Genomic DNA, 90,277 nt, shown 5'->3' with positions numbered 1-90,277 from the left:
CCAGCAATTCAAGTAGTATTGGATAGGTTCTATCCTATCTCTACATATAAGTTTCCCTATATGCTGACTATTTTAGCTACTAACTCATGACTAAAGTCACGAGTGTGCGTAGCTATTTTTTAATCAAGCCTTTATTTTTCATAACATCTAAAATTCTTGTTGTATTAGATTTATCCTTACATGATTTTTCGCACAAATCTATTTGAGAAATCCCATCTTGTTCCCATAGAAATCTTAATAAAGCATAATGATCAGTTGTTATGTCATATCCATTTTGCTTAAACATTTTTTTTAAATCTTCTTTTACTTTCAATGAAGTACTTATTAATTTACTTGTAACTTCATATAATTTCTCAAAATCTCTCATATTACCTCCATCTAAATAATACCTTGCGCCTCCCATCTATCAATTATTCCTTTATATTGCTCAATATTTTTAAATGCCATTGGCTTTAAAATAATATTCATAGCAATAAAGTCGTAGATTTGAGAAAACACAGGTGGATTTTTCTTTTCCTCTATACAATAAACAAATTTTTTAGATACTTTTTGTATCTTTGACTCTACTCTTTCAACTATAGGATTTTGATTAAATCCAATCTTTACAGATAAATGACCACAAACATAACCTCCTGAATCTAAAACCATTGATTTCATAAAAGAAATAGCTTTTGAACCACGAGCATTTTCATATGTTGTAACCGCTATACATGGTTTATGATACAATAGTCGCTCTAACATCATATGAGCTCTATCTGTAAACACCTTAAAAAGACCAGTTACACTACTTCCATAAGTTGGACTACCAAATATAACGCCATCACTCTTAGTAATTATATCATGAATATACTCTACTTTATCATTTTGATTAATACACTTACCTATTTTATAACAATTTAAACAACCAATGCAATATGATGGATTGACTTCACTTAGATTAAAAAAATTGATTTTGACATTTGGTTTAATTCTTTTTATATCTTTGCATAAATGATTCAAAACCTTTGATGTTGCACCGTTTTTTCTAGGGCTTCCGTTTATAACTGTAATTATCATAATTTATACCTCCATTTTAGTTGTTATATCAACAATAAGTATATCAACCGTTTTTTTAACTGTCAATATAATCCTTAATTTTATTTTTTTACCATACCTATATAGCTTAATCACTCATGCCTCTAAAGCTTAATTGATGCTATTTATATTTAAATACATGTACTTTCTAGATGACTGAAAATGAACTATTTAAAAAAATTGACAAACCAAACTAATGATAATATACTTTATGTATTACAAATGTAAGTATAAGGAGGTATCTTATGAAAAAACTACCACAGATTTCAGAAGCAGAATATCAAGTAATGAAAATTATCTGGAAATATGCTCCTATTAGTACGAATGAAGTGATTGAAAAGCTAGTAAAAACAAGTAAATGGAGTCCTAAGACTATTCAGACAATGTTGTTGCGTTTGGTTAAAAAGGGAGCTTTGACATATGAAAAAAATAGCAGAGTTTTTGTTTATACTCCAATTGTTAAAGAAGAAGAGTATGTAGCTACAGAAAGTAGTTCTTTTTTAAATCGTTTTTATAATGGCACTCTTAACTCTATGGTACTAAATTTTTTAGAGAATGATAAATTATCAGAAGATGATATAGAGGAATTAAGACATATTTTAGATAAAAGGAAAACTAAGGAGGATAAGTAAATATGTACGCTCCATTTTTTATGCGATTTTTACTTAGCACACTAACCTTATCTTTTTTAATTATTATAATCCTACTTGCTAAAAAAATATTTAGAAAACATATTTCTGCAATGTATCAATATAATATTGGGTTTATATTACTTATAATGTTAATAATCCCATTTATTCCGCTTAAATACATTAATCATTTAAATATATTTAGCTATATATCTAGTTTTACTCATATTGAAAATAGTACAGCAAATACTTCTATTGTAAAAAATTCTTCAGACAATATAATTAATAATTCAAATGCATTAAAAGATTTTTCAGTATCTTTGAATCAATTTAATTTTGATAATTTAAATATTTTATTGCTAACATTATGGATAATTGGAATTACAATCATGATAATTATTACAGTTCATTGTAATTTTAAAATAAGAAATATAAAAAAATCAGTACAGATTTTAGAAGATGAAGAGATTCTTTCACTTTTTAAGCACTGTAAAAAAATTATAGGTTTAGATAAGGATTTTATATTATGTAAATCGTCTATTATAAATACGCCTATTACATTTGGATACTTTAGACCACATATTATATTACCAAGTGAATCTATATCTAAATTATCTTTAAAAGACATACGATATATTTTACTTCATGAATTACAACACTCTAAAAACAAAGATATTTTAGTAAACTATATAATATGTTTTTTCCAAATATTATATTGGTTTAATCCTCTTGTCTGGTATGCACTTAAAGAAATGAGATTAGACCGTGAGATTGCATGTGATATTTCAGTTTTAAAGAGACTTGATGAAAATAGCTACATAGAATATGGACATACCATAATAAATTTTATAGATAATCTCTCAAAACCATCTAATCTCACACTTACTTCAGATATTGGTGGTTCAAAAAATCAAATAAAAAGACGTATATTAAAGATAAGAGATTTCCAAATTGAGTCAAAAACTTTAAAACTTAAAAGCATTTTAATTTTTACAATAGTAGCTTTAATTGTATTTGGAAATAGCTCTACACTATCCATTATGGCAGATGTCAATGAAAAATATAATCTTATAAGTAATCAAACTTTATATGAAGATTTAAGTCAGTATTTTAAGGGTTTTGATGGAAGTTTTGTAATGTATGATTTAAAGTCTAATCAGTATCATATTTACAATGAAGAAAAAAGTAAAATGAGAATTTCACCAGACTCTACTTATAAAATTTATAGTGCTTTGTTGGGATTAGAAAATGGTGTAATAACAAGAGATAATTCATACATTCATTGGAATGGGAAGTATCACGCTAATGATTCTTGGAATAAAGACCATGACTTATTTTCTGCTATGGAAAACTCTGTTAACTGGTATTTTCAAGATTTAGACAAAAAAAATGGTATAAAAGACATACAAACTTATCTAGAAAAAATTAACTATGGAAATCGTGATATTTCATCTGGGATATCAAACTATTGGCTAGAATCTTCTTTGAAAATCTCACCTATTGAACAGGTAAATTTACTTAAAGATTTTTATACAAATAAATTTGAATTTAGAGATGATAATATAAAAACTGTAAAAGATTCATTATTGATATCTAAAGAAGCTGGAGTATCACTTTATGGGAAAACTGGTACTGCTAATATAAATGGAAAAGATGTAAATGGTTGGTTTATAGGTTATGTAGAAAAAGATGGAAATGCTTATTTATTTGCAACAAACATTCAAAGTAAAGATTATTCTAATGGTAGCACAGCAGCCAAAATAACATTATCTATTTTAAATGATAAAAAAATATATAAGACAAATTAATGCAAATATACTTTTTAATACATTTTCTTTAAGATTTAAAAACTTCACATAATATTCAAATTAACTCTCTATAAAATTCATATACAAGGGTTATTATATAAACATAGAAGATAGTAAAACTAGCTTAAAAACATAATATAATACCCTATATAAATAGTGGCAACTCTCCCTCACATCCTCAATTGTTGCCACTATTTTATTTTTTGAACTAATAAAAGACTTCATCATATAGTGAAGTCTTTTATTAATTTGACTTTTATCTAAAAATAAGATGTCAAAAATATAAATCCCAAATACATCATATTAATCTTCAAATACTGATTTTATAATAGGTATAACATAATGGCTTCCTCCACGATGCTTCACATCTTCAACCATAGCTAATGCTAGATACTGTTTGTCACTATCTTCATCAACTGTAAACGCATTAAACCATCCAAGCTCTGTTCCAGTAGTATCATCTTTTGATGCTTTAATTTCTGCTGTACCAGTTTTTCCAGCAATAGTAATTCCTTCAGTTTTAGCACCATGACCTGTTCCATTAGGATTTTCAATAACTTGAATTAAGTCATCACGTATAATTTTCACAGACTCTTTAGAAAACACATCTTTTTTCCAGAATTCAGCCTGTGGATTTTCTTTAAATTCAAGATAAGGCTTTATCATACTTCCATCATTGACAAAAGTTGAATATATTGATGCCATATGTACTGGATTTACAAGTACTTTACCTTGACCATACCCACTATCTGCTAATTGTATTTCTGTATCAAATTTATTGTCAGTACCAAATTTTGAAGAAGCTAATCCAAATTCAAATGGTATACTTTCTTCAAATCCTAGTTTTAACAGTTCTTTTGATAATACATTTTCACCTATTTTTAATGCTGCTTTGGCAAAATAAATATTATCAGAATAAATCAATGCATTTTTCATATTTACAGTATTTCCATAATCCTTTAATGTAGTTACCTTATAACTTCCCCAACTAGAATCTTTTTGCCAACTAAGACCACTATGACCAAAATTTTCATTAGGATTAATCTTTCCTGTTGTTATTCCAATACCAGCAGTAACTGGTTTAAAAGAAGACCCTGGACATAGTCTGGCTTTAAATCTATTATACATTGGTTTATTTTCATTTTCATTGAGTTCTTTCCATCTATCCTCTGACATACCTAGTATAAATTCATTTGGATTGTATGATGGACTACTTATAAGAGATAAAATCTCTCCTGTTTTAGGATTCATAACCACTGCACAACCCTTATCATTTTTCAACTGGTCATATAATTTACTCTGTAGCTTTGAATCAATAGTCAGTTTGACATCTTCCCCATCTTGCTTTGGAACAATTGCTAAAGTTTCTTTTTTATCTCCATATCTATCAGCTATAATAATCTCACACCCATCAATACCACGTATTCTGTCTTCTAATAGACTTTCTAAACCAATTTTACCGATTATGCTATTAGCATTGTAGTTCTTTCCCTTTTTTTCTTTTAATATTTCTGCATTCACATTTTGAACATACCCAGTTAAATGGCTAGCTTTTTCACCTAGTGGATATGCTCTTACCTCTGTATTAGATATTTTAACTCCTGAAATGCTAAGTAGTGATTCTTGTAATAATTTATCTTTTCCTTTTACAGAGCCATCTGGATTTTCTTCTATTTTTTCAATAGTTTTTATAGGGACCATTGAGTTTTCTTTTACCCAAGATGCATCTAATTTTTTTTGGATTTGCTCAACTGGTATATCTAGTAAATCAGATAGTTTTTTTAGGTCTTCTACATTATTACTCATCTTTCCAGGCACTAATCCTATAACAGATGCAAGACCTTTCCCAGCAAGTACCTCACCATTTCTATCTAAAATATTTCCTCTTTTAGCTTTAAGTGTTGATACTAGAACCTTATTATCATTTTCAAGTTCTGGAAATATAACGTTTGACTGCCATCTTATTTTATAGTTTTTTTGTTTGTCTTTAGTCAATAATACTTCATTTGAAAATGAGATTTTTCCTGCTAAAGTGTCTATTTTAGAATCATAATTTATTTTTGTACCTTCCTTTTCATCTTTTTTAATATCCTTAATATCAATACTTATATTATGTGCACTAATTCCTCCGTATATTTTTTTATTTCTAGAGATAAAATCTTCTTTTTTGTTTTCTAGTTTACTTTTTTCGTCTAATAGATTGTACATTTTTTCATATTGTCTTTCATTTGCGAAAGACATATACTGTTTTAATAGTTCATCTGGTTTGATTTTATTAAATCCATTCAATGCAAATTTAGTTGTAATACCAATAATAACTACAACTAAACAGATTAAAGCACCAAAGATTAATAATTTTTTTGTTTTTATCTTTTTTTTCATACAAACCCCCTTATTCTTCAATATATTACATATGTAAGCTTTAAAATGAAAATACTCCCATAAATACATCAACTATCTATTTTTTATTATTTTATTGTTTTTAAATATCCTAATAAAAAAAATATATATTAAAATAACATAATTGATAGTAATTTATATATTACATACGTAAGTTTTAAAAGTCAATATTATTATTACTATTTTAATAAACTTTCATCTTAATTTAAAAATAAATTAGAGTTATTTTATTTACTAACCATTTTATTTGCTGGCTGTTTTATACTATATAAATTTAAATTGACAAAGCGACACAAATGTCTTATAATTAAAAACGACATACATGTCGCAAAGGAGGAAAATCTATGGCAACAAAAGGAATGCAAACTAAACAATTTATTATTGATACTTCAATAAAGTTATTTTCTGAAAAAGGCTACAGTAATGTAACTATGAAAGATGTTTGTGAGGCATGTAATTTAAGTCGTGGTGGTCTATACAGACATTTTAATTCAACAAAAGAAATTTTTATTGATATGTTAAATTCTCATAAAGATAATGCTAAAAATTTATTAGATGAAAGTATCAAGGAAGATATATCAGCTAGGCAGATGTTAGAGTATTTTCTTAATCAACAAAAGTCAGAAATACAAAGTGAATACTCTGGATTAGATTTTGCAATCCATGAATTTGCTTTTGTAGAAAAAGACCAGCGTGATTATATGAACAAAAGATATAATTCAGCCATTACAATGCTTTCGAAGTTAATTGATTATGGGCAATCTAAAGGTGAATTTAAAAAATGTAATTCTATGACACTTGCAACACACATAATGTTCTTGTTTGATAGTATGAAGACATCAGCACCTGTTTTAGTACTTACAGATGACAATATTGATAAGCAAATAAATCTTATAAAGGATATGGTGATTTTATATGAATAAACAACAATTCCATAAAATTGACTTACAAAACTGGGAACGATATACACATTTTTATTATTTTTCAAAGATGACAAATGTAGGATTTGATTTAACTATAGAAATAGATATTACTCATTTACTTGATGAAACAAAAAAGAGAAATATCAAATTTTATCCAGCATATCTATATATAGTAACAACTTGTTTAAATCGATATAAAGAACTAAAGATTGCATATGATGAAAATGAACTTGGATATTGGGACACTTTAACTCCATTTTATGCAATTTTTCATGATGATAATAAAACTTTTTCATCAATATGGACAGAATACAATAAAGATTTTTCAATATTCTATAAAAGTTATTTAAATGATATTGAACAATATGGAAAAAATTATGGTTTTTTAGCAAAACCTAATCCTCCAAAAAATTGCTATACTGTTTCATGTCTTCCATGGATTAGTTTTAAAAGCTTTACTGTACATAATCATGGTCTTGAAAATTATTTTTTCCCTACAATTGAATCAGGCAAATATTATCAAAAAGATGAAAAAATACTTCTCCCTCTTTCTATAACAGTACATCATGCAGCTACTGATGGATACCATGTAAGTTGTTTTATTGATGATATACAAAAAATGTGCTTTAATACTGATACATGGTTATTCTAAAAAATAATCTGTATTATAGACATATATTATAATATTTATAATCTAAAATAAACAATCACATTACATGAATAAGATAATGTGATTGTTTACTTATACTCATATTTTTACTTATTTTAATTATAATTATTTATTTTTTCTTCAATTTTATTTAGTTCTCAATTTTATTTAAATACTTTACTCTCTTAGTACATCCCACAGTTAACAAAACTAAAACTACTATTATTGATGTTAAAATATAAATATAGTTCATATTAGAAAACCATCCTTTACCATCTTCCATGTAAGTCGAAATACTTATAAACCATCGTATTGGACTTATGATACTCATATTTTGCAACATAGCAGGCATTTTATCAATTGGAATAAATGAACCACCAATAAGTGATAGTATAAGAGATATACCAGTAGCAAATAAATTTGCATACATCTCCTTATTAAACAATGAAGATACAAATGTTCCAAAAGAAGTTGCCAAAGCCGATATCCATACACCCATTAAAAGTAAATTTATATAACTGATACTAATATCAATATTAAGCAATTTAATGATAGTTATTGAAACTAAATATTGAAAATATGTGATTGCAAAGTTATATAGTATATTCCCTAACACATATCCTCTTATATTTTGTGGTGAATATAATATTCTTGTAAATGTACCTGAATTTTTATCTTTAATAATCATTGATGCTGTAACAGTAGAGGTTATCATTAAAAATAATACAATAAAAGCAATTATTCTTTGCAAAACGCCTAAGGTGTTTTCTTGTAGTTTATTTATATTTATAGGTGTTGAATCTTCTTTATATGATTCTATTAAATACTCTAATATATTATTTGTATTTTTATCTTTTATCGAATACAGTTTGAAATTACCCTTATTGAAATATATAACAGCAGAATATTTTCCAGTTATAATATCAGTTTTGACTGTTTTAAAGTCTGCAATTTCAACATCAATTCCTTGAGTGCTTTTTAATGCCTTAACCATATCTGTATAAATCTTCTTTTCAGATTTATTTAAAACTTGTTCATTTTTATACTCACTCAAAATACCAATATTAAAAGATGGTTTACTTATGTAATTTGCTAGTACTCCAAGTATTACTATAATTATTGGAAATAAGAGTATAACTAAAAAACCCGATTTTTTATTTATATTTCTTTTAAAATTATTATTAAAAATACCTATTAAGTTCACTATATAAATGCCTCCCTTTTAAATAATTTGACTGTAAGTACTGTCATTAAAATACTTATCATTACAAATATAGATGATATATTAAAAAGGGGTTGTAAGCTATCATCATAAATACAAGTAACTATACTCCTATTGACCCAAGTTAATGGTGATATATTAATTGCTAATGAAACAACTGGATTTAATGAACTAACTGGAAAAAATACGCCTCCTAAGAAACCAAAAATCACTATTGGTATATTAATGATATTACGTAGTATATCTAAGTTTTTGCATGCAAGACCTAAAAACAAACCTATAGCTGATACTACAGTTGACTCACACACTAAAAGAAAAATAATAGCTAAAAAATTTCCACCAAAACTTATCTGAAAAACGCCTTTTATTATAACTAAAGTTATTAAATTACACAGTGAAAGTATAATTGTGCAAGAGAAAAGTTTTGAAAGTACTAACTCTTTTATGGAAATCGGAGAGATCATATAACGATAGGATGTATTAGAAATTTTCTCATCTTGTGCAGCATATGAAACACTAATGATTCCCATAAGAACACAAAATGGTATTGTGACAATAGTATAATAGTTATATGATGTAAATTCTGTTCCATAAGACTTTGATGTTAAATATCCTAATAACATTATGATTATTAATGGAAAAACAATATTATAAAATAAAATAAAAAAATCTTTACTTCTTCGCTTGATTCCTAATCTAAACAATGGCAAAAAATATCTCATATATTATTCCTCCAAATCTCTCAAATTTGTACCTGTAAGATATAAAAAAATATCCTCCAGTGTCTTGCAACCAAGTTTTAAATACTTATCTTTATATAAGTTCTTATCTAAATCTTCTAAAATTACTCCTTTATCAATTAAAACAATCCTATTACATAAAGCTTCTATTTCCTCCATATAGTGACTAGTATAAATAACTGTTGTACCATTCTTATTAATCGTTTTAATTGCTTCCATAATCTTATTTCTCGATTGAGGGTCAATTCCAACTGTTGGCTCATCCATAATGAGAATTTTAGGGCTATGTGCGATTGCACAAGCTATATTTAACCTACGTTTCATTCCTCCAGAAAATTTTGATGGTAGTTCTTTATGTCTACCCCAAAGTTCAACAAACTCCAAAGCCTCTTTAGTTCGAGATTTAAGTTCATTTCCTCTAAAACCATACAATGAACAAAAGAATTTAACATTATCATATGCACTTAGGTCTTCATATATCGCCAGCTCTTGTGGTACAACACCAAGAGCACTTTTAAAGATATTTTGCTGAGTTCTGATACTTTTACCCCTATAATATATATCTCCACTATCTGGAGATACAATTGTAGTAAACATATTAATAGATGTGCTTTTTCCTGCTCCATTTGGTCCAATAAAACCTAAAATATCTCCTTCTAGTATTTTAAAACTCTCTCCTGATACAACTTCCTTATTGTTATATCTTTTAGATAACTTTTCAATCTCTAATAGTACATTTTCCATTTATAAAACCTCCTAATATTTTAACCAATATTATATATCCAATGTTGTATATATTATTTTTTTAAAACACGAGTCTTTGACTCGTGCTATTATAAATAAACTTATTTTTTATTTTGTAATTTTAGTATTATTTTATCTATATTCTCGATAGCTTTGTCTGGATTATTAATTATTTCATCTCTAAGTTTTTGAACCTCTAATAGTTCACTTGTTGCCTCATTTTCAAATAAAAAATCGTCTTCTATATTTGAAAAATCTATAGATTTAATTACGTTCTGTGTTTCATAACCAACAGATATATACTTATCAATATTATTGAGTATTTCCTCATGCCATAGTATTTGATAATTCAAATTATCTATTGTCATATCAAAGGCAATTCTTTCTGTTGGAAGACTTTTTTTATCAATATTTTTAATTTCTTTCCAGTTTTCCCAATACTTTTTCTGCTCTATCAGATGCTTTATATGCTTTTCAAGATTGATTTGTATAGTATCTCTTGGTAATACATCTAAAATATTATACAATAGGAATTTATTTGAACCTACTGGAACTATAGGCATCTGTAATTCTTTTTGTAGCTCTTCTTTTAACTCCACTTTACCACTTTGTGTAATCTCATAAATCTTACGAATTCTAGCACCAGTTTTTTCTTCTCTCAAAACTCTGACTGCCCCATCTTTTTCTAGCTTTGTCAATGCATAGTAAATCGAACCTGATTGTATTTTTGTCCATCTATCTGCACCAGAAACCTGTAAAAATTTTTGAATCTCATATCCATGTGTTGGCTTAATATTTAAATAATATAAAATTAAAGTACGTATCAGAAAAATTCACCACCTTATACTCTATCTTGGATATTATATTATCACCAACGTTGTATATAGTCAATAGTTGTTATTTAAATAAATATATCATGACTTACTATTTTTATTGTTTAGCACAAGGAATCCCATGAGACATACATATCCAATTGTATTTTAAATTTTCTATCTCACTTACAGATTTCATCATTTTTTCAGAATCCCAGTTCCACAGATTAGGATATGGGATTATATTTCCTTTCTTATTCTTAACTAAATCTCCTGCAAACAATACATCTTCAAAAAGCATACATACATGTCCTGGTGTATGTCCAGGAGTATAAATAATTTTTATATTCCCGACTTGCATATTATTTCTATAAGGCTCTACATCTTTAATAATTCTTTTTGAAATTGTCTTTCCAATAAATTTTTTAAATCCAGGTCTATCCTTCTTCCCTATAATAAAAGGTATATCTTCCATATGAGCCCACACTTTTGCTCCTGTATGTTCTTTCAATAACTTAATATTAGATATATGGTCAACATCATGATGAGTCAGTAAAATATGCTTAATATCAGTTAGTTGAATCCCAAGTGTTTTTAATTCTTTAATTATACTATTCCCCATAAAAGGAAGTCCTGTATCTATCAATGTAATCTCTTCATCAAACACAATAAAACAATTTGCACCACGAGTACTATCTAACAACAATACATTTTCTTTTATTTTCATAAATAAATCCCCCTTATTTTATATTTTACCTATATAATTAATTAGTAAAGTTATAATAAATTATAGTGCTTTACATTAACTTTATTTTTAAAAAGTATACTATCGTTATACAAGTATACCATCAGTATATATTCTTATCAATATAATCAGTAGAAAGGAGTATTTTATATGTCGGAATTATCAAGAAGAGATAAAGAAAAAATCCAAAGAGAAAATGAAATTATTGTTAAAGCAGAAAAATTATTTTGTCTTAATGGATTTGATAACACTTCTATGAATGAACTAGCAAAAGAAGTAGAATATACAAAACGTACTATATATAAGTATTTTTCATGCAAAGAAGATTTATTTTTTGCTGTTGTACTAAGAGGGTATAAAAGACTTTGGGATAGTGTTAAAATAGAAAGTTTAAAAGGTAAAACTGGATTTGAAAAATTAAAATTTTCATATTCTGCATTTCATAAATTTTATTGTAAGGAGCCTTCTTTACTAGCTTTAATGGGAATGATTGGACTTTTACAATCTAAAAATTCAGACTTAGAGATACCTTTTAAAGAAAAGTTTTTTTCTTTCAATAAGTTTATGTTTGAAGAAATACAAGAACTATTTGAAATGGGAAAAGTTGATGGAAGTATTAGGTCAGATATTGAGATACCTACTCTTATGTATTCATCAATATTTACACTTACAGGATTTTTTAATTTATTATCTATAACAGGAAAATCGTATATCAACAATTTTAATATAGAAGAGAAAAAATTTATTGAAACCACACTTGGTCTTTTAATAGATTCACTTAAAGCGTAGTTTTAATTTATAAGTTTTTGACAGGGATTTTATTTTACACTATAAATTTTTTTAAATGAAAGGACTGAAAATAAATGGCAAAAATACTTCTTTTAGAAGATGATGATACAATTGCATTTGGAATAAAAACTTCCCTAGAAAAGAAAAAACATGTAGTTTGTTGTTATAGTACAATTACTGAAGCTAAGAAAAAATTTGACAAAGATATCGATTTAATTCTACTTGATTTAAATTTACCTGATGGGATTGGATATGAATTTTGTAAATATGTTAAAAATATAAGAGATACTCCAGTGATATTTTTGACAGTGCGTGATGATGAAAAAGATATTGTACAAGGTCTGGATATGGGTGCAGACGACTATGTGGTTAAGCCATTCTTGCTTTCAGTACTTCAATCTAGAATTAATGCTGTACTTAGGCGTACTCATTCTAACACTACTAGCACTCTTACATGTGAAAATATAAAATTGAATAAAGATGAAGTTAAAGTATATTTGGATAATATTGAAATCCCTTTGACAGCAGGAGAATACAAACTACTCCTAAGCTTAATGGAAAATAAAAATAAAGCACTTACTCGTGCAAAACTATTAGAAATGCTCTGGGATATAGATGGCAACTTTGTAAATGATAATACTCTTACTGTTACAATAAAGCGACTTAGAGAAAAACTAAAAAATCCATCCTGCATAAAAACCTTGAGAGGTATAGGATATAGAATGGAGGACAGCTAGTGAAAACTCCAAGAAATATCAATAATACTGTTGTTTTTATAGTATTCTGCTTAGCTATCACTATTTTGTTAAGTATAATTCTAACAACTATAACTTCTTCTGAAGAATATAATATGATATCTAAAACCATTGGTACATCATATCAACTTAACCCTAAATCTACAGAACATATTTTAGAATCACTAAAAAATTCAAGTTCTCATGACTTTAATGTAGGAAATGAGATTTTATTAAAACATGGTTATACTAAAAATACATTTTGGTATAAAAACTTTTTTTATTTCATTATAGTATCCTTTGTTATAGTGTCAACAATGGCTATAGTAGTGTTCATAATTCAGTATAGAAAAAAAAGACATAATATGATTAGAATCAATACTCTTACTCACTATTTGGAAGAAGTCAATTTAGGGAAAGAATCCATACTTTTACGATGTGAAGATGAGTTTTCACATCTTGAAGACGAGATATATAAAACTGTGGGAGAACTTCGTTGCTCAAAAGAATTTGCTTTAAAAGAAAGACAAACTCTTTCAGATAATCTTGCAGATATTGCACATCAACTTAAAACTCCAATTACTTCTATGTCGCTTATGGCACAATTACTTGCAGAAAGTTGTCCAGATGAAGAAATAGATTACCTTAATAGACTTACAAACCAAATATTAAGATTAGAAAGATTGGTGTCATCTTTACTTACTTTGTCAAAATTAGATGCAAGTACTTTAATATTTGAAAATAAACTTATAGATGTCCATTCTCTTCTTACTAATGCTGTTGAACCTATAGAAGGAATTTTAAAAGAAAAAAATCAGACATTTATTATTAAAGACTCTTCGTTCGTAGAATTTGAGATTGATATTAACTGGACTTTGGAAGCTCTTTTAAATATTCTTAAAAACTGTAGTGAACATGTAGAAGATGGTGGACAGATTGTTGCTTATTATAGTAAAAACCCTCTATACATTGAAATTATTATAGAGGATAATGGGAAAGGTTTTGCTCAAGAAGACCTACCATATATTTTTAATCGATTTTATCGTGGTAAAAATGCTAGTAAAGACAGCATTGGTATAGGTCTTGCTCTATCAAAGTCTATTATAGAAGGTCAAAATGGTACTATACATGCAGAAAATTGTCATCATGGTGGTGCACGATTCATAATTAAGTTTTATACATAAAAGACTGGATTATAGGAGAACACCTATAATCCAGTTACATTATATCCTATTTATCTATCATTTACACATTATCTATCACTTACACACAATATTCTTTAAAGTTGCTTTTAAAAAATATTCAATAAATCTTGTTTATATTGTCTCATTTTTTATAGATTCTACTATGTTTTCACTCTTTAATTGTTTACATCCCATAGTATACGACGCTATTACTACAATAAGTATCAATATGGTAAAGCTCGTCACTATGGATATTGGTGCAAATAATAAGTACTCCATAAAACTTATTTCATTTATATGGATGAAAGCATACAGTATAGCTATTTGCACAGGAATACTGAGTAATAATGGTGTAAGACCAAAAAATAATCCTTCTAGGATAAGCATCTTTTTCATACCCTTTGGAGACAATCCTGCAGAACGTAACATAGCAAATTCTTGTCGTCTACTTCTAAGATTCCCTGAAACAGTCGCCCATACATTTGATAAACCAATTGCAGCTAATAATGCTGTAATAAATCCTACTATCAAATTCATAGTTATTTGTCCACTCTCACTTAATTCTTCATTTTCTACAACATCATTAATACTATAATCACCTGACCCATAATATTTATTGCAAATAGATTCAAACTCTTTTCTTACTTTAGAAATATTATCATGATTATCTATTTTAAATAACCCTGTTATTCTATTTGATTTTAATCTACGGTTTTCATGATAGTTTTTGGACACATCCTGTACTATAGACATTGGTACTATTTGAATTAAGGTGTATCTACCAAGATTTTCTGCTATTTGTGGAAGTGTATCTGTAATAGTTCCTACTTTCATATTAAAAGTATAATTTCCCTCATCTTCATCATATACCTTTTCATTTAATGTAATGTTATCTCCTACAGAAAGATTTAAATAATCTATATATACTTTATCCCTACGTGTACTACGCTCAACATCTTCCTCACGATTATATACAATCGAAATCGGATTTTTTGTATCATAATATGGTTTTGGGTCTATAGAAAGTTGTTTACAATATTTTGCAAAACTCTCATCATCAAGTCCAATCATAGTTGAAGTAATACGAAACTTACCATCACGTTCTATAGGAGCATATTTTTTAGCTGAGACTATCTTTTTAAATCCTCCACTCTTTGCAAGCTCTTTTGAAGCGTCTTTTTCAGTTAACCAAGTGATTGCAGACATTTTTAGATAATATAATGAACTCTCTACACCTTGTGTACTGTTTAATTGTTCTAAAAACTGTTTTTCTGCAGGTTCACTATTTTCCAGATGCAATGATATATCCCTTTGATTAGCATAAATATCACTACCATAAACACGCTCTGCACCTCTTTGACATGCAATTATATTTAGAAAGCTCGTCAACAATAAAAAAGAAAGTGTTAAAGATATTGTTGCGGTACGATAAGATTTTTTACGGGAACGAAGCGCATTTACTGCAAGCTCTCCTTCTATACCAAATAAGTTTGTTAGTGAATATTTATGTGACTTTTTGATTTTAATACTATCACCTTGTCTAATTGCTTCTATAGGTGATATTTTTGATACTTTACGTGCTGGGATAAGTGCAGAAATCCATACTGTTATTATTGTAAGTAAAACAGCTGGCAAGAAAGCAATAACACCATAAGTAAAGATTACCTGTTGATTATTATTAACAGTATCGACTGAATTAATATAACTTACAAGACCCTTACACAATGCCCATCCTAAAAATAAGCCTATAGGCAAAGGAATAATTGTCAATAAAAACCCTTCAAAAACCACAGACTTTTTAATCTGCTTTGGTGATGCTCCAATACTAGCTAGTATACCCAATTGAGTAAGTCTAGCATTTGCTGATAGTGCAAAAGCATTATAAATCACCAGTACAAATACGGCTACTGTAAAGATTGCTATTGTTAGATACATAATAGGTGTTGAAAATTTTTCTATACTGTTCATAGATGCTTTCTGCTCTGGAGAAAAAACTAACATTTTTAAAAGATAATTACTATTATACTTAAGATTGTATTTTCCATATTCATTCATTTTCCATCCTAATGATTTAGCAAGCTTTGGAAGCTCTTTATATGTATCTCTAATATTTTTAAATCGTAAATATACAGTAATATTATCACTAGGCTTTATACTTGCTCTATCAAGATAACCAAGAGCTGTATATGCAGGTACAACTGATGAAGTAGTAACATCTATTTTCCCTACTATTGTCAACGTAGTCTCTGAAATCTTCTTAAAACTTTCACCTTTAGATTTTGGAGCTACGGGTTCAAGAAGATTTCCATTTAAAACCCTATCTCCTATTGGTATAGTAATCTTATCACCAATTTTTACATTTGGATTACTCTCAAAATATTGTTTTGATAGTGCAATTTCATTAGCATTATTTGGTCGATGACCCTCTAGTATAGTGTCTTTCTCTGGCATAGAATTCCAATATTCTGAGGTAGCATTTCTATAAATTATGTAATCCCTTTTATCATCGTCAATTTTACCTACATACCACTGTCCTTTAATCATCACATCATCAACTGAAGAGAAATTTTCAATTAATGATAAGTCACTTCCATGAGTTTCATCAAATAACTCTCCATGCCAATTACCTTCTTTCTCAATTGAAAGCCTTATAAAATCACTCCACATTGTATATAATAGTCCACACAAAGAAGACATCATAGTTGTAGTAAGTAATATAGCTAACATTATAGCCATACTACTGCGCTTATTACGACGTACAAAATCTAAGGTGTATTCTTGAAGAATATTCATTTCTTCACCACCTTTTCAGAAACTATCATACCATCTTCCATAGTTATAATACGATTTGCTTCTAATGCTATTTTTTCATCATGAGTAATAAGAAGTATTGTTTGATTAAATCGTTTATTTGATAAGTTTAGTAAATCTACAATTTCTTCAGAATTTTTTCTATCAAGATTACCTGTTGGTTCATCTGCTAATAAAATAGCTGGTCTATATATTAAACTTCTAGCTATAGCTACTCTTTGCTGTTGTCCACCTGAAAGTTGACCTGGAAGATGTTTAAGCCTATCAGTTAATCCAAGTGTAGATACAATTTCAGAAAACCTATCTTCATCCACTTTCCTTTTATCAAGTAACATTGGTAATAATATATTTTTTCTAACATCAAGAGTAGGTATAAGATTATAAAATTGATATATAAGCCCTACTTTTCTACGTCGAAAAATTGCCAATGCTTCCTCTTTTAAGCTTGCTATTTCAGTGTCTTCAATATAAATTTTTCCAGATGTAGGTCTATCTACTCCTCCAAGCATATGAAGTAATGTAGATTTTCCAGAACCAGAGGCTCCTACTATAGATACAAAATCACCTTTTTGAACTGATAAATTCAAATTATTAAGAGCTATCACCATGGTTTGATTTGAGCCATATGTCTTTGTTAAATTTTCACATTTTAGTATTTCCATATACAATCATCTCCTTTATAGTTAAAGTTTAGCAATCCAAAATGACATTATAGTGACACACCAAACTAAATGTTGACACTCTTTTAAAATACTCTTTTCAATTAAATATGATACTTTACATAAACACCTTATAATTTTTAACCAATATAAGATTATTTTTTATTAAATTTTGTTCATATCTTTTTACATCTACTTAAGATAATATAAATAAAATAAAAACTATGCAATATATTTATCAATTCATTGCATAGTTCCTTAAATTTACCTATATTTTAGTATAAAGTTATGTCTATTATATAGCACTATAATATTTCTTAATTATATCAATTGCAATCTCTTTTACTTTTGGTCCTCCAATTTCTTTATTAGAATCATCTGATTTAATAGCAAAGTAATATGTATCATCTTCATTTTCTACCATACCAACAAACCATGCATCAACACATTGCTTCTTTTCATCAAATCCTGTTCCAGTTTTACCATATACATTCATTTTCTTATCATTTATATCTATTTTCATAATGTCCTTCAAGAGATTAATATTCTCTTTTTTAAAGCTTGTATCACCCTCAAAAATTTTAGCTAATACTTGTGTTTGCTCTTTAGGAGATATTTTTAATGAAGATTCTAACCAGAACCCATTTAAATCTTTACTTCCATTTTTTAAATTTCCTTCCCACTCACTAATGTCACAATTTCCATATTTTAGATTATCTAGTGTGTTTTGAACAAATTTAGCATCAACTTGATTCATCAGTTTTCTATGATACCAAACACAAGATGCTTTAAATGCTTCTTCTAGATTAAGATTTCTATTCCAATCTTCAATCTCATAAATTGTGCCATTATACCCCATAACTGATTCTTTTGAGTTTACTATTCCCTTTTCTAGACCAATTAATGTTGAAATTATTTTGAAAGTAGAACAAGGTGAAGCCCTTGTTTCAATTAATTCTTTATTGTATATGTTATATTCTTTATTTTTACTACTGTAAAAAATAGCTCCTCCACTAATATCTTTAAAACAATCACTATAATCAACTACATTAACTTTATCTTTTTTCTCCTGTGTACTATCTTTAGCCTCCAATTCATTTGATTTAAAATTTGTATTGTTACTCTTAATATTTTGTTCTTTATTATTTTGATTACTTCCCATTAGATATTTTGCTATAAGCACAATGACTAATAGAATAATTATTAAAATAAAACTTGTTTTTCTTTTCATACCTTACTACTTCCTAATATGTATATCTATAATCCTCCTCTAATATTATAAAAACCACTATTATAACTATCAGTAACATTATTCTCTCCTTTCAATCAGTAAAATTATATCTGAATACACACCTAAAACTTACTATTGTAGTATTTAAAATATTACAATAGTAAGTTTTAAAAGTCAAGTTATTTAAATCTTTTAAACTCGCTCATTTTTACTAAATTTTAAATAAGTTCTATGATAGGATTTTTGTTTTTTATATGTAACATCACTAATTAATACTGTTTACAATGTAAACAAATTTAAAAATAATATCTGTAATATAGCAGAATATATCAGGAAAATAGGTTTTAATCTTATTATAATATAACTACATAATATAATTACGCTACTCAAATATATAAAGAAAGGACTTAGTATTTATGTCATATATCATAATAAAAGGACTTACACATAATAATTTAAAAAACATATCACTTAAACTTCCCAAAAACAAAATCATTGTCTTTACTGGAGTTTCTGGCTCTGGAAAATCAAGTATTGTATTTGACACAATTGCAGCAGAATCACAAAGACAAATGAATGAAACATATTCAGCATTTATTAGAGGTCGACTTCCAAAATACAAAAAACCTCATGTAGAACTGATTGATAATTTAACTGCTTCTGTAATCGTGGACCAGTCTCCTCTTGGTGGCAATGCACGTTCTACAGTAGGAACTATAAGCGATTTGTATTCTTCACTAACAATATGAGCAAACACACCAAAGAAAAGTCGGAAAGACTTATAACTGATGAGGAATGTCCTCAATGTCATGGAAAAAGATTAAATAAAGATGCACTTAACTGCACTATTTTAGGGTATTCTATAGCAGATATGGGTAATATGGAATTTACTGAACTTTATAATTTACTCTCTCAAATAAATGATAAAAAAGTTGAAACAGTTGTCAACGCTCTTACTGATGGCTTAAAAAGAATGATTGATATTGGACTTCCTTATTTACATCTAAATAGGGAATCAACTTCTCTATCTGGAGGAGAAGCCCAGAGATTAAAACTTGTACGCTATATGGGAAGTAGTCTCACAGGTCTAACTTATATTTTTGATGAACCCAGCACTGGAATGCACCCAAGAGATGTATATTGTATGAATCAATTATTAAAAAAACTTAGAGACAGAGGAAATACAGTTTTGGTAGTAGAGCATGATAAAGATGTCATATCTATAGCCGATGAGATTATAGATATTGGCCCAAATGCTGGTAAACATGGGGGAAATATTATATTTCAAGGTACCTATAATGAATTACTTCTAGCAAATACACTTACTTCAAAAGCTATGAATTTATCATTATCTCTAAAATCTAATACTCGTAAAGCAAAAAGCTTTCTTCCCATTAGAGGAGCTTGTTTGCATAATCTAAAAAATGTTGATATAGATATACCAGTTGGAATCATGACAGTTGTTACTGGAGTTGCTGGTTCTGGTAAAAGTACTTTGATTTCTCGTATTTTTGCAAAAAAATATGAAAAAGATGTTATTAAAATTGACCAAAACCCTATCACAACTACAAATCGCTCTATGCCAGCTACATTTCTTGGTTTTTTTGATGAAATAAGAAAACTTTTTGCTAAGGAAAATACTGTTGGCGAAAGTTTATTCAGCTTTAATTCTAAAGGGGCTTGTCCTATTTGTAATGGAAAAGGAGTACTTGTTACAGAACTGGTATTTATGGACCCTGTTGTTAACACATGTGAAGCTTGTAAAGGTACTCGATATAATGAAGAAGTCCTGTCTAAATTGTACAAGGGTAAAAATATAGTTGAAGTTCTTTCTATGACAGTGGATGAATCTCTTGAATTCTTTACAGAAAAGAAACTTTGCAAAATACTACAAACTATGAAAGATGTAGGATTATCTTATATGACTTTAGGGCAGCCACTTAGTACACTGTCTGGTGGAGAATGTCAAAGAATTAAACTAGCAAAAAATCTTAATAAAAAAGGTAATACTATAACATCAGACTTTCTTAGAAAATCAATAAAAAAATAAGAATAATGGTGTAAATAAAACTACAGAATAAATGCTTTTTCATTTTAAAAAATATATATTAAAGTATGAAATAAGAATATGCATAATTATATATTTTATTTATGGCTTGTACAGTTCTAATTACCTCAAATAGTACTGCTGATATTTTGTTAATTCTATAGAAGATACTTTAATCTATAGAATTAACAAAATGATTAACAAAATGATTAACAAAATAATTGGTAAAATAAAAAAATTTCAACAAATACAATTATATACACAAACGTTAAACTTGTATAATTGAATAATTTATAGAGTAATCTTAGGTAAGCTTATATAAACTATATATATCTCAATTAAGTTCTATCAACTGCGTTAAATTTCCAGTGTATGTAAGCTTAAGTCTATGCATAGCCCGTGTACAAGCAATATATAATAAACTACGGTCGTAATCATTGTAATATGTTTTATTATTTACTGAAGGAATAACAACTTCATCAAACTCCAACCCTTTTGACATTTTAATAGAAGTAATTGATACGCCTTTTACAAAACTAGAACTTTCAGGAGATATTAAATTAACATCATATTCTTGCTTAATAACATCATAGATTGCTTTAGCCTCACTGTTGGTTTTTAGTATAATACCAAGGGTAGCATTGTTGCTTTCCTCAAACTGCTCAATCTCCATTTTTATCTTATCTATCTCATCTTGTTCATTGATGCATTTAATTAAAACTGGCTCCTCACCATGTCTTTCAATAACTTCCAGTGAAATTATATTTTGAATTTTCTTGGCAAAATTAATAATCTCAAAAGTAGAACGATAACTCTTATTTAACATTACTAGCTCTCCACCATCATAAATCTGCACCATATCATCTAACGTATGTAGATGATTAGGGTTGATTAGTTGTCCAAAATCTCCAAGGATAGTCTTTTTACATTTGAAAAGCAAGTTTATTACAGCATATTGAATAGGAGTATAATCTTGCATTTCATCAATAACAATGTGTCTTATCACTTTGTCTTCTTGTAATCCTTCATAGGCAGCATGAAGATATATAAATGGATACACATCTGCCCACTCCAGAGTCTTCTTTGATGGCATTACAAACATATCTTGAATATTCATCTGTTTGAAGAAGTCCTTATACAGTGCCAGAGTATTTTTTATTGTTAGCATTCCATTTAGACTTTTCAGTATATTTTTTACTTTTGGTAAGTCTTCTTCCATAATATTATCTGATTCAAATCTATAATGAATATCTTCTGCTACCATCTCCAGTCTTTGCTTAACTGGATATTTGTTATATGCATCAAATCTTCTTCGTATCCAGTCACTTGTAGCTGTAAAACTTCCAAAAGTATAATCTTTAGGAATAAAGACCATATTTGGCATTTGCTTTATGTATTTGTCCATAAGCTTTAAAAAATCAAGTGTAGACTTGAAACGTACTCTTTCATCCCATTGTACATCATTTATTTCCAGAGAATCTTTTTCTCCTTCAAAATCAATAATTCGTTCTAATTGAACTTCGGCTATATCTTCAAAACTTAATTCACATAGGGGTTCTTCTCCTAGCTCAGGAAGTACATTAGAAATATAGTCACCAAAGACTTTATTAGGTGATAGAATAATTACATTATTTGCTGATATCTTATCTTTAAATCGATAAAGAAGAAAAGCAATTCGATGTAATGCTATAGATGTTTTTCCAGAACCAGCTACTCCTTGAATAATGAGAGTGTCAGCCTTGTCATTTCTAATAATTTGATTTTGCTCTTTTTGTATTGTTGAAATGATGGATTTCATCTTTTCATCTGAAGTATTACTAAGTTCCTGTTGAAGAATATCATCTTGTATATTCATAGAACTTTCAAGTACATATTCCAGTGTTCCATTTTTAATTTTAAACTGTCGTTTACGTGTTATTTCTCCATCTATCCATCCTAGTGGTGCATTATACCCTGCTGGCCCTATCTTACAATCATAAAACATACTGGCCATTGGAGAACGCCAATCGAGTATTAGAAGTTCATTTTCATAATCAAATGCAAATCGACCAATATAATACTTTGAATCTTCATCTTCATCTTTTAGTTTAAAATCTATCCTAGCAAAATATGGCGAATCTTTCATTTTAGCAATCTTATCTCGAACTTTTACCATAAAAGCCCCATAACTATCTATTTGCTTTAGTGCCAGTTCATTCTGAAACATTTCATGTGGGTCTATCTCTCCACGATTCTTTACCATATATAATTTAGCATCCATGTAATCTTTATCAAGTTTATCAACTGAATTTTCTGCTTTCTCCAAAGCATTATCCAACTTGTTATTTATATCTATAAGATATGAAATCTCATCTGGAAAAGATGTTTTTAACTCTATCTTTTGTTCAGATATATTATGTTTAGAAACAGATGTGATAGAATTACAACTTTCTAATTGCTGATTTTTAGACATTTGAACCCTCCTTGTCAACTGAGTATTATCTTAAATCATTATACTGAATTGAACTTTAAATTTTTTAATCATTCTTGCTCTTTGGTTCAAATTTAGTTAGCTCATTAGTACTATTCATTGTCTTTATCATTTTCAGAAGACAGAACAAATTTTTGAGTAGGATACCCAAATTCAGTCAGTAATTCAGCTTCTGCAAAACCTAACTTCTTTATCATATTCCGATGTCCTGTATCAGCTTTATCTCCTTCTCTAAAAGTTGTGATTGAGATAGATGTATCTATCAAAAAATTCTCAATAACCTTTTTCAGAAACACCTGTGCAATATCTGAATTACGATATTGAGGGTGTATTCCAAAAAAGTCAATACTTCCAGTTTCTTTATTAAATATCATATTTGCAATAGCAATGTTATTAAATTTTAATATCAAGGCTCTTTCTTCCAAAATATATTGTTTTAATTGAGAGATATACTCTTCCTCCTGTAAATTTGGAAAGCCATCTATAACCAATCTGACTAAATTCATCCATAATGGTATATCAGATATCTTAGCAAGTGTAATATCTTTTTCTAATTCCAATATATTTTTTGAAAATAAATTATCTTTTTTCAAAACAAATCTTAGCTGCAAAGGATAAAATTCTTGTTCTTTTCGATATTTATTTGGAGATTTTTTATACATATCTTTAAATACAGAAGTAAATGCTTGTTGACTTTCATAGCCAGCTATCAATGCAATTTCAATAATCGATTTTTTAGAAAATACTAATAGTTTTGCTGCCTCTGTGAGTTTTCTTCGTTTTATATAATCATGCATTGTCAAACCAACAGAAGTTGTGAAAGTTCTATGTAGATGATATTTTGAATAATGAACAGCATTAGCAACTATATCTAAATCCAGCTTTTCTGATAAATGTTCCTCTATATAATCAATAGCAGTTATAACATTATTTACTTTATAAAACATTGCAGCTCTCCTCCTTTTATCCATGAGACATTATATCAGTTACTTCTTAGTCATATTTAATAAATCTTGCTCTTTTTTATAATGTAAAAATTATTGTTTATACGTCTATCTCATCCTATAACCTATTTTCAAATTTTCTTACATATTCCTAACTTAATAATATCCACTTCTTCATATAATATAATCATAAAAAAGTAAAGTAGAGTATTTCATTTGAGATTCTTAATATTCTCTTGAAATACTCTTCTTTATATAGATACTTCTTTATTTTTAAATATACACTTAATTTATTTAGCTTAAAATAAAATTTCAACTTTTAAATTTACTATCTTTTCTTCTATTCTTTAATTAAAGACTCCAATCCTTTAATTTGCAATAGATTTTCGTTTAATAAAGCTAAAAATTTGTCTATTGTTTCCTGTTTATTAGATTCTTTAACTAAGTAGTAAATAAATCTATCTGGTGGTGCATCCTTTATATAATGTACTTCAATATTAGATATTTCCTTAAGATGATATGCTACTGACACTGGCACAATTGCCCATACATTTTCTTGTCTCATAAAATATTCTAAAAGAGACATCTGGTCTAAAAATACTTTAGGTTGAAGAGTTGAGCGAAACCAAAAATTATGCCACAAATCATATTCAGGATTCCATGGAAGTCTTATTTCATCCGCAACATCTAAAACAGATGGGTGCAATTCCCCATTGTATTTTGAGCCATAACTTGTTACCAGTAACATGGCTTCTTTAAATATTGGTATTGTTTCTATGTTATTAAAAAACATATCATCTGAAATAAGGGCTATATCAACTTCACCCTTGGAAACATAATCGTATGCTTCATAAGAATGATAGTTGTAAAAGTTTACAACTTAGTGCGGAAAGCCCACTCCTTTAGGCGTGGGATGGATAGCATAAATAATGTATAAAAAGCATTAACACATACACATAAAATGTTAATATAAGTATATGGAGAATAAATATAGAAGAACTCAAACAACTGTTAGTTTAATTAATTATCATTTTGTATTCTGTCCTAGATACAGAAGAAAAATATTTAATATAGAAGGCTTAGAGGATAGATTTAAAACATTGGTTAAAAATAAGTGTAAAGAGATTGATATTGAAATTATTGCAATCGAATGTGATAAAGACCATACACACATGTTTTTAAATAGCCTTCCAACTTTAAGTCCTTCTGATATAATGCAAAATATAAAAGGTTATACAAGTAAAATATTAAGAGAAGAATTTATTGAATTATCAAAAATGCCTAGTTTATGGACTAGAAGCTATTTTGTATCTACAGAAGAAAATGTATGTAGTGAAACTATTAAAAAATATGTAGAAAATCAGAAAACAAGATATTAGAAAGTGAGGTGAACACTATGTCAAATTATATATTAACATTGCAATTAAAAACAGAAAAGTTTCAAGAAGATATTATATGTAATATTTTTGATAAGTATAGAAAAGTATATAATTCATGTTTATCAGAGCTATTTAAAAGATATAACCACATGATAGAATCTAAGGAGTATCAAGCAAATTGCAAATATAAGGGCAAAGATAGAAATAGAATATTTAGTGATATTAATAAAAAATATAATTTAACAGAGTATTCACTTCATAATTTTGTTAAACCTATTTGTAAATATTATAAACTACATTCTGCCATATCTCAGAAGATAGCTACAAGATGTTTTAATGCTTTTAGTAAGTACATATATCATCAAGCTAAACGGGTTAATTATATTAGATATAATGAATTAACGTCAATAGAAGGGAAACAAAATTCAACTGGTATTAGCTACAAAGATGGTATTATTAAATTTAATAAAATGACTATTCCAGTAATAATAAAGAACAATGACAACTATGCTCAAAGGGCAATTCAAGATAAAATAAAATATTGTAGAATACTTAAAAAAGAAATTAAAGGTAGGACTAAATGGTATGTACAATTAGCTTTACAAGGAGTTCCACCTAAAAAAACAACCAATCAAGGAAAAATAAAAGGGCAAATTGGTTTAAGTAATGTAGGTATAGATATTGGAACTCAAACTATAGCTATATCTAGTAAATGCGATGTTAAGTTATTGGAGTTAGCCCCTAATGTTAATAATATATATAGGCAATTAAAATTAATTCAACGAAAAATGGATAGAAGTAAACGTGCAACTAATCCTAATAAATTCAATGATAATGGTACTATAAAACAAGGAAATAGAGATAAGTGGATATTTAGTAATCACTATATTAAATTAAAAACACTAAGAAAAGAGTTATATAGAAAGCAGGCTGAAATAAGAAAGCAAGACCATTATGTGTTAATTAACAAATTACTAAATTTAGGTGATAAGTTTTATGTTGAAACGATGAGTTATAAAAGACTTCAAACTAGAGCAAAGGATACTACTATTAATGAAAAGACTGGTAGAATCAATAAGAAGAAACGTTTTGGAAAATCATTAGCAAATAAAGCACCATCAATGTTTTTGAATATGTTAGATAACAAGTTAAAATGGAGTGGAGAAAAATTATATAAGATAGATACTGCTAAATGTAGGGCTAGTCAATATAATCACTTTTCAGATGAGTACAATAAGAAGGAATTAAAAGATAGATGGAATAATGGTATGGATATTCAAAGAGATTGCTATTCTGCATTTTTAATAATGAATGTTAATGAAGATTTAAAATCAATCAACAGAGAATTGTGTATTAACACATATGATAACTTTAAAATACTACATGACAAAGAAATAAATAGATTAAAAAAGATAAAATCAAATGGTTATAAATTAATATCTAGTATGGGGATATAAAAACTATACAGGTTGAGAAATGAGCCTAATGTTAACGTTAATGGTATCAACAGATACTTTGTTAATAAAAGTTTTAGGGAATATGATTAGTGATAATATGTTGTAGGTCATGATTCATTATAACTGAGAGTATTGTAGAAATTCATGTAGTACCTAAGAACCCTACACCTTTAGGTGTAGGAGTTTCAGTAAATCTAATTCATACACCACAAGAAGTTTCAAGTATTGCGATATCATACCTAAATATTATTTTTGGTGGATTTATCGCAACATATTTTTATAATTTATTATCAGCAGCCTTGAGAGCTGTTGGAAATACTAAAGTTGCTCTAATTATCTTAATGTTTTCAATGATAATAAATACTATCTTAGATATAATTTTTGTTGCAGTATGTGATTTTGGAATTCAAGGAGCAGCTTTTGCAACTGTACTTTCACAGACTCTTGTATCCATTCTTTGCTTTACTTATATAAGAAAAAACATTTCATTTCTTTTGTTTGGAAGGGAAGATATGAAGTTTGAATGGAAATTACTAAAATTAACTATATCCTATAGTCTAATTTCAGCTCTTCATCAATCCAGTTTATATATTGGAAAATTACTAGTACAGGGAGCTGTAAATCTAATGGGGACAGACATGATTACAGCATATACTGCTACTACAAGAATTGAAGGCTTTGCTAATTCTTTTGGTGATAGTGGTGCTGAGGCTATTTCTATATTTGTCGCACAAAATACTGGAAATGAAAATAGAAAAAGAGCAAAACAAGGATTTTATACAGGATTGATTATCCTAGTGTGTCTAGGAATTGGATTATCTTTGATAATGTATTTCTTTGCAAAGACTACTATTGAATTTATGATGAATAATGCTAATAATAAAATTATGATAAATGGCATAGAGTACATGAAAACTATCGCTATTTTGTATGTTTTGTGTTTTATAGGGAGTTCATTTGTTGGATGGTATAGAGGAAGTGGAAAAGTAAATATTCCTGTGATTGGAACTATCTTACATATATCAATTCGCGTTATTCTTTCTTATTTGTTTATTCAACAATTTGGTTTAAAGACGATTGCATTTGCTACTGGCATAGGGTGGGTTTCTGTTGTAACATTTCAGTATATTATTTTTTATAGGTCAAAAAAATAGAAAGGTGGACTCTATCAAAAGTTCACCTTTTATGTAAATAACTTTTTATTTTTTTTAAGACATATTAATGGATGTAGAATATAAATGATTAATGATGATGTTCGCAATAACCTAGCTCGAGGACCTTTCAAAAATGTTAAAGCTGTAAATAAGAAATACATACATGGCAATAACATAATATACATACTGTCATGACGTTGTACCCCTAGTTTATGTAAAAGAATTCCTTCACAAAACATAAGTAAGAATGATATAAGAAATCCAATCAAGCTATTTTTAGGTGACATGTAATTATATTTATTAGCTACTATCCCTCCAAGTATGAAAAATACAGGGGCAAAAAACACACCATTTCGTGTATAATCTGATACTTCAAAAACATACTCATATAAATTCTTTAATAATGGTAATTTTTCTGAAAAGCCATAATAACTATCACCAAATATAGCAATTACGTAAAGAATAATAGTAATTACAAATGAGTACTTTAAACCTAATTTTTTTACAAGAAAATATGCAATACTTGCTCCAATAATTGATGCAGGAAGATACCATAAATGATATAAAGTCCCATCAAATACAATATCCTTAATAATATTAGGTAACAAATTATTCATGGAAAAATATCCATTGTAAATATTTAAAGGAATATAAATTACAATAGCTATTCCATAGATAAATAATGCATTTTTTAGAAAAGATTTCAATTTATCATAATTATAGTTTGGTAAAATCAAATGTTAGATAATCACAAATAGCTTGGTAACTAATTTTTATAGAAAATAATACTATATTTAATTATCCATCATTTATAATAATCCCCCTAACAAGTCCTTATTATCGCATAACAGGTAGTAACTTTCAATAAAAACGTCTGTCAGTCACTCATTAAATAACAATTTAATCGGTCATATCATAAACAATCCATATAAAAAACAAGTTAACGACCATTCATAGTAAAATGGTCGTTAACTTGTTTTTTATTACAGTTAAACCTATGCATCCACAGACATTCCTAAAATTTTCATGCTGTTTTATTATTTATATAACAGGTAACATCATTTTAGTGAGATATTCACTTGCAGGACGATTTAAATCATTCAAATATTGATAATAGATATCTCCATGAAGTTCATATCCACTGTCCTTCGCCCACGAAAATAATTCTTCAAGTGTAGGGTCTTGCAGTTCATATGGTCCTAAATCAATTGCAGTTATTATTTTCTGTGCTGGAACAATCCTTTGCAAAATCTCATTTTTTCTGTTCATATTATTAGATACAGAATGATTAGTTACAGGAAAACCTACTTCAACATCTAATTTTTCCAAGTCCATGTTATGAAAACATACAATTGGTGCTCCTGCAGACAATATTCCCTTTTCTTCTAGATAGTTGGAAATTTTTCGAAAACTTTGCTGTGAAAACTCTGAAAATTCTACCATAAAGTCAATAGTTTTTCGTATTGCTAAAATGCAATACTCAGGCTGTTCAGCCATCGTTATATTAGATATTCTAGCCATTTCATATCCTCCATTATTTTATTTTTATTTCTTAGCCTCTGTTTTGTAGTTTTTGTTTTTAGTTGCATTTTTTATATTAATAGTATAACAAAACCAATATTATGATGCTTGTCACACAGTGCTCTTATTTTAAGTAGATATATACAAAATAATGGATAATTCAAATAAAAAATAGTTCTGCTTGTTAAATAGCTAGTATTTATCATTTAAAGTCATAAAGAAAAGTAAAATTGACTTTGTAGTTCTTCTAATATATTAATAACATTAAGATTAAACATATTTGTTAAATTGCTTCTTTTATAGGTACCTTCTGCATAAAATTAAGAGATAGTTTGACAACTATCTCTTAAAATAATTCCATTATTTAAATTTAATTAATTCTTATTTTTATTATCAAGTTACTAATATACTAAAACATTCTAACAGTTTTCATCTAATTCACCTAGAATCTTATGAATATGAATCATTAAATATAATTCCTCCTGCCTAGGCAATTCTCTAGAATATTCCTTGTATATATAAGCTCCTATTTTTTTTACACATTCATATTCTTCTTTACAATTTTTGCGTACTTGATTATATATAAAATCTATCTTTTCTTTTGATGGTTCATTAGACAGAAATCTTTGAGAAAAGGCCTTTAGATGCATTACAAATCTCATATAATAAAAGGATTCTTTATTATATACAATAGAAAAGTGATAATGAACTATTTGTAAAATGGCATTTACAATTTTAGCACTTCTCTTATTTCTATCACTATAAGGATTGTCTTGTTGTGCATTTATAAAATGGCCCGCTATATTACCAATTTCCTCTTCTGGTAGTTCTAAACCAAGAACCTCCTTAAAAACAGTAATCGCATATTTTCCTATATCATATTCTTTTGGATTAAATTCTTTAATTTCAAACAAATAGTAATTCTCAATCATTATACCTTCTTTAAATCGTCTCACTGCAAAGGCGATGTGGTCAGTTAAAGCCAAGTATATATGGTTCATAAGTTTTAAGTTGTACTTTTCTATTCCATATGAGATTATCATTTGAGCTATACCAAAGTATTCTGCATCTATTTCTGATGCAAGTTGTATAATACTCTTTTTTATATTTTCATCATGAAGAACGAAAGTTTTTTCTATATCTTCTTTATTTAACTCAGACCCAATCTTATAATTATGACCAATTCCTTTTCCCATCAATATTATTTCTTCGTCATTATCATCCTTTGCAAGTAGCAACGAATTATTTAATACCTTTGTAATGTACATACTAAAAACCTCAATATATTATATTTATTTTATTATTCCATTACTCTCTATGACTTCTTTATACCAATAAAAACTATCTTTCTTTATTCTTTTTAAATCTAAAGTTTCGTGGTCTGTTCTGTTTATATAAACAAGCCCATAACGTTTATTGAAACCTTGTGAAGAACTTAAAAGGTCTGTAAATGACCATAGACAATATCCCATCATCTCTACACCATCTTCAATAGCTAATTTGCATGCATTTATGTGACTGTTTAAATAATCTATACGATAGTCATCATGAATTTTACCATCTTCAAGGACATCTTTAGCTCCAAGCCCATTCTCCGTTATTATAACAGGTAAGTGATACCTTTGCCAATATTCATTTAATGCAACTCTAAGACCTGATGAATCTATTGATGCACCATACTCTGAAGCCTTTAGATTAGGATTTAGCGACATTTTAAATAATCCATACATACTAAAGTCAACTGTTCCTTCTCTTAACCCAAATGGATGTTGTGAATCCTCAGGTAAAGCCTCTGCACAGTTTGTTCTATAATAATTTACAGCTATAAAATCCATTTTAGCTTTTTTAAGTACTTCTTTATCTTCATCTTCCATATGAGGAACTATATTTCTTTTCTCAAGATAATTCATATAATACCCAGGATATTCTCCATAATAATGCATATCAAGCATGTAGTACACTTTAAAGTTATCATTCATTCTTGCAGCATATACATCTTCTGGTTTAGATGTAAGAGGATATGTTACAGATGATGATACTGCTGCTCCAATCTTGCTTCCTTCTATCATTTCATGGCATGCATTAACAGCCAATGCATGGGCTAAACAAAGATTATAATCCATTTGAGCACGCATTTTATCTATCTTCCATGGGTCTGTTTCATTGTATATATTAATTCTCTCTTCTACTCTAACTATTAAATTCTGTTCATTATGAGGTTGCCAATATTTCACTCTATCTCCAAAGTGCTCAAAGCATACTTTGGCAAATCTTTCAAAAGCATAAACAGTCTCTCTACTTTCCCAACCATTATACTTCTCCACTAGTGTAAATGGCAGGTCAAAGTGATATAAAGTTACGAATGGTTCAATGTCATACTCTATTAATTTATCTATTACTTTATTATAAAAATCTAGCCCTTTTTGGTTTATTTCTCCTTCACCATCTGGAATTATTCTTGCCCATGAAATTGAGAAACGATAAGTTTTCATTCCTAATTCTTTCATCAATTCAATATCTTCTTCATAATTATGATAAAAATCTGATGCTACTTTAGTGTCTGCTTGCAAGTGAGACTTTTTAAAAGAATTGTAATCAGCCACTGTTTTTCCTTTATTGTCTTTATCCCAAGCTCCTTCTACTTGAAATGCTGAAGATGATGCTCCCCATAAAAAATTTTTTGGAAATCCTGTATTCATAAATGTCACTCCCTTTATATTAATTTTTTAATCGTTTTATTTATTAATTTATTACGCTGAGTTAATCTTTATAGTTCTAATCAACTTAATTATTAACTAATGAAATTATTTTATCATTTGTAGATACATGACTAGATTTACAAGAAATCACTTGCGCAAAATCAAACGTATTATTTACTATAACTGGTGTAGTTACATCATATCCAGCTTTTTTTATTTCATCTATATCAAAGGTTATCAGTTTAGCACCTTTTTTAACTAAATCGCCCTGATTAACATGTTTTACAAAGTGTTTTCCATTTAACTCTACTGTATTAATTCCAACATGTATTAACATTTCTGCTCCATTATCTAGCTTTAATCCTATTGCATGTAATGTTGGAAATAAAGAAGCTACTTCACAATCAGTAGGAGCTATTATTACTCCTTTTGTAGGTAATACAGCTATACCTTCTCCCATAGCTTTTGATGCAAATACATCATCTTTCACTTCTGATAATTCTATACAATCTCCTTCCACAGGTGAAGTTATATCAATAACGCCATCTTTTGTTTCTACTTTTATAGTAGAGCTATTTCCTTTAGAAGATTCTTCTAAGTCCTCAAACCCAACCAAATAAGTTAAAATTGCTGAACCAAAAAATGCTATAGCACAGCCTCCTAGATAACTTAAAAAACCTAACGCTCCTGCTTCAGCATATACAGGTATAGTTAAAACACCTTGGTTTGCAAATGCGTTACCATAAGAGCCACCCATTCCCATTATGCCACCTCCGATTGCACCACATATTACAGCACATACCATTGGTTTTTTTAACCTAAGATTAGCACCATATATTGCAGGCTCAGTTATACCAAATAGTGCCGTTATAGTTGCAGACATAGAGATTGTCTTTAATCCTTGATTTTTAGTTTTAAAGAATACCCCTAGAGTAGCTCCTGCTTGCGAGAAGTTTGCAGCTCCTGCAAAAGCCAATAAATTCTGTCTTCCTGTTTGAGCAACATCACTTATACCTATTGGTAGTAGTGCTCTATGTGCACCAAATATAACCAATACACACCATAATCCACCTATGAATGCTCCACACAATGCAGGACTTAGTTCATAAATATACTTGTAAACAAAGTTTATAACATTTCCTACGTATATCCCAATTGGTCCAAATAAGAATAATGTTGCAGGTAACATTATAACTAATGATAAAGTTGGAACCATTATTATTTTAATTACTTCAGGTATATACTTTTCCAGTATTTTCTCAACATATGAAAGAGCCCATATAGCAATAATTATTGGAATAACAGATGATGTATATGTGGCCTTTGTTACTGCCAAGCCTAAAAATCTAACTGTTTCTTCTCCTGCCATCAAAGCTGTAAAAGTTGGATAACAAAGTGTTGCCCCTAATACCATAGATATTATTTTATTTGCATTAAACACTTTAGCCGCAGTATACCCTAGTATGATAGGCATAAAATAGAATATAGAATCAGCCATAGCATTTAGAATAATATAACTTTGAGTCTCTTTTATATCTACACCATTTTTATTCATATAATACATAGCAAGAACTGATAAAATACCTTTAATCATACCAACCCCTGCTATAGCAGGTATTGTAGGTGTAAATATTCCAGCTACAGCAGATAATATAGAGTTCATGATACCTTGTTTTTCTTCATTTCCACTTTTCTTATCTATTTCACTTGATTGAGGTACCATTTTTACAACCTCATCATACACCTTTTTTACTTTATTACCAATTACAACTTGTATCTGACCCATACTCTCTACAACAGTTATTACTCCTTCAGTTCTGGATAACTCATCCTTATTAACCTTAGAAGTACTTTTAACTTTGAATCTAAGTCTTGTCATACAGTGAGTAACTTCATTTATATTCTCTTTTCCACCTACATTTTGTAGAATTTCTTGAGCTACTTTTTTATACTCCATATATAAATCCTCCATCTTCAATTATAGGCTTTTTGTTTTTATGGCCAATTAAACAAAAAAATCGAACCAAATAAATAGATTATACCCATAGTACTATATAGGTAACCTATAAAAATTGATTCGATCTTGCCTGCATCACCAGTAACACGTCTACTGTAATATTCAAATTTGTTAACTTTATAGTAACATAAGCGTTTTCTTAATTCAACTATAAAATATAATTTTTCAACAAATAATTCTTATTGTTATATTGAAATTTATTTTTTAAATTTTAAAATACTTGATTTAATAAACAAAATGGTATATTATTTCCATTATAAATATACCACTTGGAGGATAATATGAAAAAAATATTTAATCAAAAATTACTTTTACTTTCTATTGTTGTATTTTTCTGGTTTTCACAATACGTATACATACCTTTTCAAAATCCATATTTAAGTATATGTAACGTATCTACAAACATGATTGGTATAATAATAGGCTCATATGGAATCTCACAATGCTTACTAAGACTTCCTGTTGGAGTTTTTGCAGATTCCGTAAATAAGCATAAACTATTTATACTATCAGGAATTTTATTCGCTGGTTTAGCATCTCTGATAAGAGTTATTTCTCCTAGAGGAGAAGGATTTCTTATAGCTAATATCTTATCTGGAATAGCATCATCGACTTGGATTTCTTACATGGTTCACTACACTGATTTTTTTTCCATAGAACATCAACAAAAAGCTACAAGTACGATAATATTGGTAAACAACCTAGGAATGTTAATTGGATTTGTCATGAGTACCTTATTTTATGAAAAATTAGGAATGGTAAATTTGTGTATTATGAGCGTAATATCTTCAATCATTGGTACTCTTCTAGCCTTAAATGTAAAAAATCATCACTCAAGAAAAACAACCGAAAAAATACCATTTAAGAATTATTTATCTATATGCAAAGATAAAAGACTTGTATTTTTTTCTTTTATGGCATTGATTCAACAAGGCATCCAAATGTCTACAACAATGTCATTTACTACTCAAATTCTTAAAGAACTAGGCTCTAGCTCCACCATTATAGGCTTATCTTCTATATTTTATATGGTATGTGCTGTTGTATCTTCTGGACTTGCTTCTACTAAATTTTGTACAAAACATGGACCAAAATTTTGGATTCCATCAGTATTTTTTTTGATTTCAGTTTATTGCTTTCTAGTTCCAACAGTAAAAAGTATTAATATAATATTTATGCTACAATCGTTACCAGGAATATCTACGGGCATACTTCTTTCTTACCTTACTAGCGAATCTATGAAAAATGTACCAAAGTATCAAAAATCTACTGCAATGGGGTTTTTTCAAGCAGTTTATGCTATAGGAATGTCTATATTTCCAATGCTAGTAGGTAAAATATCAGATTATATTTCAATACAATATGGTTATTTTACCTTAGCTTTTATTGCTGTAATTGCTTCCATATTGTCTTATACATACTATAAAAAATTAAATTTAACTCTTAACTGTGATATAATACAATCATAAAAAAATTATATGTTTAGGAGTTTTTATGACAAATTTAAATGCCACTGAACAAATTATTGATTATATTAAAGAAAATATTCTAAATGGGACTTTTAAAGTTAATAGTAAATTGCCAAGTGAGAGAAAAATTGCTGAATTATTTAATATAAGTAGAATTCCTGTAAGGAATGCTATAGACAAACTTTGTAAAGAAGGAATACTTAGGTCTATTCCCTATTCAAGTCCCATAGTTGAAGGATTTAAAAAAGTTGACCTTTTTTCTGATAACGAAGTTTATAAAAATCATAATATACAAGAATTTTATGTTGAATCTTTAAGAGCAAGACAACTTATAGAAAGTGAAGCCACTAAGTTAGCCATTTTAAATGCTACCTCTGAAGAACTTCAAAGAATAAGATATGCTTACTTGAAATCTGTAGAAGAACTAAACAAAGTTTCTCAAGGCTTAATAGAAGAATGTTATGATGCTGACCTGCAATTTCACAAAGAAATAATTTTAGCTTCTCACAATCCAATTTTTATAAAGTATTATGAACTAATACCTAAAACTGTGTCTTCTAACCAATACTTTGGTTTTAAATATAGAAACTCACTTCAAGATATGATTAGTCATCATCATGAGATAATGATGGCTTTTGATAGTAAAGATGCTAATTTAGGTTATACATCAATGTATAACCATTTAGAGGGAGTTATTCAGTTATTTCAGCGTGATTAAACTTCTATTTATAGGTCTGATAGTTCATACTTATGAGAACTAAATATTTTAATATGTACCACAAAGAGCTTGTTTTAACATACTACTAAACATAGTGTCCAAATAAGCTCTGTTTTACTATTCACAGATTATTTTATTAAGTATTATAATTAATATTAGATTATATATAATCGTTACTTAAAAATAAAATTGACTATAATATAAACAATTATAAAGCATTCTTTTGTAGATTTCTTTTTTCCTAGTTTAGTGTATTTTTAATGATTATCATATCATTTCTTTAATTATGCATATAAAAAACAGCAAATCATGAGAATTTACTGTTTTATATTTTGATATTCAGACTTACTTAATTTGATATTCAGATTTACTTAATCAGCCATAATTTAGCCTTGTAAAATTTGATTAACATCATCAATAGTTATATCCATTCTTGTAGCTATTTCAGTAAGATTCATACCTTGTTCTTGGAATCTATTAACTACTGATTTCATGGACTCACCTATTTCAATTAAATGGTTATCCAAGTCATAAATTCGAACTACCTTTTGCCCCCATGGTGCTTCTTCTACACCATGAAGTAAAGTAACATCATTTCTTTTATTTAGTTTTAATATAAACTCTTCAAAATGTTCTGCTTCAAAAAATATTTCACAGTTATTCTCTTTGCTCTTCATATCTTCTTTTGAAATTCCTGTCAACCAATCAAAGTCTTCTTGTAATGCTAACCCACCCTCAAATACAATGTTTTTTCCATAGTCAACAATAACTTTTAAATCAAATAATTCTTCATAGAATTTACGGGCAATTTTAATATCTTTTACTGCAAATAAACAACCTGCATATTTCATAAGTTACCTCCATTAAAATTAGTACATAGATTATAACATTGTACCAGAAAAAAATATTGTAAAAAACGGACATGCTTTTTGTATTTTTTAAGTCAACAAATGTGAGTGCTCTAAATAAATGTAAGTTCTCTAAATAATAGTAATATACAAAATAAACACTACTTTATAAGCGAATGGATACAAAAGTGCCATCCTGAGTTTCCACATGAACAATCTCAAGTCCCTTGTACTGTTTAAGAACAGACTGACACTCTCGAACGAGTTCCTGTAGAAATTTTTTGGTAATGACTTCCTGATATGGCTCTGGAAGTGATTTTTTAATCTCTGCAATAACCGATTCTGGCAACAAAAGAACTGCAGTATTTGCTAAGAACAGTGGTATGGGTAACCACAAATTTGTTTCTTTTGAGCGGACAATAATGCGCATAAATCTATTCTCCTAGTATTATTTTATAAAAACTTTAACTGTAGTACCATCAGCCGAATCAACCTCTACGATATTTCCAAGTGTTTCATTATCCAGACATTCAAGAATAGAGGTAGTAAGAGCATCTAGGTCTATACCTTGCAAATCTTCATTCTTAATTGGCAACTTACCTGTCATTTTCAATATTTGACGTATAATCTTTACAGGAAGTTGCACATTTACTTTATCACCCTCTGGAGTATCCACAATAATCTTCAACATCTTATTTTCATATGAAGTACTGCTTTGTTTGGTAAAAGCTTGACTATCAAAGTCTTCTGAATAATTCGTAAACTCCTCTTGAGGTGTAGTTTCTTCTAATGCATCAATCAAATCAATTGCCTCTTTGGCAGAGAGCTTTCCCTCCTCTACCATTGTTAAAATTCTCATTTTTTCATCCATATTATTTTCCTCATTTCTGCTCTTCTGCATCCATTCCAACAGAAATAGCCTCGTATTTTGGTGACTACTTCTGGCTATTATCAGGGATAGAGATAGAGCTTCATTTATTTTCTTTCATTTGCTCTAATGCCTCTGCTGGAGAGATTTCTCCTTTTTCCAGTGCATCTAAAATCTCTTTTTTATGTGAATCAGAAGAAGATGTCACATTAGGTTTTCCGTCTAGTTTTTGTATAATATCATCTAACCTAGAACGAACAGTTGGATAAGAAATCTTTAATTCTTTTTCCACTTCTTTTATATTGCCACGACATTTTAAAAATGTTTCTGCAAAGAATAAATCATCTACAGATAGATAGTCAAATGCACTGAGGCAGAAATCATTTTCAATCACTGTATCACAGTTTTCACATTGTAGCTTGACAACTTTAAGTTTTCTTCCACAGACAGGACAGCGGCTGATAACTTGATACATCATATCACCTTCTTTCCATCTAATATCTATAATATAAATCAAAAAATTAATAAAGTCAATATGTATATTAAAATAATTAATATTAATATTAAAATAATTAATATGCCACTAAAATATTAATCAATTTATACTTATAAATTGATTATCGAAATACTAGTTTCTATATCCTTATTTCAAATTCCTTTTTGTTTATAAAAGAATATAATCAAAATACATAAATACCATCATATCCTAAAAATGGGCGACTTTATTACACCCTCCGCAATTCTTCTTTAGAAAATGGCGGCTTTGATTTTACTTCAAAACCGCCATTTTACTAACACCTATGTTTAAGAGCAAGCATTTCTATTACCAAACAACGGTTTTTAACCTTTGAACAGTTGTTCATAAAGTGTTGATTTATATAACCTGATGTTTGTTATAAGCGTGTATAGCAAGAAAAAGAAATATAGGAATTTCAATTATTGCTGCCACTATTATGACATACGGTACCCAAATGCTTGCCTGCCCAATATGCAGATAATTAAAGCTAATTAATTGGTACAATAAACTATTTTGCATACCTACTCCTGCTGATGGTAAGATAAAAGTAAGCCAATTGGCTCCAGCCGAATACGTAAATATTGGAAGTAAGCATGTTACAATAGCAATTTGGATAACAGAAAGTGAATCCTTGCATTTAGCTGATAAAAACAGTGTGAAACTGACAGTTGCCAACAGAGAAATAAGTCCTCCTATTGCCAAGGTAATCTGAAGCTGCCCTAAATTGAGTGCAGGCAAGCTGATAACCGAAAATAGCATCTGCATAGATGTTTTCATACACTCGGTTCCAAATGCTAGATTTGAAATTATCAAATGAATTGAAATACATATGGCGAATGTTGCAGTAAAAATAGTAAGTGCAGCCATAATCTTTGCAATTGCCAATCGAGAATGTCCATGTTTTGTGCAGCGCAAAATGCTATCTGAACCCGTTTGGTATTCATTAGAAAACGTAGGGGTCACAGCCGCCGTACAAAGAATGACTAGAAGAAAAATAAATAGAATAATATAATCAAATGCGTCTCTTGAATATCCAGCGTAAAGCTTAAAAGGCGTATTTACTTCTACATATTTTTGTATAGCATGTTCCTGTGCGGTTGGATATTTCTTTTGCTCCATCTGCATGACATCTTTCAGATGTTGCGTCGTCTGATCATAAAAGCCATCTAATTTATCAGGAGAAATATCCATTAAGCTTATTCCCTCACCAGTTTTTGAATTAGAATAGGCTTCTGGCAGTCTTCCCAATAGAGATTGAATAGGGAATACCTTTTTTATATAAACATCTGTAGGGAATTCACCACTATCAAGGCTGTCTTCTCCATACACCGAAACTGCACTTTGATAGCTATTCAAAGCCTCTTTAAGTTTTTCTGGATTAACTTCTCCATTATTTTCAGAGCGAAGTGATTTTTTATAAGCAATTGCTTCCAGCCCATTTAGCTCTGCTACCTTGTTGCCGTTTTTATCATATTGATTGATATCCTCATACAAGACTGGAAGCCAAGCCATCACCACAGACATGAATAATGCGATAAGTAATAAAATGATAGAACGACGTGATTTCAACACACGTTTTATTTCAAGACGATAAATACGCATCATTTACTTTCCCTCCTCACTGATTTCCTCTTGTGGAAATAACCATAAATATAAATCCTCCAAACGGGGTGGAGCCATTACTGAATCACTTGTTTTGGCTTCATCTGCCAAATAACGAACTGATACCTGATTATTACCTTCACTGCGTTGGTTAATAATACGAAGCTGCATTTCATACATAGGCATCTTTTCAGCAGGTATGATACAATTCCAAACTTTACCTGTAACTTGCTTGACCAATTTATCGGTTGTCCCTACATCAAGAATTCTTCCTGATTTCATAATGGCGTTTTGAGTGGCAATATACTCAATATCAGATACGATATGAGTTGAAATAAGGACAATCCTGTCATGAGAGAACTCTGAAATAAAGTTGCGAAAACGAACCCTCTCTCCAGGGTCAAGCCCAGCCGTTGGTTCATCCATTATTAGAAGTTTAGGGTCGTTCAACATTGCTTGTGCAATTCCCACTCGACGTTTCATTCCACCAGATAACTTGATAATTTTTTTATTTTTAACATCAGTCAAGGTAAGTGTATGTAGCAGGCTATCAATCTTTTTTCTTGTTTCTCTAGCAGGAACATCCTTTAATGCAGACACATACTCCAAATAGTCCTTTACTGTAAAATCTTGAAAGAAGCCAAAATCCTGCGGTAAGAAACCGAATAGATTTCTGTATTCTTCTCCCATCGAATGAATATCCTTACCATCAAAAATAATTTTCCCACTAGTTGGTTTTAGAATATCCGCAATCATTTTCATAAGCGTAGTCTTACCAGCACCATTAGCTCCAAGAAGTCCCCACACGCCAGGTGTAAGATTTAAACAAACATCATCAACTGCGGTTTTATCCTTAAAGTTTTTTTTAAGATTTGTAATTGTCAATTCCATGCCTTTTCTCCTTTTTTATAATACAAAGACAAACGTCCTTGTTCAGTTTTATTTTACTGAACAAGGACGTTTTAAACTTTAATATTAACAGGATAAATTCCTAAGAAAATCCTAATATCCAATTAATGTTTTCCTAAGACTGAGTTGGAAGTAATACAGTAAAACTAATCCTATCATTTTCACTTTGAGCCAAAATTTCTCCGCCATGCAAAAGAATAATTTCATTGGCAATAGAAAGCCCAAGACCTGCACCACCACTATCCGATTTACGAGCCTCATCTAAACGGTTAAATTTTTCAAAAATTGTAGATAATTGTTCTGTTGGAATAGTCTGCCCTTGGTTTTCAAATTTAATTTTAATCTTATCCTGTTCCCTTCGAGCGTAAATCAGAATTTCTGTATTAGGATAGCTGTATGTAACAGCATTTTTGAGCATGTTGTTAAACACTCTAGCTAGTTTTTCAGAATCAGCATAAACCGTCAGATTCTCATTTGCGTTAAGTACAGCAGAATTTCCTTTAGCAGATAATACAGGATAAAATTCATCAATGAGTTGTACAAGCATATAGTATAAATCTACATTTGTTTTTGTTAGTTGAATTTGCTGTGTATTGTACCTCGTGATTTCAAAGAATTCATTAATGAGCTTTTCCAGACGTATAGATTTCTTCAAAGCAATTCCAATATATTTTGCTTTCTGTTCTATTGGTATGTCAGGTGCTTCATCCAGTAGACTTAAATAACCTATTACAGAGGTAAGAGGTGTGCGAATATCATGAGCTAAATACATAACTAATTCATTTTTTTTGTTTTCAGCTTCTTTTACAGCTTGCTGGCTAATCAGAACAGCCATTTTTATTTGGTTCATCTGCTTCTCCATATCTTTGAGTGGTTCAGATAATTCAATGGTGCTGTCATTTGGTTGATATATTGTTTTAGTGGCATTCATGACTTCCTGCAAATATTCCCACGGTTTTTTCCAGTAATGATAAAAAATACAGAAAAAACCTATAATCAAATATAGAAAATAAATGACTTCAACTCTAAGATGTAGCCACGTAAAAAATGTATTTGAAAATCTACTGAATCCATAGTCAAATAATATTGTCAAAACATACCCAACTAAGGTATAAATAATTAAGGTTATACAGAGTTTCATACGTAATTTCTTTTCTATACCATTATTCGTCATTGCTATCACCTCCATATCTATACATTCATTAATTGGATAACAGAAGAACTGTCATCAGCACTAAAAAAAGAACTGCAACGATTCCAGCTAGGGTTGAAATTACTGTATCTGTTTTTTGCTTATCTTTTAGTATTTTCAGCAGTAATGCATATAGACTAATACCAATTATTCCACCGAACATATTGGTGATTAGGTCTGTAATATCTGTACTTCCAATAGCAAGAATATACTGAATCATTTCAAAGATAAAACTGGTTCCAAAAATAATAAGAACTTTATTTTGCAGTTTCATTCTTGATGACAACATAGAAAGTAAAACTCCGAAAGGAATAAAAATTAAAATATTATCTATTACTTCCTTAAAGTGAAACTGTTCTCCAACAGAAGTAGAGTAATGAAAGGGAATCAAGTTGATACTCCTTGTGTAACCTATATCGTTTATTCTGAATTGTAGTTTAAACAATATAATCCATACTAATAAGACTAAATAAAGCATGAATAATACACAACTAATTATTTTTAAATGTTTATTTTTTTTCTTCATAGCGTAACTTTTCCTCTCATCATGTTGAGTTTTAGTTAAATTTTATAACCCACTCCCCATATAGTTTTGATATATTTAGGTTTTTCAATAGTGTCACCCATTTTTTCACGTAAATGTCGTATATGAACGGTGATTGTATTGTTACTTTTGCTATAATACTCATCTTGCCATATTTTATGGAACAATTCCTCAGAACTAACAACATTTCCTTTGTTCTGTAGCAAAATACAAAGTATAGAATACTCTGTTGGTGTAAGTGAAATAGGATTTCCGTCAAGTAGACATTCATATGTCTTAATATTAATTTCTAAACCTGAATAACACAAAACAGAACTTGTATCAGATTCTTCTTGTATATGATTGTACTTTTTGTATCTGCGCAGCTGAGCCTTTACTCTAGCAATTAATTCAAGGGGACGAAAAGGCTTTGTGACATAATCGTCAGCTCCTAAAGTTAATCCTGTAATTTTGTCAGTTTCTTCATCTTTTGCAGTTAACATAATAACTGGAAAAGTGTCCTTCTCACGTATTTTTCGACAAATATCAAATCCATTTACATCAGGCATCATAATATCTAAAATAGCAAGGTCAAGCTCTGTATTTTCTATACAAGCAAGGGCTTCCTTAGCTGAATAATACTTAAATACAATATAATCTTCATTTTGCAGATAGACCTCTATTAAGTCTGCTATATCATGTTCATCATCTACTACAAGAATTTTATCATTCATAACTGTTTTCCTCCTTTCGGGCATATCTAAGATATTTTATTATTATATCAAAAGAATCTTTACTATTTATGATTTTCTGCATAAGAAATTATTAAGAATTTCTTAACCTTATAACTTTTTGTGGCTATCTTTCGGTTTTTCTGCTTCTTTTGGTAGCAACCACATACGACTAGAATGTATAGTGTCTGGTATTCAATTTTCAAACAATCTTGCTGAATAATAATTGATGAAGTAAAGAATGTTGTTTGGATAAATGAAAAAAACACTCCCCCTCAAGAGAATGCTTAGTTATGACTATATAAGATAATGATAGAGAAAGTATAATGATGTTCAAAGATGAATATAAAACACGACTAATGAAAACAACTCATTTTCATTTACTCTAAAATTAAAATCTTCAATTCTTATTATATAAAATTTATGTAATGCTTGTAATTGCTTGTTTTTTAAATTTATAAAATAAAAGTAATGATATAACAGAGATAATAAAAGCTGGAGAAATAACACGTAATGCAGTAATTCCTATAGATTTCATTTCAGCATCAGCATTAAATAAAGTAAGTATTTGTGCTGGAATAAGTTCAAATAAAATCATTCCAAATAGCATTATACAACTTATAATTACAATAGAAATTTTTATTGCTTTTTCAGCTCTAAACCATTTTTTTGCGCCATAGTTATAACCAACAACTGGTCTCAATGCTTGCATAAGCCCGTATGATGGCATATATACGAATGTTTGAAGTTTAAAAAAAATCCCGAATGTTGCAACAGCTGTCTGTGAAATTGTAGCAAGAATACCATTTAATATTGATACCATAATGGAAGGTACCGCCAACATTAATGTTGATGGTATAGAAACGCTATAAATGGCTTTTAAAACGGAACTACTTATACGAAAACCTCGAAAATTTATACGTACTTCTTTTATCTTATATTTTAATATAAAAACTGCCAAAAGCATACCTGCAATCTGTCCTATAACTGTTGCGATAGCTGCTCCACGTACTTCCATAGCAGGAAAACCACATAAGCCAAAAATTAATATAGGGTCTAATATAATATTGGTAATTGCGCCTAGTCCTTGTGTCAACATTGGTAAAGCAGTTTTTCCAGTTGCTACAAAGATATTTTCAATAGCTACCTCAAATAGTAAAGAAAAAGAAAATAAAATAATAATAAAAGCATAATCGTATCCCCATTGGGTTATAGTTGAATCTGATATGAACTGGCTTAAAAAAGGATTTATTAGAAATAATCCTAACAGAATAGAAATGATATAGTGAATCCCTACAAAAACGATACCATGTGTTGCTATTTTATTAGCTACTAATGTTTGTTTTGCTCCTAAGTAACGTGATATACAAGAAGCAAGACTTATTCCGAATCCTAATGCTATTGATAAGATAAGGTTTTGAATTGGATATACTAACGACACTGCTGTAACTGCATCTTGCCCAATTTTAGCAACGAAAATACTGTCTACAATATTATACATAGACATAATTAGATTAGAAATCATTGGAGGAATTGCCATTCTCATCAATAATGGTAATACTGGTTTTTCCTCTAACATATTCAATTGTTCCATAATAAATAACTCTCCTTTAAACTTGATTAATTTATAAATTAGTTTGCAGAGTTATCCATCGATATCTTCCTTGCCATGGACATAGTCTGAATCTCTTTTTTGACGGAAGAATTATATTTTTTTTGTAGTTTACATTACTTGTCAAAAACATAGACTCTCTCTCCTTATAATGGTTACAATGTGTCTTTAAAACTATATCTCAGTGCAATATACTTAAGTTATCGTTTGCCTATTTCTTTTATAGAATTCTCCATTATTGCTTTTACATTTGCACCCTTAATATCCAAATTTTCAGCTTTATAGCATATAACTTCTGGTATTCCATAGAAAATATGGCATAGAGCTTTAATGTAATCATATCCTAAATTATATTCTGAAATTAATCCTCCAGCAGTAGTTACATATATGATTCTTTTAGCTTTACAAAGACCTTGTGCTGTTCCATCTGAGGCATATTTAAAACTTAAGCCACAAACTGTTACAGCTTCAAAATAAATTCGGATAGATGCTGGAAATGTCAAATCCCAATAAGGAGCAGCAATTACTATTTCATCTGCATCCACAAATTGATGAGCATATCTAAACATTGGTGCAGAAAAGTCATGATTTTGAGAATATATATCTCTTTTTTGTAAGGTTTCCCAATTCAAAGGCATAATCTGCTCTCTTTCTAATTTCACTTCCTCAATAATACCATCCATTTTATCTAACACATGTTGAGCTAAAATATATGTACGTGACTCTGGACGCACACAAGCATTTAAAAATAAAATTTTACTCATTTTTTCACCTACAATCTTTGATAAGCACTATTTCCAATAAAGACACAATTGTAGTATATCATATCAATTCTTCTTTTTCTATGATTTCTTTCAGTGCTAGACCTTACTAATTGAAATTTTACATAATAAATCAGCAAACATACTTGCAATACTAATACCTTAGTATCTTACATGTTAGTCTATTGGTACTTATATACAAAATCATATCATAGTGCTACTAATCTTATGTTTAACAAAAAGGAATTACTATCATTGAATAAAAAAAGGTAACAACTATCTCTCTAGTTGCTACCTTCCTAATCATCAATTCTTGAGTTTTGATATACTAAAATTTTTAACTTGAGATTTGAATAACTTTTCAACTTCATCAACTATACTTTGTATATTATTTTCATATTCTAAGTCATAATATACATTTATCTCACCTATACTATTTATACTCATAGAATATTCTTTTCTTTCTATTATACATATACTGCCACAATCTGATAAATCATTCTTATATATTGATTTTAATTGTCTTTTTATCTTAGGAAAATCTATCGCTGGATAAACATTGTTTGGATAAAAACTCTTATCATATATTAACATCTTATCCACCCCTTATCATTCTATTTATAAAAATTTATACCTTATTAAAATCATATTAAACATATTTTTCCATATTTTTATAATTATTATAAAGTCTTCACTCCATCTATTGATATAATCTACTAGAATTATTAGTTGAGGATGTTAGATGTATCTCATATGAATTGGTTATGAATTACATCATAATAAAAACTGAATCTAGACGTGATATCAACGCTGGAATTTTCCAATTTATTTGCTTTATAGCATATATTATATCATTGGCTAAAAATGAAATTGAAATATACAGCACTATACCTGAAATAAGAATTTCTTTTATATCCATCTTACTTTATTTTGAACATAACTAAATATTAGAGTTGCTTTTTTGATTTATTTAATAAAGAAAAAAAGAGCGGAATGAATTTCCACTCTTTTACTATATATAAAAAACTAAATTATTCTTTTACAACATCTTTAGTTGTTTCTTTTTTATAAACACCATCATCCAAAATTGTATTTCCTTTTTCTAGAGTGTCTTTAGTTGTTTCTTTTTTATAAACATCTCCAGATACAGGAGTATCTGCAAATGATTTATTTGCAAGTAATCCAAATCCGCTTAAACCAATTAATCCTGATAATCCTAGAACCATAAATTGTTTTTTTATAATTATTATCTCCTTTTCTTTATCTTATTTTCTAAATAATACCATAATAATGTTTACCAAATGTTTACCATATTTAAAAACTATAAATTCATCTAATTCTTTTATTATCTTTTCTCTTAAACCATTAATCTTATCATTCTCCTTTTTAATTTATTGTATAAAAAAAGACCATCTACAAAGATGACCTTTTGGGTTAATCTATTTTTTTATCTTCTTTATTCTTTTTACCTGCCAATCCTTATCAGTATCTTCCATTATGTATGTTCTAACTATTTCACCACACTCTAAACATAAATCAGAATATACTGTTGCCGCCCCTAGTAAATTGTATCTTAATCCAACATTGCCAGTATCACTTTTTCCTCCCCATTTAATATTTTTTTGAATTTTCTCACTACCGCAGTTAGGACATTTCATGTTTATACCTCCTAGTAATTATTTTCTTTATAAAAAAGTTAGAAATTAACCTAAACCTCTTACTATCTATGCAGCATATTCGTATTTCTTTTTATATTCTCTAACAGCATCATTCCAAGCTGCATCTACAGTTATACCCTTTTTATTAGCAATCTTTTGTGCTATTTCTATTATCTTCATAGCTCTTCTTGATATGTTCATACTTATTCCTCCTAAAGTTCTCATATATTTTATATACAAATATGTATATTTAAATTCATTTAGTATTTATATAACCTTTAGCTTACTTATATATTATCAAAAGTTTGTGTACTGAATGTGAACTGTATTAGAAGAACTTTAGAATTTTAAAAAATAAGAAAATAATATTAAAGCAAATTCATGTCATTATTTTCCATATGCCTATTTTTAATAAATATTGGCAATGTGTTAACAAAATTTTTAAAGGAACATAAGAAGTTGCAAAAATAAATAAAATTAAAATTCTGTGAACAATATATAAACTCCAACTTTGTATGTAAAAAAGAAATGGGTGAACGTGTAACAATAAATAGTTTAAAATATTTAAGTAGAGTTGCTAATTATGAACTTGGTATAGATTTTAATTTTCATAGTTTAAGACATACACTTTGCCACCGAAAAACAATTACGGTGGCAAACTGGTGGCAAATCCAAACTTATAACATGATACAAACAGTCGAAACCCTGTTATTCTCTAATAAGTTTAACTACAGTCTCACAATGTGGTGTATTGGGGAACATATCCATACACTTGACCAATTTAATCTCATAACCATAACTCTTAAAATCAACCAAATCAACAACCAAAGACTTAGGATTACAAGAAATATAAACAATCTCCTCTGCACCAAATCCACAAATATCTCTAATAGCATCCTTATGAATACCTGGTCTAGGAGGGTCAACAATGATTAAATCGGGCTTATCTTTCAAATCTTTAACAACCTTAGCCACATCTCCAGCAATAAACTCACAATTAGTAAGTCCATTTAACTTTGCATTCTCATTAGCTGCAACAACAGCTTCCTCAACTATTTCAATACCATACACCTTCTTAGCTGCACCAGCCATAACCTGTCCAATAGACCCAGTCCCACTATATAAATCAAATACAACCTTATCATTGTAATTTCCAATAAAATCCCTAGCAATACTATAAAGAACCTCAGCTCCTTTAGTATTAGTTTGGAAAAATGAGAATGGAGAAATCTTAAATTTAAGCCCTAAAATCTCCTCTTGTATGTAATCTCTTCCATATAAAACTCTCAACTCATCACATTGAACAGCATCTGCCAGACCATCATTAATAGTGTGAAGTACACCTACCAACTCAGCTTTTAAATTAAGTCCTAAAAGCATGTCTTTAAATTCATTCATATTAAAATCTTCCTGAGAAGAAGTAACTATATTAACCATAATCTCATTAGTATGAATCCCTTTTCTAACTACAAGATGTCTTAAATATCCCTTGTGATTCATTGTTCTATAATAAGGAAGATTTTTTTCATTGAAAAATTCCACACTAGATACTAATACTTTTGAGAAGTCTTCATCAACCAACATACATTCTTCAACAGTTTGTATATCTATATGCTTTCCTTTTTTATGAAGTCCTAATGTTAAAGGTCCATTTTTTACTTCATCCCCAAAAGTATACTCCATTTTATTTCTATAGTACTTGTTTTCAGGACTTCCTTCTATTCCTAAAAATTGAAATCCAAATAAGTCTTGCTTTAAAAATAAATCCATAACTTGTTTTTCTTTTATTTCTAATTGCTTTTCATATGGCACTGATAGTAATGTACATCCTCCACATTCTCTAAAGTGCTTACAAGGTATTTCAGTTTCAAGTGGGGAATGTTCAAGCAACTCCATCATCTTAACTTCTGCTTTTTTGCTTCTAACTTTTTTAACAGCAGCTTTTACCTTTTGACCACTTATCCCGCCCTTCATATGAATAACTCTATCTCCAACTTGGCTTAAAGATGTACCTCCAAACTCCATTTTATCTACTTCAAATTCTATAATATCCTTTTTCTTCACAAATTCTCCTCCAATTTACTATAGTGTCTTTATTATCTTTCTTCAATCAATTTTACTTCTTCATCTGTCAACTCTCTATATTCGCCTAACTCTAAACTCTCATCCAACTTTAAATTACCCATAGACAATCTTTTTAAGTATACTACTTTTTTATCTACGCTTTCAAACATTCTTTTAACTTGGTGAAATTTACCTTCATGTATTGTAAGTTCTATCTCTGATTCCTCATCACTCTTTAATATTTTTAACTGAGATGCCATAGTTTTGTACCCATCATCAAGTACTACTCCTTCTGCAAAAGCTTCTACATCTTTTTCAGTCACTATCCCATCAATTTTTGCATAATAAGTCTTAGGCACATGCTTCTTAGGCGATAAAACTCTGTGAGAAAGCTTCCCATCATTAGTTAAAACTAATAATCCTTCTGTGTCTTTGTCTAATCTTCCAACAGGAAATGGTTCAAATGCTAAGTATGATACATCAATCAAATCTAAAACTGTTGGGTCGTATTTATCTGTAGTCGCTGATATATATCCATCTGGTTTATTCATCATTAAATATATATATTCTCTATAGACAACTTCTTCTCCATTGAATAATATTTCATCATTTTCAGTATCTACTTGAGTCCCTGGGTTTGAAACTTCACTTCCATTTACTACTACAGACCCTTGCTTACAATATTTCTTTATCTCACTTCTGCTTCCATAACCTAAGTTTGAAAGAATTTTATCTATACGTTGCTTCTTAGCCATTAAAAATGTTCTCCATTCTCATAATATTTTTCTTTTTCAAATAATGTAAATGCTAAATCCATACTTTCAACATCTAAATTATTTCTTATGCTATCAGTTATTATTCTTGCTACTATGTCTTGTACTTCTTGTCCTCTATCAAACCATGCTATCTCAACAAAAGGATATACTTCTACTATTTTACCATCTCTTATTGCAACTGATTTTATACATTCTATCTCAAAGTAATCTCTTGGACATTTTACAGCTTCAACTAAATCATCTATCATTTTTTCACTTATTTTACATATATCATTTTCATGAATTCCTCTTATCTTTATCTGTGGCATATTGACTCTCCTTTATTTTAAACCCTTCTTTATTTTAATTCTTCCTAAATCGTTTCTATTCTTTATTATTCTACCTAATCCTATTATCTTCTATTTAACATTATACTTGTAATTTATAGTTATTACAATTTACTATATACTTTTTTTGATTTAACGTTATAATATAAGTGATGGGTAAATTTTAAAAGTTAATAGGAGGAGTTTAAAATGGCATTAATTACTACAAAAGAAATGTTTAAAAAAGCTTACGAAGGTGGATTTGCTGTAGGTGCATTTAACATAAGTGACTTAGAACAATTACAAGGTGTTTTAAAGGCTGCTAAAGCTAAAAATTCTTATGTTATGATACAAGCTTCTATGTCAGCTGTTAAATATGCTGGACCTCATACTTTAGTTGAGATGGTTAAAGCTGCTTCTGATGAAATAGGTGTAGATGTAGCTCTTCACTTAGATCATGGTCCAAATATGGATGCTATTAAAACTTGTATTGATGCTGGTTTCTCTTCAGTTATGATAGATGGATCTCATTTTGACTTTGAAGAAAATGTTAAAATAACTAAAGAAGCTGTTGAATATGCACACTCTAAAGGTGTTGTTGTTGAAGCAGAACTTGGTGTTTTAGCTGGAACAGAAGATGATGTTACTTCTGATGTTCATAAATATACTCAACCTGCTGAAGCAGTTGAATTTGTTGAAAGAACAGGAGTTGATTCATTAGCAATAGCTATAGGAACTTCTCATGGTGCTTTCAAATTCAAAGGAGAAGCTAAATTAAGATTCGACATACTAGAAGAAATCCAAAGTAAATTACCAGGTTTCCCAATAGTTCTTCATGGTGCATCTGCTGTTGACCAAAACGCTGTTGCTACATGTAATGAATTTGGTGGAAATATAGCTGGAGCTAAAGGTGTACCTGTAGACATGTTAAGAAAAGCATCTTCTATGGCTGTTTGTAAAATAAACATGGATACTGACTTAAGACTAGCTATGACTGCTGCTGTTAGAAAATTCTTAGCTGAAAATCCAAAAGAATTTGACCCAAGAAAATACATTGGTGCTGGTAGAGATGCTATACAAGCTGTAGTTGAAAGTAAAATAGATGATGTTTTAGGTTCTACTAACTCTATAAACTAATATAACTTTTAAATATTTATAAAAGAAAAGAGATGACTTAGAATAATTAAAATTATTTTTAAGCCATCTCTTTTAAGTTGTATATAGGTTATGTATTTAAAATTATATTATATTTATTCAAATTACTCTATTAACTTATTTATTAAACTCGAATATATCCACTTTTTATCTTTCTATGTATTGTAGAAGGATATATTCCTATCACTTCGGCTGCCTTTGTTATTGACCCATATTTATTTATAGCTTTACTTATCATTATTTGGTCTACCATTTTATATGCATCATTCAGATTCATAATTCCATTTACCACTATTGGTGATAAATCATCTGATTCGTTATCAATCATATCCAGATTTATAAGCATATTAAATTCATCTTCTCCAATTACGTTTTTGGCTGATAATACTACAAATCTTTCAATAATATTTTTTAACTCTCTTATATTTCCTGGCCAAGAGTATTCTTCCAATAACTCAATAACCTTAGGTGAAACTTCTACTTCTCTATTGTACTTATCATTATAAAGTTTTAAGAAATACTCAACCAATGGAACTATATCTTCTTTTCTTTCTCTAAGTGGTGGTATCTTTACTGGAATAACACTCAATCTATAGTACAAATCTTGTCTAAATTTGAGGTTGTTTCTAAGGTCCTCATGAGAAATATTAGTGGCACTTATATATCTAACATCTATCTTTATAGGTTTACTTCCACCAATTCTAGTAATTGTATTTTCTTGTATGACTCTAAGTAATTTTTTTTGCATTTGCATTGGCAGTTCGCCTATTTCATCCAAGAATATAGTTCCACCATTTGCTTCTTCAAAAAGTCCTTTTTTACCTTTTTTCTTAGCTCCAGTAAAAGAACCTTCTTCATATCCAAAAAACTCTGATTCTAATAATTCATTTGGTATAGCCCCACAGTTTATAGCTATAAAAGGCTTTTCCCTTCTTGAACTATACTTATATATTGTCCTAGCTATAATTTCTTTTCCTACACCTGATTCTCCATTTATAAATATAGAAGAATCTGATGCTGCAGCTCTCTTGACAACTTTTTTTATATTGTCCATAGTCTTACTTTTGCTTATATACTCTGTATCTTCTGATACATCACTATATCTTATCTGAGATTCAAGTTTAATAACCCTTGATATATCTCTTCCTGTAAGTACTCCTCCTGTAAGTTTTCCTTTTGAGTCCCATCTTGGAACAGCTGTATAAGCGATAAGTTTTCCATCAGGATAAACAATATTTCTATAAATCTTTTTCTTTACCTTAAGCATATTTAATATTATTGGTTCTTCAACTAATCCCTGTCTGACAAGATCTGTTATATTTCTACCAAGTACTTCAGTTCTTTTAAAAGGTAAAATCTCATCACTGACAGTATTCATCTTTTCAATTACTCCATCTTTGTTAAATACAACGACAACTTCATCTATATGTTCTATTATATCCTCAACTACTTTGTCAGATATTACAGACTTCTCAAATAAATAAACTATGTTATTTTCATTATCATTATCTTTCATATTATAAATATGTGCAGTCATTCTTAATTCTCTAAAAGCTATTTTCTTTTTATTATTCACCAGTATATCTTTTTTGTCAAAATTTGAATCTAATTCATTTATATTTTTAGGTCTTTTTATATCGAGAAAACTAAAAATATTATCTATTAGATGATTACAGTATATTATTTCGCCTGACTCTTTACATAAAATAGCTGGATTTTCTACATATTCTATAAGCCCTATCAAATTATTATCCATTAATATTCGCACCTTTCATTAAGTAATTTATTGAACTACATACAAAATTTATTGTTTGCTTACAATAAATACTATTAGCACATACAACCAACTCCTTATTCGTCTTTTTTTTAATATCTTCCTTCATTAAAATACAACTTACAGATAATTTTAATGGTCATAGTTTGTTAAAAATTTCATTTTGCTTTTAATTGTATTTTATCACATATTCAGTAATTATTTGTCTATTTAATACAATTTAATTAAAATTAGTGCTTATTTTTGAAAATAAAGATAATCCTTATAGAATACGACTCACATTTTGTAAGTAATATACATATAAGGATTATCTAGATATCTTGTATTATAAAATTTTATTCAAACAGACTTTTTAATAACTGACAAATACGATTTAGCAATAACCATATTATGTAATAATATTTATGTTACTAACTAATAAGGCTTATTTCATCAGTAGTATTTAGGTACTTGTTACCTATTAAGCTTTTATAGCTTCTAATAAATCATCAACGCTATCTAATTTATCTATAAGCATTGGAACTATTTCATGTAAGTCTCCAACTACTCCATAATCAGCAATTTCTAATATTGGAGCTGCTGGGTTTTTGTTTATAGCAATTATGAAATCTGATGATTGCATACCTGCTAAATGTTGTATTGCTCCTGATATACCACAAGCTATGTATAGGTTTGGTTTAACAGTAGTTCCTGTTTGACCTACTTGGTGAGAATGGTCTATCCATCCAGCATCTACAGCAGCACGAGAAGAACCAACTACTCCACCTAATTTGTCAGCTAATTGTTTAAGCATTTCAAATCCTTCAGGTCCACCTAATCCTAGACCACCTGATACTATAACATTTGCATCTGTAAGAGATACTAAATCTTTTTTACTCTTAACTGTTTCTAAAACAGTAGTTCTTATATCATCTTGAGTTATTTTGTAATCTAATGCTATAACTTTACCAGTTCTTGTTTCGTCTTTTTCAGCTTTATCCATAACACCAGGTCTAACTGTAGACATTTGAGGTCTATGGTTTGGACAAATGATTGTAGCCATTATGTTTCCACCAAATGCTGGACGAGTTTGTTTTATTTTCTTATCTTCTGGGTCTATTTCTAATTTAGTACAGTCTGCTGTTAATCCAGTTCCTACTCTTGAAGCTATTCTAGGTGCTAAGTCTCTACCTATATGAGTTGCTCCGAAAAGCATTATTTCTGGTTTTATTTCATCTATTGCATCTTTTATTACTTTTGTATATGCATCAGTTGTATATTTTTCTAAAAGAGCATCATCTGCAACATAAACTTTATCAGCTCCATAAGAAATCAATTCTTTAGCTAATCCATCAACATCTTTTCCTAATAATACTGCACAAAGTTCTGCATCTACTTCTTTAGCTAATTTTCTTCCTTCTCCTAATAATTCGATAACTACTGGAGTTATTTTTCCATCTCTTTGCTCTGCAAATATCCATACGTTTTTATAAGAACTTAAATCTTTTATATCATTCATAGTTTGTACTCCTCCAACTTATATAATGTGCTTTTGTTTTAGACCTATTATTATTTTGTTAGCTATTTCGTCAGCTTTACCTTCTAAGATTTCTCCTTTTCCTCTTGGTTCAGGAGTAAATGATCTAAATACTTTAGTTGGTGATGCTTTTAAGCCAACTTCTTCTTTATTTACGTCTAAATCATCAATTGTCCAAACTTTTACATCATGTTTATATGCTTTAACTATTTTATCAACAGACATATATCTAGGTGCATTTAATTCTTTTACTGCTGTTAAAAGTACAGGTGTACTTACTTTAATTAATTCATATCCATCTTCTAATTGTCTTTGAACTATTATGTCTTTTCCTTCTATTTTGAAGTCTTGTACATATGTAACTTGAGGAATGTCTAGTTTTTCTGCAATTTGTGGTCCAACTTGTGCAGTATCTCCATCTATTGCTTGTCTTCCTGCAAATATTATATCATAATCGCCTATTTTAGATATTCCTGCTGCGATAGTATTTGATGTAGCCCAAGTATCAGCTCCTCCAAATGCTCTATCACTTAATAATATTGCATCATCAGCCCCCATAGCTAAACACTCTCTTAGCATAAAATCTGCTTGAGGAGGTCCCATTGTTATAACTGTTATAGTTACATCATCATGCTCATCTTTAATTTTTAATGCTTCTTCTAATGCATTTGCATCATCTGGGTTTAATATACTAGGAACCCCATCTCTTATAAGAGTACCTGTTTCTTTATTTATTCTTACTTCGTTAGTATCTGGAACTTGTTTTACGCAAACTAATATTTTCAAAGTCTATACCTCCAATTTCATTAGATTATTTATTATTTTAATACGTTTGATGAAATTACCATTTTTTGAACTTCTGATGTTCCTTCGTATATTGATACGATTCTAGCATCTCTGTAAATTCTTTCTATTTCATAATCTTTTATGAATCCATATCCACCGTGAAGTTGTAATGCTTTATAAGCAACTTCATTTGCAACTTCTGCTGCATAGTATTTAGCCATCGCAGATTCTTGAGCAACTCTCATTCCTGCATCTCTCTTTTGTGCTGCGTCATAAACTAATCCTCTAGCTGCACAAACTTTTGTTTCCATATCAGCTATAGTAAATTGAGTATTTTGGAATTTAGCTATAGGCTTACCAAATTGAACTCTTTGTTTTGTATATTTAACAGCTTCATCTAAAGCACCTTGAGCAATTCCTAAAGCTAAGGCAGCAACACCTATTCTACCTACTTCTAAAGTACCCATTGCTATTTTAAATCCATTACCTTCTTTTCCTATAAGGTTTTCTTTTGGAACTTTAACGTTTTCAAATATTAAGTCAGAAGTTTCAGTTCCTCTTATACCCATCTTATCTTCATGAGCTCCTGTTGAGAAACCATCCCATTTGCTTTCTACTATAAATGCTGATGTCCCTCTAAGACCTTTAGATCTATCTGTAACTGCTATTACTATAGCTATATCGCAGAATGGTCCATTAGTTATGAAAGTTTTTCTACCATTTAATATGTAGTGGTCTCCTACTAATTCTGCTGTTGTTTGTTGTCCACCAGCATCAGAACCAGCTCCTGGCTCAGTTAAACCAAATGCTCCTATTAACTCACCTGTTGCTAAACCTCTTAAGTATTTTTGTTTTTGCTCTTCAGTACCATTGTAAAGTATTGGTAATGTAGCAAGAGAAGAACCAGCTGTTACAAAAGTAGCTGTTGAAGCACATCTTCTAGCTATTTCTTCCATTATGATAGCGTAAGAAACATAACCTGCTCCCCCTCCACCATATTCTTCTGGGATATTACTGCTTATAAATTTTGTCTCAGCTAATTTTTTGATTAATTCCTTAGGCATTACACCTGTTTTATCCATTTCTGCTGGTAAAGTATCTAATTCTTTACTAACAAAATCTCTTACTGCTTTTCTTAAAAGTTCTTGCTCTTTGTTATATAACATAGCTTCCTCCAATTTTCATATTTTATAGTAAATTTATTTTAATGAACTTAAGCTAAACTCATCATCTCAGCAAATGTTTGAATACGAGTTCTTGCTTGTTCATTATTCTGAGTTTGTTGGTCAATTTCAACATATAAAGTAGGTATTCCACTATCTTCTATATCTTTCTTAACTAAAGGATAATCGTATTCTTCTGGGTCACAGAATTTCATCATACAGAAGATAACACCATCTACATCTTTCTTTTTAACTTCATCTACTATAAGTGACCCACGTTTTTTCTTAGGGTCATAAGCTAATGAACAACCTTCTATGTTTGACCATTGTCTTGCTAATCTTTCTAATGCATCATCACCTGCAGGTACATCTGTTCTGAATTGTCTTGTTTCTTGAGCTAAATCATCTGCTACTACTGCTATATTATTGTCTTCTAAAATATCTAATATATCTTTAGAATCTGCTAATATACCTGTCAATAAAACTTTCTTTCCAGAACAGACTTCTTCTGGCATTGCGTTTAATTTTGCTATTAAATCTTTTACTAATTTAGTGTGTTCTTCTTTTCTCATAAAGAATCCACTTTTAATTACTAAGCTTCTTATTGATGGTTTTATAGTATTAGAATGTTTATAAGCTACTTCAACAAAGTCTCTCATAGTTTTTCTATGTTCATTGTAAATTTCTATACTGTCATGAATTTTTGCTTCTTCTATTTCATAACCACATATTTCTTCAAGTTCTCTTTTTACACCTTTGTACTCACTGATTAGGTATTTTACACCAGCTTCAAGTTTTCTGTTTTGTGGGTGTACTAATGATATATATTTTATGTGAGGTACTGCTGATTTCCAGTTTTGTCCTAAACAAATTAATGTGTCACACATACCTGGTATGATAACTCCAGATAATTCATCATATGCACCTTTTAATCCATATTCTAGACATGATTGCATTATTGAACATGCAAATGCAGGGAAATATTGTTTAGCTAAATCTAATTCTGTTTGTCCACCCCATATACCAACTGGAAGCATTCCAGCTGCATGTATAATTTCTTCTGGGCAATAAACTGGGAAACAACCTATAGCTTTTTTACCAGTTGCATTTTTATATTCTTTTACAGCCTTATTTGGATTTTCAACTACTTCTTTCATTTTAGATAAAATAGCTTCCATTATATCTCACCTCTATTAAGTTTTTTTCTTTCTTCCATTACTTCAACTAAACCTTGAATTCTTGTTTCAAATTGAGCATTAGTAAAGGCTCTAGGGTCTGCTTGGTCACCATCAAATCCAGCATATGGTAATCCAGTTTCTTCAGCTGCTCTTCTTTGCATTTCATATTGTATTAAACTCATAAGTTTACAGCTTCTGTTCATATGATAGAATGCTCCATCACATTTACCCTCTACTAAAGAATCAACTCTATATTTTGTCATACGGTCTAAGTTTACATTGTTAAACATAGTACTGTATGCTACTGCCATTCCATCTAAATCATTAACTTCATATTGTAATGCCCAAGCATGTGGGTAAACACTACCTGTCATATTAACTCCAAATTTAGCTAATGTTTTCATTTTATATCCAATATATGGCCAGCAAGGTATACCTTCCATCATTATTCTGTATTTTTCTTCTCCTCTGAAAGAAGATTTTCCAGTTTTCATGTTGTCTTCTAACTCTTCTATAAGTAATTTAAATGCTTCTGTAGTTTCTTTTTTACCTCTAGCACAAACTATTACAGCCATGTAAGTAAATAAATCAAATCCATTCATTGGTGAAGGAGAAGAATCTGCTGGTAAACTCATAGAATATTTCCATAGTCTTCCGTTTTCAGCTGATATTTTCATTACTTCTTCAAATTTCTTAGGGTCAAATTTCTTTCCTGATATAACTTCTAATTGTTTTATAGCTTCTTCAAATTGAGCTTTTATATAGTCTATTCTTGATTGAGTTACTTCATCTTCATTATTGAAAGTTGTATCAATCATTATTAAAGGTATATCCAATTCTCTTGAAATATTTTCATACCATTTTATAACTTGATTACATATATTATTACAGCAAAGTAGGAAATCTGGAGCTGGCATATCTAAAGCTTCGCATCCACCATTTTCTAAAAGACCAAAGTTTGTTCTTGCATATGCACATAGGTCGATAGAATATCCTTTAGATTCAGCCATTTCACATAATTCTAAAGAACCTTTTTTAGCCGCTACCCCAGCTGCTTGATTTTCTGGATATAATACATTTAAGTCAAATACTTCTGCTAACTCTTGAGGAAATACTGATGTTGACCAACCTACAGGTCTTCCTTCTTCTTTAGCTTTAAATGCATTTGCATATTGTTCAGCTAATAAATCGTTTATTACTAATCTAGCTTCTTTTTTTTCAGACATTGTCATCCCTCTTTTTATATATTTTTCACTTCTTTTTGTGATTCTTTTGCTTCATCAAAAGCATATAATGCTGCTCCTAAAGCACCAGTTAATTGAGGTATATCAGGTACAATAATTTCTGTATTGATTTCTCTTGCCATAGCTCTTACAATTCCACTATTTCTGGCAACTCCACCAACCATTACTACGTTTCTTTGTACTCCTATTCTTTTTGCTAGGCTAGAAACTCTCTTTGCTACTGAAGTGTGAATACCTGCTACTATATCTTCAATTTTTGCATTTTCTGATAAGTGTGATATAACTTCAGATTCTGCAAACACTGTGCATGTACTACTTATTGATACTTCATTTTGAGAATTCATAGATATACTTCCGAGTTCAGATACATCAACCTCTATTATTTTTGCCATTACATCTAAAAATCTTCCTGTACCTGCAGCGCATTTGTCATTCATAAGAAAGTTTAGTAATCTTCCATTCTTATCTAGCTTTAGTACTTTAGCATCTTGACCACCTATATCAATAATGGTTCTTGTCTCTGGAATTATGAAGTTTACTCCTCTAGCATGACAACTTAACTCACTTATCTGTTTGTCAGCATCAGAATATTTCATTCTCCCATACCCTGTAACTACTATTTTCTCAATGTCTTCTCTTGCAAGACCTGACTCACTATATAATTTTTCCAAAACTCTTGATGGTCCAGTAGTCCCAGTACCAGAAGATATAGTAGCTGAAGCCACAATATCCTCTCCATCTTTTAAAATTACTCCCTTTGATGCAGTTGAACCTATATCTAATCCCATTGTATACATCTTTAGTATTCTCCTTTCCCAAAATCTAGAAATACTAATTAGTATCTTACAACTTTATCTTCTTTTAAGTTATTTATTTTTGATTCGTCATAGCCTAAAGTTTTTAATACTTCTATAGTATGTTCCCCTACTTTTGGTGCTGGTGTATAATCTTTTATTCCTTCATTTCTAAACATAACTGGAGTATTAACTAAGACACCTGTATTTCCACTATCATATGTCTTCTTAAATAAGAAGTCATTTGCCCAAGCTTGTTCATCATCTAGTAAATCTTCACAGCTTTGGATTTTTTCAAATGGTAAGTCTGCTTCTTCTAATAGAACTGACCACTCATCTAATGTTTTTTCTAACATAGCTTCTCCAACTATCTTAACTAAACCTTCAATGTGATTAACCATTGAATCTATGTTGTTGTATCTGTCATCTTCTAATATATACTCTCTATTTATAACCTTACAGAATTTGCCTAACCACTTGTTGTATTGTATTAAAGCTAATTGAATCCATCTTCCATCTTTACATTTATATGTAGTCATTAATGGGCTGTTTGGATTTTCTCTTGATAAAGGCATTTCATTTCCGTATTGTGCTGTTGTTATCATTGTTCCCATTCCATATATAGCTGTATGGAAAAGACTTACTGTTACTCTTTCACCTATACCAGTTTGACCTTTTTTATGTAATGCTGCTAAACTACCTGCTGCTAATGCTAGACCTGCATAGTGGTCACCAAATCCTGCTGCTGTATTTGCTGGAGATGTTCCTTTTTCCATTACAGATTGGCTAACTCCTCCTCTTGCAAAGTATGCAGTATAGTCAAATCCTGGTTTATCTTTTAAAGGTCCTTTTTCACCATATCCTAATATTTGAGCAAATATTAATCCTGGATACTTATCTTTTATTTGATCATAAGCTATACCCATTTTTTCTAATGCTTGAACTCTAACATTAGTTACAAATATGTCTGCTTCTGATATTAATTTATGTAATATTTCTATTCCTTCTTTTGATTTTATATTAATACTTACACCCTTCTTATTTCCATTTTCTAATTCAAACATAGGGTTTTCATCATCTGATGCTGGAGATTTAAATGTTCCACCCATAACTCTTATTCCATCACCTTCTATAGGCTCAACTTTAATAACATCTGCACCCCAGTCACCTAACATTTTTGCACAACATGGTGCTGCGATGAAACTTGAAAGTTCTACTACCTTAACTCCTTCTAAAAGCATAACGTTTTCCTCCTTAATAGTATCAATTATAAAAATTCAATTAAATCACACATAAAGTACTTTTTTCTGATATTAACTATTTGGTGTCAAAGTTCCTAATCTTATTAAGATAACTTATAAAATTATTAAAAGTTATAAATGATTATTTTTTATATTTTTTATTGTCTTACACCTATATTGTTAAGCATTTATCGTGCCAACTTTATATTTAATCAAAATATCGCTTGATTTGAATGTTTTTTAACAATATACAATTGCATTATTAATTCCATTTCATGGCATTATGCAACTCTCCATTGCATCTTGCTATTTTTTCCATGCATTTAAAAGTTTTTTTTATATATTTTTTTATGAAAAAGCTTGACATTTCAAAAAAAGTTTTCATTGCTAAACTCAAAAACACATGTTATCATTGTAATTAATCAGCAAGTTAGTTAACTAATTTCAGACTTAGATAATTTTTTAATAATATTTAATCTAAAAAATAACAATTTCTTTGATAAATTTTTAAAGCAATTATTCTATTAAATAAAAAATGACTAGATATAAAAATGACACAGGGAAAACAATTTCAAAACTAAATTTTTAACCTTAAAAATTTTGTACAAAAATATAACCTTATATGCTACATATTATTTCTAAATGAAAGATTACCATATAATTTAATAATTACAGGAGGGTATTGATATGAAAATACTAGTATTTGGAGCACGCGATTATGAAGAACCAGTAATAAAACAATGGTCTGAAGAGCATAAGGATGTTCAAGTGGATATTTATCCTGAAAACATGACTGAAGAAAATATCACTAAAGCTAAAGGATATGATGGTATATCTATACAACAAACTAACTATATAGATAATCCTTATATCTATGAAACTTTAAAAGATGCTGGAGTTAAAGTTATAGCTTCAAGAACTGCAGGGGTTGACATGATAGATTTTGATTTAGTTAATAAAAATGAACTTATTGTTACAAATGTTCCTTCTTATTCACCTAATGCAATAGCTGAATTAGCTGTTACTCAAGCTATGAACCTTTTAAGAAAGACTCCTTTAGTAAAGAAAAAAGTCTGTGAAGGTGACTATCGTTGGATAGCTGAACTTCTTGGAACAGAAGTTAGATCTATTACAGTTGGTGTTATAGGTACAGGAAAAATAGGTGCTACTTCTGCAAAATTATTCAAAGGCTTAGGAGCTAATGTAATTGCATTTGACCAATATCCAAATAAAGATTTAAATGATATATTAACTTATAAAGATTCTTTAGAAGACCTTCTTAAAGAAGCTGACCTTATAACATTACATACTCCTTTACTTGAAGGAACAAAACATATGATAAATAAAGATACTTTAGCTATAATGAAGGATGGAGCTTACATAGTAAACACTGGTCGTGGTGGTTTGATTAAGACAGGGGACTTAATAGAAGCACTAGAAGCTGGAAAAATAAGAGCTGCTGCCCTTGATACATTTGAAACTGAAGGATTATTCTTAAATAAAAAAATGAACCCAGGTGAATTAACTGACCCAGAAATAAACAAACTTCTTTCTATGGAACAAGTTATATTTACTCATCACCTTGGATTCTTCACTAGTACAGCGATAGAAAATATAGTTTATTCTAGTTTAAGTAGTGCTGTAGATGTTATAAGCACAGGAACTGCTGCTAACAGAGTAAATTAGTATTTTATAAATATATTTTTTCATTAATTAGCTATTATCTAACAAAATAGCCTTTAATTTCCCAAATATAAGAGAGTCTATTCAATATACATTGAGTATGACTCTCTTATATTGCTTTTCTTCTTTTATATTATTTGCATACACCTACTATTTATTATATTTTATATCGAATTTACAACCATCTTTATAATCATCCTATTAAATTACCCTAATTACAATCTACTTTTCCATCAAAAGACTTTGAATGGGTACAATTCACTTTTTACCAGAAAAATACCAAACAAACTATGAAAATTGTATGATTAATATTAATATATTTATAAGAAAACATTACAAGAATGCTAGTTTGGGATTTTTGAGGAGGGATTATATTGGAAAAAATGAACAAAGCTACTTCTAAAAAGACGACCTGTATCGTCACTTCAGCGTTATTTGCATCTATAATATGTTTGACAATAGCTTATATATTACATATTCCAGTTGGTGGAAACAACGGATATGTTCATATAGGAGATGCCTTTATTTATCTAGCTGCAACTATTTTACCAACAAACTATGCTATAGTGGCCTCTGCAATAGGTGCTGGTCTAGCTGATTTATCTACAGGAGCTGCAATATGGGTAATACCAACTATAATTATAAAGCCAATACTTGTATTATTTTTCACTTCTAAAAGTGACAAGATAATAAACAAAAGAAATATAATTGCTTCATTTGTAGCAGGCATAGTAGGTCTAGTTTTATATATGTTTGCTGAGGGAATAATTATTGGAAGCTTTACGAGTGCTTTCGTAATGAGTTTACTTGGTTTGTTACAACCAATAGGAAGCTTTATTGTGTTTGTACTTCTAGGGATGGCACTTGATAAACTTGATTTTAAAAGACGTTATTTTAACTAAAGACTTAAATTTATGGAGGGAAAATTATGAATATCTTATATACAATTGAAAACAGTATCTATGTAAATATAACTAATACATGTCCATGTAAATGTGTGTTTTGCATAAGAAATGAAAAAGACGAAGTAGCAAATAGTGGTAGCTTATGGTTAGAACACGAACCAAGTATTGATGAAGTAAAAGAAGCCTTTGACAAATATAATTTAGATGAATATGATGAAATTGTATTTTGTGGATATGGTGAACCACTAATGAGAATAAATGAATTAATAGAAGTTGCTAAATTTATAAAGGAAAAAAGTAATATCAAAACAAGAATAAATACAAACGGTCTAAGCGATTTAATACACAATAAAAAAACTGCTATCATGTTAAAAGATGTAATAGATGCAGTATCAATAAGTCTTAATGCTCCAAATAAAGAAGCTTATAATAGAGTTACTCAACCAAAATTTGGAGAAAAATCATTTAACTATATGCTAGATTTCGCAAAGGATTGTAAAAAATATATAAAAGAAGTTGCTTTTTCAGTAGTAGATGAAATATCTCCAGAAGAAATAGAAGAATCTAAACAATTAGCAAAAGAACTTGATATACCATTAAGAGTTAGACATAAGAATTAACAATTATAAATTAGTATTTAAAATTTTAATACAAGATTGACAACATAAAAATAGTGACTATAGGGTTTTTAAAATAAAAGGGAGGCTGTAAGTAGATTTGTGTAAAAACAAATTTACCTATAGCCTTTTATACACTTTCATTATCTCTCTGATTTATCAATTAAAGCAATAATAACCATCCACCAATTAATATCAGAATTGAACCTGGTATTTTCTCCTTAATATTTTCTTTAAATATAAAGTGAGCAAGTATTAAAGTTATTATCATAGATACTTGAGAAAATGGTTCTGCTATACTGAGTTCTAAATTATTTAAAGCAATTAATAATGCTAGATAAGAATACCCATTAATAGCACCACTTAAAATCGAAAGTCCTTTCTTATTACTAAAAATTTCATAGATTACTTTTTGTTTCTTTTTAAATGCTAAAAAAACAAATAGATTTAATCCGACAAAAAAGTAAAGTATCGTTGAATACAGTATAGGAGATACTTGAACATAAAATGCCTTATCTAATACCCTTCCTACGGATTGAAAAAATATGTACAAAAACATCAATCTACATGGTAGATTATTTAAAATGGCAGATGCATTTTTTAATAAAGAGCTTACATTTTTTAATATAAATACTCCACCAATCATAATTATAATTCCTGCAACTTTTGCTAAACTAAAACTCTCACCTAAAAATACAACTGATAAAAGCAATAGAAATAGTGAGTTTAAACTGTTTATTGGAGTTACAAGTGAAACTTCACCAGTTGCTAGAGATGTTACATATGCTACTGACCCAATTGAATAAACTAAGCTACTTATATAGCATGGTAGTAAAAAAGACCAATCTCCAACTTTACTCGTTATACTAAATGGTAGTAAACATACTCCACCTATAAAGAAAAATAAAAATGATGAAGCTATATTTTTATAAATATCACCTTCTTCATCACCTAATAATCTTACAACTACTCTTTCAAAGGCTAATAGCACTACTCTAATTAATAGTGCAAAATAAGATATTATCATTTTTGACCTCACTTAAAAATTAATCTGACTTACTGAATATACTTACTAAATCTCATTATTATAAATCAAATCTACCATATGGGCAAATCTTTTGGGGTTTTCAATGTCTTATGTTTAAATACAGGCACCTTAAGCTTTTCTCCTAATTTACGACATTGTTCTTTATAAGCCCCCTTTAACTTATCATGAAAAACTATACCATCAATTCCACCATCAATACTGTCTACACACTTTTCTAATTTTTCAAATCCATCTTCATTATCATACATTCCACTTACAATCCATTGATTTGGTAATACATGTCCAATTGATATATTGTATTCTCTATTTTTTATAATATCTGCAAAAGAATTTTCAAAGTGAACTCCTCCTACACACAGTAAAGTTTTTATAGACTCATCATTATCAAATACTCTAATTAGAGATTTCGATAATACTTGTATTGCCGTCTTATTATTAAAACTATTACTATTACTTCCTATCTCAATATCTAACATAGGTACAGAATATTCTGTAATTAATTTAGATACTTCCCCATATGTAGTTCCAGACCAGTGAGTTGCTTCTGTTAATGTAGTGAATTCATCAAGAGAGTTTTCATTTTTTATATCTTCAATTGCATTAATTAAGTTTCTAAAATATTTTGGATTTGAATTTCCAAACTCGCCTGTTGGTACATCTCCAATAGTATGAGCTGTTAGAATATTTGCTGGAGCATTCTCTCCTTCATGCCAATTCACAACTCCTGCAAAATCAAAATTTTTGAAATACTTATTTAAAATTGGCAGATAATATTTATAATCATGACTTATTACATTTTCCGTTTTTACAAACTGGAATAAGTTATTATTTTTATCTATAAATTCTAATACAAAATTATCATCAACAATAATATCAGTCTGCTTTAAATCCATTACTTCCTCACAACAATTAATTACATTCTTAGCCACTGGGTCTTTATCTAAATTATTACAAAAGAAGAAAACTGCTTTTTTGTTATTCATCTATAAATCACACTCCTATTATTCAAATACTAAATACTCTCATACTTAAAATCATCTAAATATCACTATATACTCCATTCAATTATTATACATAATATACTACCATACTTATTTTAGCTACACCTCTACCTGAGTTTCTATATATATGTGATACATCAGCTTTAAATCTTATAGAATTTCCACTAGATACAATATAATCCTCTCCATTTATTTTAATAGTTATTTCACCACTAAAAACTGTAATAAACTCTTGAGTTCCTGGAAGTTCAGCATTTGAATACAATGTTCCACCCTCTTCTATCTCAATCATAAATATTTCAAATCTTCTTTTAGAATCAAATGGAAATATCGGATAACTTACATATTTTCCATCATCCTCAATAAAATGGTCTACATCCTTTTTATCAACCAATTCTATATCACTTTCTTGTCTTTCCATCAATGATGTAAATGATATTTTTAATCCATTCGTTATTTTCTTGATAGTAGATATAGTTGGATTCACTTCGCATTTTTCAATTTGAGACAACATACTCTTACTTACCCCACTAAGTTGAGAAATTTTATCTAAGCTAAGATGTTTTTCTTTCCTTATCTTTTTTAAATTCTCAGCAATTATTTCATTTAAATTCTGCATAAATTCACCTCTAATATACTTATATAATCCTAAGTATATTTAATTATTTTATCTAAAGACAGTAACTTACTTTAAAATATTTTATTCGATATACTGTACATTATGTTTAATATATAATATTCTTTTAGAAATGTAAATACTATTTTGAAATTTCCTTTAAAAATGAGCAAATAAAAAAGCCAGTAGCCCATATTTTTTTAAGCTACTAGCTTTTATTATCATAAAATTATATTTTTATATTTTAACTATAAAACTTAGATGCTCCTATCAGTTGTCTTTTGGAAACAATCTTAGCTAGATTAGCTAATGAAGATATTTTTATATCCTTAAAAGAAACTAAAAATACAAACTTAAAATCAGTGAATTCTTGATTTATATTATATATATCAAAATAGCATCTCAAATTATCAAATAGGTAATTTTCTTGCAAATCTGCCTCTATTTCATCAGTAGCATCTTTTAAATATGCTCTTACATCCTCAAATAAGACATTGAAATAAGACTCATCTATTTCCTCACCTAATTCTTCTAATATTTCTTCTATATCTAAATCATCCATATCAAAAGAATTTCCTGTTAATTGACAATCAAACACCAATATATTCTCCTGATTTATAGTATTTGATATATCTTGTACATATTCAAAATCTGGACGTAATTCTAAAATATCTTTTATCTCACTACTCTTTACATGAATTTTTCCTTTTCTGTTTTCTAGTTTTAAATCTATCATATGCTCCCCCTTTCAATTTATAAGTCTTTTAATTACTTTGTTCTATAATCTTTTTAATATCTATCCAGTTATTAACTCTAATTATGTTTTGATGTTCAATATTTTTATTATAGTTAGTATCTAAAAGTATTACTTTAACACCTGCATCAGCTAATTGGACTGAGTTTAAAGGGTTATCTTCTATAAATATATCACAACTCAGTTCTCTTGCCTTTTCAACTTTATAATCACTTCCTAATAAGTAAACATCTATATCTAAAATTCCTTGTCTAATTAACCAGTTTTTAGTTACATCAGTTAAACATTCATGTCTAGCAGTTACAAAATATAAATTATGCCCCTTAGATAATTCATCTATTACTTCAATAGCTCCTTCTACAATTTCTGCTTCATCATATGAATGTACATACTTATCATTAAATTCTGTATATACATCGCTTATTCCTGAACCATATAATTCTTCCCAATTGTGAGTTATACACTCTGACTCTGTAATGTTTTTATTGAAGATATCATTTAGGTATGGAAGAAAATGATAAGGACTAGTTATTGTTCCATCTATATCAATACATATATTTAATTTGTTCATTTTTACCTCCATGTAACATTTATTGATTTTATTAATCAAACATTATAGCACAGCTTTAATTATAAATCAAAATCACATATATGACTATACCTATATAATACCAAAAAGCTTGCATATTTAAGCAAGCTTTTTATAAATTTTACATTTTCAACTAATATATAAGTTTTTCTAAAGTTGGTTCTACTCCAAATTGTGTTTTTAGTTCTCTATATTCATTTAATGCTTTTTCATTATTTATTTTAGTTTTTATTGCTCTTATCATTAAATTTTTTGGTGTATCTAATGGGGATATGTATTCTACCACAGAAGTATCGTATCCATTTCCTTCTAACAATAAAGTTCTTAAACCATCAGTTATTAAGTCTGCAAATCTAGCTTTAAATACTCCATGTTTTAATATTGGTTCCATAGCTTCATATTTATATTGTCCTAATAACTCCTTATGACAGCATGGTACTACTACTATAGCTTCTGACTTTGCTCTAATCCCTAGTCCTATAGCCATATCTGTTGCTGTATCACAAGCATGTAAGCTTATTACAAGGTCAACATCTCTATTAGGTGTATAATTAGTTAAATCCTCTTTTATAAATAACATATTTTTATAGCCTAAATTTTTAGCCATCTTCTTTGAAGCTTCTATAACTACATCTGAATAATCTATTCCTATAAAATAACAGTTTTTCTTTAATACTTCTTTTATATAGAAGTTTAGTACAAAACTTAGATATGATTTACCACAAGCACAATCTAATATTGTTATACAGTCTTTGTCTTTTATTTCTTTTAAAATATTGTCTATAAGCTCCACAAAGTGGTCTATTTGATTATACTTTCTTATTTTATCGTTTTTTATTTTACCATCTTTTGTAAGTACTCCAATTTCTTTTAAAAGTGCATTTGCTTGTCCTACTTTTACATAGTACTCTCTGTTTTTTATTTGAGATGCTGTAAATTCATCTATTTTTGGTACTTCTTCTTTATTATCTAGATACTTTACATTTACTTTTTTATTGTCTCCTTCTATTACGACAATAGTACCTCTTTCAATATATCTAAATACTAGTGCATCATAATTTTCAGCTTCTTTAGATATAATTTTTAACAATTTACTAAATGTATATAACTCTGATTTGCCTTTAAAATTAAATTTGTACTTACCTTCTTCTTCTGTTGCAATTCCTTTAAATTCTTTTCTTCCTGATTTAAAAACTACTTCTAATTCAATAAAAAAATCTTCATTTTCAAGGTTTCTCTGAGTAATCCCCATAAAAAACATATTTAGTTTTCCTATACTCTGCTTATTCATCCTAATCTCCCTTTTAACTTATCTCTTTAACTCTTATTAATCAATAGTATTTGACCCATCTATTTCTTCATTTAAATCATTCAATCTATTTTTAAAACTTTCTATCTGCTTATCTGATAAATCAAGATACTCAGTTATCTTGCCTATATATTTAGGACTTTTAGTATTTATTAATTTTAAGGCACTATCCATGGACTTTTGTCTAAGTTCATACGCCTTTTTTACATCATCTCTAGCACTGCTTAATACCTTTGTATATTCATCCTTAGAAAGTTCTGGGATTTGCATATTCTCATATTCTTCTATAACTTCTTTACATTTATTTCTAGCATTTGTAACATCTTTTTTTATACTAGACAATTTAGTTATGTTTTTTGCAATATCCTTAGTATAAGGTATACATTCTCTCATTGGTACTAAAGCTACTCTTTCTATATTATAAATTTCTTTCTTGAAAATTCCTATACTTTCTAGGTCTATTTTTTTAATATCTTCACTATCATTTTCTTTACTTGTATAATTATCATTGTTTTCTTCAGTATTTCCTTGTTTTTCTGATTCACTATTTGTTGAAGTATTTCTTTCTAAATCATTATTCTTTGTTACATCTTGTTTATTTTCTTCTTTATTATTTTCTGTACTTTGTGTATTTTTATCTTGTTTTAAATCACTATCTTCTTTTTCATTAAAATTTGATACATATTTTTCATCATACGTCTCATCAGAAATATAATTATGATAATACATAGATTCTTTTATCTTATTAAGTCCACTCATATATATGTTGCTTATCATTATTGTTGTAGCTAACACTACATAAATACTACTGTAGATACAAGACCTCTTAAAATTCTTGTAATTTCTGAATATCACTATCAAAGGAATAAGATATAAAAATATAAAAACTAATATCCACCTCATAAATCGTGTCTCCTTTCTCAAAACCGAAATCCCTCAAATATTTATTTTTAATCGTGTATCTTATAGTATTTACCAATTTATGTTTTTTAATCGTGAACTTTTATTAAATTAAATTCTGTATAATCACAAGATGCTAATATATATTCAACTCCATTTCGAATCCCTTTTAGACCCATTTTAAAAGACTCTTTACCATGCAAGTGACCATAAATCACCTTTTCAACATTATATTCTTCATATAATTTTGTAAACAAAGACTCCTCTAATCTATCATTTGTAGGAGGATAATGAGTGATTACTATTATTTTAGAATAACCTTTTTTATGTGCAGACTCTAATGACAGCCTTAATCTATTTTCTTCTCTTTTATAAACTTTTTCATCCGTCTCATCAAATTTAACATCATTAGGACATATCCAACCTCTGCCTCCACAAATTGCATAATCTCTATATTCATAGAAATTTGTTTGAATAAAACGCATATTTTCATATAGCTTATTCAAACTTGTAACTGTTGTCCACCAATAGTCGTGATTTCCCTTTATAAGTATTTTTTTACCTGGAAGTTCATTTATTATGTCTAAGTCTTTTTTAGCTTCTGATAAATTAATTCCCCAAGACGTATCTCCTAATACTAATACTACATCTTCCTCTGTAACAACCTCTTTCCAATTATCTATAATTTTTTTTTCATGACCATCCCAATTACTGCCAAAGATATTCATTGGCTTATTTACCGATGTTGAAAAATGTAAATCACCTATTGCATATAAACTCATAACATCATTCCTTCCTTGATTAAACTAAATAGGCTGTCTCTTCTTAGAAATTATTTTCCATTAAGAGGCAGCCCCATTAATATTTAGTAAATTTTCTATAAGTAGCTTTATTGAACCACTCTATCATCTACCTTAGTATCCTTATATTGCTCTAATAACATATCTATTTCTTGTTTTAATTCTAAAATTTCGGTTATGTTTTTGTCTGTTTCAGTTCTATCCAACTTTCTTTGATACTGCATAGCTTTATGTGTATCACCTAAGTCATATAACTCTTGTATTCTATTTAGAGTGTCTCTAATTGCTATAGACTTCATTTGATACATAGCCTGAGCTTTCATTATATCCTCTCTTATTTCACTCATTTCTTGGTCTAAGAGAAACGCAGCATCAGAAGCTCTTCTAAGTCTTTCTGCTAGAGTCTCAGGTATGTAATGGTCATATTTATATTTTAATGAATGTTCTATTGTAGCCCAGAAATTCATTGCAAGAGTTCTTATTTGTATTTCACATATAATTTCTTTTGAGCCCGCAATTGAGTTTATAGGATATTTTATTATAACATGATAGCTTCTATAACCACTATCTTTGTAGTTTGTAATATAATCTTTTTCTCCTATTATAGTCATATCGTTTCTTACTTTTATCAAATCAACTATAGAATATATATCTTCAACAAACTGGCACATTATTCTTATACCAGCGATATCATCAATTTCAGTTTCTAAATCTTTTGCATTTAGCCTTTTTAACTTAGATATTATGGAAGATATTTTTTTTGTCCTTCCTGTGACAAATTCTATGGGAGAATATTCGCCTTTTGCTAAATATTCTTTTCTTATATTTTTAAATTTTATTTTCAATTCTTCTACTGCATGTTCATAAGGCGCTAGTATTTCATTCCATTTTTCGTATTCCATATTGCTCACCCTTTATTTGTTTTTTATGACCTTCTTTATTTTATCATAATTTATTTTGTTTTTGTATAGTAAAGCAATTCTCCATCCTCTAAGATATACCCTATTTCGTCTAAATCAATTAGGTAACTTATAACAGATACCAATGAAGATTTAAAAAAATGATACTCTTTATAATTATTGCTTAAATTATTGTTATTTATAATATTTTTTAGTAAAATTTCTAAAGATTTTGGTTTTTCAAGTAACTGTCTTATTTGGTATAAATATTTATCTAAAGCATTCAAATGCTTTTCTATTAATTTATAAGCATCTTCTTTTGATATCACTTGTTTTCCATGACCCAAAACTAAATACTCAAAATCTATACCTTTTAACTTTTCTAATGAGTTCATTTGTTCTTGTATATCATATAAAAATAAGAAATCATATTTTGATAGAATTTCATCTCCTATCAAAAGGTCTCCCACAAAAATCACCTTATCTTTAGTTAAAACAGCTATACTTCCAGGTGTATGTCCCTGAAATTCAATTATATCAAACATTTCATTATTTAATTCCAGCCTACCTCCATCTATAGTTTTATCTATTTCTATATCATCTAACATTTTACTTTTTAAAATATTATCCATAAATATATTGCTTTTCCCCCCAACAATATACTTTGAAAATAATTCTGGGTTTTCTATATATAACTTATCGTATTTTGATGACATTACACACACATCTTTATAATGTTCTTTAAATTGATTACATGCCCCATAGTGGTCATCATGGCCATGAGTATTTATAATATATCTAACTTGTATTTTATTTTCATCCAATACTTTGGTTACTCTTCTGGGCCTCGAACCACATAATCCTGGGTCTATCATAAGTGCTGTATTATCCTCAAACACATATATTCCTGTATTTGTACCACCTTTTATAAAGAAAGTATTCCCTTTTACTTTTGTTAGATTCACCATCTTCACCTCATTTTGACAATATTTATACTACAAGTTATTATTTATTTAATATAAGACTCTAGTAGAATAAGCCTTTTTATTCTATTAATAGTTCTTTTTTTTATTTTAGGTTCTTTAGATATCCTTATTTTTACATTATATGCTAAATCTCTGTAAAATAGCGATTCTATAAAATATTCAACTATACCTCTATCCTTAAAATCTATATCTATAATGCCATTAGAATAAAGTTTTGAATCTAGTATCATAAGTTTATCAAAAAAGCTTAATCTCTCAGATTTGCTCAAATAACCTTTGCCTGGAATAAAGCTTTCACAATAATCTATTCTATAATTTACCACTTCATCATTTATTTCAAATCCAAATTGTCTCTTCATCAACTCTTTATAGTCATTATTTTTCTTAGTGACATTATCTAGATTTTTGTTATAGTCTGCTTTTTTCCAATGTCCAAATAATCTGCAATTTAGTGGTCTAACTTCATATATTAAACACCTATTATCATCGTCTTTGAATGGACATGAATTTTTTTTGGAATACTCTTCAAAATAATAGTCTACTATTTTACTTATACATCTTCTTCTTAAATCCGCTCTATCTTCAAGATAACAAAATATATTCAAAAACTCAATTAAATTTATACCTACTGATTCCATACAACAATTACCACAACCAGAACAATTTCCAGTTGGTAAGGATTCATATACATCATTTAGTTCATTAAAGAGCTTATTTTTAGTGGAATAATCTATACAATTTAAAATATCTTTATTTTTTATACTAGTCATTATTATTACTCCTTGTTATAATTATTAAGTTAATACAAACAATTATTATAACATATTTTTTAAATTTAATCGCATGAGGAGGCATTTTATGAATAGATATACAAAAATCATTAATATGATGGGAAGTTACTATACAAAAGACTTTGAAAAAGAAAAAAAGAATGTAGTAAAAGTTAGAGAAGTTAAAGAAGACACGGTTAAAAAATTTTTCTTACAGGGTGACTGTGAAGTTCTAGTAGTATTTGAAGATACTGGCAAAGAAATACTTATTGACGATTTTTCTCCTGAAGAGGATATCAAAAAATACTTAGGAATAAAATTTATAAATAAAAAAAGATAGTTATTAAAACCAATCATCTAAAATATATAATAATAACTACATGTAGTTATTATTATATATTTTCACAATCAAAAGTTATCTTTTATCTCTTTTTTAGACTTTAAGATAGCTTTTTTTCTATTTTTTGTAAAATAATTCCATAACCCACACTAATATTTCACAAAATGATATAATATAACAAATAGATAAATTTTTTAAGTTTCTTAATACTTAATATTTTGCGAGGTGATTTTATGCAAATTTATTTTAGAGTTAAAGCTGTTGGCAAACGTAGACCTATGCTAGAACTTACCCCCTTTGATTTATCTGACAACATCAATTGCCTAAAAGAGGCTATCTCTGAAATTGTATCTAAAAATGTTCTTGAATATAATGAAAAGACCCCAGAAAAATCAATAATAAGCTTTTTAACTAGTGAAGAGATTGAGTCTCAAGCTACCATTGGAAAAGTTGGATTCGGCTCTATCTACAATGAGAACAAACAATCTGTAGAAAAATCCATAGAAGTTGCACTACAAGCATTTGAAGATGGAATCTATAAAGTTCTTATAAACGAAGATGTTATTGAAGAACTCAATTCTCCTATAAATTTAAAAGATGGTGATATATTCACTTTTATAAGACTCACTCTACTTGCTGGAAGAATGTTTTAAAATAAATAAATTGGAGGTACATAAATGTCAGAACGTACTAGAGTAGAAAAAAATACTAAAATAATTGAAGATTTTAAAAACAATTTTACTAAATCTTCTTCAAAACCATATTACGACTTAGCTAAATCTCTTTGGGATTGTGTAAAAGATGAATCATACTATTATGATGTAAAAGATGAAAATAAATTCTTAGATATGATAAAAAAATACTATAATTGTTATTACTACGAAATTGAAAGTGTAGACACTTTACTTTCTGGTCCTTTAAAAAATGCCTTAGAATTAATGTTTTCTCCTGAACAAGTGGAAGAACTTTGCCAATTAATTAAAAGAAAATTGAATTATCCATATTCAGGAGGATACTATCGTAAAGGATATCGCTCAAATAGACTTAAAGATTATTTTAGAAGTATAATTAGGCTTATTTCACATTATGTTAGTTTGATATATTATGATTTTTCTGTCTTAGATTATCTTACACTTCCAGATAAAGTTCTTCAATATGACTATATAATGAGTGATAAAATCGCACTAGAAATAGATAAAGGAAATAATGATGTAATCAACGCTTTAGAAGAAGTAATTTTTGGAGAAAATCAAACCGCCCTACTTACTAGACAAATGATAATTGGTATTATGAAAAGTCATAGTGAAAAGTGCTATGAAATGCTTTCTAAACTTCTTTTGGCTGCTAAACAACAAGAAGGCCTTAGACAACAAATTGTAGAAAGTCTAGATGAAGGTACAATTCCTGCATCTGTCTATATGTTAAAAACTATCTTAGATAACAATTTAGAAAGATTTAGTTCTGTTATAAGAGCTTTGGATACATGGACAGGACTTGGTTTTTCAGACCAAAAACCTGGAATAATTCGTAAGTGTTTAGAACTTTCATATAAATCATTGACTGATGAAGAGTTTCGTATAGAGTCAATTAATAGTAATGATAACCTTGAAATTTATTTTGCTTTATGGGCAACTGCAACTTACAATATCTACGATTCCTACTCTCTTATTGAAAAATTACTTTCACATGATGAAAAGTACAAAAAGCTTGTGGCACTTTACTTCTTATCAAACACAGAAAGTACATATTTTAAACACTCTGTTGCATCTAAAAATATTAAAGGTGACGATTTAGAGATACTTGCATGGGTAGTTAGAAACTTCTATGTAGAAAGTTCTGTTGGCTACTATTATAATTGGCAAAACAGAAAAGTTGATTTTGACTTATCAGATTCTCCTATTGATAAAAACTTTGAAGCTAGAAAGGAACAATTTGAAAATCTAAAACATACCTTAGAACTTTTAAATTCAAAAACTAAGGAATTTTCTGGCAGTGTATTTCCATGGTCTTGGGTTGAAATTTCTTCTCACAATATACTTAGATGCATGATGACATTAACAGCATATGATATGAATACTCAATTTATGGATGTTCTAATGGACAACTGTCATCTTATGAGTTCAGATTTAAGAGCTTCACTTATAGCTAATTTTATAAATGAGCCAAAAACAGATAAACAACGTAGTTTCTTATTAGAATGTTTGAGCGATAAGAGTGTTTCCAATAGAGAAATTGTATTAACTTTACTTAAAGAACTTGACTTATCAGATGTAGAGTTAGACAGAATAAACAACTTGCTTACTTTAAAAACAAGTTCCATCAGACAAACAGTAATAAAGATTTTACTTGAACAAGATGATTTAAAGCTAGAAAATATTGCTTCTTCTCTAATAAAATCTTCAAATTCGCAAAAATGTCTTGGAGGACTTGAAATTGTAAACTTATTAAAAGACAATACTGATAGACAAGAGCTATATAATAAACTTATTTTATTAGTGGAAAGTGTTGATAAGTCTAAAAAGAATACATCTCAAGTTCAGATATTAATTGATAATTTATTAGGTAAAGCAAAAAATGATTATTGTAAAGAAAATGGATTTGGCATATACAATCCTGAAAATAAGGTTCAAATTCCTGAACAATTTGATTTTAAATGCGATTCCTCTAGTCCATCAAAACTTAATAAGATTATTTCTAATTTAAGCTTATCTTCTAATGAGGATTCTGTTTCTATATCAACTAAAAAAGAAGCTAAGAAGATTCTCGATGTAGATATAAATAAAATATTAAAAGTATATGAAAAATTTGATGAACTTATCATTGAAAATGCAGATTATGAGTATGAAGTTGAGAGATGGTCAGGTAATATGGATAAAATACTTTTAGGTTACTCTACATATAATCTAACTCCTATTAAACGTATAACTGGAAATAATAAGGATACTATTGATAATTATCCATTAGCTGAGCTTTGGAGAGAAACTAGCAAGAAACTTAATTTAGATTATAAAACAATCCTTGAGATTTTATTTTATAGTATACGCCCATGTGCTTATCATGAGATAGAGAAAAGTTGGTTTTCATCTATATATTCAAATGTCCTTGATGAAAAAAAACAAAAGAAATTATATTCAAAATTAGAGAAATTAAAATTTGATGTTCTTACAAGAAGAATACTTTCAGTATTACTAAATGAATTTGACCAGAAAGAAATGTTTGAATACTGTTTGGATACATATTACAAACTAAGAAACCTATTAACTACTGAACAGTGTAAAAAGCAAAGAGTTGAGTTTACTAAAAACTACTATAGACAAAATGAATACTGCCCTGCTTTAGATGCCCCAATTTTGAACTATTGGCTTGGAAAGGCACATTCATTTATTCATGATGATATTTCATTTACTAAGTTCTTCTACACTACATTTGCAAATTATCAACTTCTAGAATATAAATTCCCATTTTATACTAATATAGATATATTTGCTCGTGCATATGAATTGGGATTAATGACTGAGGAACAAATCAATCGAGAAATTGTAACTGGATACAATGCAACAAATATAGTACGAATTTTAACAAATCCTAGATGGAGTGGTGATACATTAGAAAAACATCCATGGCTTGAAAACAATATAAAAACTGTTACAAATAGGATTATAGAAATTGAATCACGTAGAGGTGATATGCCAACAGAAGTTTCTCATCTAGCTGATAATATACAACATTTTGAAGGTATGAATTATTTTGTAAATATCTTAGTTGCTCTTGGTAAAGAAACTTTCCAGAGAGGATATTCATATGGCAGTAATTATTCAAAAAAAGATGTTTTGAGTTCTCTACTTAAAAATTGTTATCCTACTAAAGAAGATAATTCTAAGGAATTAAAAAATTTACTTAAAACTACTGATATTACTGAATTAAGATTAATAGAAGCTGCTATGTATGCTCCTCAATGGGTAAACATAATTGAAAAATATTTAAACTGGAAAGGTTTAAAGAGTACAATTTGGTATTTCCATGCACATATAAATGAAGGATTCTCTGCTCAAAAAGAATCAGAGGTTGCTCTATTCTCTCCTATATCACCACAGAGTTTCATGGATGGAGCATTTGATGTAGATTGGTTTTTGGATTCATATAAAACTATTGGAGAAGAAAGATTCAATATCCTTTACAAATCAGCTAAATACATAACTAGTGGCGGAAACTCTCACAGACGTGCACAGCTTTATGCTGATGCTACACTTGGAAAGCTTGATAAAGACATGCTGATGAAAGAAATTGAAACAAATAGAAATCAAGATAAATTGAGAAGTTTCTCTTTACTTCCTATGAAAAAAGGTGACCTTAAAGAAGCAACTTTCCGTTATGAATTTATTCAAAAGTTTGCTAAAGAAAGCAAACAATTTGGTGCACAACGTCGTGAAAGTGAATCAAAAGCTTGTGCAATAGCAATGGAAAACTTAGCTAGAAGTGCTGGTTTTGAAGATATCAATCGTATGATGTGGGCTCTTGAAACGGAAAAGCTAAATGAAGTTGCTCATCTGTTTAAACCAAAAGATATTGATGGAACTTCACTTTGGATAGATGTTGATGAAAAAGGAAAAACATCTATAAAAGTCCAAAAAGGCGATAAGGCTTTAAAAAGTGTGCCAAAAGCACTTGCAAAACATCCATATGTACTTGAACTTAAATCAGTACAAAAAGATTTAAAAAGTCAGTATTCTCGCGCAAAACAAAGTTTAGAGCAAGCTATGAAAAATGAAACAGTATTTACAGTTAAGGAAATCTCCAATATTTATAAAAACCCAGTTATTTGTCCTTTAGTTAAAAATCTAGTTTGGGTATGTGATGATACTATTGGATATATATATAATGATAAGTCTAAGTTCTTTATTTGTGATACAACTGGTGAATCTTATAGATTAACTGCAAAAAATAAATTAAAACTTGCACATCCAGTTCATCTATTTGAATCTGGTAAGTGGAGTGAATTCCAACATGACTTATTTGATAAGCAAATTGTTCAACCATTTAAGCAAGTGTTCCGTGAATATTATAGAATAAATGCTGACGAATTGTCTGAAAAAACTATATCTCGTAGATATGCTGGTCATCAAATCCAGCCAAAGAAAACGGTAGCACTTCTTAGAAATCAACTTTGGACTGTTGACTATGAGGAAGGTTTACAAAAAGTATTCTACAAAGAAAATATAGTAGCAAAGATGTTTGCACTTGCAGATTGGTTTTCACCAGCAGACATTGAACCTCCAACTATTGAAACAGTAGAATTCTTTAATAGAAAGACTTATAAAAGCTTAGAACTAGCTTCTATACCTCCAATTCTTTTCTCTGAAGTTATGCGTGATATAGACCTTGTTGTAAGTGTTGCTCATGCTGGTGGTGTTGACCCTGAGACAAGCCACTCTACTGTAGAGATGCGTATAGCTATTGCTAAAGAGCTACTATTATTATTAAAGATTAAAAATGTCAATTTTGAAGGCTCTCATGCTCTTATAACAGGTAATTTAGGCGATTATTCTGTACACATGGGTTCTGGTATTGTACATAAAAAAGGAATGGGTGCTTTAAATATACTTCCTGTACATTCTCAAAGTAGAGGTAAGATATTCCTTCCATTTGCTGACGAAGACCCTAAGACTGCTGAGATTATGTCTAAGATATTATTGCTTGCTGAAGATAATAAAATTAAAGACCCTAGTATCTTAAGTAATTTATAAATATAAAACTGTCTCTAAAATATATTGGACTTTCTAATTTTTTAAAGAAAGTCCAATATATTTTACACTATAACTTATATAAATTAGTTCATAATTATAAATAATTTATATAAATCTTTCTTATATATCACCTTCATAGTACTTGCTGTATCACACTAAAAGAAATTTTCCTTCTTCCTTTACTAAAATCTTTTAACCCTATAAAATCTATATAGAAAATCTTTTTCTAGAGATTTGTTTAATATGGCACTTTCTTGAAAATTTATAAACCTTATCTCTAATGAAGATTTATTTATAGGTATAACCTTATGTATAAACCTTAAATTTACTATGTATTGTCTATGAGTCATAAAGAAATTAGGAGGTAGGCGTTTTTTTAAGTCATCAAAGTTCTCATAAAACTTTATTATATCTTCATCTTTAGTATATAGATTAATAGCTCTAGAATTTTTCTCAAACATAACTATATCATCAAAATTAATCATATGTACCTGTTTCCTTATTTTATATACAAAAAGAGTGTCTTCTATAAAATTATTCTTAGCAATTTTATGAGAGTTGATATGGTCTATTGCTATATTAATAGAATCAAGTATTTTTTCTTTTTTAAATGGCTTAACTATAAAATCTATAGGATGCACTTTAAAGCTTTCTAGACTATAATCAGCAAAACCTGTTACAAATACTATATGTATATCCTTATCTATAGAAAGAATTTCTTTAGCAGAATCAATCCCATTTTTATATGGCATATCAATGTCAATAATCAATAAGTCTATTTTCTCATTTTTTATAAATTCAATTGCCTCTATACCATCCTTAACTTTTTTAACATAATCTACATATCCAGACTCTTTAACTATATTTGCTATATCATCTCTTACAATTTTATCATCGTCGCAAATCAAAACTTTTATCACAGACTTTTCTCCTCCTAACTAATAATATTTTGGGATTAAGATTACAAATTCAGTAAAAAAATCATCACTATTTACAAGTATACTATAATCATACTTGTCTAATATGTTTTTAACTAGATGTAACCCATAACCCCTATCTTGCCCTTCTTTAGTACTAAAACCATCCCAAAATATACTTTCAACATTATGTATTTTAGGACCATTATTTTTTATAGCTATAATATACTGAAATTCATCTTCATATGCATGTAATCTTATATATTTCTTTTCCTTTTTTATACCAGACAAAGACTCTATTGCATTGTCTATTATATTTAATAGTACTGAACTCATATCATTAGGTTCAATCTCTAAATTATCCATAAAATCTTGAATGTAGACATCAAAAGATATATCCTTTTCAAGACATTCCTCATATTTTAATGAAGCTATAGCATCTAAATAAGATACTTTTCCATACCTTGAATTTTTTGATTTAAAACTATTTGATATATTCATTATATATTCTTTGGCATCTTCATCTAACCCAGTATTTAATAGAGAATACACTACTTGCAAATGTTTCAAATAGTCATGTTTTTGACTTCTTAATTTGACGATTATATTATCCTTATGATTTATTTTACTATCTAGTTTTTGTAGTTTAGATTCTTGTTCATTGTTATTATTTATCAATCTTATAAATTTAAAGCCTATATAACAACTTAAAATAATTAAAATTAAAAAAAGTATAATATTTAATACTCCTTCAAGTAAAGAATTATATCCTAAACTTAATTGTATATGTTGAATACCCCCCATGAATAAAATCCATACAAAACACGATATAAAAAATGTTAATAGTCCTCTTTTTAATATGTCTAATTCTTTGTAAAACCTGTACTTATTCATTATAAGGTTACTAAATATAAACAAAGCTAATATTACTACAGGAAATATAAAATTGTTCTCCATAATTCCCCTCCCCTCTGCAATTTATATGAGAATTATATCATTTTAAAAAAAATATGTAAAAAGTCAAAATTTACATATAGCTTAATTAAACTTGTAAAAATACATATAAATTTATACAATTAACTACTTAAAACTTGAAAATACTTACTTTGCTATATATTTTAAATAAATATATAATTGATTTAGTTAAGAAAGGAAGTGGTAAATATGAAAGATAATCTGAAAATAGTAGTAAGATACATAAAAAGTTATAAAGCTAGATCTTTAGCAATTGCTCTGAGTATAATTCTTGCTACATCACTTATTGTTGGTATTGGTACCCTCTCAAGAAGTGCTCAGCAAGCAGATGTAGATAGAATGAAAAGAGAAACTGGAGCTGACCATGTATACTTTAAAAATGTAAAGAGAAATCAATTAAAATCCATAAAATCTAGCAAAGATATTAAAAATCTGGGTATAACATCTTACTATGCGTCTACAGATGTTAATGAAAAATTACCTATAAACATACTACATGCAAATAAAAATTACTTGACTAGTCATTCTAAACTTATAAAAGGTCGATTTCCAAAAGCTAGCAATGAGGTGGTAGTCGAGAAATGGATTTTAAATAGTATGGGTTTAAAACCAGAGACAAATCAAGACCTTACTTTTAAATTATATCAAAAAGAAAATCCAGAAACTTTTAAAGTTGTTGGAATACTTGAAGATAGATTTATAGAGAAACAAAAGGGGATGTGTGAAATTTTTTTGAATCTCAATGAATCAAAATTGGATAATTTTACAACTTATATTGAATTTAATGAAGACAGTAATATAAATACAAACATAGACAATATAGCAAAAAATGCTATATTGGATAAGGAAAGTGTGAGAAGAAACTCAATGCTTATAGAGTCTACCATGAAAAATGGTACTTTAGATGACTCAAGTAAATATACTGCAATTGCTATGAGCCTATTTTCTGGTATTGTAATATATAGTATCTATGTTATATCAATATACCAAAGAATACAGGAATATGGTGTCTTAAGAGCTATTGGATCCACTAATTTTAGGATTTTTAAACTTATGTTTTATGAACTTTTCATACTTGCTTTGATAGCAATGCCTATAGGTATATGTACAGGTATGGGGGGTGCACAAATATTTAATAGGTCTGCAGGAAATATTCAATTTGAAGGAAATATAAAGGTTACACCTTTTGTTATTCCAGATAAAATAATCCTCTTATCAATTGCATCTACAATACTAATAATACTAATTATAAGTTTCTTTACATACTTAAAAATAAGAAGAATTTCTCCTATTGATGCTATCAGAAAAACTTTTGGAACTAATAAAAATGTAACCAAAGTTAATTCTTTAATATCAAAATTAACTTTAAATATATCAGTAACAAAATCTATATCTGCAAAAAATATCTTTAGAAATAAAAAGGGCTTCATTATAATTATATTATCTATGAGTATAGGAGGTATAATCGTCATAAAAGACAATTATAAATCTTCTTTTTTAGATGTCCAAAACAAAAGCTCTCAAGAACAAACATATATGAATGCAGATTTTATTCTATCAAATACTTTTTCTAATGAAACTGGTAACAATACTTCTTTCAAGGATATAAAGGGTTTTAATGATAATCAGATAGATAAAATAAAAAATATAGATGGAATTGACAAAGTCAAAACTGCTAGTATCTTAAACACGAGAATAGAGGTAGATAAAATAAATAGATTAGATTACTACGAAGCTATAAATTCAACTCCTTATTATAAGGAATATCCTCTATTTACAAAAAATAATACTACTGGAAAATATACACTAAAGCAAAAGCTAAGAGGTTATAATGATGAGATGATAAAGTCATTAGAAAAATACTTAGTAAGTGGAAATATAAACTTGAAAAAAATGAAAAAAGAAAACTTAGCTATAGTATACGTACCAGAAATTTCTAAAACGAAAAAATACCAGAAGACTTTTACCCATGGTAAAGGAACACCAGTTGTAGATATAAAAGTAGGCGATACTATAAAAGTCAAATATCCAAATGGTAGAATAGATATGGACCTTTATGAAAGTCAAAAAGATAATTATGAATACCTAGAATATGAATTTAAAGTTGGAGCTATTGTAAATTATCCTTTTGCAGATAGTAGTACGTACTCTGGAGATGATGGTGTAGATGTAATAACGAGTAGCGAATATCTAAAAAAATTAACTGGTGTAGATAAGTACAACTTAGTTTATGCAGACCTTAATGAAAATGCAAACAGTAAAAAAATAAATAAACTTTTAGGTAAAATTGGAAGTGAAGTCTCTGGAACTACAACAATAGATATGATGGTAGAAAAAGAAAACTCTGATAAGATGACATCTAGATCCATGATTTATAATTATGGCATAGTAGCAATAATGTTCATAATTAGTGTGCTTAACATAATAAATAACATAAGTTATAACTTAACTTCAAGAACTAGCGAATTTGGAATGTTAAGGGCTATTGGTATCTCTGAGAGAGAATTTAAAAATATGATACTCTATGAGGGAATATTATATGGAGTACTCTCAAGTATAATTACCATCGTGTCAGGACTTATAATACAATTTAAAATGTATTATCTACAGGACTTTGCATCATATGGATTAGATTTTACAATAGATTACAAAATATATATACTAGTTGTTTTAGCAAATATAATTGTAGGTATTCTAGCTACATGTATTCCATCAAGGAAGATAAATAAAATTAGTATAGTTGAAGCTATAAACATCACAGAATAGGAGGGGTAATTATGCCTATATTGGAAACTATTAACTTAGGTAAGATTTATGGAAAAAAGGAAACATCTGTACATGCACTAAAGGATGCAAATTTAAAAATAAATAAGGGTGAATTTGTTGCGATAATTGGTCCAAGTGGAAGTGGGAAAAGTACATTTCTACATTTAGTAGGAGGTCTTGAGAGACCAAGTAATGGTACTATAAAAGTCGATGGTAAAGATATATGTTGTCTTTCAAATAAAAAACTAGCAAAATACAGAAGACAAAAAGTCGGATTTGTATTTCAACAGTATAACTTAATTCCTGTATTAAATGTAAAGGAAAATATAGAATTGCCATTAAAGTTAGACAATAAAAAAGTCGATGAAGAATACATCGAAGACCTTATAACTTTATTGGGACTTAATAAAAGGAAAAATCATCTTCCTAATCAATTATCTGGTGGACAACAACAAAGAGTTGCTATTGCACGTGCTTTATCTGCAAAACCAAGTATAATCCTAGCAGATGAACCAACAGGAAATTTGGATAGTAAAACTACAGAAGAAGTTATGGATTTACTAAAAAGTTCTATAAAAAAATATAACCAAACTCTTATCATAATAACACATAATGAAAATATTGCTAGAAAAGCAGACCGAATTATATCTATAATAGATGGAGAGCTTAGTTAAACTAACACTCTAAAACTACTTATAGAAAAGAGGATTTAAATGTTATTAGTTTTAGGTAATTTAAATTTAGACTTGGATTTTGACTACAGAATAATAAGAGAAGATAATAATGATGTAGATATATTTATAGATATTAATTATCGTAGCTTAGATATAGATACTGATGGCTCTAACTTATTTAATTCTAGAATCCAATTCCCATTTGTAAGAGCATTAATTCTAAGGTTGAATAAAAACAATCATTGCATGACAATTCATTTGTTAAGAGATATAGATTTATTTTCTGCCTTTGCTAACTTCGAGGTAGATTACAGCGACTCTGTAATAAATATAAAAAATCAAAATGAGAAAGTAGTTTTAAATAAATCTATCAAAAAGTAGTAAGGGGGCCTTAATAGGCCCCAGTTTTTTTGTTTTCTATACCTATTATATCATGATAAATAGATTAGTCAATAGAATTTTCTGAATATTTTTATAATTTTTTCATAAAGTTTTTTATATATTTTGCTTTAAAATTATATGTAATAAAAAAATTTTGTGACTAATTTTAAAGTTAATTGATTAAATATACATATTCAAAATCAATATGAATTTTCTTACCTTTTATCATTTTTATTTAGGTTTTAAGTTATAATCTATTATTAACAAATTATTTATATAGTTCTAGTAAAATTCTATTTATATGCAAATCGAATAATTTATATACAAATCTAATAGAATCGATATTCTAAAATGAATATTATTTACCATAATAAACTTTCAAATATATCTCTTTTAATTCACTCATCAATGGATATCTAGGATTAGCACCTGTACATTGGTCATCAAATGCTTGTTCAACCATAGCATCCAATCCCTCTAAGAATTTAGCTTCATCTACTCCTGCTTCTTTTATAGTCTTAGGAAGACCCACTCTTGCCTTTAATTCATCTATTGCTTTTATAAGATTATCCACTTTTTCTTGGTCTGTATTCCCCTTAATTCCTGCAAAAGAAGCAAATTCAGCATATCTTTGTATACAATCAGGGTGTCTGTATTGTGAAAATGCACCCATTTTATTTGGAGCCTCTGCACAATTGAACTTGATTACTTCATTTATTAATAATGCATTTGCAACACCATGTTGAACATGGTGGAATGCACCAAGTTTATGTGCCATAGAGTGGCAAATTCCTAAGAAAGCATTCGCAAAAGCCATACCAGCCATAGTAGATGCCATTGCCATTTTTTCTCTTGCTACTTTATCAGTCTTTCCATTTTTATATGCACGAGGTAAATACTCAAATATTATTTTACCTGCTTGAAGTGCTAGTCCATCAGCTGGTTCAGTTCTTAACATAGATACATATGCTTCTAGTGCATGTGTTAAGGCATCAACACCTGACGCTGCTGTTAATCTTGGTGGCATTTCCATCATCATATCTGCATCAATTATAGCCATATTTGGCATTAATTCATAATCTGCTAATGGATATTTTACACCTGAATCTTGGTCAGTTATAACTGCAAATGGAGTTACTTCTGAACCAGTTCCTGCTGAAGTCGGAATAGCTGCAAAGTATGCTTTTTCACCCATCTTAGGGAATGCATATACTCTTTTTCTTATATCCATAAATCTCATTGCTAAATCTTGGAAATCTATTTCTGGATGTTCATACATTACCCACATTATCTTGCCGGCATCCATTGCACTACCTCCACCTACAGATATTATTAAGTCTGGTTGGAAATCAGCCATAGCCTTAGCCCCTTCTCTTGCACAAGCTAGTGTTGGGTCTGGAGCAACATCAAAGAATGTAGTATGCTTAATTCCCATTTCATCTAATAAATCAGTTAGTTTCTTAGTATATCCATTATTGTAAAGGAAAGAGTCTGTTACTATAAAAGCTTTCTTTTTGTTCATAACATCTTTAAATTCTCTTGCTGCTACACCTAAACATCCTTTTTTAAAATAAACTTTTTGTGGGGCTCTAAACCAAAGCATATTCTCTCTCCTTTCAGCTACTGTCTTGATATTAAGTAAATGCTTAACTCCTACGTTTTCTGATACAGAGTTTCCACCCCAAGAACCGCAACCAAGAGTAAGAGATGGAGCCAATTTAAAGTTATATAAATCACCTATACCACCTTGTGATGATGGAGTATTAACTAATACTCTACAAGTCTTCATAGCATTTACAAACTTCTCTACTCTCTCTGGTTGATTTATAGAGTCTACATACAATGATGAAGTATGACCATACCCACCATCAGCAACTAATTTTTCAGCCTTAGCAACTGCATCTTCAAAACTCTTAGACTTGTACATTGCAAGGACAGGAGAAAGTTTTTCATGTGCAAAAGGTTCCTCTACTTCAACAGATTCAACTTCGCCAATTATTATCCTAGCTGTTTTTGGTACTTCTACATCTGCCATTTTAGCTATTACATGAGCTGGTTGCCCAACTATTTTGGCATTTAAAGTTCCATCAATTATTACTACTTTACCTACCTTTTCTGTTTCTTCTTTATTTAAGAAATGTGCGCCACGATATTTAAATTCTTTTTTAACTTCTTCATATATTTTTTCTGGTACTATTACTGCTTGCTCAGAAGCACATATCATACCATTATCAAATGATTTTGATACTAATATTGAACTTACAGCCATTTTTATATCTGCACTCTCATCTATTATTGCAGGTACATTTCCAGGTCCAACTCCAACAGCTGGCTTACCTGAAGAGTATGCAGATTTAACCATTCCAGGTCCACCAGTAGCTAATATAAGGTCTGCTTCTGCCATAACAACATTAGTCAATTCAATTGAAGGCACATCTACCCAACCTATAAGACCTTTTGGTGCTCCTGCCTTAACTGCCGCATCATGTACAACTCTAGCCGCTTCTATAGTACAGTTTTTAGCTCTTGGATGAGGTGAAAAAATTATACCATTTCTAGTCTTTAGGGCTATTAGTGATTTGAATATAGCAGTTGATGTAGGGTTAGTTGTTGGTATAACTGCTGATAATACACCTACTGGTTCAGCAATTTTCGTAAATCCAAATGCCTCATCTTTTTCTATGACACCACAAGTTTTAGTATTTTTATAAGCATTGTATATATATTCTGAAGCAAAATGATTTTTTATAACTTTATCTTCAACAATACCCATACCAGTCTCTTCAACTGCCATTTTTGCTAGAGGAATTCTCTGTTGATTTGCTGCTGTTGAGGCTGCTAAGAAAATTTTATCTACTTGTTCTTGTGTAAATGTTGCAAATTCTTTTTGTGCTAATCTTATTTCTTCTAGCCTTATTTTTAATGTTTCAACACTGTTGACAATCTCAGGACTACATACTTCAACATTTGACTTCTCTACAATCTTTTCTTTTTTATCCATACCAAAAACCTCCCTAAAATAATTATGCATCCTCATATTTTTTATAAATCTTAAATGCATTATCTATATCTTTTAACCTATACTTAAAATAATTTTATAGATTTAATCTCTACACTTTAGATTTTATTTCCTTTATTGTTCTAGGTCAAGAAGTTTTTTTCTGAATATTTCGTGAATTTATTTTTTAACAAATACATTATTTTTTTTACTATTATTAAATTTTTTTACTTAAATGAGATGTATTTCATTTAAATAATTTAATTTAACTAAATAAAACACTAAAATGATAATTTATATCTTTCATTTTTTTAACTTATTAAATTTTATATGTTATTTGTACAAGTAATATATAATAT

84 protein-coding genes are annotated in these 90,277 nt (G+C 28.8%); 25 read left to right on the top strand and 59 right to left on the bottom strand.

Annotation, left to right across the window (positions count from 1 at the left end; all coding sequences use genetic code 11):
• Positions 1 to 112 precede the first annotated feature (112 nt).
• Both KGF45_RS16895 and KGF45_RS16890 read right to left on the bottom strand, forming a co-directional pair.
• Positions 113 to 367: a MarR family transcriptional regulator gene (locus KGF45_RS16895; protein ID WP_227829372.1), complete on the bottom strand. Its 255-nt coding sequence runs from the start codon at positions 365 to 367 to the stop codon at positions 113 to 115.
• Between the two features lie 11 nt (positions 368 to 378).
• Entirely contained in the window at positions 379 to 1,056 is a 678-nt protein-coding gene (locus KGF45_RS16890) for a flavodoxin family protein (RefSeq protein ID WP_227829371.1), read from the bottom strand.
• A gap of 263 nt (positions 1,057 to 1,319) precedes the next feature.
• Between KGF45_RS16890 and KGF45_RS16885 the strand changes: the two genes are divergently transcribed.
• Positions 1,320 to 1,706, top strand: a complete 387-nt coding sequence (locus KGF45_RS16885) for a BlaI/MecI/CopY family transcriptional regulator (RefSeq protein WP_227829370.1) — start codon at positions 1,320 to 1,322, stop codon at positions 1,704 to 1,706.
• A 2-nt stretch (positions 1,707 to 1,708) separates the two neighbouring features.
• Positions 1,709 to 3,511 (top strand): BlaR1 family beta-lactam sensor/signal transducer, encoded by a 1,803-nt coding sequence (locus KGF45_RS16880; protein ID WP_227829369.1) that lies wholly within the window; start codon positions 1,709 to 1,711, stop codon positions 3,509 to 3,511.
• A 303-nt stretch (positions 3,512 to 3,814) separates the two neighbouring features.
• On the opposite strand, the gene KGF45_RS16875 is transcribed toward KGF45_RS16880, so the two are convergent.
• On the bottom strand, positions 3,815 to 5,893 hold the full coding sequence (locus KGF45_RS16875; protein WP_227829368.1) for a penicillin-binding transpeptidase domain-containing protein: 2,079 nt from the start codon (positions 5,891 to 5,893) through the stop codon (positions 3,815 to 3,817).
• 362 nt (positions 5,894 to 6,255) lie between these two features.
• On the opposite strand from KGF45_RS16875, the gene KGF45_RS16870 reads away from it, so the two are divergent.
• On the top strand, positions 6,256 to 6,834 hold the full coding sequence (locus tag KGF45_RS16870) for a TetR/AcrR family transcriptional regulator (RefSeq protein ID WP_227829367.1): 579 nt from the start codon (positions 6,256 to 6,258) through the stop codon (positions 6,832 to 6,834).
• Positions 6,827 to 7,486 (top strand): chloramphenicol acetyltransferase, encoded by a 660-nt coding sequence (locus tag KGF45_RS16865; protein WP_227829366.1) that lies wholly within the window; start codon positions 6,827 to 6,829, stop codon positions 7,484 to 7,486. The genes KGF45_RS16870 and KGF45_RS16865 overlap by 8 nt, the downstream gene beginning before the upstream one ends.
• A gap of 148 nt (positions 7,487 to 7,634) precedes the next feature.
• Here the strand turns inward: KGF45_RS16865 and KGF45_RS16860 are convergent, their stop codons facing one another.
• The 5 genes from KGF45_RS16860 to KGF45_RS16840 form a co-directional block, all read right to left on the bottom strand.
• Positions 7,635 to 8,687 (bottom strand): ABC transporter permease, encoded by a 1,053-nt coding sequence (locus KGF45_RS16860; protein WP_227829365.1) that lies wholly within the window; start codon positions 8,685 to 8,687, stop codon positions 7,635 to 7,637.
• Positions 8,687 to 9,427, bottom strand: a complete 741-nt coding sequence (locus KGF45_RS16855; protein ID WP_227829364.1) for an ABC transporter permease — start codon at positions 9,425 to 9,427, stop codon at positions 8,687 to 8,689. Before KGF45_RS16855 ends, KGF45_RS16860 begins: the two co-directional genes overlap by 1 nt.
• Before the next feature lie 3 nt (positions 9,428 to 9,430).
• Positions 9,431 to 10,189: an ABC transporter ATP-binding protein gene (locus KGF45_RS16850; protein WP_227829363.1), complete on the bottom strand. Its 759-nt coding sequence runs from the start codon at positions 10,187 to 10,189 to the stop codon at positions 9,431 to 9,433.
• A 101-nt stretch (positions 10,190 to 10,290) separates the two neighbouring features.
• Complete coding sequence (locus KGF45_RS16845) at positions 10,291 to 11,001, bottom strand: PadR family transcriptional regulator (protein WP_227829377.1); 711 nt, start codon at positions 10,999 to 11,001, stop codon at positions 10,291 to 10,293.
• Positions 11,002 to 11,119: 118 nt separating this feature from the next.
• A complete protein-coding gene (locus KGF45_RS16840) occupies positions 11,120 to 11,728 on the bottom strand; it encodes an MBL fold metallo-hydrolase (protein ID WP_227842917.1) in 609 nt (202 codons plus the stop codon).
• Positions 11,729 to 11,896: 168 nt separating this feature from the next.
• On the opposite strand from KGF45_RS16840, the gene KGF45_RS16835 reads away from it, so the two are divergent.
• From KGF45_RS16835 to KGF45_RS16825, 3 genes are all read left to right on the top strand, one after another.
• A complete protein-coding gene (locus tag KGF45_RS16835) occupies positions 11,897 to 12,535 on the top strand; it encodes a TetR/AcrR family transcriptional regulator (protein ID WP_227829361.1) in 639 nt (212 codons plus the stop codon).
• 74 nt (positions 12,536 to 12,609) lie between these two features.
• The gene (locus KGF45_RS16830) at positions 12,610 to 13,272 is read left to right on the top strand and encodes a response regulator transcription factor (RefSeq protein WP_227829360.1); all 663 of its coding nucleotides are present in this window, start codon (positions 12,610 to 12,612) and stop codon (positions 13,270 to 13,272) included.
• Complete coding sequence (locus KGF45_RS16825; protein ID WP_227829359.1) at positions 13,272 to 14,453, top strand: sensor histidine kinase; 1,182 nt, start codon at positions 13,272 to 13,274, stop codon at positions 14,451 to 14,453. Before KGF45_RS16830 ends, KGF45_RS16825 begins: the two co-directional genes overlap by 1 nt.
• Positions 14,454 to 14,585: 132 nt before the next feature.
• On the opposite strand, the gene KGF45_RS16820 is transcribed toward KGF45_RS16825, so the two are convergent.
• The 3 genes from KGF45_RS16820 to KGF45_RS16810 form a co-directional block, all read right to left on the bottom strand.
• On the bottom strand, positions 14,586 to 17,246 hold the full coding sequence (locus tag KGF45_RS16820; RefSeq protein ID WP_227842916.1) for an ABC transporter permease: 2,661 nt from the start codon (positions 17,244 to 17,246) through the stop codon (positions 14,586 to 14,588).
• Positions 17,243 to 17,926, bottom strand: a complete 684-nt coding sequence (locus tag KGF45_RS16815; RefSeq protein WP_227829357.1) for an ABC transporter ATP-binding protein — start codon at positions 17,924 to 17,926, stop codon at positions 17,243 to 17,245. Before KGF45_RS16815 ends, KGF45_RS16820 begins: the two co-directional genes overlap by 4 nt.
• A 292-nt stretch (positions 17,927 to 18,218) precedes the next feature.
• Positions 18,219 to 19,154 carry a penicillin-binding transpeptidase domain-containing protein gene (locus KGF45_RS16810; protein ID WP_227829356.1) on the bottom strand — a complete coding sequence of 312 codons (936 nt, stop codon included), beginning with the start codon at positions 19,152 to 19,154 and terminating at the stop codon, positions 18,219 to 18,221.
• 416 nt (positions 19,155 to 19,570) lie between these two features.
• Here KGF45_RS16810 and KGF45_RS20535 point away from each other — a divergent pair, with 416 nt between their 5' ends.
• Together KGF45_RS20535 and KGF45_RS16805 are read left to right on the top strand one after the other, a co-directional pair.
• A complete protein-coding gene (locus KGF45_RS20535; RefSeq protein ID WP_413841167.1) occupies positions 19,571 to 19,903 on the top strand; it encodes a hypothetical protein in 333 nt (110 codons plus the stop codon).
• The gene (locus KGF45_RS16805; RefSeq protein ID WP_413894741.1) at positions 19,900 to 21,204 is read left to right on the top strand and encodes an ATP-binding cassette domain-containing protein; all 1,305 of its coding nucleotides are present in this window, start codon (positions 19,900 to 19,902) and stop codon (positions 21,202 to 21,204) included. The genes KGF45_RS20535 and KGF45_RS16805 overlap by 4 nt, the downstream gene beginning before the upstream one ends.
• 331 nt (positions 21,205 to 21,535) lie before the next feature.
• On the opposite strand, the gene KGF45_RS16800 is transcribed toward KGF45_RS16805, so the two are convergent.
• The 3 genes from KGF45_RS16800 to KGF45_RS16790 form a co-directional block, all read right to left on the bottom strand.
• Positions 21,536 to 23,653, bottom strand: coding sequence for a UvrD-helicase domain-containing protein (locus tag KGF45_RS16800; protein WP_227842915.1), 2,118 nt, complete (start codon positions 23,651 to 23,653; stop codon positions 21,536 to 21,538).
• Between the two features lie 110 nt (positions 23,654 to 23,763).
• Positions 23,764 to 24,618 carry a helix-turn-helix domain-containing protein gene (locus KGF45_RS16795; protein ID WP_227829354.1) on the bottom strand — a complete coding sequence of 285 codons (855 nt, stop codon included), beginning with the start codon at positions 24,616 to 24,618 and terminating at the stop codon, positions 23,764 to 23,766.
• 337 nt (positions 24,619 to 24,955) lie between these two features.
• A complete protein-coding gene (locus tag KGF45_RS16790; RefSeq protein WP_227829353.1) occupies positions 24,956 to 25,408 on the bottom strand; it encodes a hypothetical protein in 453 nt (150 codons plus the stop codon).
• Between the two features lie 184 nt (positions 25,409 to 25,592).
• Between KGF45_RS16790 and tnpA the strand changes: the two genes are divergently transcribed.
• From tnpA to KGF45_RS20530, 3 genes are all read left to right on the top strand, one after another.
• Complete coding sequence (gene tnpA, locus KGF45_RS16785; RefSeq protein WP_227842914.1) at positions 25,593 to 25,994, top strand: IS200/IS605 family transposase; 402 nt, start codon at positions 25,593 to 25,595, stop codon at positions 25,992 to 25,994.
• A 17-nt stretch (positions 25,995 to 26,011) separates the two neighbouring features.
• Complete coding sequence (locus KGF45_RS16780; RefSeq protein WP_227842913.1) at positions 26,012 to 27,451, top strand: transposase; 1,440 nt, start codon at positions 26,012 to 26,014, stop codon at positions 27,449 to 27,451.
• 116 nt (positions 27,452 to 27,567) lie between these two features.
• Positions 27,568 to 28,605, top strand: a complete 1,038-nt coding sequence (locus KGF45_RS20530) for an MATE family efflux transporter (protein ID WP_413926598.1) — start codon at positions 27,568 to 27,570, stop codon at positions 28,603 to 28,605.
• Between the two features lie 29 nt (positions 28,606 to 28,634).
• Here the strand turns inward: KGF45_RS20530 and KGF45_RS16770 are convergent, their stop codons facing one another.
• From KGF45_RS16770 to KGF45_RS16750, 5 genes are all read right to left on the bottom strand, one after another.
• Positions 28,635 to 29,342: an acyltransferase family protein gene (locus KGF45_RS16770; protein WP_413926597.1), complete on the bottom strand. Its 708-nt coding sequence runs from the start codon at positions 29,340 to 29,342 to the stop codon at positions 28,635 to 28,637.
• A gap of 304 nt (positions 29,343 to 29,646) precedes the next feature.
• Entirely contained in the window at positions 29,647 to 30,126 is a 480-nt protein-coding gene (locus KGF45_RS16765) for a GyrI-like domain-containing protein (protein ID WP_227842911.1), read from the bottom strand.
• A gap of 419 nt (positions 30,127 to 30,545) precedes the next feature.
• A complete protein-coding gene (locus tag KGF45_RS16760) occupies positions 30,546 to 31,394 on the bottom strand; it encodes a PRD domain-containing protein (protein ID WP_227842910.1) in 849 nt (282 codons plus the stop codon).
• Positions 31,395 to 31,418: 24 nt separating this feature from the next.
• Positions 31,419 to 32,825, bottom strand: a complete 1,407-nt coding sequence (locus tag KGF45_RS16755) for a glycoside hydrolase family 1 protein (RefSeq protein WP_227842909.1) — start codon at positions 32,823 to 32,825, stop codon at positions 31,419 to 31,421.
• Between the two features lie 85 nt (positions 32,826 to 32,910).
• On the bottom strand, positions 32,911 to 34,782 hold the full coding sequence (locus KGF45_RS16750) for a beta-glucoside-specific PTS transporter subunit IIABC (protein WP_227842908.1): 1,872 nt from the start codon (positions 34,780 to 34,782) through the stop codon (positions 32,911 to 32,913).
• A 341-nt stretch (positions 34,783 to 35,123) separates the two neighbouring features.
• Between KGF45_RS16750 and KGF45_RS16745 the strand changes: the two genes are divergently transcribed.
• On the top strand, positions 35,124 to 36,311 hold the full coding sequence (locus KGF45_RS16745; RefSeq protein ID WP_227829346.1) for an MFS transporter: 1,188 nt from the start codon (positions 35,124 to 35,126) through the stop codon (positions 36,309 to 36,311).
• Between the two features lie 25 nt (positions 36,312 to 36,336).
• Positions 36,337 to 37,029, top strand: a complete 693-nt coding sequence (locus KGF45_RS16740) for an FCD domain-containing protein (RefSeq protein ID WP_227829345.1) — start codon at positions 36,337 to 36,339, stop codon at positions 37,027 to 37,029.
• A 386-nt stretch (positions 37,030 to 37,415) separates the two neighbouring features.
• On the opposite strand, the gene KGF45_RS16735 is transcribed toward KGF45_RS16740, so the two are convergent.
• The 12 genes from KGF45_RS16735 to KGF45_RS16680 all read right to left on the bottom strand — a co-directional run bounded on the left by KGF45_RS16735 (position 37,416) and on the right by KGF45_RS16680 (position 47,186).
• The gene (locus KGF45_RS16735; RefSeq protein ID WP_227829344.1) at positions 37,416 to 37,880 is read right to left on the bottom strand and encodes a VOC family protein; all 465 of its coding nucleotides are present in this window, start codon (positions 37,878 to 37,880) and stop codon (positions 37,416 to 37,418) included.
• A gap of 163 nt (positions 37,881 to 38,043) precedes the next feature.
• Positions 38,044 to 38,307 carry a hypothetical protein gene (locus KGF45_RS16730; protein WP_227829343.1) on the bottom strand — a complete coding sequence of 88 codons (264 nt, stop codon included), beginning with the start codon at positions 38,305 to 38,307 and terminating at the stop codon, positions 38,044 to 38,046.
• 18 nt (positions 38,308 to 38,325) lie between these two features.
• Positions 38,326 to 38,778 carry an SHOCT-like domain-containing protein gene (locus KGF45_RS16725; protein ID WP_227829374.1) on the bottom strand — a complete coding sequence of 151 codons (453 nt, stop codon included), beginning with the start codon at positions 38,776 to 38,778 and terminating at the stop codon, positions 38,326 to 38,328.
• A gap of 70 nt (positions 38,779 to 38,848) precedes the next feature.
• Complete coding sequence (locus tag KGF45_RS16720) at positions 38,849 to 39,262, bottom strand: DUF2089 domain-containing protein (protein ID WP_413841157.1); 414 nt, start codon at positions 39,260 to 39,262, stop codon at positions 38,849 to 38,851.
• Positions 39,263 to 39,619: 357 nt separating this feature from the next.
• Positions 39,620 to 40,867, bottom strand: coding sequence for an ABC transporter permease (locus KGF45_RS16715; RefSeq protein ID WP_413926596.1), 1,248 nt, complete (start codon positions 40,865 to 40,867; stop codon positions 39,620 to 39,622).
• Positions 40,868 to 41,755: an ABC transporter ATP-binding protein gene (locus tag KGF45_RS16710; protein ID WP_227829341.1), complete on the bottom strand. Its 888-nt coding sequence runs from the start codon at positions 41,753 to 41,755 to the stop codon at positions 40,868 to 40,870.
• 133 nt (positions 41,756 to 41,888) lie between these two features.
• The gene (locus KGF45_RS16705; RefSeq protein WP_227829340.1) at positions 41,889 to 42,947 is read right to left on the bottom strand and encodes a sensor histidine kinase; all 1,059 of its coding nucleotides are present in this window, start codon (positions 42,945 to 42,947) and stop codon (positions 41,889 to 41,891) included.
• A gap of 28 nt (positions 42,948 to 42,975) precedes the next feature.
• The gene (locus tag KGF45_RS16700; protein WP_227842907.1) at positions 42,976 to 43,491 is read right to left on the bottom strand and encodes a VanZ family protein; all 516 of its coding nucleotides are present in this window, start codon (positions 43,489 to 43,491) and stop codon (positions 42,976 to 42,978) included.
• 35 nt (positions 43,492 to 43,526) lie between these two features.
• On the bottom strand, positions 43,527 to 44,222 hold the full coding sequence (gene vanR / locus KGF45_RS16695; protein ID WP_227829338.1) for a VanR-ABDEGLN family response regulator transcription factor: 696 nt from the start codon (positions 44,220 to 44,222) through the stop codon (positions 43,527 to 43,529).
• Positions 44,223 to 44,640: 418 nt separating this feature from the next.
• Positions 44,641 to 45,813 carry an MATE family efflux transporter gene (locus KGF45_RS16690; RefSeq protein ID WP_227829337.1) on the bottom strand — a complete coding sequence of 391 codons (1,173 nt, stop codon included), beginning with the start codon at positions 45,811 to 45,813 and terminating at the stop codon, positions 44,641 to 44,643.
• A 218-nt stretch (positions 45,814 to 46,031) separates the two neighbouring features.
• The gene (locus KGF45_RS16685; protein ID WP_227829336.1) at positions 46,032 to 46,595 is read right to left on the bottom strand and encodes an NAD(P)H-dependent oxidoreductase; all 564 of its coding nucleotides are present in this window, start codon (positions 46,593 to 46,595) and stop codon (positions 46,032 to 46,034) included.
• A gap of 303 nt (positions 46,596 to 46,898) precedes the next feature.
• Complete coding sequence (locus tag KGF45_RS16680) at positions 46,899 to 47,186, bottom strand: hypothetical protein (protein ID WP_227829335.1); 288 nt, start codon at positions 47,184 to 47,186, stop codon at positions 46,899 to 46,901.
• 170 nt (positions 47,187 to 47,356) lie between these two features.
• Between KGF45_RS16680 and KGF45_RS16675 the strand changes: the two genes are divergently transcribed.
• Positions 47,357 to 47,536 carry a hypothetical protein gene (locus KGF45_RS16675; RefSeq protein ID WP_227829334.1) on the top strand — a complete coding sequence of 60 codons (180 nt, stop codon included), beginning with the start codon at positions 47,357 to 47,359 and terminating at the stop codon, positions 47,534 to 47,536.
• Positions 47,537 to 47,623: 87 nt separating this feature from the next.
• Here KGF45_RS16675 and KGF45_RS16670 read toward each other — a convergent pair whose 3' ends face one another.
• The 6 genes from KGF45_RS16670 to KGF45_RS16650 form a co-directional block, all read right to left on the bottom strand.
• Positions 47,624 to 47,818, bottom strand: coding sequence for a hypothetical protein (locus KGF45_RS16670; RefSeq protein ID WP_227829333.1), 195 nt, complete (start codon positions 47,816 to 47,818; stop codon positions 47,624 to 47,626).
• 213 nt (positions 47,819 to 48,031) lie between these two features.
• Entirely contained in the window at positions 48,032 to 48,250 is a 219-nt protein-coding gene (locus KGF45_RS16665; RefSeq protein ID WP_227829332.1) for a hypothetical protein, read from the bottom strand.
• A gap of 66 nt (positions 48,251 to 48,316) precedes the next feature.
• Entirely contained in the window at positions 48,317 to 48,451 is a 135-nt protein-coding gene (locus KGF45_RS20195; RefSeq protein ID WP_255287867.1) for a hypothetical protein, read from the bottom strand.
• A 507-nt stretch (positions 48,452 to 48,958) separates the two neighbouring features.
• A complete protein-coding gene (rlmD, locus tag KGF45_RS16660; RefSeq protein WP_227829331.1) occupies positions 48,959 to 50,314 on the bottom strand; it encodes a 23S rRNA (uracil(1939)-C(5))-methyltransferase RlmD in 1,356 nt (451 codons plus the stop codon).
• A gap of 32 nt (positions 50,315 to 50,346) precedes the next feature.
• Positions 50,347 to 51,069, bottom strand: coding sequence for a pseudouridine synthase (locus KGF45_RS16655; protein WP_227829330.1), 723 nt, complete (start codon positions 51,067 to 51,069; stop codon positions 50,347 to 50,349).
• Positions 51,069 to 51,398: a DUF1904 domain-containing protein gene (locus tag KGF45_RS16650; RefSeq protein ID WP_227829329.1), complete on the bottom strand. Its 330-nt coding sequence runs from the start codon at positions 51,396 to 51,398 to the stop codon at positions 51,069 to 51,071. The genes KGF45_RS16655 and KGF45_RS16650 overlap by 1 nt, the downstream gene beginning before the upstream one ends.
• Before the next feature lie 207 nt (positions 51,399 to 51,605).
• Here KGF45_RS16650 and fba point away from each other — a divergent pair, with 207 nt between their 5' ends.
• Positions 51,606 to 52,532, top strand: coding sequence for a class II fructose-1,6-bisphosphate aldolase (gene fba, locus KGF45_RS16645; protein WP_227829328.1), 927 nt, complete (start codon positions 51,606 to 51,608; stop codon positions 52,530 to 52,532).
• A gap of 142 nt (positions 52,533 to 52,674) precedes the next feature.
• On the opposite strand, the gene KGF45_RS16640 is transcribed toward fba, so the two are convergent.
• The 8 genes from KGF45_RS16640 to hadA all read right to left on the bottom strand — a co-directional run bounded on the left by KGF45_RS16640 (position 52,675) and on the right by hadA (position 62,246).
• Positions 52,675 to 54,306 carry a sigma-54 interaction domain-containing protein gene (locus KGF45_RS16640; RefSeq protein ID WP_227829327.1) on the bottom strand — a complete coding sequence of 544 codons (1,632 nt, stop codon included), beginning with the start codon at positions 54,304 to 54,306 and terminating at the stop codon, positions 52,675 to 52,677.
• Between the two features lie 478 nt (positions 54,307 to 54,784).
• Entirely contained in the window at positions 54,785 to 55,822 is a 1,038-nt protein-coding gene (locus KGF45_RS16635; protein ID WP_227829326.1) for an electron transfer flavoprotein subunit alpha/FixB family protein, read from the bottom strand.
• A gap of 18 nt (positions 55,823 to 55,840) precedes the next feature.
• Complete coding sequence (etfB, locus tag KGF45_RS16630; RefSeq protein WP_227829325.1) at positions 55,841 to 56,626, bottom strand: electron transfer flavoprotein subunit beta; 786 nt, start codon at positions 56,624 to 56,626, stop codon at positions 55,841 to 55,843.
• A 32-nt stretch (positions 56,627 to 56,658) separates the two neighbouring features.
• On the bottom strand, positions 56,659 to 57,792 hold the full coding sequence (gene acdB, locus KGF45_RS16625) for a putative isocaproyl-CoA dehydrogenase AcdB (RefSeq protein WP_227829324.1): 1,134 nt from the start codon (positions 57,790 to 57,792) through the stop codon (positions 56,659 to 56,661).
• Positions 57,793 to 57,839: 47 nt separating this feature from the next.
• Positions 57,840 to 58,967: a (R)-2-hydroxyisocaproyl-CoA dehydratase subunit beta gene (gene hadC, locus KGF45_RS16620; protein ID WP_227829323.1), complete on the bottom strand. Its 1,128-nt coding sequence runs from the start codon at positions 58,965 to 58,967 to the stop codon at positions 57,840 to 57,842.
• A complete protein-coding gene (hadB, locus tag KGF45_RS16615) occupies positions 58,967 to 60,193 on the bottom strand; it encodes a (R)-2-hydroxyisocaproyl-CoA dehydratase subunit HadB (protein ID WP_227842906.1) in 1,227 nt (408 codons plus the stop codon). The genes hadC and hadB overlap by 1 nt, the downstream gene beginning before the upstream one ends.
• 14 nt (positions 60,194 to 60,207) lie before the next feature.
• Positions 60,208 to 61,008 (bottom strand): 2-hydroxyisocaproyl-CoA dehydratase activator HadI, encoded by an 801-nt coding sequence (hadI, locus tag KGF45_RS16610; protein WP_227829322.1) that lies wholly within the window; start codon positions 61,006 to 61,008, stop codon positions 60,208 to 60,210.
• Between the two features lie 38 nt (positions 61,009 to 61,046).
• A complete protein-coding gene (gene hadA, locus KGF45_RS16605) occupies positions 61,047 to 62,246 on the bottom strand; it encodes an isocaprenoyl-CoA:2-hydroxyisocaproate CoA-transferase HadA (RefSeq protein WP_227829321.1) in 1,200 nt (399 codons plus the stop codon).
• Between the two features lie 687 nt (positions 62,247 to 62,933).
• On the opposite strand from hadA, the gene KGF45_RS16600 reads away from it, so the two are divergent.
• From KGF45_RS16600 to KGF45_RS16590, 3 genes are all read left to right on the top strand, one after another.
• The gene (locus KGF45_RS16600) at positions 62,934 to 63,932 is read left to right on the top strand and encodes a D-2-hydroxyacid dehydrogenase (RefSeq protein ID WP_227829320.1); all 999 of its coding nucleotides are present in this window, start codon (positions 62,934 to 62,936) and stop codon (positions 63,930 to 63,932) included.
• Between the two features lie 371 nt (positions 63,933 to 64,303).
• Positions 64,304 to 64,831, top strand: coding sequence for a TIGR04002 family protein (locus KGF45_RS16595; RefSeq protein WP_227842905.1), 528 nt, complete (start codon positions 64,304 to 64,306; stop codon positions 64,829 to 64,831).
• A gap of 26 nt (positions 64,832 to 64,857) precedes the next feature.
• Positions 64,858 to 65,454 (top strand): TIGR04100 family radical SAM protein, encoded by a 597-nt coding sequence (locus KGF45_RS16590; RefSeq protein WP_227842904.1) that lies wholly within the window; start codon positions 64,858 to 64,860, stop codon positions 65,452 to 65,454.
• Positions 65,455 to 65,614: 160 nt separating this feature from the next.
• On the opposite strand, the gene KGF45_RS16585 is transcribed toward KGF45_RS16590, so the two are convergent.
• The 11 genes from KGF45_RS16585 to KGF45_RS16535 form a co-directional block, all read right to left on the bottom strand.
• Positions 65,615 to 66,478, bottom strand: a complete 864-nt coding sequence (locus KGF45_RS16585; RefSeq protein ID WP_227829317.1) for an EamA family transporter — start codon at positions 66,476 to 66,478, stop codon at positions 65,615 to 65,617.
• Positions 66,479 to 66,549: 71 nt separating this feature from the next.
• A complete protein-coding gene (locus tag KGF45_RS16580; protein WP_227829316.1) occupies positions 66,550 to 67,482 on the bottom strand; it encodes a D-aminoacyl-tRNA deacylase in 933 nt (310 codons plus the stop codon).
• Positions 67,483 to 67,567: 85 nt separating this feature from the next.
• A complete protein-coding gene (locus KGF45_RS16575) occupies positions 67,568 to 68,119 on the bottom strand; it encodes a helix-turn-helix domain-containing protein (RefSeq protein WP_227842903.1) in 552 nt (183 codons plus the stop codon).
• Between the two features lie 241 nt (positions 68,120 to 68,360).
• Positions 68,361 to 68,852, bottom strand: a complete 492-nt coding sequence (locus KGF45_RS16570; RefSeq protein WP_054272357.1) for a hypothetical protein — start codon at positions 68,850 to 68,852, stop codon at positions 68,361 to 68,363.
• A gap of 28 nt (positions 68,853 to 68,880) precedes the next feature.
• Positions 68,881 to 69,441, bottom strand: coding sequence for a 5' nucleotidase, NT5C type (locus tag KGF45_RS16565; protein ID WP_227829314.1), 561 nt, complete (start codon positions 69,439 to 69,441; stop codon positions 68,881 to 68,883).
• A gap of 151 nt (positions 69,442 to 69,592) precedes the next feature.
• On the bottom strand, positions 69,593 to 70,750 hold the full coding sequence (locus tag KGF45_RS16560; protein WP_227842902.1) for a class I SAM-dependent methyltransferase: 1,158 nt from the start codon (positions 70,748 to 70,750) through the stop codon (positions 69,593 to 69,595).
• Positions 70,751 to 70,786: 36 nt separating this feature from the next.
• Positions 70,787 to 71,671, bottom strand: coding sequence for a hypothetical protein (locus KGF45_RS16555; protein WP_227829312.1), 885 nt, complete (start codon positions 71,669 to 71,671; stop codon positions 70,787 to 70,789).
• Between the two features lie 86 nt (positions 71,672 to 71,757).
• Positions 71,758 to 72,450 (bottom strand): metallophosphoesterase, encoded by a 693-nt coding sequence (locus KGF45_RS16550; protein ID WP_227829311.1) that lies wholly within the window; start codon positions 72,448 to 72,450, stop codon positions 71,758 to 71,760.
• A gap of 107 nt (positions 72,451 to 72,557) precedes the next feature.
• Positions 72,558 to 73,370 (bottom strand): GTP pyrophosphokinase family protein, encoded by an 813-nt coding sequence (locus KGF45_RS16545; protein WP_227829310.1) that lies wholly within the window; start codon positions 73,368 to 73,370, stop codon positions 72,558 to 72,560.
• Positions 73,371 to 73,420: 50 nt separating this feature from the next.
• Positions 73,421 to 74,332 carry an MBL fold metallo-hydrolase gene (locus tag KGF45_RS16540; RefSeq protein ID WP_413841143.1) on the bottom strand — a complete coding sequence of 304 codons (912 nt, stop codon included), beginning with the start codon at positions 74,330 to 74,332 and terminating at the stop codon, positions 73,421 to 73,423.
• Between the two features lie 44 nt (positions 74,333 to 74,376).
• Positions 74,377 to 75,123 carry a YkgJ family cysteine cluster protein gene (locus tag KGF45_RS16535; RefSeq protein WP_227829308.1) on the bottom strand — a complete coding sequence of 249 codons (747 nt, stop codon included), beginning with the start codon at positions 75,121 to 75,123 and terminating at the stop codon, positions 74,377 to 74,379.
• Between the two features lie 88 nt (positions 75,124 to 75,211).
• On the opposite strand from KGF45_RS16535, the gene KGF45_RS16530 reads away from it, so the two are divergent.
• The 3 genes from KGF45_RS16530 to KGF45_RS16520 all read left to right on the top strand — a co-directional run bounded on the left by KGF45_RS16530 (position 75,212) and on the right by KGF45_RS16520 (position 81,207).
• Positions 75,212 to 75,463, top strand: a complete 252-nt coding sequence (locus KGF45_RS16530; protein ID WP_227829307.1) for a hypothetical protein — start codon at positions 75,212 to 75,214, stop codon at positions 75,461 to 75,463.
• Between the two features lie 233 nt (positions 75,464 to 75,696).
• Positions 75,697 to 76,116, top strand: a complete 420-nt coding sequence (locus KGF45_RS16525; RefSeq protein WP_227842901.1) for a hypothetical protein — start codon at positions 75,697 to 75,699, stop codon at positions 76,114 to 76,116.
• Between the two features lie 24 nt (positions 76,117 to 76,140).
• On the top strand, positions 76,141 to 81,207 hold the full coding sequence (locus KGF45_RS16520) for a DUF4132 domain-containing protein (RefSeq protein WP_227842900.1): 5,067 nt from the start codon (positions 76,141 to 76,143) through the stop codon (positions 81,205 to 81,207).
• Between the two features lie 182 nt (positions 81,208 to 81,389).
• Here KGF45_RS16520 and KGF45_RS16515 read toward each other — a convergent pair whose 3' ends face one another.
• The gene (locus tag KGF45_RS16515) at positions 81,390 to 82,127 is read right to left on the bottom strand and encodes a LytR/AlgR family response regulator transcription factor (protein ID WP_227829304.1); all 738 of its coding nucleotides are present in this window, start codon (positions 82,125 to 82,127) and stop codon (positions 81,390 to 81,392) included.
• An 18-nt stretch (positions 82,128 to 82,145) separates the two neighbouring features.
• On the bottom strand, positions 82,146 to 83,081 hold the full coding sequence (locus tag KGF45_RS16510; RefSeq protein ID WP_227829303.1) for a sensor histidine kinase: 936 nt from the start codon (positions 83,079 to 83,081) through the stop codon (positions 82,146 to 82,148).
• A 207-nt stretch (positions 83,082 to 83,288) separates the two neighbouring features.
• On the opposite strand from KGF45_RS16510, the gene KGF45_RS16505 reads away from it, so the two are divergent.
• From KGF45_RS16505 to KGF45_RS16495, 3 genes are read left to right on the top strand one after another with little or no spacing between them, the layout of a single operon-like run.
• Complete coding sequence (locus tag KGF45_RS16505) at positions 83,289 to 85,865, top strand: FtsX-like permease family protein (protein ID WP_227842899.1); 2,577 nt, start codon at positions 83,289 to 83,291, stop codon at positions 85,863 to 85,865.
• Between the two features lie 11 nt (positions 85,866 to 85,876).
• Positions 85,877 to 86,539, top strand: coding sequence for an ABC transporter ATP-binding protein (locus tag KGF45_RS16500; protein WP_227829301.1), 663 nt, complete (start codon positions 85,877 to 85,879; stop codon positions 86,537 to 86,539).
• Positions 86,540 to 86,578: 39 nt separating this feature from the next.
• Positions 86,579 to 86,920 carry a hypothetical protein gene (locus KGF45_RS16495; RefSeq protein ID WP_227829300.1) on the top strand — a complete coding sequence of 114 codons (342 nt, stop codon included), beginning with the start codon at positions 86,579 to 86,581 and terminating at the stop codon, positions 86,918 to 86,920.
• A gap of 358 nt (positions 86,921 to 87,278) precedes the next feature.
• On the opposite strand, the gene adhE is transcribed toward KGF45_RS16495, so the two are convergent.
• Positions 87,279 to 89,921, bottom strand: a complete 2,643-nt coding sequence (gene adhE, locus KGF45_RS16490) for a bifunctional acetaldehyde-CoA/alcohol dehydrogenase (protein WP_227842898.1) — start codon at positions 89,919 to 89,921, stop codon at positions 87,279 to 87,281.
• Positions 89,922 to 90,277: the final 356 nt, after the last annotated feature.

This window comes from Clostridioides sp. ZZV14-6154 (assembly GCF_020657785.1).
Lineage (GTDB): Bacteria > Bacillota > Clostridia > Peptostreptococcales > Peptostreptococcaceae > Clostridioides.
This window is presented reverse-complemented; position numbering and strand designations above follow the sequence as displayed.

Bases quoted from the DNA above. Each gene is read 5' to 3' on its own strand.
- KGF45_RS16520 (WP_227842900.1), top strand. From the start codon at position 76,141: ATGTCAGAACGTACTAGAGTAGAAAAAAATACTAAAATAATTGAAGAT.
- KGF45_RS16640 (WP_227829327.1), bottom strand. From the start codon at position 54,306: ATGGATAATAATTTGATAGGGCTTATAGAATATGTAGAAAATCCAGCT.
- KGF45_RS16740 (WP_227829345.1), top strand. From the start codon at position 36,337: ATGACAAATTTAAATGCCACTGAACAAATTATTGATTATATTAAAGAA.
- KGF45_RS16655 (WP_227829330.1), bottom strand. From the start codon at position 51,069: ATGGCTAAGAAGCAACGTATAGATAAAATTCTTTCAAACTTAGGTTAT.
- KGF45_RS16635 (WP_227829326.1), bottom strand. From the start codon at position 55,822: ATGAATGATATAAAAGATTTAAGTTCTTATAAAAACGTATGGATATTT.
- KGF45_RS16800 (WP_227842915.1), bottom strand. From the start codon at position 23,653: ATGTCTAAAAATCAGCAATTAGAAAGTTGTAATTCTATCACATCTGTT.
- KGF45_RS20195 (WP_255287867.1), bottom strand. From the start codon at position 48,451: ATGAACATATCAAGAAGAGCTATGAAGATAATAGAAATAGCACAAAAG.
- KGF45_RS16815 (WP_227829357.1), bottom strand. From the start codon at position 17,926: ATGGAAATACTAAAATGTGAAAATTTAACAAAGACATATGGCTCAAAT.
- KGF45_RS16670 (WP_227829333.1), bottom strand. From the start codon at position 47,818: ATGGTTCTAGGATTATCAGGATTAATTGGTTTAAGCGGATTTGGATTA.
- KGF45_RS16890 (WP_227829371.1), bottom strand. From the start codon at position 1,056: ATGATAATTACAGTTATAAACGGAAGCCCTAGAAAAAACGGTGCAACA.
- KGF45_RS16685 (WP_227829336.1), bottom strand. From the start codon at position 46,595: ATGAGTAAAATTTTATTTTTAAATGCTTGTGTGCGTCCAGAGTCACGT.
- KGF45_RS16745 (WP_227829346.1), top strand. From the start codon at position 35,124: ATGAAAAAAATATTTAATCAAAAATTACTTTTACTTTCTATTGTTGTA.
- KGF45_RS16550 (WP_227829311.1), bottom strand. From the start codon at position 72,450: ATGAGTTTATATGCAATAGGTGATTTACATTTTTCAACATCGGTAAAT.
- adhE (WP_227842898.1), bottom strand. From the start codon at position 89,921: ATGGATAAAAAAGAAAAGATTGTAGAGAAGTCAAATGTTGAAGTATGT.
- hadI (WP_227829322.1), bottom strand. From the start codon at position 61,008: ATGTATACAATGGGATTAGATATAGGTTCAACTGCATCAAAGGGAGTA.
- hadA (WP_227829321.1), bottom strand. From the start codon at position 62,246: ATGCTTTTAGAAGGAGTTAAGGTAGTAGAACTTTCAAGTTTCATCGCA.
- vanR (WP_227829338.1), bottom strand. From the start codon at position 44,222: ATGAATGATAAAATTCTTGTAGTAGATGATGAACATGATATAGCAGAC.
- KGF45_RS16570 (WP_054272357.1), bottom strand. From the start codon at position 68,852: ATGATAGATTTAAAACTAGAAAACAGAAAAGGAAAAATTCATGTAAAG.
- KGF45_RS16585 (WP_227829317.1), bottom strand. From the start codon at position 66,478: ATGATAATATCTTATTTTGCACTATTAATTAGAGTAGTGCTATTAGCC.
- KGF45_RS16865 (WP_227829366.1), top strand. From the start codon at position 6,827: ATGAATAAACAACAATTCCATAAAATTGACTTACAAAACTGGGAACGA.
- KGF45_RS16525 (WP_227842901.1), top strand. From the start codon at position 75,697: ATGCAAATTTATTTTAGAGTTAAAGCTGTTGGCAAACGTAGACCTATG.
- KGF45_RS16750 (WP_227842908.1), bottom strand. From the start codon at position 34,782: ATGGAGTATAAAAAAGTAGCTCAAGAAATTCTACAAAATGTAGGTGGA.
- acdB (WP_227829324.1), bottom strand. From the start codon at position 57,792: ATGTTATATAACAAAGAGCAAGAACTTTTAAGAAAAGCAGTAAGAGAT.
- hadB (WP_227842906.1), bottom strand. From the start codon at position 60,193: ATGTCTGAAAAAAAAGAAGCTAGATTAGTAATAAACGATTTATTAGCT.
- KGF45_RS16530 (WP_227829307.1), top strand. From the start codon at position 75,212: ATGAATAGATATACAAAAATCATTAATATGATGGGAAGTTACTATACA.
- KGF45_RS16705 (WP_227829340.1), bottom strand. From the start codon at position 42,947: ATGACGAATAATGGTATAGAAAAGAAATTACGTATGAAACTCTGTATA.
- KGF45_RS16535 (WP_227829308.1), bottom strand. From the start codon at position 75,123: ATGACTAGTATAAAAAATAAAGATATTTTAAATTGTATAGATTATTCC.
- KGF45_RS16495 (WP_227829300.1), top strand. From the start codon at position 86,579: ATGTTATTAGTTTTAGGTAATTTAAATTTAGACTTGGATTTTGACTAC.
- KGF45_RS16880 (WP_227829369.1), top strand. From the start codon at position 1,709: ATGTACGCTCCATTTTTTATGCGATTTTTACTTAGCACACTAACCTTA.
- KGF45_RS16885 (WP_227829370.1), top strand. From the start codon at position 1,320: ATGAAAAAACTACCACAGATTTCAGAAGCAGAATATCAAGTAATGAAA.
- KGF45_RS16560 (WP_227842902.1), bottom strand. From the start codon at position 70,750: ATGAATAAGCAGAGTATAGGAAAACTAAATATGTTTTTTATGGGGATT.
- KGF45_RS16565 (WP_227829314.1), bottom strand. From the start codon at position 69,441: ATGAACAAATTAAATATATGTATTGATATAGATGGAACAATAACTAGT.
- KGF45_RS16805 (WP_413894741.1), top strand. From the start codon at position 19,900: ATGAGCAAACACACCAAAGAAAAGTCGGAAAGACTTATAACTGATGAG.
- KGF45_RS16575 (WP_227842903.1), bottom strand. From the start codon at position 68,119: ATGCAGAATTTAAATGAAATAATTGCTGAGAATTTAAAAAAGATAAGG.
- KGF45_RS16760 (WP_227842910.1), bottom strand. From the start codon at position 31,394: ATGTACATTACAAAGGTATTAAATAATTCGTTGCTACTTGCAAAGGAT.
- KGF45_RS16755 (WP_227842909.1), bottom strand. From the start codon at position 32,825: ATGAATACAGGATTTCCAAAAAATTTTTTATGGGGAGCATCATCTTCA.
- KGF45_RS16725 (WP_227829374.1), bottom strand. From the start codon at position 38,778: ATGCAGAAGAGCAGAAATGAGGAAAATAATATGGATGAAAAAATGAGA.
- KGF45_RS16765 (WP_227842911.1), bottom strand. From the start codon at position 30,126: ATGGCTAGAATATCTAATATAACGATGGCTGAACAGCCTGAGTATTGC.
- fba (WP_227829328.1), top strand. From the start codon at position 51,606: ATGGCATTAATTACTACAAAAGAAATGTTTAAAAAAGCTTACGAAGGT.
- KGF45_RS16840 (WP_227842917.1), bottom strand. From the start codon at position 11,728: ATGAAAATAAAAGAAAATGTATTGTTGTTAGATAGTACTCGTGGTGCA.
- KGF45_RS16650 (WP_227829329.1), bottom strand. From the start codon at position 51,398: ATGCCACAGATAAAGATAAGAGGAATTCATGAAAATGATATATGTAAA.
- KGF45_RS16675 (WP_227829334.1), top strand. From the start codon at position 47,357: ATGAATTACATCATAATAAAAACTGAATCTAGACGTGATATCAACGCT.
- KGF45_RS16870 (WP_227829367.1), top strand. From the start codon at position 6,256: ATGGCAACAAAAGGAATGCAAACTAAACAATTTATTATTGATACTTCA.
- KGF45_RS16820 (WP_227842916.1), bottom strand. From the start codon at position 17,246: ATGAATATTCTTCAAGAATACACCTTAGATTTTGTACGTCGTAATAAG.
- KGF45_RS16810 (WP_227829356.1), bottom strand. From the start codon at position 19,154: ATGAAAAGAAAAACAAGTTTTATTTTAATAATTATTCTATTAGTCATT.
- KGF45_RS16665 (WP_227829332.1), bottom strand. From the start codon at position 48,250: ATGAAATGTCCTAACTGCGGTAGTGAGAAAATTCAAAAAAATATTAAA.
- tnpA (WP_227842914.1), top strand. From the start codon at position 25,593: ATGGAGAATAAATATAGAAGAACTCAAACAACTGTTAGTTTAATTAAT.
- KGF45_RS16590 (WP_227842904.1), top strand. From the start codon at position 64,858: ATGAATATCTTATATACAATTGAAAACAGTATCTATGTAAATATAACT.
- KGF45_RS16500 (WP_227829301.1), top strand. From the start codon at position 85,877: ATGCCTATATTGGAAACTATTAACTTAGGTAAGATTTATGGAAAAAAG.
- KGF45_RS16830 (WP_227829360.1), top strand. From the start codon at position 12,610: ATGGCAAAAATACTTCTTTTAGAAGATGATGATACAATTGCATTTGGA.
- KGF45_RS16835 (WP_227829361.1), top strand. From the start codon at position 11,897: ATGTCGGAATTATCAAGAAGAGATAAAGAAAAAATCCAAAGAGAAAAT.
- KGF45_RS16735 (WP_227829344.1), bottom strand. From the start codon at position 37,880: ATGAAATATGCAGGTTGTTTATTTGCAGTAAAAGATATTAAAATTGCC.
- KGF45_RS20535 (WP_413841167.1), top strand. From the start codon at position 19,571: ATGTCATATATCATAATAAAAGGACTTACACATAATAATTTAAAAAAC.
- KGF45_RS16855 (WP_227829364.1), bottom strand. From the start codon at position 9,427: ATGAGATATTTTTTGCCATTGTTTAGATTAGGAATCAAGCGAAGAAGT.
- KGF45_RS16690 (WP_227829337.1), bottom strand. From the start codon at position 45,813: ATGGAACAATTGAATATGTTAGAGGAAAAACCAGTATTACCATTATTG.
- KGF45_RS16505 (WP_227842899.1), top strand. From the start codon at position 83,289: ATGAAAGATAATCTGAAAATAGTAGTAAGATACATAAAAAGTTATAAA.
- KGF45_RS16545 (WP_227829310.1), bottom strand. From the start codon at position 73,370: ATGGAATACGAAAAATGGAATGAAATACTAGCGCCTTATGAACATGCA.
- KGF45_RS16895 (WP_227829372.1), bottom strand. From the start codon at position 367: ATGAGAGATTTTGAGAAATTATATGAAGTTACAAGTAAATTAATAAGT.
- KGF45_RS16510 (WP_227829303.1), bottom strand. From the start codon at position 83,081: ATGGAGAACAATTTTATATTTCCTGTAGTAATATTAGCTTTGTTTATA.
- KGF45_RS16795 (WP_227829354.1), bottom strand. From the start codon at position 24,618: ATGTTTTATAAAGTAAATAATGTTATAACTGCTATTGATTATATAGAG.
- KGF45_RS16555 (WP_227829312.1), bottom strand. From the start codon at position 71,671: ATGAGGTGGATATTAGTTTTTATATTTTTATATCTTATTCCTTTGATA.
- KGF45_RS16580 (WP_227829316.1), bottom strand. From the start codon at position 67,482: ATGAATAACAAAAAAGCAGTTTTCTTCTTTTGTAATAATTTAGATAAA.
- KGF45_RS16730 (WP_227829343.1), bottom strand. From the start codon at position 38,307: ATGCGCATTATTGTCCGCTCAAAAGAAACAAATTTGTGGTTACCCATA.
- KGF45_RS16780 (WP_227842913.1), top strand. From the start codon at position 26,012: ATGTCAAATTATATATTAACATTGCAATTAAAAACAGAAAAGTTTCAA.
- KGF45_RS16790 (WP_227829353.1), bottom strand. From the start codon at position 25,408: ATGTTTTTTAATAACATAGAAACAATACCAATATTTAAAGAAGCCATG.
- KGF45_RS16850 (WP_227829363.1), bottom strand. From the start codon at position 10,189: ATGGAAAATGTACTATTAGAGATTGAAAAGTTATCTAAAAGATATAAC.
- KGF45_RS16600 (WP_227829320.1), top strand. From the start codon at position 62,934: ATGAAAATACTAGTATTTGGAGCACGCGATTATGAAGAACCAGTAATA.
- KGF45_RS16875 (WP_227829368.1), bottom strand. From the start codon at position 5,893: ATGAAAAAAAAGATAAAAACAAAAAAATTATTAATCTTTGGTGCTTTA.
- hadC (WP_227829323.1), bottom strand. From the start codon at position 58,967: ATGGAAGCTATTTTATCTAAAATGAAAGAAGTAGTTGAAAATCCAAAT.
- KGF45_RS16680 (WP_227829335.1), bottom strand. From the start codon at position 47,186: ATGTTAATATATGATAAGAGTTTTTATCCAAACAATGTTTATCCAGCG.
- KGF45_RS16715 (WP_413926596.1), bottom strand. From the start codon at position 40,867: ATGATGCGTATTTATCGTCTTGAAATAAAACGTGTGTTGAAATCACGT.
- KGF45_RS16710 (WP_227829341.1), bottom strand. From the start codon at position 41,755: ATGGAATTGACAATTACAAATCTTAAAAAAAACTTTAAGGATAAAACC.
- KGF45_RS16700 (WP_227842907.1), bottom strand. From the start codon at position 43,491: ATGAAGAAAAAAAATAAACATTTAAAAATAATTAGTTGTGTATTATTC.